Raw genomic sequence first — 112,157 nt, 5'->3', positions numbered from 1 at the left:
CTCGTCCGCCGGGCTGTCGCCCAGCTCTCGGAAGAAGCGTGTGTAGTCCACCGCGCTGCCCTGCATCAGCCGAAGCAGCCGCTGCACCAGCGTCTTGTCCTCGTCGCGGGCGCTGGCGAAGCCGAGGCGGCGGCGCATCAGGTCCAGCCACTCGGCCTCGTAGATCGGCAGGAACAGTTCCATGCTCGCGCGCAGGGCCTCGACCTGGACCAGCGGGGTGAGCGCCTGGGCGAGCGCGGCCAGGTTCCAGTGGGCGATCGGCACCTGGTTCTCGAAGGCGTAGCGGCCGGTATCGTCCGAGTGATTGCAGATGAAGCGGGCGTCGAAGTCGTCGAGAAAGGCGTAGGGGCCGAAATCGAAGGTGATGCCGAGGATCGACATGTTGTCGGTGTTCATCACCCCGTGGCAGAAGCCGTAGGCCTGCCAGCGCGCGATCATCGCCGCGGTGCGTTCCAGCACCTGGCGGAAGAAGCTGCCGTAGGGCTCCGGGTGTTCCAGGCAGTCCGGGTAGTGCCAGCCGATCACCTGGTCGACGAGCTCGCGCAGGGCGTCGTGCTGGCGGGTGTAGTAGAAGTATTCGAAATGTCCGAAGCGCACGTGGCTCTGCGCCAGGCGGATCAACATGGCGCCGCGCTCCCGCCGCTCGCGGTACACCGACGTGCTCGAGGCGGTGACGCACAGTGCCCGCGAGGTCGGGATGCCGAGCGCGTGCAGGTGCTCGCTGGCGAGGAATTCGCGAATCGACGAACGCAGCACCGCGCGGCCGTCGCCCATGCGCGAATAGGGCGTCGAGCCGGCGCCCTTCAGATGCAGGTCCCAGTGCTCGCCGGCGTCGTTGACCACCTCGCCAAGCAGCAGGCCGCGGCCGTCGCCGAGCCGCGGGTTGTAGACGCCGAACTGGTGGCCGGAGTAGACCATGGCGCGCGGCTCGGCCTCGGCCCAGAGCGCATGGCCGGCACCGATCTGCGCCAGGCGCGGGTCCTCGGCCACGCTCGGGTCGAGGTTCAGCAGTGTCAGCGCCTCGGGGCTGGCCACCACCAGCTTCGGTTCGTCCAGCGGCTGCGGCAGCACCGCCGTGGAGTAGGTGTCGCCGAGGCGGGCGAAGCGGTTGTCGAAACTGAGTTCGTCGAGCGGTTTCACGGGCGGGCTCCGGTGTCGATGGACGAATGCTCCACCAGCTTCGAGCCCGCGTACAGCCGCCCGTTCATCATCCCTGCCGACCGCTGCCGGTATCCGGCGCCTGGGCGGCGGATTGCGCCGGAAGCGGGCCGTCGAGGTGCAGCTCGTGGCCCTTGCCGTCGCGCAGGAATACGTCCACCCGGCGGAAATCGATGATCACCCCATGGCGGATGAATTCGCGGTCGAGGAAGCGGTTGATCTCGTCGGTCGCCGGGTTGCGGTCGCCCAGATCGCGCACGTGGATGCGCAGTTCGTGATCCAGGTTGCTTTCGCCGAAGGCGAGGAAGAAGACCTGCGGCTCCGGATCGCGCAGCACCCGCGAGTTCTCCTCGGCCGCCTGCAGCAGCAGGCGGCGCACCAGCTCCAGGTCCGAACCATAGGCCACGCCGATGCGGATGGTGACGCGGGTGACGGTGTCGCTGAGCGACCAGTTGATCAGCTGGCTGGTGATGAAGGTCTTGTTCGGGACGATGATTTCCTTGTGGTCGAAATCGGTGATGGTGGTCGCGCGGATGCGGATCCGGCTCACCGTCCCCGACAGGTTGCCGATGGTGACCACGTCGCCGATGCGCACCGGGCGTTCGAACAGGATGATCAGGCCGGAGACGAAGTTGGCGAAGATCTCCTGCAGGCCGAAGCCCAGGCCCACCGAGAGCGCGGCCACCAGCCATTGCAGCTTGTCCCAGCTGACCCCGAGGGTCGACAGCGTGGATACCGCGCCGATGGCCACCAGCAGGTAGGACAGCAGGGTGGCGGTGGCGTAGGCGCTACCCTGGGCCAGCCGCAGGCGCGACAGCACCAGCACCTCCAGCAGGCCGGGAAGGTTGCGCGCCAGGGCGACGGTGATGGCGACGATCAGCACCGCGCTGAGCAGGTTGGACAGGCTGATCGCGTCCGTGGTGGTGCCGTCGGCGGCCAGGAACTCGTACAGGGTCACGTTATCCAGGTAGGACACCACCGAGATCAGATCGGACCAGACCCAGTAAAGCGCCGCCAGGAACAGGCCGAACAGCGCCAGCCGGGCCAGGCGCAGCGACTGCTGGTTGACCTGTTCGATGTCCATGGCGTCGTCGACGCCTTCCACGATCTCGCCGCCGTGTTCTTCCTGCGCCTGCCGCCTGGCCAGCATGCGCTGGTAGGCCAGCCTCCGCGCGGCCACCGTCAGGCTGCGCACCACGGTCGCTTCCAGCGCGACCCAGATCATCAGCAGGTAGAGCGTGTCGATCAGGCGGTCGGTCAGCTTCAGCGCGGTGTAGTAGTAGCCGAGGCCGACCACCACGATCAGCGCCAGCGGCAGCAGGGTGAACAGCAGGCCGAGCAGCACGCGCAGCGGCGGCGCGTTCTCGCTCGACGGGCCCTTGCGCAGCAGGCGGAACAGGCTCCAGCCCATCAGCGCGTAGCAGGTGATCACCACGGCGATGCCGAGCACGTCCTCGGCGAGGTTGGCCGGCTGGTGCTCGGCCACCGTGACCACCGCGACCAGCGCCATGACCACCAGGCCGAGGCGGCGCATCTCCTGGCGCAGGAAGGCCACCTGCGGCTTCGACCAGCCGAAGTGCAGCTCCGCCACCCGTCCCGGCGACAGCATGCGGTAGGCGGTATAGAACACCAGCCAGGCCTGGGCCATCTCGTAGAAGGCGGCGCCGAGGCTGTAGTTCTGGCCGCGCGCATCCATCTGCAGGACGTAGCCGCACAGCGCCAGGAACAGGGCGACCGGCAGAGCGAGCGACAGGTTGAGCAGCAGGGCCAGCGGCGTATGCAGCTGGCTGTCGCGGCGGTAGTGGCCGACGTCCTGGCTGAGGGCGCCGAGCTTGCCGTTGATCGCGGGACGGCGCCACAGCAGGGCGGCGATCACCAGCAGCAGCGGCAGGAAGAACAGCGGCCGTTCCAGCAGGCCGTCGGCCAGCTTCTCCAGCGCCGAGGCCCAGGGCATCGCGGTGAGCTGGTTCTCCAGCAGGCGCGGCACGCTCTTGAGCCAGGCCCAGTCCAGCGGCTTGTTGCTGGGAATCCAGAACATCTGCTCCTCGAGCGTTTCGCTGAGGGCATGGGCGCGATCCTGCAGCTGCTTCTGGTTCAACTGCAGGGTGATCGATTCGTTGAGCAGCGCGGTCAGCTCGCCGTTCAGGCGGTCGAGCAGCTCGCTGCGGGCGACCACCAGTTCCAGCAGGGCGCGACGAAGCTCGGGGGTGATGTCCTCGGGCGGCTGGTCGGCCAGCAAGCGCTCGACGTAGGCCTCGGGGGTGCCGCGCCGTTCACGCTCCTGGTTGAGCTCGAACTGGTACAGGCGGATGTCGGCGATCTCGTCCGCCAGGTTGGCGTCCAGGCTGATCTGCGGCAGCGCCTGCTGCTGCTGGTAGAGGATCTTGGACAGCAGCAGGCTGCCCTCCAGGACCGCGATCTGCTCTTCCAGGGTCTGGTCGGCCTGGGTCAGGGCGTCCAGCTGCTGGCGGGTCTGCAGGTTTTCCCGGGTCAGGCGGTTGAGGCGCTCGGTGGCGCGCAGCAGGTAGTCGGAGAGCTTCAGGTTCTCGGCGCTCTGCGCGGCCAGCAGCTTGTCCGAGCTGGCGCTGCGGGCCTTGGCCGACAACTCGGCGACGGTCTTCTCCGACTGCTCCTGGCGCTTGTCGTTGATCAGCGTCTGCAGCGCCAGGGTTTCCTGTTCGGCGCGGCGGATCTTCTCGCTGAGCAGGTCGCGCTGGCTCTTGCCGAGGTCCTGCAGCAGGCTGTTGCCGCTCAGTTCCTGGCGGCGCAGCTCGATCTGCGCCGTGAGCGCGGCGCGCTCGGCGTTGAGCAGTGCGCGCCGCTCGTCGCTGAGCGTCTTGCCGGCCTCACGCCCGCTCTTGAGCAGCGAGCCGATCTCCTGGATGCGCGTCTGGCTGGTGGCAATTTCCGCCTGGGCGCGTTCCGGCCGGGTCTGCGCCGAAATGATCAGGCTGTTGGCAGTGGTCAGGCCCTTCTGCCAGTCGGCGATCTGCGCCATGCGCTCGGTCAGGCGCTGCTCCAGTTCGTCGACGCTCCTGCGCCTGAGCTGGGCGGAGAGGTCCTGCTCGGGCGCGGCCTTGAGCTTGGCCAGCTCGGTTTCGGCCTGGCGGATCTGCTTCGGCGCCTCGTTCAGCTGCCGCTTGAGATCGGCCAGCCCCTGCTCGGCGCTGCGCGCCTGCTCCTGCAGACGCTGGGTCTGGTCGGCGGAGGAGGTCTTCGGCGCGCTGTCCTCCGGGGCGGTGGCCTCGCCGGTGCCGGGCAGGGCCGGTGCGGCCAGCAGGCCGGACAGCGGCAGGGTGAAGGCGAGCAGGCTCGCCGCCAGGAAGGAGCGCAAGGAAGACATTGAGCTGAACGCGGCCTCGAAGCTGAAAATGGCCGCGAGTCTAAGGGGTCTTCGGCAGCAGGGCGAGCCCGCCCGGCGGGCGGTCGCGACCGTACGGCTAGAACATCAGCGACGGGCCCGGTTTCTGGCCGTCGGGGAACTTCAGGCCGACCTTGCGGACCTGGCCTTCCTCCATGGTCGCCACCGTCCAGGTCAGCCCGTTCCAGTCCACCTGATCGCCGACCACCGGTCGCCCGCCGAGGCGCTCGGTGATGAAGGTGCCGAGCGTCTGCTCGCCGCTGACGTCGCCGAGCTTGAGTCCGTAGAGCGCGGCGATGGCGCCGAGATCGGCTTCCGCTTCCAGGATGAAATCACCGAAGAAGCGCAGGTCCTGGGCGCGTCCGGGGGCCTGGCTGAACAGCCTGCCGAGTGCCGGCAGGTCGTACTCGTGGCCGATGACGCAGAGGATGTCGCCGACCTTCAGCCGCGTGCTGCCGGAGGGGTGCAGCAGTTCCTTGCCGCGAAACACGGCGGCGATGCGCGTGCCTTCGGGCATGCGCAACTCGCGCAGCGCCGCGCCGATGCACCAGTTGCCGGGGCTTAGCTTGTAAATGAACAGTTCCCACTGGCTGGTGGTGTGGATCTGTATCCCGGTGCGGGAAATCGGTGAGGGGGCGGGCGGGACCTCGACCTTGGCCTTCTTGGCCGCCCAGGTGAGGGTGGTGCCCTGCAGCAGAAGCGACACCAGGACGATGAAGAAGGCTACGTTGAAGAACAGCTGCGCATGATCCAGGCCGGCGACCAGCGGGAACACCGCGAGGATCACCGGGACCGCGCCGCGCAGGCCGATCCAGGAAATGAAAAGACGCTCGCGCAGATTGAAGCTCCTGAACGGCAGCAGACCGACGAACACCGAGATCGGCCGCGCGAAGAGGATCATCCACAGCGACAGCAGCAGCGCGGGGACCGCGATCGGCAGCAGCTCACTGGGCGTCAGCAGCAGGCCGAGAACGAGGAACATGCCGATCTGGCTGAGCCAGGCCAGGCCGTCGAACATGTGCAGGATGCCGTGGCGGTTGCGGATTGGCCGGTTGCCCAGCAGCAGGCCGCAGACGTAGACGGCAATGATGCCGCTGCCGCCGACCGCGCCCGAGAACGCGTAGATCATGATGCCGCCGCTGACCGCCAGCAGCGGATAGAGGCCGTCGGCCACCGACAGCCGGTTGATCAATTGCAGCAGCAGCCAGCCGCCGCCGAGGCCGAGCACGATGCCGATGCCGAACTGCTGGATCAGGCTGACCAGCACCGTCCAGCTGAAGCTGGTTTCACCGGAGGCGATCATGCCGATCAGAGTGACGGTGAGGAACATGGCCATCGGGTCGTTGCTGCCCGATTCGATTTCCAGGGTTGGCCCGACCCGCTCGTTGAGGCCCTTGCCGTTGAGCAGGTTGAACACCACCGCGGCGTCGGTGGAGCCGACGATGGCGCCGATCAGCAGGCCCTCGATCAGGCGCAGGTCGAACAGCCAGGCGGCGGCCACGCCGGTGAGGCCGGCGGTGATGGCCACGCCGAGGGTGGCCAGCGACATGGAGGGCCAGAGCGCGACCCGGAAGGTGGCCTTGCGCGTGCGCATGCCGCCGTCGAGCAGGATGATCGCCAGCGCCAGGTTGCTGATGAGGAAGGCGAGGCGATAGTCCTCGAAGACGATGCCCCCGATACCGTCCACCCCGGCGAGCATGCCGACGCCGAGAAAGATGACCAGGATCGGCACGCCGAGGCGGGTCGAGAGCGAACTCATGAGGATGCTCATGGCAACCAGCAAACCACCGATCAGAAACAGTTGGTTGATGTTGCTGACGTCCAAATGAGCTCTCCCGCTGGAAGGAAAACCCTGCCGTATGCAGGGGGTGTGCCAGCAGGGATTCTAACCCGAGGGTTTGACGGGCTGTCAAAACAACGCCGCGTGGTTCGCGCGTCGTCGGTCAACCCGTCAGAACCAGTCTTCCTGCATCTCCAGAGCGGTGGCGTCGCGGCGTTCCAGCAGGTCCAGTTCGTGGTGGCAGCCCGGTACCTCCCAGGTCAGGAAGAAGCGCGCGGCCTGCAGCTTGCCCCTGTAGAAGGCCGCATCGGCCGGATTGCCGCGCGCCAGCCCCTGTGCTGCGCGGATCGCCTGTTCCAGCCAGCGCCAGCCGATCACCGTGTGGCCGAACACCTTGAGGTAGAGCGCCGAGTTGGCCAGCGCCAGGTTGACCTTGCCGGCCGCCAGATCGCCGAGCAGACCCTGGCTGATCGGCACCAGCCGGGCCAGCAGCGCTTCCAGCGGCTCGCGCAGCGCCGTCAGCGAATCGAACTCGCGGGCCTGGCGGCAGCTGTCCTGGATCAGCGCCAGCAAATGGCGCAGGCCGCGGCCGCCGTTCTGCGTCAGCTTGCGGCCGAGCAGGTCGAGCGACTGGATGCCATGGGTGCCTTCGTGGATCGGGTTCAGGCGGTTGTCGCGGTAGTACTGCTCCACCGGGTATTCGCGGGTGTAGCCGTGGCCGCCGAGCACCTGGATGGCCAGTTCGTTGGCCTTGAGGCAGAACTCCGAGGGCCAGGACTTGACGATCGGGGTCAGCAGGTCGAGCAGTTCGTGGGCGTTCTGCCGGGTTTCCTCGTCCTCGGCGGTGCGCTGGTCGTCCACCAGGCGCGCGGCATACAGGCCGAGGTCGAAGGCGCCTTCGACGTAGGCCTTCTGCGTCAGCAGCATGCGCTTGACGTCGGTGTGCTGGACGATCGGCACCTGGGCCGAGCTCGGGTCCTTGCCGTCCGGCAGGCGGCCCTGCGGGCGTTCGCGGGCATATTCGAGCGAATAGAGGTAGCCGGCGTAGCCGAGCATGATCGCGCCCATGCCGACGCCGATACGCGCGTCGTTCATCATCTGGAACATGTACGACAGGCCCTTGTGCGGCTCGCCGACGAGGTAGCCGACGCACTGGCCGTTGTCGCCGAAGTTCAGCGCCGTGGAGGTGGTGCCGCGCCAGCCCATCTTGTGGAACAGCCCGGCCAGCAGCACGTCGTTGCGCGGGCCCAGGCTGCCGTCGTCGTTGACCAGGAACTTGGGCACGATGAACAGGCTGATGCCCTTCACCCCCGGCGGGGCGTCCGGCAGCTTGGCCAGCACCATGTGCACGATGTTCTCCGACAGCGGGTGGTCGCCGCCGGAGATGAAGATCTTGTTGCCCTTGAGGCGGTAGCTGCCGTCCCCGGCCGGCTCGGCGCGGGTGCGCAGGTCCGACAGCGAGGAGCCGGCGTGCGGCTCGGTCAGCGCCATGGTGCCGAAGAAGCGGCCCTCGATCATCGGCTGCAGGAAGCGCCGCTTCTGCTCCTCGCTGCCGAACGCCTCGATCAGGTGCGAGGCGCCCATCGACAGCATGGCGTAGGAGGAGGTGCCGACGTTGGCCGCCTGGAAGTGCGCGAAGCAGGCCCGCGCCAGCAGGTTCGGCAGCTGCATGCCGCCGTCCTCGAAGCTGCGCGAAGCATTGAGGAAGCCGGCCTCGATGAAGGCGTCGACCGCGGGCTTGACCTCGGGGATGAGGATGGCTTCACCGTCCTTGTAGACCGGCTCGTTCTCGTCGGCCTTGCGGTTGTGCGGGGTGTAGAACTTCTCGGCGATGCTGCGCGCGGTGGATAGCGCGGCGTCGAAGGTCTCGCGGTTGTGGTCGGCGTAGCGCGGACGCTGGGTCAGCGCCTCGGCGTCCAGCACTTCGTAGAGCTCGAACGCCAGGTTGCGCGAGCTGAGCAGGGTCTCGGACATGGGGGAGCCTCCGTTTCTTGTCTCCCGAGTCTAAGGAGCCGGCTTTTCGGCTGCCTAGCTCCATCCATCCCGCTGATGAAGGGTCAACACGCCTCCGGGCGGCCAGCGGGCGAACCTGCATGCCAGTGCCTGTCCAATCCTGCGTACCCGGTGTCGCCGGGTCGGCCGTGCGACGGAGGAGTTCGGTATGCGCGACGATTCGCTGTCACGACGCAAGGACGACCACCTGGACATCGTGCTGGACCCCACGCGGGCGCACCGCCAGGTGGACACGGGGCTGGAGGCAGTCAGGTTCGCCCACTGCGCGGCGCCGGAGCTGCGCCTGGAGCGTATCGACCTGTCTGCCTCGCTGGTCGGCAAGCGACTGGCGGCGCCGCTGCTGATCAGCGCCATGACCGGTGGCGCCGAGCGCGCCCGGCGCATCAATCACCACCTCGCCGAGGCAGCCGAGGCGCTCGGCATCGGCCTGGCGGTCGGCTCGCAGCGGGTGGCGCTGGAAAGTGGCGCCGACCAGGGCCTGACCACCGAGCTGCGGCGGTTGGCGCCGACCATTCCGCTGCTGGCCAACTTCGGCGCCGCCCAGCTGGCTGCCGGCTATGGTCTCGAACAGGCGCGCCGGGCGGTGGAGATGATCGGCGCGGACGCGCTGGTGATCCACTTCAATCCGCTGCAGGAGGCGGTTCAGCACGGTGGCGACCACGACTGGCGCGGCGTGCTGAAGGCGCTGGAGCGGCTGGCCCGACAGCTGCAGGTGCCGCTGGTCGCCAAGGAAGTCGGCGCCGGGCTGTCGGGGGACATCGCCCGGCGGCTGGTCGAGGCCGGCGTGGCGGTGCTCGACGTGGCCGGCGCCGGCGGCACCAGTTGGGCAGCGGTGGAGGCCGAGCGCGCCGCCGACCCGCAGCAGCGCGCGGTGGCGCTGGCCTTCGTCGGCTGGGGCATTCCCACCGCGCAGGCGATCCGCGAGGTCAGAGCAGCCTGCCCGGACACGCCATTGATCGCCTCCGGCGGCATCCGCGACGGCCTGGACGCGGCCAGGGCGATCCGCCTCGGCGCCGACCTGGTGGGCCAGGCGGCCGGCGTGCTGGGCTGCGCGGTGGAAAGCAGCGAGGCGGTGGTGACGCACTTCCAGGTGCTGATCCAGCAGTTGCGTGTGGCCTGCTTCTGCACCGGCTCGGCGGACCTCGCGGCGCTGGCGCGGGCGCCGCTGGTGGGTTCGTCGACAACGGACGAGACCTGAGTCACACGGCCGGGTGGGTGACCCGGCGCAAATTTTCCGCCTTCGCCATTTGCCTGGGGCGTGCGTGTGCGGCATGGTCTCGCTCCGGCACAGGATGTGTCGCAAGACGAGGACTCAGGGATATGAGTGGATATGTGCCCAACCTACCCAAGGCCGAGCGCGAGGCGAAACTCAGGGACGTGCCGACGCCCAGCCCGCATCAGGCGCTCTGGGCGGAATACGAGCGCCACGCCGGCAACCCCGCGCCGGTAGCGCGCAAGACCCAGGTCGCGCTGCGCATTGGCGTGTTCTTCGACGGCACGCTCAACAATGCCGGCAACTCGGCACTAGGCCTGCGTTGCGGGGCCCAGCATCCGATCGAGCCGCGCGACCTGGAAATCAGTTGCAAGCCGTACATGTCCGATCCGGACAGCAGCTACGGCAACGACGTCACCAACATCAAGAAGCTGAGCGAGCTCTACCATGCGCCTCGTCGTCCCGAGGGGAGCGGCGATTTCCAGCATGGCTACCGGGTGCTCTACATAGAAGGAATCGGTACGACCACGGGCGAAGCGGACAGGCTGCTCGGCATGGCCATGGGGCGGGGCGAAACGGGCGTCGTGCAATGCGTGCAGCGAGCGTTCACCGATATCGGCGGCCTTCTCAATCGTTTCCGTGGCGATAACCCTGACTGCGAAATCGTATCGCTGACCTTCGATGCTTTCGGGTTTAGCCGCGGAGCCGCAGCCGCGCGGCACTTTGCCAACCTGGTAGCGCTTGGCGGGGCCGGGCCTCTTGGTATTGCCATCGCCACGGCCAGGCCCGCCTTCAGTCGGCTGTTCGTCGATGGCTACCAGCGGGACGTGCACATGGGATTCATCGGCCTGTTCGACACGGTGGCCTCCACCGGCGGGATGAGCAACCTGGGTAACGTGCGCAGCGCGGTGGCCGCGGGGCTGCGGCTGCAGCTCCCTCGGAACCTGTTCGGCAAGGTCGTGCATCTGGTGGCGCGCGACGAGTATCGGGCGAACTTCGCGCTCAACAGCGTGGCGCCGGAGCATACCGAGATCGTTCTCCCGGGTGCGCATTCCGATATTGGCGGTGGTTATCTGCCACTGGTGAACGAGCGGGTTCTGGTGAGCCCCATGCAGGCGCTGGACGTGCCGCTCGGTCTGCCCGTCGAAGCCACTTCAATTTACCGGGACGCGGCACAGGCCAGGGACCGCTGGATCACCCAGGGCTGGCCCGCCGAAATGCTGACGATCGTCACGCCTGAGCCGCAGTCGCTCGAGCCGCCTTCGGACGACCTCATGGCCCCGCCTCGAAAGCGGGTCTATGCCGCTTTGCAGTTGACCAGGCCGGTGCGTGGCGAGCTGTCACGCGTATATCTGAGGGTGATGTATGCGCTGGCCAGGGCGGCTGGAGTCCGTTTCATGGACATTCCCGATATTTCGGATTTTCACCTGCCTGCCGAGTTGGCTCCGCTAAGTGAACGTTTCGAAAAAGGGGACTATGAGGTTTTGCCTAAAGAAGACGCGGTCTTGCTACGGACCTATATCCACATGTCTGCCAACTGGAATCCACCGGCCAGGTTGCGAGGAAACACTCCGCGCACCGGCTTGGCCCTCACCTTCATCAATGCTCCAGCGAGTGATGCTCAGCGGGTATTGCATCCGCATGCGTCTTCGAGGGGATGGTAATGACAAAAGCGATTGCCGCATCTTTTGTCGTTCTGCTGTTATACGGCTGCCAAAGTGGCGACCCGCTTTCAGGTCAGCAGGACCCGCATGCTCGATGGTGGTCACTAGGTTTTACAGAGCCCAACTTCATGACCGTTTGGGTTGAAGACAGCGCAGTCGTCGACATCAACGGGCTCCTCGTTCGTCGCATAAGCAGAGGACGTGCCGCAGGCGCAGAGACCGATCGGGACGGAGAGGTTGCCCGGGGCTGGGACGGAGTAGGTGGAGATGGAGTGGCAGTCGTTGGCGCGGACCTTCCTCAACGCATATACGTTCGTTGGCAATCCATTGTCGAACCCGAAACATATCGGGCCTGGGTCGAGATTCCGGAACACGCCAGGCAACTCATGCGCCAGTCCATTAGCTTCCGATGCTCAGAGACTCCAACGTTGCCATCGCCATACAGGGCGACGGTGAGCTTGGGCTTGGCCCCTGGCGGTATCGTCCAGGTGTGGGTCTGGAACCAATGCTATCGGCCAGTCAGGGTCGCGCGTGCACAAGCTGAGATCGAGCCGCTTGGCCCCGATCTTGGACGCAACGAAGGCCGCTATGGCTATCAGCCAAGCGAAAAGGCCAAACGCTACATCGAACGCTACGGCATTCCCTACGGCAGTTGGTAGGCACGGACGCGCCTCGTTGGCGATCGTCGGATGATCGGCTTGCGCCGTCTCCTCCCTCCTGACCGGCGCCACGGCTACCGTTACACTGCGCGCCCAGCCTGGAGCCCTCGATGAACTACCGCCACGCCTTCCATGCCGGCAACCATGCCGACGTCCTCAAGCACCTGGTGTTGTCGCGTGTCCTCGCGCTGCTGTCGCGCAAGGAGGCGCCGCTGGCCTACCTCGACAGCCATGCCGGGGTCGGGCTCTATGACCTGGCCGGCGAGCAGGCCAGCCGCACTGGCGAATGGGAGCAGGGCATCGGCCGGCTGTGGAACCTGCCGCAGGTGCCGGCGGCCTTGACCGGCTACCTGGACGTTGTGCGCGCGCTGAACCCCGACGGCCGGCTGCGCTATTACCCCGGTTCTCCGGAGCTGGCGCGCCGCCTGACACGGCCGCAGGACCGCCTGCAGCTCAACGAGAAGCACCCCGAGGACGGCCGGCTGCTCAAGGCCAACATGGCGGACGACCCGCGCCTCGCCGTGCACCTCGGCGAGGGCTGGCACGTGCCGCGAGCGCTGATGCCAACCGCCGAGAAGCGCGTGGTGCTGCTGATCGATCCGCCGTTCGAGCAGGCCGACGAGCTGGCGCGCTGCGTCGAAGCCTTGAAGGAAGCGCTTGGGCGCATGCGCCAGACGGTCGCCATCATCTGGTATCCGGTCAAGGCCAGCCGCCAGCTCAGGCGCTTCCACCAGGCGCTGGCCGGCAGCGGCGCGCCGAAGCTGCTGCAGGCCGAACTCTACGTGCATCCCACCGACGATCCGGAGCGCCTCAACGGCTCGGGCCTGGCCATCGCCAATCCGCCGTGGGGGCTGGAAGACGAGTTGCGCGAACTGCTGCCCTGGCTGGCCACGCAACTCGCTCAGAGCGCCGGCGGCTGGCAGCTCGACTGGCTGATCGAGGAGCAGGCCGCGCCCACGGCCAAGCCGGTGGAGAACAAGCCCGGCCCGGTGCCGGGCCAGAAACGCGGTAAGCCGAAGCGGTCCTGAGGCCGTCGTAGCCGTACCCGGGCCGCTGAGCATCGGCGTCGGCTGCTGTTTCAGGCCCACGCCTGATGTGATCCCGCCCTCTGCCGAGGCAGCGGTTCGGGGGGCCTCACCCGAACAGCTTCAGCGGCTCTTCGTCGAGCGCGGCGATCTGCTCGCGCAGGGTCAGGACCTGATCGCCCCAGTAGCGCTCGCTGCCGAACCAGGGGAAGCTCGGCGGGAAGGCCGGGTCGTCCCAGCGGCGGGCGAGCCAGGCGCTGTAGTGGATCAGCCGCAGCGAGCGCAGGCCCTCGATCAGCGGCAGCTGGCGCGAATCGAAGTCGTTGAACTCGCGGTAGCCGTCCATCAGCTCGGCGAGCTGCGACAACCGTTCGTGGCGCTCGCCGGCCAGCATCATCCACAGGTCCTGTACCGGCGGTCCCATGCGGCAGTCGTCCAGGTCGACCAGGTGGTAGGCCTCGTCGCGGTGCAGGATGTTGCCCGGGTGGCAGTCGCCATGCAGGCGGATGCTCGGCGCCGGGGTGGCGGCGAACAGGCGGTCGAGGCGGGCGAGCAGGTCGCGCGCCACCGACTCGTAGGCCGGCAGCAGGCTGCGCGGAATGAAGTTGCCCTCGAGCAACGTCTGCAACGAGGCATGGCCGAAGCCGGCGACCGTCAGCGTCTCGCGATGCTGGAACGGCCGGGTCGCGCCGACCGCGTGCATGCGCCCGAGCAACTGGCCGAGCGCGTAGAGCTGATCGAGATTGCCCGGCTCCGGCGAGCGGCCGCCGCGGCGCGGGAACAGCGCGAAGCGAAAGCCGGCGTACTCGAACAGGGTTTCGCCGTCGCGCGCCAGAGGCGCCACCACCGGCACCTCGTGTTCGGCGAGTTCGAGGGTGAAGGCGTGCTCCTCGCGGATCGCCGCGTCACTCCAGCGATCCGGCCGGTAGAACTTGGCGATCAGCGGCGCCTCGTCCTCGAGGCCCACCTGGTACACCCGGTTTTCGTAACTGTTGAGCGCCAGAACGCGTGCGTCGCTGAGATAGCCGAGGCTTTCCACGGCATCGAGCACGAGGTCGGGCGTGAGGTTTTCGAACGGGTGGGACATGGTGCGCTCCGCAGGTTGGAGGCACAGTGTAGAACCCTCGCGGCGCAGCCGCTAATCGCCGGGTCTCGGCGTGCGCGCCAGACAGTAGACGTCGACCCTGGCCGCGCCGGCGCGCCTGAGCAGGCGCGCCAGGGCCTCGGCGGTGGCGCCGGTGGTGACCACGTCGTCGACCAGGGCAAGGTGCTGGCCGTACACGTCGGCCCCCTCGGCGAGGGCGAAGGCGCCGCGCAGGTTGCGTCGCCGCGCCCGGGCGTCCAGGCCCTGCTGGGCCGGGGTGTCCTGCACGCGCCGCAGCAGGCCGGGCCGGACGGGAATGCCGAGCGCCTTCGACAGCCAGTCGGCCAGCAGCCCGGCCTGGTTGAAGCCGCGCTGGCGCAGCCGCCGGGTCGCCAGCGGCACCGGCAGCAATGCTTGGGGCACCGGCAGGCCTTCGTCGAAGGCGTGCGCCAGGTGCCGCGCCTGACATTCGGCCATCAGCCGGCCCAGCGGCCAGCGCGCCTGGTGCTTGAAGCGGTGGATGAGGGTGTCGACCGGGAAGGCGAAGCGCCATGGCGCCTCGACCCGCTCGAAGGCCGGTGGACGCTTCAGGCAGGCGCCGCAGACCAGCCCGCTGGTGGGCAGTGGCAGGGCGCAGACCGCGCACTGGCCGGTCAGCCAGGGCAGCTCGCTTTCGCAGCCGGTGCACAGCGAGGCGCCGACTTCGGCCGGACCATCGCACAAGAGACACGATTGTTCATTAAATAACCAATTGTAAACCATGGCATCCGTTCCAGGTTGACAGCGCAGGGGCGTTGGCTAACCATTCGCTGCATCACCCCTGTCGGCGCCGCGCTGGCGCCGCCGCGATGCCTTCCCTGACACGGCCCGCGTTCGATGCAGCGGCCGCCACTGTATTACAAGGAACGCCCATGAGCGCCACCCAAACTCCCGCACTGCGTCACGACTGGAGCCTTCCGGAAGTCAGGGCGCTGTTCGAGCTGCCGTTCAACGACCTGCTGTTCCAGGCGCAGACCGTCCACCGCGGGCATTTCGATCCCAACCGCGTGCAGGTCTCGACGCTGCTGTCGATCAAGACCGGCGCCTGCCCGGAAGACTGCAAGTACTGCCCGCAGTCCGGCCACTACAACACCGGGCTGGACAAGGAAAAGCTGATGGAGGTGGAGAAGGTGCTCAAGGCCGCTGCCGACGCCAAGGCCATCGGCTCGACCCGCTTCTGCATGGGCGCGGCCTGGAAGCACCCGTCCGACAAGGACATGCCCTACGTGCTGAAGATGGTCGAGGGCGTCAAGGCGCTGGGCCTGGAGACCTGCATGACCCTCGGCCGGCTGACCGAGGGCCAGACCCGTGCGCTGGCCGAGGCCGGGCTCGACTACTACAACCACAACCTCGACACCTCGCCGGAGTTCTACGGCAACATCATCACCACCCGCACCTACGCCGAGCGCCTGCAGACGCTGGCCTACGTGCGCGACGCCGGGATGAAGATCTGCTCCGGCGGCATCCTCGGCATGGGCGAGTCGCTGGACGACCGCGCCGGCCTGCTGATCCAGCTGGCCAACCTGCCCGAGCACCCGGAATCGGTGCCGATCAACATGCTGGTCAAGGTCAAGGGCACGCCGCTGGCCGAGGAGCAGGACGTCGATCCGTTCGACTTCATCCGCATGCTGGCCGTGGCCAGGATCATGATGCCCAAATCCCACGTGCGCCTTTCGGCCGGCCGCGAGCAGATGAACGAGCAGATGCAGGCGCTGGCCTTCTTCGCCGGCGCCAACTCGATCTTCTACGGCGAGAAGCTGCTGACCACCGGCAACCCGCAGGCGGACAAGGACATGCTGTTGTTCAAGCGCCTGGGCATCCAGCCGGAGGCCCGCGAGGAGCACGACGACGAGGTGCACCAGGCGGCTATCGAGCAGGCACTGGTCGAGCAGCGCGATTCGCAGCTGTTCTATAACGCTGCGCTATAAAAAGCCGCGGAAGGCTAGAGGCTGAAGGCTGGACGAGAGAGCGCCTGCGTCCAGCCTCAAGCCTCAAGCCGCTTTTATCGAGTCTCTATGCCCTTCGACCTGCAATCCCGCCTCGCCGCCCGCCGTGCCGAACACCTCTACCGCCAGCGCCCGCTGCTCGAGACACCGCAGGGGCCGGAGGTGGTGGTCGACGGCGAGCGGCTGCTGGCGTTCTGTTCCAACGACTATCTCGGCCTGGCCAATCACCCCGAGGTGATCGCCGCGTTGCGCCGGGGCGCCGAGCGCTGGGGCGTCGGCGGCGGTGCCTCGCACCTGGTGATCGGCCACCTCACGCCGCACCACGAACTGGAGGAGGCGCTCGCCGACTTCACCGGACGGCCGCGGGCGCTGCTGTTTTCCACCGGCTACATGGCCAACCTGGCGGCGGTCACCGCGCTGGTGGGGCAGGGCGACAGCGTGCTGGAAGACCGCCTCAATCATGCCTCGCTGCTCGATGCCGGGCTGCTGTCCGGTGCGCGCTTCTCGCGCTACCTGCACAACGACGCGATGAGCCTGGCCAAGCGGCTGGACAGGGCGGTCGGCAACACCCTGGTGGTGACCGACGGGGTGTTCAGCATGGACGGCGATCTGGCCGACCTGCCTGCCCTGTGCGCCACCGCGAAGGCCCGCGACGCCTGGGTGATGGTGGACGACGCCCATGGCTTCGGCCCGCTGGGCGCCAGCGGTGGCGGCATCGTCGAGCACTTCGGCCTCGGCATCGATGCGGTGCCGGTGCTGGTCGGCACCCTGGGCAAGGCCTTCGGCACGGCCGGTGCCTTCGTCGCCGGCAGCGACGCGCTGATGGAGACGCTGATCCAGTTCGCCCGGCCCTACATCTACACCACCAGCCAGCCGCCGGCGGTCGCCTGCGCCACGCTGAAGGCGCTGGAGTTGCTGCGCCGCGAGCACTGGCGCCGCGAGCATCTGAACCGGCTGATCGCGCGCTTCCGCCGGGGCGCCGAGGAAATCGGCCTGACGCTGATGGACAGCCCGACGCCGATCCAGCCGATCCTGGTCGGCGACAGCGCCCGTGCCCTGCGCCTTTCGGCGCTGCTGCGCAGCAAAGGCATCCTGGTCGGCGCCATCCGCCCGCCGACCGTGCCGGCCGGCAGCGCCCGCCTGCGTGTCACCCTCAGTGCTGCGCACACCGACGCGCAGCTGGAACGACTGCTGGAATCGCTGGCCGAATGCTGGTCCCGACTGAGCGAGGAAGCCCCGCATGCGTGACCGTCTGATCCTGTTGTCCGGCTGGGCGTTCGGCCCGGCGGCGCTGCAGCCGCTGGGCGATGCGCTGGCCGAACAGGCGCCTCACCTGGCGGTGGAAGTCCTGCCGCTGCCGGACCAGGCGGATCCCGCCGCCTGGCTCGACGAACTCGATCGCCGGCTGCCTGACGACGCCTGGCTGGCCGGCTGGTCGCTCGGCGGCATGCTCGCCGCCGAACTCGCCGCGCGTCGTGCCGAACGCTGCCGCGGGCTGATCGCCCTGGCCAGCAACCCGGTGTTCCGCGCCCGCGAGGACTGGCCGACGGCGATGCCCGCCGAGGTCTTCGACACCTTCCACCAGGCCTTCCGGCTCGACGCCGAGGAGACCCTCAAGCGCTTTTCCATGCTCACCAGCCGCGGCGGCTACGACCCGCGCACGCTGGCCCGACAGCTGCAGGTGACCTTCGCCGGGCAGCCGCCGGCCGCGCTGGACGCCGGCCTGCAGCTGCTCGCGCAACTGGACGTGCGCCCGGCCCTCGCCGACTTCCGTGGCCCGCAGCTGCACCTGTTCGCCGGCTGCGACGCGCTGGTGCCGGTGGCCGCCGCCGAGGCGCTGCTCGCCCTGGTGCCGGATGCCGAGGTGGCGGTGCTCGACGGTGCGAGCCACGGCCTGCCGCTGGAGCGTCCGGACGATGTGGCGGCGACGCTGCTGGCCTTCCTGCGCGAGGGCGAAGATGGCTGAGACAGCCGCCGTGCTGCCCGACAAGCGCCAGGTCGCGGCCTCCTTTTCCCGTGCCGCCGCGAGCTACGACGCGGTGGCCGGTCTGCAGCGCCGGGTCGGCGAGGGCCTGCTCGCGCGGCTGCCGGCCGACCCGGCGCCATCTCGCTGGCTGGACCTTGGCTCCGGCACCGGGCATTTCGCCCGTGCGCTAGCCGCGCGCTTTCCCGCCGCCGACGGGCTGGCGCTGGACATCGCCGAAGGCATGCTGCGCCACGCCCGGCCGCTCGGCGGCGCGCGGAGTTTCGCCGCCGGCGACGCCGAGCGCCTGCCGCTGCGCGACGGTTGCCTGGAGCTGATCTTTTCCAGCCTGGCCGTGCAGTGGTGCGCGGACTTCGCCGCGGTGCTCGCCGAGGCGCGCCGCACACTGCAGCCGGGCGGCCTGTTCGCCTTCAGCAGCCTGGCCGCCGGCACGCTGCAGGAGCTGCGCGACAGCTGGCAGGCGGTTGACGGCTTCGCCCACGTCAACCGCTTCCGCCCGTTCGAGACGTACCGCGAACTGTGCGAGGGAAGCGGGCTGGCGGTGCGCCAGCTGGCGCTCGAGGCCGAGGTGCTGCACTTCTCCGACCTGCGCCAGCTGACCCACGAACTCAAGGCGCTCGGCGCGCACAACCTCAACCCGGGCCGGCCCGGCGGCCTCACCGGCCGGGCGCGGCTGCGCGCGCTGCTCGAGGCCTACGAAGCATTCCGCACGCCGGCCGGGCTGCCGGCCACCTACCAGGTGGTCTACGGCGTGCTGCAGCGGGAGCACTGAGATGGGCCAGGCATTCTTCGTCACCGGCACCGACACCGAGATCGGCAAGACCACCATCGCCGCCGGGCTGCTGCGCGCCGCGCGCCAGCGCGGGCTGTCCACTGCCGCGGCCAAGCCGGTGGCTTCTGGCTGCGAACGGACCGCCGCCGGGCTGCGCAACGAGGACGCGCTGGCGCTGCTCGGCGAATGCAGCCTGCCGCTGCGCTACGAGCAGGTGAACCCGATCGCCTTCGAGCCGCCGATCGCCCCGCACCTGGCCGCCCGTGAAGCCGGCGTGGCGCTGACCGTGGAGGCGCTCGCCGAGCCGGTACGCGCGGTGCTGGCGCTCGGGGCCGACTTCACCCTGGTGGAGGGGGCCGGCGGCTGGCGCGTGCCGCTGGCAGGAAGCGCGAGCCTGTCCGACCTGCCGATCGCCCTCGGCCTGCCGGTGATCCTGGTGGTCGGCGTGCGGCTCGGCTGCATCAACCACGCGCTGCTCAGCGCCGAGGCCATCCGCCGCGACGGCCTGGAGCTGGCCGGCTGGGTCGCCAACCTGGTCGACCCGCAGACCTCGCGCCTGGAAGACAACCTCGCCACCCTCGGCGAGCGGCTGCCGGCGCCCTGCCTCGGCCATGTGCCGCGCCTGCCCGGTGCCGACGCCGGCGCGGTGGCCGCCTGCCTGGACCTGGCGGCGCTGCTGCCCTGACCGACCGCCACGCAGCCAAGATGTAAATAATGAGAAGAGGCGGGCGTGCCCTGGGTGGGAATACTTATCATTGCCAGCCATCACGCCGAGCCTTCAGCCATCTGGCAATCCTGAGGCCGGGCCGCGTTCATCCAGCCGAGAAAGGAGTCAGCGCCTTGAATACGACCACCGGGACCCTCAACCGCCTTTCCCGCCTCGCGGTGGCCGCCGCCATCGCCGCCGCCGCGGGCCTGGCGCAGGCTCAATCCACGGTGCCCGTCGAGCACGCCAAGGGCACGACCGAGATCAAGGCCGATCCGCAGAAGATCGTGGTGCTCGACACCGCCTCGCTGGACACGCTGGACACCCTCGGCATCGAAGTCACCGCCGTGCCCGAGACCAACCGCATGCCGCCGGTGCTCGCCAAGTACGACGACAAGCAGTACGCGCGTGCCGGCACCCTGTTCGAGCCCGACTACGAGGCGATCAAGCGCATCGCGCCGGACCTGGTGATCGTCGGCGGCCGTTCGGGCGACAAGTATGCGGAAGTGGCGAAGGTCGCGCCGGCCATCGACCTCACGGTGGACCCGAAGAACCTCGTCGGCAGCGTGCGCCGCAATACCGAGACCCTCGCCATGCTGTTCGGCAAGCAGGCCGAGGCCGAGCAGAAGCTCAAGGCCCTCGACGACTCGATCGCCGCCGTCAGGCTGCAGGCGGCGGAGGCCGGCACCGGGCTGGTGGTGCTGACCACCGGCGGCAGGATGAGCGCCTACGGACCCGGCTCGCGCTTCGGCCTGGTCCACGACGTGCTCGGCGTGCAGCCGGCGGCGACCGATCTCGAGCAGTCCAACCGCGGTCAGTCGATCGACGACGGGTTCATCCAGAAGACCAATCCGGACTGGCTGTTCGTGATCGACCGCGATGCCGCCGTCGGCCGCGAGGGCAAGGACGCCCGGAAGATGCTCGACAACGCGCTCGTGCACCAGACCACCGCGTGGCAGAAGGGCCAGGTGGTCTACCTCAATGCCGCCAACTGGTACGTGCTCGGCAGCGCCGGGCTGACCGCGCTGCAGCAGAACATCGACCAGCTCGCCGAGGCGTTCGCCAAGGCAAGGTGAGCGATCGTCGCCGGTCGCTTCGTGATCGCCGTTTCCTGTCGATCGCACCGAACGCGATGAGCCTGCTAACATCCGTGGCTTCCAGTCGTCCGAAGCGTGTCTTCATGTGGCCCACGGCCAAGGAGTGATCCATGCAAGTCAGCGCAAGTACCTTCCAGGCGGGGCCGAGCGGCATCCAGGCCGGGCAGCGGACCGCCACCCAGGCTGCCGGCGACCTCGCCTCGCTGCCCGCGGCGGCCTCGAGCGCACCGGCTGCCGGCAACCAGGACCTCGGCAGCCTGCTCGTGCAGCTCGATCTCGGTCGCCAGCAGGTGGAGAGCGCGGCCAAGGTGGTGAAGACCGCCGACGAGGTCATGGGCACGCTCATCGATACCCACGCCTGACACCGCGTTCCATTGCGGCAGCGCACTCGTCGCTGCCGCTCCTTTCTCTTCGCTCCCGCTTCTGTCCATCGCTTGGCTGCCTGCCGCAACGCAATGCGACGGGCGGCTTCGCCATGCCTGAACGCGAGGAGCGCCTCCGGTCGAAGAAGCGCCCGGGGGCCGCGCCAGAGGCCTTGACAGCCGAAGAGCCATAAACGTATGTTTCAAACGAATGTTTGAGCTGGTCTGTACTATCCCTTCCACACCGGCCGTTGATCGAATCCAGAATTCACCGCTGAGGTTTACGCTATGCCTGACTACAAGGCCCCCTTGCGCGACATCCGTTTCGTACGCGACGAACTCCTCGGTTACGAGGCGCATTACCAGAGCCTGCCAGGCTGCCAGGATGCGACCCCGGACATGGTCAGCGCGATCCTCGAGGAAGGCGCGAAGTTCTGCGAGCAGGTGCTCGCGCCGCTCAACCGCGTGGGTGACCAGGAAGGCTGCACCTGGACGCCGGAAGGCGTGAAGACGCCGACCGGCTTCAAGGAGGCCTACAGGCAGTTCGTCGAAGGCGGCTGGCCGAGCCTGGCGCACGACGTCGAGCATGGCGGCCAGGGCCTGCCGGAATCGCTGGGCATGGCCATGAGCGAGATGATCGGCGCGGCCAACTGGTCCTGGGGCATGTACCCCGGCCTGTCGCACGGCGCCATGAATACCCTGCACGCGCACGGCACCCCGGAGCAGCAGCAGACCTATCTGACCAAGCTGGTATCCGGCGAGTGGACCGGCACCATGTGCCTGACCGAGCCGCACTGCGGCACCGACCTCGGCATGCTGCGCACCAAGGCCGAACCGCAGGCCGACGGCAGCTACAAGGTCACCGGCACCAAGATCTTCATCTCCGCCGGTGAGCACGACATGGCCGACAACATCGTCCACATCGTCCTCGCCCGCCTGCCCGACGCGCCGGCCGGTACCAAGGGCATCTCGCTGTTCATCGTGCCGAAGTTCCTGCCGAATGCCGAAGGCGGGGTCGGCGAGCGCAACGCCGTGTCCTGCGGCTCGATCGAGCACAAGATGGGCATCCACGGCAACGCCACCTGCGTGATGAACTTCGACGGCGCCACCGGCTTCCTGATCGGGCCGCCGAACAAGGGCCTGAACTGCATGTTCACCTTCATGAACACCGCCCGCCTGGGCACCGCGCTGCAGGGCCTGGCGCACGCCGAGGTCGCCTTCCAGGGCGGCATCGCCTACGCCCGCGAGCGTCTGCAGATGCGTTCGCTGACCGGCCCGAAGGCGCCGGACAAGCCGGCCGACCCGATCATCGTGCACCCGGACGTGCGCCGCATGCTGCTGACCATGAAGGCCTTCGCCGAAGGCAACCGCGCGATGCTCTACTACGCCGCCAAGCAGGTCGACATCGTCCAGCACAGCGAGGACGAGGAGCAGAAGAAGGCCGCCGACGCCATGCTCGCCTTCCTCACCCCGATCGCCAAGGCATTCATGACCGAGGTGGGCTTCGAAGCCGCCAACCACGGCGTGCAGATCTACGGCGGTCACGGCTTCATCGCCGAACATGGCATGGAGCAGAACGTGCGCGACAGCCGCATTTCCTGCCTGTACGAGGGCACCACCGGCATCCAGGCGCTCGATTTGCTCGGCCGCAAGGTGCTGATGACCCAGGGCGAGGCGCTCAAGGGCTTCACCAAGGTGGTCCACAAGTTCTGCAAGGCCAACGAAGAGAACGAAAGCCTCAAGGCCTTCGTCGAGCCGCTGGCCCGGCTGAACAAGGAGTGGGGCGAGCTGACCATGAAGGTCGGCATGGCCGCCATGAAGGACCGCGAGATGGTCGGCGCTGCCGCGGTGGACTACCTGATGTACTCCGGCTACGTCTGCCTGGCCTACTTCTGGGCCGACATGGCGCGCGTCGCCGCCGAGAAGCTGGCCGCCGGCACCGCCGAGGAAGGCTTCTACAGGGCCAAGCTGCAGACCGCGCGGTTCTACTACGCGCGCATCCTGCCGCGTACCCGCACCCACGTCGAAGCCATGCTGTCCGGCGCCGACAACCTGATGGAGATCGCCGAGGAAGATTTCGCCCTCGGCTACTGATCTTCTGTCCGGCGAAGAAGCCGCTGCCGGCCCGGCAGCGGCTTTTTTATGCGCGTTGCGTCAAAAAGCGCATTTTTCGTGCGTGCGAAGGATGTTCCGCAATCGGCATGCGGGCAAAATGCCGCATCTTCCCGCGCCTTTGCTGGAGCCCTCGTGTCGCAACTCGCCGCCGTGCGTCTGAGCCACTTCCTGCCTCCGCTCGCCCTGCTGGCGGGCGGGCTGGTGGCCAGCCGGCAACCGGTGCTGAACGAGTTCTTCACCTCCCTGTTCAACGTCCTGCCGACCCTGTTGCTGCTGCTGGGCGGCGCCTTCTGCCTCGGCTACGGACGCCAGCGCGAACTGTTCCTGCTGGTCGTCACCTATGCCGGCTACTTCCTGCTCGACACCCAGGCCGATCACTATCACGCGCATGGCCAGGTGATGGCCGAGACGCCGCTGATATTCCACCTCTGCAGCCTGCTGCTGCCGCTGCTGTACGGCCTGTTCGGGGCCTGGCGCGAGCGTACCCACCTGGTGCAGGACGGCCTGGCGCGGGTCGCGGTGCTGGTCGCCATGGTCGGCGTCGCGGCGGCCCTGGCCCGGCGTTTCCCGGACGGGCTGCTGGAGTGGCTGGTGGCGGTGCGCTGGCCGGCACTGCAGGCCGACTGGCTGGCGCTCGCGCAGATCGTCTACCCGGTGTTCCTGCTGGTGGCGCTGGTGCTGGCGGTGCAGTACCTGCGCCGCCCGCGGCCGCTGCACGCGGCGCAGCTGGTGGGGCTGGTCGGGCTGCTGCTGATGCTGCCGGCGGTGTTCCAGCGGCCGGGCGCGCTGAACGTGCTGACCAGCCAGGTGATGCTCATCCTGGTGGTGGCGATCGCCCAGGAAGCTTACCTGATGGCCTTCCGCGACGAACTGACCGGGCTGCCCGGCCGGCGCGCGCTGAACGAGCGGCTGCAGCGGCTCGGCCGGCAGTACGTGATCGCCATGGCCGACGTCGACCACTTCAAGGCGTTCAACGACACCCACGGTCATGACGTCGGCGACCAGGTGCTCAAGCTGGTCGCCAGCCGGCTGCGCAAGGTCGGTGGCGGCGGGCGGGCCTACCGTTACGGCGGCGAGGAATTCACCCTGCTGTTTCCCGGACGCGACCTGGAGGCCTGCCTGCCTCATCTGGAAGCCATTCGCCAGGCGGTGGCGGACTACCCGCTGCAGCTGCGCGACAGGGGCAGCCGCCCGAGCGACAACCAGCAGGGCCGCCGGCGGCGCGGGGCGGGCGCAGCCGGGCAGGCATCGGTGACCATCAGCATCGGGGTGGCCGAGGTCGGGGAGGGCCAGCGCACGCCCGAGGCGGTGATCAAGGCCGCTGACCTGGCGCTGTACGCGGCCAAGGGCGCCGGCCGCAACTGCGTACGGGCGCAGGGCATGAACCGTCGCGGTGCGGTGCGCGTGGCGCCGGCGCGTCCCTAGCCGGACGGCACTTATGACGGCGCATTCAGCGCCCGCAATGTCGTTGTTGATCGCCTCCCGCCGTCGCTAGCTTCGCCTCCTCGACCCGCGCCGCACGCGCCCGATTCCAGGAGATGCACCCATGCCCGAGTACAAGGCCCCCTTGCGCGACATGCGCTTTCTGATCGACGAAGTGTTCGATTTCCCCGCCAGCTACGCGGCGATCGGCGCCACGGAGGCGACGCCCGACATGGTCGGCGCGATCCTGGAAGAGGGCGCAAGGTTCTGCGAGCAGGTGCTGGCGCCGCTCAATCGCAGCGGCGACGAGGAGGGTTGTCACTACGACAACAGGGTGGTGACCACGCCCAGGGGCTTCAAGGAAGCCTTCGCCCGGTACGCCGAGGGCGGCTGGATGGGGCTGGCCTCCGACCCGGCCTACGGCGGCCAGGGGCTGCCGCATTCGCTGGGGCTGGTCGTCGGCGAGATGGTCGGCTCGGCCAACACCTCCTTCGGCATGTACCCGGGCCTGACCCATGGCGCCATGGCGGCGATCGGCGCGCACGGCAGCGAGGCGCAGAAGCGGACCTACCTCAGCCGCATGACCGAGGGCCGCTGGACCGGCACCATGTGCCTGACCGAGCCGCACTGCGGCACCGACCTCGGCCTGATCAAGACCCGCGCCGTGCCGCAGGCCGACGGCAGCTATGCGGTCAGCGGCACCAAGATCTTCATCTCCGCCGGCGAGCACGACCTGAGCGAGAACATCGTGCACCTGGTGCTGGCCAAGCTGCCCGATGCGCCGGCCGGCACAAAGGGCATCTCGCTGTTCATCGTACCGAAGTTCCTGCCGGATGCCGACGGCGGTGTCGGCGAGCGCAACGCGGTGTCCTGCGGCTCGATCGAGCACAAGATGGGCATCAAGGCCTCGGCCACCTGCGTGATGAACTTCGACGGCGCCCGTGGCTTTCTCATCGGCGAGCTCAACCGCGGCCTGAACTGCATGTTCACCATGATGAACCACGCCCGCCTGGGGACCGGCATGCAGGGCCTGTGCAACGGCGAGGCGAGCTACCAGGGCGCGGTGAAGTACGCCCAGGAGCGTCTGCAGATGCGCTCGCTGACCGGCGCGAAGTTTCCCGACAAGCCTGCCGACCCGATCATCGTGCACCCTGACGTGCGCCGTATGCTGCTGACCATGAAGGCCTTCAACGAGGGCAACCGTGCGCTGGCCTATTTCACCGCGCAGCTGCTCGACCAGCTGCACAGCCCTGAGGCGGGCAAGCGCGAGGAAGCCGAGGCGCTGCTGGCCTTCCTCACGCCCATCTGCAAGGCCTTCATGACCGAGACCGGGCTGGAAGTCACCAACCACGGCATGCAGGTATTCGGCGGCCACGGCTACATCCGCGAGTGGGGCATGGAGCAGCTGGTGCGCGATTGCCGCATCGCCCCGATCTACGAGGGCACCAACGGCATCCAGGCGCTCGACCTGCTGGGGCGCAAGGTGCTCGGCAGCCAGGGCGAGGCGCTCAAGGGCTTCACCCGGGTGGTCCACGGGTTCTGCAAGGCCAACGAGGGCGACGAGCGCATCCAGGCCTTCGTCGAGCCGCTGGCCCGGCTGAACAGGGAATGGGGCGAGGTGACGATGAAGATCGGCATGGCCGCCATGAAGGATCGCGAGACGGTCGGCGCGGCGGCGGTCGACTACCTGATGTACTCCGGCTACGTCTGCCTGGCCTACTTCTGGGCCGACATGGCACGCGTCGCCGCCGAGAAGCTGGCCGCCGGCACCACCGAGGAGGCCTTCTACAAGGCCAAGCTGCAGACCGCGCGCTTCTACTACGCACGCCTCCTGCCGCGCACCCGCGTGCATGTCGAAGCCATGCTGTCCGGCGCCGACAACCTGATGGAAATGGCCGAGGAGGGTTTCAGCGTCGGTTACTGATCGCCTGCGGAAAAAACTGGCGGCGGCCTGACCGCGCGCGCCACGGCGATGCCCGGGCGTTGCCCCGCCGGGTACCGGCCTGGCCCGGTACGACGGTGGGGTGTAAGGCGACTGTCCGGCGTGGCTTCGACCTTAGCAAGCGCCACGGCCGGCTTCCGTCGCGCCCGCCTCGCGGCCAAGGGAGTAGTAAGGCCGTGCGCCCTCGGGGAGTTTGCGCTCGCCCTTTTCCAGGCGTTCCAATTGGTAGCGAAAGCTTTGCATGACCTGCGCGAGAAGATGGTCGCCCGACCTGAGGGGCTTGACCGCGTCGCTTTTCCGGAAGGCCTCCAGGGGCGCGACTTCGGTTTCGTAGTCCACCGTGAAGAACAGCGGAAACGCATAGCGCTCCTCCTTGACCTGCCTGACCCGGTGGCTGGTCGCCACGTAGTAGCCGTCGGTCCAGAGTTCGAGCAGATCGCCGATGTTCAGCACCAGCGCGTCCTCTCGATAGGGAACCGGAATCCAGTTTCCGTCCGGGCTGAACACCTCCAGCCCCGGCGCCGTGGGCTTGAGCAGGGTGAAGCACTCGTAGTCGGTGTGCTCGCCGATGCCGGGACGGTCCACGGCGTCCGCGTTGTGAGGGTAATGCAGGAGCCGCAGTTGCGACGGCGGGACGTTCACCTTCTGCAGGAACAGCTCGGGATCGACCCCGAGCCCCACGGCGAACGCCCTGAATACCACCTTGCCCAGGGCGAACGCGGCGTCGTAGTAGGCCGTTACCGTTTCCCTGAAGCCGTCCAGCTCGGGCCACTGGTTGGGGCCCAGCAGGGGCGTGCCGGCCAGCACGGCGGGATGGTCCGGCGGCAGATCGATCGACAGGTCGAAGGCTTCCTTGGTATCCGGCTGCCCCGAGGCCATGATTTCCTCGCCGAAGGGCACGTAGCCGCGGTGGTTGCTCGAATGGCCGATGTAGATCTTCCGCTTTTCCGCCTCGGGCAAGGCGAAGAACCGCCGGGTCACCTCCAGCAGGCGCGCCTGCTGCGCTTCCAGGCCGTGGCCGACCAGTTGCATGAAGCCCACCTCGTGCGCGGCCTCGGCCAATGCGCGGACGGTGGCCAGATAACCCGGGTGCTGTACCCCGGCCAGCAGCGGGCCGATATCCAGCACCGGAATTTGTGTGAAGGTTCTGCTCATTGTCTGGTCCTGTGGCGGCGGGTGAAAACCGCTCGGCTACCGATGGAGGCGTCCCGGCAGCCGTGTGTTCATAGCTGGCCGGCGGCGGCCTGGCGTACATAGCTGTCGTCGAAGCGCAGCTTCAGGTTTCCGGCATTGCCCCAGATGCGGCCGCCGGGGTAGGCGATGCCGATTTCCTCGGCCGAGCGGGCGCCGCTGCCGAGCAGGCCCTTGTCGAAGGAGAACCGGGCGATGCTGGCCATGGAATCCTGGAGCGCCCGATCGCTCATCAGCGCCGCCACGCTGGCGGGCTCGTCATACAGGTGGGTGTCCGCCAACTGCCGTTCGTAGCCTTCCAGGTCGGTACCGGAAGCGATGCCCATCGCTTCACGCGCCGCGCGCCCTTCGGCGTCGTCCCGGCCCATGATCGCCAGGGTCTCGAACCAGGCGCCGGTCAGCGCCTTGCCCAGCTCCGGGTGTTTGGCCAGGGTTTCGCTTCTGACGACCAGGCTGTCGGTGAGCTCGCCGGGCATCCTGCGCGAATCGAAGACGTTGGTGGCGTCGTCGCGCTCGAGGATGTCGCTGGCCATCGGGTTCCAGGTCACCATGGCTTCGACGGATGGCTGGGCATAGAGCGCCACCATGTCGGCGTCCGAGGTGTTCACCAGCGTCAGGTCGCGCTCGCTCAGGCCGACGCTTTCCAGGGCGCGGGCGAGGAAGTAGTGGGAGATCGAGTACTCGATCAGATTGACCTGCTTGCCGCGAAGGTCCTCGAGGCTGTCGCCCTCCTTGAGGATGATCACGTCGTTGCCGTTGGAGTAATCGGTCACGGCGACCACCGTGGAGTCGACGCCGCCGGCGGCCGGAATGGTCATGGCGTCCAGGGTCGCCATCATGCAGGCATCGAATCCGCCGGCGGTGTACTGGTTGATGGCCTCGATGTAGTCGTTGACCTGTACGGTCTCGATTTCGATGCCGTATTTCCTGGCCCACTTGTCCACGATGCCGGCGCTGCGGGCGTAATCCCAGGGCATGTAGCCCGGATAGAGCGTCCAGGCCAGGCGGAAGGGTTCGGCGGCGTGGAGCATGCCGCTCAGCAGTCCCAGGCAGGCGATGACGGCACAACGGCGAAGCGAGCGGATCGGATTCATGACGGGTTCCTCGGTGGATGGCGGGAGGGGGGATGGTTCCCCTCCGCGCTTCGGATGAGCGCCTGGAGGCGGTCCGAGCAACGGCTGTGCCAGAAGCGGGGCAGCGGCTATAACATGCTTATTTTCATGCAATTTTGCATATAATGTGGGCGCGAACTCTCTCCTGGCCAGGTTCCTGGAGCACCTGCGCAGTGCGAAGTGTGCAAAATTGCACTATTTTAATCCGAACGCTTCAGAGGACCCGACGGTGAACAGGAGCAACAGCAGGCGCAATCGGGAGGGCGTCGCCCGTGCGATCGTCGCCATGGACGAAATCTGGATCGAGCTGTTCAGCGACCTGGGGCTCGGCGACCTGAGTTACTGCGACCTGCTGATCCACATGTGGCTGCGGCGCGATCGGATCCTGCACAAGACCGACCTCTATGCCTTCATGCCCAGCGTCAGCCGCCGCACGGCGGTGAAATACGTACAGCGTGTCATCGAAGGGGGCCTGCTGGAGGAACGGGCGATGGAGGACGACAAGCGCGTGCGCCAGGTCGCCCTGACCGCAACGCTGGTCGAACGCCTGGAGCGTTTCTACGACCTGACCTCGGAACAGTTCTTCGGCTCGGCCTAGCGGTCGCGCTGGATTTGACGCGCGGCCCTGACAGCCAGGAAACCTGCCGGTCACAAACGGACGCTTCGGCCCCTTTTCGGTGTCGGCTAGACTCGGAGGCACAAGCGGCCGCAACGGTCGGTGACGTTCCGAGAGGTTTCAGATGGCTGATTACAAGGCGCCCCTGCGCGACATGCGTTTCCTCCTCAACGAAGTTTTCGACGCCCCGAGTCTCTGGAAGTCGGTGCCGGTGCTGGCCGAGGTGGTCGATGCCGAGACCGCCGAGGCGATTCTCGAGGAGGCCGGCAAGATCACCGGCAACACCATCGCCCCGCTCAACCGCCCGGGCGACGAAGAGGGTTGCCACTGGCAGGACGGCCGGGTGACCACCCCGGCCGGCTACCCCGAGGCCTATCGGCTGTACGCCGAGGGCGGCTGGGTCGGCGTCGGCGGCGATCCGGCCTACGGCGGCATGGGCATGCCCAAGGCGATCTCGGCGCAGGTCGAGGAAATGATGAACTCCGCCAGCCTGGCCTTCGGGCTCTACCCGATGCTCACCTCCGGCGCCTGCCTGTCGATCTACGCGCACGCCAGCGAGGAATTGAAGCAGAAGTACCTGCCGAACATGTATGCCGGCGTCTGGGCCGGCTCGATGTGCCTGACCGAGCCGCACGCCGGGACCGACCTGGGGATGATCCGCACCCGCGCCGAGCCGCAGGCCGACGGCAGCTACCGGGTCAGCGGCACCAAGATATTCATCACCGGCGGCGAGCACGACCTGACCGAGAACATCATCCACCTGGTGCTGGCCAAGCTGCCCGACGCCCCGGCCGGCTCCAAGGGCATCTCGCTGTTCCTGGTGCCGAAGGTGCTGGTCAACCAGGACGGCTCGCTCGGCGAGCGCAACGCAGTGTCCTGCGGCTCGATCGAGCACAAGATGGGCATCCAGGCCTCGGCCACCTGCGTGATGAACTTCGACGGCGCCACCGGCTGGATGGTCGGCGAGCCGAACAAGGGGCTGGCGGCGATGTTCACCATGATGAACTACGAGCGCCTGGGCGTCGGCATCCAGGGCCTGGCCACCGGCGAGCGCTCCTACCAGAGCGCCATCGAGTACGCCCGCGAGCGCATCCAGAGCCGCGCGCCGACCGGCCCGGTGGCCACCGACAAGGCCGCCGACCCGATCATCGTGCACCCCGACGTGCGCCGCATGCTGCTGACCATGAAGGCGCTGAACGAGGGCGGCCGGGCCTTCTCGACCTACGTCGCGATGCAGCTGGACATCGCCAAGTTCAGCGAGGACGAGGCCGCGCGCAAGCGCGCCGAGGCACTGGTGGCCCTGCTGACGCCGGTGTCCAAGGCCTTCCTCACCGACATGGGCCTGGAAACCACCGTGCACGGCCAGCAGATCTTCGGCGGCCACGGCTTCATCCGCGAGTGGGGCCAGGAACAGCTGGTGCGCGACTGCCGTATCACCCAGATCTACGAAGGCACCAACGGCATCCAGGCGCTGGACCTGGTGGGACGCAAGGTGGTCGGCAGCGGCGGGGCCTTCTACCAGGCGTTCACCGAGGAAGTTCGCGGGTTCATCGCCGCGGCCGGCGCGCCGCTGGCGGAGTTCACCGGGCCGCTGGAAGCGGCGCTGGCCAATCTCGACGAGCTGACCGCCTGGGTGCTGGAAAAGGCCAGGCATGACCCCAACGAGATCGGCGCGGCCTCGGTTGAGTACCTGCACGCCTTCGGCTACACGGCCTACGCCTACATGTGGGCGCGCATGGCGCAGGCGGCGCTGGGCCGCGAGGACGAGGATTTCTACGCCGGCAAGCTGGGCACGGCGCGCTTCTATTTCGCCCGCCTGCTGCCGCGCATCCACTCGCTGGGTGCCTCGGTGAAGGCCGGCAGCGCGCCGCTTTACCTGCTTGAGGCCGCGCAGTTCTAAGCCGATCAATCGATTCGCGCCAGCAGATTGAAATTATTTCGACATCGGCCTGAACGATTTTGCCATCAGCTTAGTCCTAGGATTACGCGTCAGGTAAGCCATTGACTACAAGCCTTGGGCCATGGAGGGTCCCTTGTAGGAAATGGCTTACAAGACGCGGTGCCGATTGCCGCTTCAGGAGCATGGAGCTCCCCGGTAATCTGCGACCCATGGACCTCGCGCAGGAAGCCGCAATCGAAAAAAAGGGACCATACGAGGAACGCCGCCAGGATGGCGAACGATCAAGGACGTCAGAATTACAGTCTGCAAAGCCCCGCTTCGGCGGGGTTTTTTCTTTTCCGGCATCCGCTGGCAGAATCCACCGTTCGGGTTAAGCCGAACGGCTCCGGTCAGCCCAGCGCCGCCTCCTCGTAATCCAGCTCGCGAATGAGTGTCTGCAGGGTCTGGTCGTCGATCTCGCCATGCTTGCGCAGGCGGTACAGCGCTTTGCGCCGGATCGCGATGGCGTCGAGCCGGATGGTCGCTTCCAGCAGCTGGCTGCGGCGGGCCTGCCGGGCCGGTTCGTCCCGGCCGACCAGCGCCGCCAGGTCGAGCCGGTAGCTTTCCAGCACGCGCGCCGCCACCTCCTGGCCTCGCGGCACCGCGGTTTCGTTGTCCGGCGTCGCCTGCGTGCGCGCCTCCAGCCAGGCGACCGCCGCCTCGGTTGCCCGCCGCCTGGCGTTGCGCAGCTCCTCTTCGTGGTCCTCGGCGGCGCCCTGCGGCAGGAAGCGCAGCACGTAGGGCACGCCCAGCGCGCCGGCGAGCAGCGACAGCACGATCACCGCCGCGGCGAGGAAGACCATCAGCTCGCGGCCGGGAAAGGGCGTGTCGCCGATCGTCAGCGGCACCGACAGCACGCCGGCCAGGGTGATGGCGCCGCGCACGCCGGCCACCGCGCTCAGCGCCGAGAGCACCGGCAGCGGTGCATCGGGTGCCGCCTGGCCGTGCCGGCGGCGCCGGTAGCCGGCGCTCCAGTGATAGGCATAGACGAAGGCGAAACGCACCGCGAGCAGCAGCAGGGTGATCGCCAGGGCGTGGAACACCAGCCCCGGCAGGCCGTGGCCGGCCGCCTGCGAGCCGTTCAGGGCGCCTTCGACGATGCGCGGGAACTGCAGGCCGAGCAGCAGGAACACCAGCCCGTTGAAGCTGTAGTCGAGCATTTCCCAGAGGCTGCGGTTGAGGATTCGCGTGCTGGTCTTGACCGGCAGCATGTTCACCCGGCTCTGCACCATGCCCGCGGCCACCGCCGAGAGAATGCCGGACATGCCGGCGTGCTCGGCCAGGTAGAAGGCGGCGAACGGCAGCAGCAGGATGGTCATCACGTAGGTCGCCGGATCGTACAGCTGGCGTGCGGTCATCCACTGCTTGGCCTTGCCCACCAGCCAGCTCAGGCCGCCGCCGATCAGCACGCCGCCGAAGGCGACCAGCAGGAACTCGGCGCTGACCGAGGCCAGCGAGAAGCTGCCGGTGATGGCCGCGGCCAAGGCGAACTTGAACGAGACCAGGCCGGTGGCGTCGTTGAGCATCGCCTCGCCCTCCAGCTGGTGCGCCATGTGCCGGGGCAGGCGGCCCTGGGCGATGGCGATTACCGCCAGCGCGTCGGTGGGCGAGAGGATCGCGGCGAGCGCGAAGCTGGCCGCCAGCGGGATGTCCGGCAGCAGCCAGTGGATGAAATAGCCGGCCAGGACCACCACCAGCAGCACCAGCAGCAGCGACATCGCCAGCATCTCGGTGCCGTGCTCGGTGAATTCGCGCTTGGGAATCTTCCAGCCGTCGTAGAACAGCAGCGGCGGGATGAACAGCAGCATGAACACCTCGGGGTCGAGCCTCACCTCGAGGCCGAAGGGCGGCAGGGCCAGCAGGCTGCCGAGCAGGATCTGCAGGATCGGCAGCGGCAGGCGCACGACACGGGCGAGCACGCGGCTCAGGCCCACGGCCAGAAGCAGCAGGAAGGCGAGATTGAGGATGTTCATCGAGGGGGCTCTTGCAGGATCGGGCGCGGCATTCCGGCGCCTGCTGCGAGTATAGGAAGGCGCGGCGCCGGCAGGATTGATCTCGGTCAGGCGCCAGCCACCGGGGCAGGGCGGGCAGCGGTCGGCCCGTTGGAACGCGGTGCGGGGGGGTGGAGTCAGCCCTTGCGAGGGCCTGCCGGCGCGCGAGCGGGCAGGCCAACCGCCCCCCCGTACAGGAGACGCCCATGGACCCCCACGATCCCGACCTGTCACGCCGCCGGCTCATGCAGGGCGCGGCCGCCACCCTGGCCGCCGCCAGCCTGTCCGGCCCGGTGTTCGCCCAGAGCAGCGCAGGCAGCGCCACCGCCGGCGGCAAGGGCCCGGCCCTGAGCGACCCGCGCAAGCTGCATGCACAGCCGCCCTTCGACAAGCAGTCGCAGCCCTGGCCCGGGCTCGCGCAGAAGATGCAGCCGCCGCCGGACCACGGCGAGCGGAGCTACCGGGGACGCGAGCGCCTGGTCGGGCGCAAGGCGCTGATCACCGGCGGCGACTCGGGGATCGGCCGGGCCGCGGCCATCGCCTACGCGCGCGAGGGTGCCGACGTCGCCATCGGCTACCTGCCCGACGAGGAAGCGGACGCCCAGGATGTCGCCCGGCTGATCCAGGACGCCGGGCGCAAGGCCGTGCTGCTGCCCGGCGACATCCGCGACGAAGGCTTCTGCCGCGAGATGGTGCAGCGCGCGGCGGATGGCCTCGGCGGCCTCGACATCCTGGTGATCAACGCCGCCCGCCAGCAGAGCCACGAGTCGATCCTCGACATCTCCACCGAGCAGTTCGACTGGACCCTTCGGACCAACCTGTACGCGATGTTCTGGCTGACCAAGGCGGCCATCGGGCACCTGCCGGCCGGCGCCAGCATCATCAACACCGCCTCGGTGGTGGCCTACGATCCGCCGTCCAACCTGCTCGACTATTCGCTGACCAAGGCCGCCATCATCAACTTCAGCAAGTGCCTGGCCAAGCAGCTGGCCGAACGCGGGGTGCGGGTCAACGTGGTGGCGCCCGGGCCGTTCTGGACGCCGCTGCAGGTCTCCGGCGGGCAGACCATGGAGAACCTGGCGAGCTTCGGCAAGGACACCCCGCTGGGCCGCCCCGGCCAGCCGGTGGAACTGGCCGACGTCTACGTGCTGCTGGCCTCGGCCGAGGCCAGCTACACCACCGGCCAGGTGTACGGCGCCTCCGGCGGCATGGGCCAGCCCTGAACCCGCGCGGCGCGCCTGCGACCGGGCGTCGCGTCGCCAGGCCGGCGACTTTGCGGCATAAGGCATGCATAACCATCGTTGCCTGCCTTGCACAAGGAGCTGTCCCATGAGCACCACGGATTGGGCCGAAGCGCTTCGGCACCGGGTTCATCGCCTGGCCGAGTCGCTCGGCAACCTGTTCGTCGAGTCCTTCCACTACCTGGCGCTGTTCGGCATCGGCGCGATCACCGCCTGGGCCGCGGTGGATGCCTTCATCGGCATGCTGGCCAAGGGCTCGGTCAGCGTCGACGATATCCTGCTGCTGTTCATTTACCTCGAACTCGGCGCCATGGTCGGCATCTACTTCAAGACCAACCACATGCCGGTGCGCTTCCTGATCTACGTGGCCATCACCGCGCTGACCCGCCTGCTGATCTCCGACGTGTCGCACCACCACCGGCCGGATGCCGGGGTGCTCTATGTCTCCGGAGCGATCCTGCTGCTGGCGCTGGCCATCCTGGTGGTGCGCTTCGCCTCGTCGCGCTTTCCGGCGGTGCCCGCGTCCGGGGCCATGGCGCGGCGGGCCTCGCCGGCCGAGGACGGCGACGGCTAGTCCGACAGTGTAAACAGGAAGCAGGGAACGCGGTCGAAGCCTGTGTCGCCATTGCGCGAACCGCGAGGCTGCCATGACGCCCTTCCGACCCGTTGCCGGCTTCATTCCGCCCTACCTGCTCGACCGCATCATCGAGCGCGGCTCCGAGCGCCAGCGCGCCTGCGCCCGCGGCACCCTGCAGCACGTGCGCCAGCTGCGGCCCAACCCCGGCCCGCCGGGCCTGCAGGCACGGCAGGCGCCGGCACCCGGTCGCCCCGGGCAGCCGCAACGGCACATCCACGACGCCGAGCAGCGCATGGAGCTGCCGGGCGTGCCTCGCCGCAGCGAAGGCCAGGCCGAGACCGGCGACGCCGCGGTCGACGAGGCCTACGAAGCGCTCGGCGACACCTACCGGTTCTTCTGGGACGCCTACGGCCGCGATTCCATCGACGGCCGGGGTTTTGCCCTGATCGGCACCGTGCACTACGGCGACGGCTACGAGAACGCCTTCTGGAACGGCGAGCAGATGGTCTTCGGCGATGGCGACGGGGAGATCTTCCAGCGCTTCACCCGCGCGCTGGAGGTGGTCGCCCACGAGCTGGCGCATGGCGTGATCGAGAGCGAGGCGGCGCTGGTCTATGTCAACCAGTCGGGCGCGCTGAACGAATCGATATCCGACGTGTTCGGCGTGCTCACCAAGCAGTACCGGCTCGGTCAGCGCGCCGACCAGGCCGACTGGCTGGTCGGCGCCGGCCTGCTCACCGAGCGCGTGCGGGGCCGCGCGCTACGTTCCATGGCCGAGCCGGGCAGTGCCTACGACGACCCGCTGCTGGGCCGCGACCCGCAGCCGGCGCACATGCGCGACTTCATCGTCACCCGCGACGACAACGGCGGCGTGCACCTCAACTCCGGCATTCCCAACCGCGCCTTCTACCTGGCCGCGACGGCCATCGGCGGCCCGGCCTGGGAACGCGCCGGGCGCATCTGGTACGACACCCTGCTCGACCGCCGGCTGCCCAACGATGCCGATTTCGCCACCTTCGCCGGGTTGACCCTGACCCAGGCGCGCGCCCGTTTCGGCGACGCCTCGGCGGAGGCGCGGGCGGTGGCCGAAGCCTGGCAAACCGTTGGAGTGGAGATCGATCCATGAATCAGCGAACCCTGCCCCCGTTGGGGCCGGATACCGTGGTGCGGCTGTCCCGCCAGGGCGGCGTGGCCGCCATGCCGCGGCTGGCGGCGCCACGGGAAATCCAGTTCAGCGACTGCAGCGAGGACCAGCGCGGGCAAGTCTGCGCGGTGCTCGAACGCTGCCTGCCGGTGGCCGAACGGGCCGTGGGCGGCGCCGACCAGCGCTTCTTCCAGGTCGAGCTGCGCTACCGCGAGGCCAACCAGCCCAGCGAGTGGATCATCACCGTGCCCGAACAGCGCGCGCCCGGCGAGCTGGTCGAGCTGTGGAAACGCGGCCTGCGGACCGGCTGACCGCACTCGTCCCGGCGTGGGGCGAAGCCCGGGTGGCCAGCCGCTTGCCGCGGGCGCCTCGGGACCCGATGCGCCGGCAAAGGTTGATGCGGTTCGGTGCCCAGGCCAGACTCGTGCGGATGAACCGGCTCGCAGGCCAGGCATCCTTGCCTCGCAGTCAACAATCGGCCGGCGAGGCACAGGACGATCTCTCGATGAAAACCACCTTGGACGAACTCCAGGCTCTGACCCACGTGGTCGACGGCGGCTCCATCAGCGCCGCGGCCGAGCGCCTGCAGCAGACCGCCTCGGGCATCAGCCGCGCGCTGGGCCGCCTGGAGCGCAAGCTCGGCGTCACCCTGCTGCGGCGCACCACCCGGCGGCTGGAGCTGACCGAGGAGGGCGAGACCTTCCTCGCCCAGGCCCGGCGCATCCTCGCCGCGGTGGAGGACGCCGAGGAGCAGATGGCGCTGCGCCGCCAGCGCCCGGCGGGGCGCCTGCGGGTCAACGCCGCGTCGCCCTTCATGCTGCACGTGGTGGTTCCGCTGGTCGGCGCTTTCCGCGAGCGCTATCCGGAAATCGAGCTGGAGCTGCACAGCAGCGACCGCATCGTCGACCTGATCGAGCAGCGCACCGACGTCGCCCTGCGAATCGGCACGCTGCGCGACTCGACGCTGCACGCGCGGCCGCTGGCCAGCAGCCGGCTGCGGGTGCTGGCCAGCCCCGACTACCTCCGGCGCCACGGCACCCCGGCGAGCGTCGAGGCGCTGTCCGGGCACAGCCTGCTCGGCTTCACCCAGCCCGAGAGCCTCAACCTCTGGCCCTTGCGCCACGCGCGCGGCGACGACTGGTCGATCGCCCCGGCGCTGTCCGCCTCCAGCGGCGAGACCCTGCGCCAGCTGGCGCTCGGCGGCGCCGGCGTCGTCTGCCTGTCCGACTTCATGACCGACGCCGACCGCGAGCGCGGGGCACTGGTGCAGATCCTCGCCGAGCACACCCGCGAGGTGCGCCAGCCGATCCACGCGGTCTACTACCGCAACACCGCGCTGGCCTCGCGCATCGCCTGTCTCCTCGATTTTCTCGGCGAGCGGCTGAAGGCCGAGGCCTGGGCCGCACGATGAAGCGAATTGCGGCGCAAGACCCGGAGTGCCGTCGGCGGCGGGCGGCGGCATCCTCGGCGACAGGATCAGAGGAGGCCGAGCCCATGAAAGCATTGCAGGGTGCCCCATCGTCGCGTCATCCGGCCGAGGCCGACCCGCGCTGGCAGGCGCTGGTCGGCGGCCCGCTGCCGGCGGACCAGGACTTCGTCTACGCGGTCAGATCGACCGGTGTCTACGCCCGTCCCGGCGCCGCTGCGCGCCTGCCGCGCCCGGAGAACGTCGAGTTCTTCGCCAGCGCCGAGGCCGCCGAAGCCGCCGGCTACCGGCCGAGCAAGCGCCTGCCGCGGGCGCAGCGCCAGGCCGAGCAGGCCGAGCGGATCGCCCGCGCCTGCCGGCGCATCGAGGCCAGCGAACAGTTGCCCGAGCTGACCGAACTCGCGCGCGAGACGGGGCTGAGCCCCTACCATTTCCACCGTCTGTTCAAGGCGATCACCGGGCTCACGCCGCGCGCCTATGCCGCCGCCCGGCGCGCGCAGCGCCTGCGCGAAGGGCTGGAGCGCGGCGGCTCGGTGACCGACGCGCTCTATGCCGCGGGCTTCGGCTCCAGCAGCCGTCTGTACGAGTCGGCCGACGGCCTGCTCGGCATGTCGCCGGGCGACTACCGAGGCGGCGGCGCCCGCCAGCGCATCCGCTTCGCCGTGGCGCAGTGCGCGCTCGGCGCGCTGCTGGTCGCCGAGAGCGAGCGCGGGGTGTGCGCCATCCTCCTCGGCGACGACCCGGAGCCGCTGCTGCGCGACCTGCAGGATCGCTTCCCCAAGGCCGAGCTGGTGGGCGGCGACGCCGCCTTCGAAGGGCGCGTGGCGCAGGTGGTCGGCTTCGTCGAGGCGCCGGAGATCGGTCTGGCGCTGCCGCTGGACATCCGCGGCACGGCCTTCCAGGAGCGCGTCTGGCAGGCGCTGCGGGAGATACCCCCGGGCCATACGCTGAGCTACACCGAGCTGGCCGCACGCATCGGCGCGCCCACGGCGGTGCGCGCGGTGGCCCAGGCCTGCGGGGCCAACCGGCTGGCGGTGGCCATTCCGTGCCATCGCGTGGTGCGCCACGACGGTGCGCTGTCCGGCTACCGCTGGGGCATCGAGCGCAAGCGCCAGCTGTTGGCGCGCGAGGCGGCCAAGCCGCAGCCTTGAGCCGCGCCGGGAACATGCCCGGCGCTGTTCCGTCTCAAGGGAGTGCGCGCCTGCATGGCGCCGCGACCCCTGCGAACCTGACGACGGAAATGGTATGCACGATCCCTTCGAAAAGGACCTGGCTGGCGTCTGCGCGGCCGACACCCTGTCGCCGGCCGACCGGTACCAGGAGCTGTTCGTCGATGTGCAGATGGGCTGGGTCTTCGACGACAGCAAGACCTTCGTCGACTGCGCCCCGCGCGACCACCCCGAGCGCATCCTCGAGGCCTACCGGCGGCAGCGCTGCCGAGCCGGGTTCGACCTGGCCGGTTTCGTCCACGAGCATTTCGAGGTTTTCCGGCATTTGCCGGAGGCGTTCGAGTCCGACCCGGACAACACCCTGACCGAGCACATCGACCGCCTGTGGGACGTGCTCACCCGCAGGCCGCAACAGCATCCGCGGCGTTCCTCGCTGCTGCCGCTGCCGCACGACTACGTGGTGCCCGGCGGCCGCTTCACCGAGATGTACTACTGGGACTCGTACTTCACCATGCTCGGCCTGCACGAGAGCGGGCAGTGCGACCTGCTGCGCGCCATGGCCGACAACTTCGCCTACCTGATCGACACCTACGGCCACGTGCCCAACGGCAACCGCTCCTACTACCTGAGCCGCTCGCAGCCGCCGGTGTTCGCGCTGATGACCGACCTGTTCGAGGAACGCGGCATCCACCGCGCCAGCGACTACCTGCCGCAGCTGCGCAAGGAGTACGCCTTCTGGATGGAAGGCGCCGAGGAGCTGCGTCCGGGCGACGCCCACCGGCGCTGCGTGCGCATGCCCTGCGGCCTGGTGCTCAACCGCTACTGGGACGACCGCGACATCCCGCGCGAGGAGTCCTACCGCGAAGACGTGCACACCGCCCGCGACAGCGACCGGCCGGCGCACGAGGTCTACCGCGACCTGCGCGCCGGGGCCGAGTCGGGCTGGGATTTCAGTTCGCGCTGGCTGGACGACCCGCAGCGGCTGTCGAGCATCCGCACCACGGCGATCCTGCCGAGCGACCTGAACGCCTTCCTCTTCAAGCTCGAGGCGCAGATCGCCCGGCTGAGCGCGATCAAGGGTGACGAGGAGGCCGCCGACGAATTCCGCCGGCGTGCCGCTGCCCGGCATGCCGGGGTAGACCGCTACCTGTGGAACGAAGAGGTCGGCGCCTTCCTCGACTACGACTGGCAGCGCGGCGAGCCGCGCGACAACCTCACGGCGGCGACCGTGGTACCGCTGTACGTACAGCTCGCCAGCCGCCACCAGGCGACCCGGGTGGCCGACACCCTGCGCTATCGCCTGCTCGCCCCCGGCGGGATGGCCACCACCGAGCTCGCCGACAGCGGCCAGCAGTGGGACCAGCCCAACGGCTGGGCGCCGCTGCAGTGGATGGCCATCCTCGGGCTGGCGCACTACGGCCACCGCGACCTGGCGCGCGAGATCAAGGAACGCTGGCTGAAGATCGTCTCGCACCTGTTCGAACACGAAAGCAAGCTGGTGGAGAAGTACGTGCTGCGGCCCACCGCCGAGCATGCCGGCGGCGGCGAATACCCGCTGCAGGACGGCTTCGGCTGGACCAATGGCGTCACCCGCGTGCTGCTCCGGGAAGACCCGGGCCACGCCGCCAACCGCTGCCGCGCCGGCTGCGCAAGGGCGGAGGACAGCCAGGGGCGGCGGCGGTAGGCTTGCGCATCCTGCTTCGTCCCAGGCCGGTGGTGTTCGTCAGCCGGCCTCTCACTTGATCCGTCCAACCCGCCCTGCACCCGGACTGGAAAGCATCGCCCCGAGGGCGGGCCTCCCACAAAAAGCGACCCGCATGCACCGAAACGCTGCGGGAGGCCGCGCCCGTTCCCGACGGGCTTGCGGCATTCACCACATCCCTGTGGATTGCGCGCCCCCGCGGCGATGCAGGCCGCAAGGCCTGCCGGCGCAGGTAGGGTTCCGGGGGGCGCGGTCTCGACCGCGATCGTATGCGCGCCTGTTCGCGTTCAAGACCGCCCCCACAGGTCATGCCCGTCGCCCCCGCGTGCAGGCTGAGGTCGCAGGCAGAGCCTGCTCCTACACAGGAGCGTGAGGTAGCAGGCAGCGCCGTGCCTTTCCCTTCTCCCTCCGGGAGAAGGTGGCCCGCAGGGCCGGATGAGGGAGCCTTCAGGGCCGGTAGATATCCGACCGATACGGCCCGAAGTCGCCCAGTTCCAGCGTGCCCTTCTCGACGAAGCGGTGCACGCCGAAGGCTCCGCCGGCGAGTTTGCCGCGCAGCACGTAGGGCACCCGCTCCAGCGGCGTCGGGTCGGCCAGGCCCAGCACCTGGCGCGCCACGGCGAAGGCCGAGAGGGTCATCGGCACCGTGATCAGCCGTTCGCCGAAGCGCGGCACTTCGCCGCGCTGGTCGCTGACGCCGCTGGCCAGTTCGCGGCCGTTGACCTCCAGCGACAGCGCCAGGCCGTCGTAGGCGACGGCGCTGGTGTTGGGGTTCTGCACCCGCAGCTTCAGCGCCAGGCGCAGTTCCAGGCCTTCGCCGGGCAGCGGCTCGATGCCGGCCACCTGGACGTTGAGCGGGTCGCGGTTGGCGAACAGCGCGCAGCTGCTCAGCAAAAGGCTCGCCAGCAGGATGAAGACGAGGCGCGGCAGGGGAATTCGGGGCATCGGCGACTCCGGAGCGGCTGATGGTCGTTGGACCGGCATGTGCGGCGATCCGCTCGACCGCCGGCTGAACTCCGCGACGGTCGGCCGCCTCTCACATAGCAAGTGCGGCCGCTCTGGGCTGCGCCCGTGTTCCGTTTCAGCGAGGAGCCGTCCATGCGCGTCCATCACCTGAACTGCGGCTGCATGTGTCCCATCGGTGGCGCCTGGTTCGACGGCTTCAGCAAGGGCCTGACCGCCCGGCTGGTCTGCCACTGCCTGCTGGTGGAGACCGAGCGGCACGGGCTGGTGCTGGTGGACACCGGCTTCGGCAGCCGTGACGTGGCTGTGCCCGGCGAACGGCTCAGCGGCTTCTTCAGGGCCTTCAACAACATCCACTTCGAACACCGGCTGACCGCGCTGGAGCAGGTCCGCCAACTGGGCTTCGATCCGGCCGACGTGCGCCATATCGTGCTCACCCATCTCGATTTCGACCACGCCGGCGGCCTGTCGGATTTCCCCGAGGCGAGGGTGCACGTGCTGCAGCGCGAGTACGACGCGGCGCGCGGCAGCCACGGCTTTCTCGGACATCGCCGCTACCGGCACCGGCAGTGGGACGAGGTGCGGCACTGGCAGTTCCACGAGCCCGGCGGCGACACCTGGTTCGGCTTCCAGTCGGCGCGTGAGCTCGTGGGGCTGCCGCCGGAGATCCTGCTGATCCCGCTGACCGGGCACACCCACGGGCATGCCGGGGTGGCACTGGATACCGGCGATGGCTGGCTGCTGCACGCCGGCGATGCCTACTTCTACCGTGACGAAGTCGGCCAGGTGGAGCGCCACTGCACGCCCGGGCTGGCGTTCTACCAGCGGCTGATGGAAGTCGACCGCTCCGCGCGCCTGGCCAACCAGCACCGGCTGTGGACCCTGTCGCTGGAGCACAGGAGCGAGGTGACGCTGTTCTGCAGCCACGACGCCCGCGAGCTGGAACGCCTGCAGAGCCGCTCGCCGAGCCTCGCCCCGCAGGCGGCCGTCGGGGGCGCCGGATGAAGTACGTGCGCTGGGTCGGGCTGGTGGCCTGCTCGCTGGCCGCCCTCGGTTTTCTCGGCCAGGGCGACTACGACATGGCCGGGCTGATGCTGGCGTTGGCCGTGCTGTCGCTGATCAACATCCGCCGCAAGCGCGCCGAGGCCGACGAGCGCCGCTGAGGCCTCAGTCGCCTTCCACGCAGAAGCGGTTGCGCCCGCTCTGCTTGGCCCGGTAGAGCGCGCGGTCGGCGCGGGCGATCAGGCTGTCGAGCGAGTCGTCCGGGCGCAGGCGGGTCAGGCCGAGGCTGACGCTCAGGGAGATGTCCTGGCCGTCGAACGGATAGCGGGCGTGTTCGGCCAGCTGCCGGATCTTTTCCGCCAGCTGCCGGGCGACCGGCAGGTCGGTGTCCTTGAATAGCACGATGAATTCCTCGCCGCCCCAGCGACAGACGATGTCGGACTGGCGCAGCGCGTCACGCAGGTCGGCGGAGAAGCGCCGCAGCACTTCGTCGCCGGCCAAGTGGCCGCGGCTGTCGTTCAATTGCTTGAAATGATCGAGGTCCAGCAGCACCGCGGTCAGCGGGCTCTGCTCGCGGCGCGCCTCCTGCAGCGCCTGCCCGGCGAGCAGCTGGAAGCCGCGTCGGTTGGGCAGGCTGGTCAGCACGTCGGTGGTGGCCATCGCCGCGATGTGGCGTTGGTGGCGACGCAGCACCAGGCCCACCAGCACGATCACCAGCAGCACCACCAGAGCGCAGACCAGCAGGTTGACGCGTAGCGCCCGGCGGATGTCGTCGAACATCCGGCCCTCGTGCTTGTCGACGAACAGGTACCAGTCCAGCTCGGGGATGTAGCGCACGTTGAGAAAGTGCGTGTAGCCGTCGCGTTCATATTCGAAGCTCTGGCTGTCGTGCGTCGGCAGCCGGCCGATCAGTTCGCCGATGCCCGGCACGTCGCGCAGCGAGCGTCCGCTGCCGATCCCCGGCAGACCACCGTCGCGACCGCTGAGGGTGATCTCGCCGGCGCGGTTGGCGAAGAACACCGCACGGTCATAGCGCTGCTGGTAGCGGTCGATCAGGGCCACCGCGGCCTCGACGCTCAGCCCCACGCCGGTGGCGCCGATGAAGCTGCCCGCGTAGTCGAAGACCTTGTAGTTGATGAAGAAGGTCATCCGGTCGTCGTTGGCCATGTCGAGGTCGGCGTTGATCTCGTAGGGCTCGTTCATCTGGCGCAGGTTGAAGTACCAGCGGTCGCGCGGCTCCTGTGGCGACACCCGCTTGAGCACGCCCTTGGCCTGGTAGTAGACGTGGCTGCGGTCGGAGACGAAGAAGGCGGTGTAGGCGCCGTACTGCTCCATGATCTCGGCGAGGTAGCGGGTCATCTGCGAGACGTCGCGCTCGCCGGCCAGCACCCAGTCGCGGACGAAGGTGTCGCGGGCCATCATCGAGGAAATGAGGATCGGGCGGATCAGGTCCTTCTGGATTTCCGAATAGACGGTGTCCGACGTCAGCGGCAGCTCGGTGTGGACGATGCTGTCGCGCAGAGCGGTGCGCGAAGCCTGATAGCTCAGCAGCGTGGTGACGAGAAAGCCGGCCCCGAGCAACAGCAGAAGGATCAGCGGCAGCGGGCGCGAGAGGCGCACCGATTGGGCGATGGGCATTGACCGGACAGCCAGCGGAAGGGTGGCCTCATGCTACCGCGCAGGGCGGCCGGCGTCACCGTGAGCGGCCGTCGCCCGGGGCACCGGCCGTCGTGCGATCAGGCCGGCAGCCGCACGCTGCCGCGGCCGAGTTCCAGCACCCGGCCGCCGACGCGGATGCCGCGAGGCGGCTGGATGTCCAGCAGCAGGGTGCAGGGCCGGCCGACCTGCGCGCCCTGCTGCACCCGCAGCCGGGAAGCCGGATGGCCGTTGCCCAGCAGCCAGCCGCCGAGGTTGGCGCAGGCCGAGCCGGTGCCCGGGTCCTCGGCGATGGCGCTGCCGTGGGTGGTGAAGAAGAAGCGCGCGTGCGCCTCAAGGCGCCCGTCGCGCTCCTCGCCGAGGCTGAACAGGTAGCCGCAGCGGCTGCCGAGGCTGCACAGCGGCCAGTCGGCCAGGCGTGAGGAGTCGGGCGCTGCGCGCTCCAGCGCGTCGCGCGAGCGCAGCGGGATAAGCAACTGGTCGGCGCCGGTGTCGACCCAGCAGGGCGGGGCGGCCAGGTCCTGTTCGACGAGCCCGAACAGTGCGGCGATGGTCGCCGGAGACTCGGCGGTCGGCCGCAGCGCCGGCTCGCCCGGGACCGGCGCCTCGAAGGTCCAGACGTCCTCGGTGCAGGCCACCGGCACCACCGCGGCGGTGAATTCCAGCGTCACCTGCGGCCCGGCGCCGCGCAGCTGCCCGACCACCGCGGCGGTGCCGAGCGTCGGGTGCCCGGCGAAGCGCATCTCGTAGCCGGGGGTGAAGATCCGCACCCGCGCGTCGGCGCGCTCGGAGGGCAGGATGAAGGTGGTCTCCGACAGGTTGAACTGCCGCGCCAGGGCGAGCATCTCGGCATCGCTCAGGCCGCGGGCGCCCTCGAAGACGCACAGCGGGTTGCCGCCGAAGGTGGATTCGGCGAAGACGTTGAGAATACGGAAGCGGTAATCGCGCATCGGCAGGGCTCCAAGGGGGCCGCGGGCAATCTACCGCAGGGCGGGGGATGCGGCGCGGTACAGCTGGGCAGCAGAAGTGTTATGCGATCGGGGCGCGCGCCGGGCGTTCGCGGTCGAGACCCCATAAGAGCATCGCCCCGAGGTCGGGCCTCCCACAAAAGCAGGCGGTGCCCACCGAATCCCTGTGGGAGGCCGCGCCCTCCCGACGGGCTTGCGGCATTCACCACATCCGTGTGGATTGCGCGTCCTCGCGGCGGCACTGCCCAGCCAAGGCCCCGGACATGGTTCTTCGTGGGAGCGGCCTTGGCCGTGAATGGCGGTCGGGGCTCGTTCGCGGTCGAGACCCATAAGAGCATCGCCCCGAGGTCGGGCCTCCCACAAAAAGCAGGCGATGCCCACCGAGTCCCTGTGGGAGGCCGCGCCCGCTCCCGACGGGCTTGCGGCATTCACCACATCCGTGTGGATTGCGCGTCCTCGCGGCGGCACTGCCCAGCCAAGGCCCCGGACATGGTTCTTCGTGGGAGCGGCCTTGGCCGCGAATGGCGGTCGGGGCTCGTTTGCGGTCGAGACCCGCGGTGCATGCCCGGTCGCAGGCAGAGCCTGCTCCTACAGCGGGGCGTACCGAGCCGTCAGGCCGTGCCGGCTTTTCCCTTCTTCCGCGACCCGCAGGGCCGGATGAGGGAGCGCGCGCGGCTGCCACGCTGAATGGCATCGGCGGTTGTCTTCTGCGATAGTGGCCAGCCGGGCCATCGCCCGGTCCGGCGACCGCCCACAAGGCCGTCGCCCCAAGACGCCTTTCCACCGCCGGAGCCCACCCCGCTTCGTGCCGTGCGTCCCTTCCTGCGTCTATCCGGCGCGCCCCGGCAACCCATCCGGTTGCCCTGGATCTGCCGTGCGCTTCACCGGCCGCGGTCGTTCATACAACAAGACATCGATCCACAAGGACGCTCTCATGAAACTGACTCGCTTGCTCGCGACGCTGGCCACCGCCGCCGCGCTGACTGCCGCCGTTACCGCCCAGGCCAAGGAATACTCGGTCTCCACGGTGCTCTCCGATGCCTTCCCCTGGGGCCAGGCCGCCCAGAAGTGGGCCGACCTGGTCAACGAACGCTCCGAAGGGCGCATCACCCTGCGCGTGTACCCGAACGCCCAGCTGGTCGCCGGCGACCAGACCAAGGAATTTTCCGCCATGCGCTCCGGCCTGATCGACATGGCCGTCGGCTCGACCATCAACTGGTCGCCGCAAGTGCCGGAACTGAACCTGTTCTCCATGCCCTTCCTGATGAACGACAGCGCCGACCTGGACGCCATCACCCAGGGCGAGGCGGGCAGGATGGCCTTCGCCGCCATCGACAAGCGCGGCATCGTGCCGCTGGCCTGGGCCGAGAACGGCTTCCGCGAACTGTCGAACTCGGCGCGGGCGATCCGCACGCCGGCCGACCTGGCCGGGCTGAAGATCCGCGTGGTCGGCTCGCCGCTGTTCCAGGACACCTTCACTGCGCTGGGCGCCAACCCCACCCAGATGAGCTGGGCCGACGCCAAGCCGGCGCTGACCACCGGCGCCGTCGACGGCCAGGAGAACCCGCTGTCGGTGTTCGACGTGGCGCGCATCGATCAGGTCGGGCAGAAGCACCTGACCCTCTGGCACTACATGGCCGATCCGCTGATATTCGCGGTCAACCAGCGCGTCTGGAAGGGCCTGCCGGAGGCCGACCGCGAGCTGCTGCGCCAGGCCGCCATCGACGCCGGCAAGTGGGAGATCGAGCTGTCCCGTTCGCTCGAGGCCAAGCGCCTGGAAGACATCCGCGCCCGCGGCGTGGAAGTCGCCGAGCTGACCGACGAGCAGCGCCAGGCCTTCGCCGAGGCCACCGCCAAGGTGCGCGAGCAGTGGACGCCGAAGGTCGGCGAGCAACTGGTCGAGGCCGCCCGCCAGGCCATCGCCCAGCCCTGATGTCGTGACCCGGCGGCCGTCCCCGCCGGGGTTCGAGGTAACCATGGACAAGCAACCGGATGCGCGCCTCGAGCGCGTGCTGGCCACGCTGGCCCTGACCGTCGTCGGAGTCATCAGCCTGGCCAACGTCGTCGTGCGCTATTTCACCGACGCCTCCTTCGCCTTCACCGAGGAGGTGTCCGTCTTTCTGCTGGTGGTGCTGACCTTCGCCGGAGCCTCGGTGGCCCTGCGGCGCAACCGGCACATCCGCATCGGCCTGCTGGAGCGGCTGTGCCCGCGCCTGCGCGTACCGCTGATCCTGCTGCAGTGGCTGGCCGGCGTGCTGGTGCTGGGGCTGGTGCTCTGGTACGGCGGCCAGTTCGCCCTGGAGGAATACCAGTGGGAATCGGAATCGCCCGGCCTCGGCCTGCCGAACTGGTGGTACGTGGTCTGGCTGCCGCTGCTGGCACTGCTGATGCTGGTGCGGCTGACCCAGATGACTGTCGATCGTCTGCGCGGGAGGCTCTCCGATGAGCCCTGATCTCTGGATGATCCTGAGCTTCCTGGCGCTGCTGCTGCTCGGCGTGCCGGTGGCCTTCGCGCTCGGCCTGTCCGGCGCCATCGGCATCCTCGCCGGGCTGTCGCCGGACATGCTGGCGACGCTCGGCACCAACACCTACAACGGCGTGGCCAAGTACCCGCTGATCGCCATTCCGCTGTTCATCCTCACCGGCCTGGTGTTCGAGAAGGCCGGCGTGGCGCTGCGCCTCGTGCGCTTCGCCCAGGCGCTGATCGGCCCGCGCCACGGCGGCCTGGCGCTGGTGGCGGTGCTGGTGTGTCTGATCATGGGCGGCATGAGCGGCTCCGGCCCGGCGGACGCGGCGGCGGTGGCGATGGTGATGATCCCCAGCATGACCCGCGCGGGCTACCCGAAGCCATTCTCGGCGACGCTGATCGCCGCCTCGGCCTCGACCGCGATTCTGATCCCGCCGTCGATCGCGCTGATCCTCTATTCCATCGTGGTGCCGGGCGTCGACCTGCGCGCGCTGTTCGCCGCCGGCCTGTTCCCCGGCATCCTCGCCGGGCTGGTGTTGCTGGTGCCGGCCTGGCTGCTGGCGCGGCGCTATGGCTGGGAGTCGCCGGAAGGCGCCGAGCGCCCGCCGCTGGGCGCGAGCTTCCGCCAGGCGCTGCCGGCGCTGTTCGCTCCGGTGCTGATCCTCGGCGGCCTGCGCAGCGGCCTGTTCACACCCACCGAAGCGGCGGTGGCCGGCGTCGCCTATGGCGTGGTGGTCGGCCTGTTCCTCACCCGCGAGCTGGACTGGCGCAGCCTCTGGCGTTTGTGCGGCGAGGCGGCGATCGTTTCCGGCGTGGTGATGCTGATCATCGCCCTGGCCGGCATCTTCGCCTGGGCCGGGACCATGCTCGGGACCTTCCGCCACCTGGCCGAGTGGCTGATCTCGCTGTCGGACAACGGCGCCATGCTGCTCCTGCTGGTGATGCTGGCGGTGCTGATCGCCGGCATGCTGCTGGACGCCATCTCGATCTACCTGATCCTGATGCCGATCCTCATCCCGGTGATGCAGCACTTCGGCTGGAACCCGGTGTGGTTCGGCATCCTGCTGGCGATGAACATCGCCATCGGCCAATTCACCCCGCCGGTGGCGATCAACCTGATGGTCACCGCCGAGGTGGCGCGGATCCGCCTGGAGCAGACCATCGGCTGGGCGCTGCTGTTCGTCGTGGTGATGGGCTCGGCGCTGCTGCTGGTGGCGCTGTTCCCGGAAATCGCCCTGTGGCTGCCGCGGGTGATGGGCTACGCGGTGTAGCGTGGGCCCCGGCCAGGCTCGCCGAAAGACAATCGCGGCCAAGCCCGCTCCCACGAAAGCCGAGAGACGGACCTGTGCAGGCCGTGTGTGAAAACGTCGCGAGCGAAGGTCAGGCAAGGCGAAAACAGGCGAAGAAGCGCAGTTTACAAGTGGTAAATGAGCATTTTGATCGGACTCGCGCCCGAGCCTGTTTTCAACGCAGCATGACCGAGCGCAGTAGTTTTCACACAGCCTGCGTGGGAGCGGTCTTGACCGCGAAGCTTTCCCTGAGGCCCTTCCCGCGCGCCCGAGGTGCAGTGAACCCCTCCGCTGACGTCGGGTCGATTGAAGCGTAGGCCGCACGCGGCCCTTTTCGGCCTTCTGGAGCGCTTCATGGACATCATCCGCATCATCATCGCCATCCTGCTGCCGCCGCTCGGCGTGTTCCTGCAGGTCGGCTTCGCCGGCGCGTTCTGGCTGAACATCCTGCTGACGATCCTCGGCTACATCCCTGGCATCATCCACGCCGTGTGGGTCATCGCCCGCCGCTGACGCGGGTCCGGATACCCTCGACGGCCTCTGCGCCCATCCCGCCTCTGGCCGCCGGATCGCTCTGTTCCGGGGCCGACAGGCCGGCCCGTTCGGGCTCGTCTTTTCCCTCCCTCTCGTCGTCCATTGCCGCTGCGCTTTTGTGCTGCGCTCGACATCGGTGTAGATTTTCCGCCTTTCCACCTGCCGCGAAGGGAACCTCTTCCGCGGCGAATACTCAAGAATGGCCGGGAATCGGAGCGAACCTGTTCGCTCCTCCGGGCTTATTCCGCCTGTCGGCCATGCCTCGGCACGCGGCGAGCCCCAACAAGGGAACCAGATGAGCGAGTCCTTCATCGAGCAGAAGCAGTTTCACCGCATCCTCAACCGCAATGTCGGCCTGCCGCTCGCGTTCGGCCTGCTCAGCGCCGTGTTCTTCTGTGCCATCGTCTACTACCTGCTGAGCGTCGCCCACTGGGTCGACCGCTCCATCAGGGGCGTGGCCGTGGCGCACGAGGCGCTGAGGGTGATGATCGACCTCGAGACCGGCATGCGCGGCTACCTGCTGGCGGGCGACCGCAAGTTCCTCGAGCCCTACGAGCGCGGCCTGCCGCTGCTGCAGCAGGAGTTCGACAACCTGCGTGAATTCGTCGCCAACCAGCCGCAGCAGCTGCGCCGCCTCGATCAGGTCGAGGCCCTGCATGCGCAATGGGTGGAGTACAGCCGCGAAGCGATCCGCCTGCGCACCGAGAACCTGCCGGTGGTGGACCTGGTGCGTTCCGACCAGGGGCGCCTGCTGGTCGAGCAGATCCGCGGGCTGTTCAACGACTTCATGGACGAAGAACGCCGCGTGCGCACCCAGCGCAACGACACGGCGGAGACCATGACCACCGCGCTGATCGCCGGCTTCCTGCTGTTCAGCCTGGTGTTCAGCGGACTGCTGGTGTATCTGGGGCGGCGCGACCTGCTGACGCTCTCCGACACCTACGGCACCGCGCTGCAGAAGCAGCAGGCGCATGCCCAGGCGTTGGAAAAGCAGGCCTGGTACCGCACCGGACAGATGCAGCTGAACGAGACGATCATCGGCGAACTGGCGTTGCCGGCGCTGGGCAAGGGCGTGCTGGGCTTTCTCGCGCGCTATCTGGACGTGGCGGTGGGCGCGCTCTACGTGCTCGAGGACGGCAAGCTGCAACGCACCGCGGAGTACGGCTACGACCCCGAACAGCTGGATCGCCACCGCACCCTGGCGCTCGGCGAAGGGCTGGTCGGACAGGCCGCGATCGGCCGCGAACAGCTGCTGCTCGATGCGCTGCCGGCTGGCTATCTCAAGGTCAGCAGCACGCTCGGCGACACCCCGAGCCAGGCGGTGCTGATCGCGCCGATCATCAACAACGGGCAGGTCAACGCGGTGCTCGAGCTCGGCTTCCTGCGCCCGCTGCGCGAGGAGGACGGCGAGCTGCTCAGGCGTGTGTCTGACAACATCGGCTCGGCGATCGAGGCCGCCCACTACCGCGAGCGCCTGCAGCGCATGCTCGCCGAGACCCAGCAGCTCAACGAGGAGCTGCAGGTGCAGCAGGAAGAGCTGCGCGCCGCCAACGAGGAGCTGGAAGAACAGTCCAACGCGCTGAAGGAATCCCAGGCCCATCTCGAGGAGCAGCAGGCCGAGCTGGAGCAGACCAACGAGCAACTCGCCGAGCAGGCCCGCATCCTCGCCAACCAGCGCGACCAGATGGACGAGAAGAACGAGCGCCTGCGCATGGTCCAGCTGCTGCTTGAGGAGCGCGCCGAGGAGCTGCAGCGGGCCAGCCGCTACAAGTCCGAATTCCTCGCCAACATGTCCCACGAGTTGCGCACGCCGCTCAACAGCTCGCTGATCCTGGCCAAGCTGCTGGCCGACAACCCCGAGGGCAACCTCAGCGACGACCAGGTGCAGTACGCCCAGTCGATCTATGCGGCCGGCAACGACCTGCTCACGCTGATCAACGACATCCTCGACATCGCCAAGGTCGAGGCCGGCAAGCTGGAGGTCCGCCCGGAGCCGACCAGCCTGCAGCGCCTGGTCGACAGCCTGAAGAGCGTGGCCATGCCGCTGGCGCAGGACAAGGGCCTGCGCTTCGAGGCGCAGATCGACGAGGACCTGCCGGCCACCCTGTACAGCGACCGCCAGCGCGTCGAGCAGATCCTCAAGAACCTGCTGTCCAACGCCCTGAAGTTCACCGAGCAGGGTTCGGTGACGCTGCATGCGCACCGCCACCCGTCCGGGCAGATCGCCTTCAGCGTCACCGATTCGGGCATCGGCATCGCCCCGGATCAGCTGGAGGTGATCTTCGAGGCCTTCCGCCAGGCCGACGGCACCACCAACCGCCGCTACGGCGGCACCGGCCTCGGACTGTCGATTTCCCGCGAGCTTGCCCAGCTGCTCGGCGGCACCATCGAAGTCCGCAGCCAGCCCGGCGCGGGCAGCACCTTCACCCTGCTGCTGCCGGAGCGCTACGAGGCGCCCGCCGAGGAACCCCGGGCACCGGCAGCGGCGAGCGCACCGGCGCCCGTGGCACCGAGGCCGAGCGAAGCGCCGGCGCCTGCCGCGGCGCCCCCGGTGCCGGTGGAGAAGTTCGAGGCGCCGCGCTTGCCGGACGACCGCGACGCCTATCCGTTCAAGGAACGCAGCGTGCTGGTCATCGAGGACGAGCCGCAGTTCGCGCAGATCCTCTACGAACTGGCGCACGAGCTGAAGTACAGCTGCCTGCTGTCGCAGACCGCCGACGACGGCTTCGACAGCGCGGTGCGCTTCCAGCCCGACGCCATCCTGCTGGACATGCGCCTGCCCGACCATTCCGGCCTCACGGTGCTCGAGCGGCTCAAGGAAAACCCCGCGACCCGGCACATCCCGGTGCACGTGGTCTCGGTCGAGGATCGCAAGGAGACGGCGCTGCACATGGGCGCGGTCGGCTACGCGCTCAAGCCCACCAGCCGCGAGGATCTCAAGGAGGTGTTCGGCCGCCTGGAGGCCAAGCTGGCGCAGAAGGTTAAGCGCGTGCTGCTGGTCGAGGACGACGCCCGCCAGCGCGAGAGCGTGTCGCGCCTGATCGAGGACGTGGACGTCGAGATCACCGCCGTCGAGTACGGCGAGCAGGCGCTGCAGCTGCTGCGCGACACCCTGTTCGACTGCATGGTCATCGACCTCAAGCTGCCGGACATGGACGGCCACCAGCTGCTCGAGCGCATGGCCCAGGAGGAGATCTGCTCCTTCCCGCCGGTGATCGTCTACACCGGGCGCAACCTGACGCGCGACGAGGAAGCGGCGCTGATGAAGTACTCGCGCTCGATCATCATCAAGGGCGCGCGTTCGCCCGAGCGGCTGCTCGACGAGGTCACGCTGTTCCTGCACAAGGTCGAATCCGACATGCCGCTGGAGCGGCAGAAGATGCTGCGCAGCGCGCGCAGCCGCGAAAAGGCCTTCGAGGGCCGCAAGATCCTGGTGGTCGACGACGACGTGCGCAACGTGTTCGCGCTGACCAGCGCGCTGGAGCACAAGGGCGCGCTGATCGAGATCGCCCGCAACGGCCACGAGGCGATCGCCAAGCTGCAGGGCGACAGCGACATCGACCTGGTGCTGATGGACATCATGATGCCGGAGATGGACGGTTTCACCGCCACCCGCGAGATCCGCAAGGATCCGCGCTTCGCCAAGCTGCCGATCATCGCGGTGACCGCCAAGGCGATGAAGGACGACCAGGAACGCTGCCTGGAGGCCGGGGCCAACGACTACCTGGCCAAGCCGATCGACCTGGACCGGCTGTTCTCCCTCATCCGCGTGTGGTTGCCCAAGGTGGAGCTGCTGTAGATGGTCGACCGGACCGTGGAAATCGAGCTGAAGCTGCTGTTCGAGGCGATCTACCTCAAGTACAGCTACGACTTCCGCGAATATTCCGGCGCCTCGCTCAAGCGCCGCGTGCTGCTGGCCCTGCGCGAATTCGGCTGCGAGACCGTCTCGGCCCTGCAGCAGCGCATCCTCCACGAGCCGCAGGTGTTCGCCGAGCTGCTGCAGTACCTCACCATTCCGGTCACCGAGATGTTCCGCGACCCGGCCTACTTCCGGGCGCTGCGCGAGCACGTGGTCCCGGTGCTGCGCACCTACCCGTCGCTGAAGATCTGGGTGGCGGGCTGCAGCACCGGCGAGGAGATCTACTCGCTGGCCATCCTGCTGCACGAGGAGGGGCTGCTGGAGCGCTCGATGCTCTATGCCACCGATATCAACCCGCGCTCGCTGGAGCGCGCGCGGCAGGGCATCTTCGACATCAACCACGTGCGCAAGTACACCCGCAACTACCAGCTCGCCGGCGGCACCCGCAGCTTCGCCGACTACTACACGGCGGCCTACGACTCGGTGCTGATCGACCGCCGTCTGCGCGACAAGGTCACCTTCGCCGACCACAGCCTGGCGACCGACAGCGTGTTCGCCGAGACCCAGCTGATTTCCTGCCGCAACGTGCTTATCTATTTCAACAAGGCCCTGCAGGACCGCGCCTTCGGTCTGTTCCACGAATCGCTGTGCCGGCGCGGCTTCCTCGGTCTCGGCAGCAAGGAAACGGTGGAATTCTCCGGCTATGCCGATCGCTTCGAACCCTTCGCCAAGGAGGAGCGGATCTTCCGCAAGACATGAGCAGCCCGTCGCTTGGATCCTCGGTGACCGGACGTCGCGTCGATGCCGTGGTCATCGGCACCTCGGCCGGGGGGCTCGAGGCCCTGTCCGCCGTGGTCGCCGACCTGCCGGCCGACTTCCGCCTGCCGCTGCTGGTGGTGCAGCACGTACCGGAAAGCGGGCCGACCCAGCTGGCCGAGATCTTTTCGCGCAAGACCGCCCTGCGGGTGCGGGAAGCCGAGGACAAGGAAGCCATCGCCGGCGGTACGCTGTACTTCGCCGCCCCCGGCTATCACCTGATGATCGAGCAGGATCTGACCCTGGCGCTCAGCCAGGACGACCCGGTTCACTATTCGCGGCCGTCGATCGACGTACTCTTCGAGTCGGCCGCCGACGTCTGGGGCGAACGCCTGGCCGGCGTGCTGATGACCGGCGCCAACGAGGACGGCGCCGCCGGCCTGCTGGCGATCCAGCGGGCCGGGGGAATCGCCATCGTCCAGGACCCGGAGGAGGCCGAGGTGGATATCATGCCCCTCGCTGCCCTGCAGCGACTGGTTCCCGATCATCTCTTGCCTTTGCGCGGCATCGCCGAGCTGCTGCGTGCCCTGGAGTGACGACCATGCCCCACAACACCGATGAAGCGAACCTGCTGATCGTCGACGACCTGCCGGAGAACCTCCTGGCGCTCAACGCGCTGCTGCAGGCCCCGGGGCTCAAGGTGCACCAGGCCGAGTCGGCCGAAGAGGCGCTGGAACTGCTGCTGCGCCACGAGTTCGCGCTGGCCATTCTCGACGTGCAGATGCCGGGCATGGACGGTTTCCAGCTGGCCGAGCTGATGCGTGGCACCGAGCGCACCAAGCACATTCCCATCGTCTTCGTCAGCGCCGCCGGGCGCGAGCTCAACTATGCCTTCAAGGGCTACGAGAGCGGCGCGGTGGACTTCATGCACAAGCCGCTCGATGCCCACACGGTGCGCAGCAAGGTCAACGTGTTCGTCGACCTGTATCTCAACCGCAAGCGCCTGGACCGCCAGCTCGAGGCGCTGGAACAGAGCCGCCGCGAGCAGGAGGTGCTGCTCGACGAACTGCGCAGCACCCAGGCCGAGCTGGAGAACGCGGTGCGCATGCGCGACGACTTCATGTCGATCGTCTCGCACGAGCTCAAGACCCCGCTGAACACCCTGATCCTCGAGGTGCAGCTGCGCAAGCTGCAGATGTCGCGCGAGCATTTCGAGCCGTTCGGCAAGGAGCGCCTGCAGCAGATGGTGGAAAAGGACGAGCGGCAGATTCAGAGCCTGATCCGCCTGATCGACGACATGCTCGACGTGTCGCGCATCCGCACCGGCAAGCTGTCGATCCGCCCCAGCCGGATCGACCTCAGCGAGCTGGTGGCGCGGGTGGTCGAGGCCTTCACGCCGCAGATGGCGGCGCATGGCTGCGAGCTGCGCTTCAGCAGGCCGGCGCCCATCATCGGCGTGTGGGACGACTTCCGCATCGAGCAGGTGCTGGCCAACCTGCTGACCAACGCGCTGCGCTACGCCGGCGGCAAGCCGGTGGACGTCGCGCTCGGGGTGGTCGACGGCGAGCGCGTGTGCATCCTCGTGCGCGACCAGGGCAAGGGCATCAGCCCGCAGAACCTGGAGCGCATCTTCTGCCAGTTCGAGCGCGCCGAGGGCAGCGAGTCGAGCGCCGGCCTGGGGCTGGGGCTGTTCATCGCCGACCAGATCGTCGGCGCCCACGGCGGGCGCATCACGGTGCAGAGCGAGGAGGGCCGCGGCGCCACCTTCAGCGTGCTGCTGCCGCTCAACGGCGTCTGAAGCTCCCGCTGGCGCCGGCGCTACAGCCAGGTGGACAGGGTCAGCGAGCCGAACTGGTCGTGCTCGTCCTGTCCTTCGAACTCGTGGGTCCGCCAGACCGTGGCGAACGCCAGCTGCCAGCGGCTCCAGGTCAGCGCCAGGCCGACCTTGGCGTCGCCGACCCACTCGCGGCGGTCCACCGAATGGCTGTCCTCGAAGGTGTTGCCGTCCAGCAGCATGTTGTGCGCCATGTAGCGCCCCTCCAGTTCGGCGAAGCCGTACCAGCCGAAGCTTTCGGCCGGCGTGAAGAACTGGCTGCCGCTGCTGGCCGGCGTCACCGCCGGAATGCCGAAACTGCGCCCGAGCCGCTGGCCGAAACGCAGGCCCAGGCTGCCGGAGGCGTAGGTGTAGAGGTTGCCCGCCGCCAGGCCCAGGCCTGGGCCGTACTCGAACTCCAGCCCGCCGAGGCGTTGCTGCAACAGCCAGCGGTGGGTATAGGCGAGGTTGACGAAGGGCTCGTTCTCCAGCTGGTGGTCCCAGCCCTTGGGCTCGTCGCTGTCGGTCGCCTTGTGGACCTGCCGCTGGATCTTTTCCGCGCCGGCGCCCGGGCCGACCAGGCCGACGTCCAGGTGCAGCCCCTTGGCTTCGCGCCAGCCCTGGTGCGGGACGTCGCCGAACACCGACAGGCCGGCGAAGACCAGGCCGGCATAGGGCCGGTCGTCTTCGATCAATCCGGCGCGCTCGATGTCGTTCGGCGTGTAGATCTGGTGGCCGAAGCGGTAGGCGACGTTGTCCACCTCGTCGGCGCGCCAGCCGGGCAGGCTGCCGGCCAGGCGCCGGCTCCAGTGTCCGCTGTCCGGCTCGAAGCTCCAGAACAGCTCGAAACCGTTGCTGTAATGGCCGTCGTCGCCGCTGGCGAGAAGGTCGTTTTCGATTTTCAGCGAGAGCGCGTCCGCCGCCGCGAGGGTGGGAGACAGGGCGAGCAGCAAGGCGAGGGGCAGGGCTGCCGGTGATCGGTAAGAAGACATGAAAGCTCCTGTCGGTCGTTACATTCAGCACAGTATGTATAGACCCTTCTCGCCGCTGCGTCGTTCGGCCGCTCGCCTGTCTGCCTGCACGCCGGGCCCCGGGCTGGTGGGCGTGACGGCGTGGGAGTAGGCTTGGCTGCCCGCCGGGCACTCCCTTCCTGACCGAGCCTGACATGGACTTCGTAGCCGAACCTTCCCTGTTGCTGATCCTGGGCGGCGTCGCCCTGTTCGCCGGATTCATCGATACCCTGGCCGGTGGCGGCGGGCTGATCACCATTCCCACGCTGATGCTGGCGCAGATGCCGCCGCTCCAGGCGATCGCCACCAACAAGCTGCAGGGCACCTTCGGCAGCCTCACCTCGACCCTCACCCTGCTGCACAAGCGGCAGATGACCCTGGCCGAGATCCGCGTGCCCTGCATCGCCGCCTTCGTCGGCGCGGCGCTGGGGGCGGTGGTCGTGCAACTGATCGACGTTTCGGCGCTCGAGGTGCTGGTGCCCTTCGTGCTGGGCTTCATCGCGCTGTATTTCCTGCTGGCGCCCGGGGCCGGGAGCCTGGAGCGCAAGCCGCGCATCGGCACGCGACTGCACCGCACCGTGGTGGTGCCGCTGATCGGTTTCTATGACGGTTTCTTCGGGCCGGGCACCGGTTCGTTCTTCTCGCTCAGCGAGGTGGCACTGCGCGGCCGCGACCTGATCCGCGCCACCGCCAACGCCAAGGCGATGAACTTCGCCAGCAACGCGGCGGCGCTGGTGATGTTCGTGTTCGGCGGCAAGATCGTCTGGCTGGTCGGCGCGGTCATGGCGGTCGGCCAGCTGCTCGGCGCCTACCTCGGTTCGCTGGCGGTGGTCGGCGGCGGCGCGCGGTTGATCCGGCCGATCATCGTACTGGTGTGCTTCGCCATGATCGGCCGTTACCTGTACCAGAACGGCTATCTGTGAAGGCCGCCGGGGGCGGGGTCGGCGGAGCTCCGGCAGGGTGAACGGAACGGCTGCCAGGCGTGCAGCAGCGCCAGCCAGAGCATTGCGGCCAGGGCGCCGAGGGTGGCCAGGGCCATGTCCTTCTGCGCATCCCAGGGATCGTTCTGAGTGCCGAGATAGGTGCGTCCGAGGCCGCCGCCGAGCAGCTCGGCGCCGGTCCATTCGATCAGCTCGTAGATCGCCGAGGTCGACAGCGTCACCTCCACCGGCAGCACGTAGCTCCACAGCCCAGGCCGCAGCCCCAGGCGCAGCATGATCTCGCGCATCGGGTAGGCCAGCAGCAGCCCGTAGCACAGGTGCACCAGGCGGTCGTAGTGGTTGCGCTGCCAACCGGTGACCTCGCTCAGCGTCTGCCCGGTCAGCGCCTGCCACCAGTCGTCGTAGGGCACCTTGGCGTAGGTGTAGTGCGCGCCGAGCTGGTGCAGGCAGAGGTAGGCGAAGATCAGCGTCGCCGCCGCGCGTGAGGGCTGGTAGTGGCGGTAGCCGACCAGCAGCGCGCCGACCACCGCCACCACCAGGAGGTTTTCCAGCAGCCAGTCATGCCGATCGAACGGGGCGATGGCCGACATCGCCCAGAGCACCGCGTAGGTCATGAGCAGCGCCAGCAGGTAGCGCCGAGGAGCCGGTTCCAGCTGCATGTTCCCTCCGGGAAGTCCCAACGTTCCTATTGAGACCGCAACGGAGGGCGAGAGAGCCCGAGAAAGGCGTTTCGCCGTCGGTCGGTGTGCGGATGGGCAGGCCGCTCGGCTCAGCTGGCCTGCTCCAGCCAGGGCTCGAACGGGTCCGGCAGGCCCAGCCAGCCTTCCACGCCGCGCGCCAGTTCGGCGTCGTCCAGCAGGCAGGCGTCCAGCTCGCGGTGCAGTCGGTCGAAATCGATGTTCTGGCCGATGAACACCAGTTCCTGGCGGCAGTCGCCAACCTCCGGCGCCCAGTTGCGGCGGATGGCGGCGCGCGCCTCCTCGTCCTGCGGCCACTGGGTGCGCGGCACGTGGCGCCACCAGCGCCCGGCGTAGCCGTAGCGCATCAGGCCGCCAGCCTGCGACCAGCTGCCGGCTTCCTGCGGGCGGCTGGCGAGCCAGAAATAGCCTTTGGAGCGCAGCAGCCGGCCGTTGCGCCACTCGCGGTTGAGAAAGTCGAAGAAGCGCTGCGGATGGAACGGCCGGCGCGCCCGGTAGGCGCTGGACGCGATGCCGTACTCCTCGGTCTCCGGCAGGTGCTCGCCGCGCATCTCCTGCAGCCAGCCGGGCGCCTGGGCGGCGCGCTCGAAGTCGAAGCGACCGGTGTCGAGGATCGCCGCCAGCGGCACGCGGCCCATGCTCATCGGCAGGATTTCGGCGTGGGTGTTGAGCCGCCGCAGGATGGCGGTGAGCTCGTCGCGCTCGGCCTGGGAGATGAGGTCGATCTTGCTGATCAGCAGCACGTCGGCGAACTCGACCTGCTCGATCAGCAGGTCGGTGATCGAGCGCTGGTCCTCCTCGCCGAGCGTCTCGCCTCGGCTCGCCAGGCTCTCGGCCTCGTGGAAGTCGCGCAGGAAGTTCACCCCGTCCACCACCGTGACCAGGGTGTCCAGGCGCGCGAGGTCGGAGAGGCTGCGGCCCAGCTCGTCGCGGAAGGTGAAGGTCTCGGCCACCGGCAGCGGTTCGGAAATGCCGGTGGACTCGATCAGCAGGTAGTCGAAGCGGCCCTCGCGGGCCAGCCGGCTCACCTCTTCGAGCAGGTCCTCGCGCAGCGTGCAGCAGATGCAGCCGTTGCTCATCTCCACCAGGCGTTCCTCGCCGCGGTTGAGGGCGACGTCGCGCTGCACTTCGCTGGCGTCGATGTTGATTTCGCTCATGTCGTTGACGATCACCGCCACCCGGCGGTCGTCGCGGTTGCGCAGCACGTGGTTGAGCAGGGTGCTCTTGCCGGCGCCGAGAAAACCGGACAGCACGGTGACGGGCAGGCGGTTATCCATGGTGCGTTCCTCAGGTGTCACGGTGGTGTTTCTCCTGTCGTTCGCGGCGCTCCTTGGCCTCGATGCAGAGCGTCGCGGTGGGGCGTAGCAACAGCCGGCGCAGGCCGATCGGCTCGCCGGTGTCCTCGCACCAGCCGTACTCGCCGCGGGCGAGCCGGCCGAGCGCTTCGTCGATCTTGTCCAGCAGCTTCTTCTCCCGCTCCAGCAGCCTGAGCTGCCACTGGCGGTCGGCCTCGGCACTGCCGATGTCGGCGGGATCGCCGCCCGGCGCCTGTTCGCGCAGGCTCCGGAATTCGTTTTCGATGCGGTCCTGCAGGGCCTGGCGTTCGCGCAGCAGCATGGCGCGGAAGAACGCCTGCTGTTCTTCGTTGAGGTAGGCCTCGGGTGGCTGGGCCAGCAGTTCGGCTTCGGTGTGGATGGTCATGGGCGTCGGGTTGTCGTTCGTGACTGTTATAACATAACATTTATTCGCTCGACCGCAATTCGAGCCGCGTGGGATTCGCGGCTCGCCCAATCCGTAGCGCCCGAATGCGGCGTTCCGTTTTCGTTCACAGCCGGTGCGAGCGCCACCGGCATCGGTGTGGAGACGCCCCCATGCAATGCAGACCGAACCCCCTGGCCCTGGCCGTCACCCTGGCGCTGGCACCGCTGGCCTGGGCCGAGGAGCCCCTGGAACTGGAATCGACCGTGGTCAGCGCCAGCGGCCTGGGCAGCCAGCGTCACCGGATGACCACCCCGGCCGAGGTGCTCGAAGGCGAGGAACTGGTGCAGCGCCGCGAGGCGACCCTCGGCGAGACGCTGGAAGGGCTGCCGGGCGTGCGCTCGGCGAGTTTCGGCGCGGGGGTCGGGCTGCCGGTCATCCGCGGGCAGTCCGGCGCGCGGGTCAAGGTGCTGAGCGACGGTGTGGACGTGCTGGACGCCTCCACCATCAGCCCGGACCACGCGGTCACCAGCGAACCGCTGCTGGCCGAGCGTATCGAGGTGCTGAAAGGGCCGGCGACTTTACTCTACGGCGGCGGGGCGATCGGCGGGGTGGTCAACGTCATCGACCGCAAGATCCCGACCTACGTGCCGGAGGCCGGTTACGAGGGCGAGCTCGAGCTGCGCGGCAACACCGCCGCCAACGAAGGCGCGGGTGCCTTCGGCATCACCGCCGGCGCCGGTCATTTCGCGCTGCGCGCCGAAGGCGTCAAGCGCGATGCCGACGCCTACGAGATTCCCGGCTCGCCGAGCAAGCAGGCAGGCTCCTACAACGACACCGACAGCTACAACCTGGGTGCCAGCTTCATCGGTGAACGCGGCTACCTGGGCATCGCCTTCGGCGAGCAGAACAACCGCTACGGGCTGCTGGCGCACGAGCACGCCGACTGCCATACCCACGGTCCGTCCGACTGGCACTGCTCCGGTCACGACGATCACGACCACGATGACGACGACCATGACCACGACCACGAGGAAGAACACGATCACGAGCACGGCGGCGTGCCCTACGTCGACATGCAGCGCAAGCGCTGGGACCTGCGCGGCGAGCTGGCCGACCCGCTGCCGGGCTTCGAACTGGCGCGCCTGCGGGTCGGTCACAGCGACTACCAGCACGTCGAGGTCGAGGGCGGCGAGGTCGGCACGCGTTTCGAGAACAAGGCCACCGACGCCCGCGTGGAGCTGACCCACGCGCCCCTGTACGGCTGGCGCGGCGTGCTCGGCGCGCAGACCCTGCGGCGCGACTTCGAGGCGCTTGGCGAGGAGGCCTACGTGCCGCCGACGCTCACCCGCAACCATGGATTGTTCCTGCTCGAGGAATACGTCATCGGCGACTGGCGGCACGAATTCGGTCTGCGCCACGAGTGGCAGGAGATCGACGCCCAGGGCGCTCCGGACACCCGCCACCGCGGCAACTCGCTGTCGCTCGGCAGCGTCTGGACCTTCGCCCCCGACTACTCGCTCGGCTTCTCGCTGACCCGCTCGCAACGCCTGCCAACCGCCGAGGAGCTGTACGCCGACGGCCCGCACGCGGCGACCCGCACGGTCGAACTGGGCAACCCGGACCTGGACGAGGAGACCTCGCACAACGCCGAGCTCACGCTGCGCAAGTTCGCCGGCCGCACTACCTTCACCCTGAGCCTGTATCGCAACTGGGTCGACGACTTCATCCACGCCGCGGACACCGGCCACGACGTCGGCGGCGGCTACCGCGAGATCGAGTACCGCCAGGCCGACGCAGTGCTCACCGGGGCCGAGGGCGAGGTGCGCTTCCAGGCCACCGAGGCGACGGCGCTGACCCTGTTCGGCGACCACGTGCGCGGCAAGCTGCGCGACGGCGGCGACCTGCCGCGGATACCGGCCGATCGCCTCGGCGTGCGGGTCGACCAGCGCCTTTCGCCGAACCTGGACGGGCGCCTGGAGTTCTACCGGGTCGACCGCCAGGACGATATCGCCGCCTACGAGACCGAGACGTCCGGCTACAACATGCTGTCGGCCGGCCTCAGCTATCACGGACAGCTGCGCAGCACGGACTACCAGCTGTACCTGAAGGCCAACAACCTGCTGGACGAGAAGGCCCGCGAGCACACGTCCTTCATCAAGGACGAGGTGCTGCTGCCCGGCCGCAACCTCACCCTGGGCGCGCGGCTGTCCTTCTGACGCCGAGCCGGCCGGCCGCTCGTCCGAGCGCGCCGGCCGTGCAGCCGAGGCAATCGAAAAATCCTGCGAGCCGGCTCTGCCTGCGACCACGGATACCTTCCTCGTGGCACAGCAGGGTGGGCTTCAGCCCACCAATCGCGCCGGTGGGCTGAAGCGGTGCGCCGCCCGGCCCCCCCCAGGGCCGATGGCTTCCTTCAGCCACGGGGGGAGGGCCAGGTTCCCGAACATCGGCGATCGCCAGGTAGACCGGCAGGCCCGCGGACTTTAGCCATGAGCCAATCGAGTTTCCGTATATACGGATATCCGTATATGATGCCCGCTCACCCGCAGCCTGGTCCGCCCATGACCGATCCGCTGAATCCCTCGCTCGTCTTCAAGTGCCTGGCCGATGACACCCGGGCGCGCATGAGCCTGCTCCTCGCCCGGGAAGGCGAACTGTGCGTCTGCGAGCTGACCCATGCGCTGGACCTGAGCCAGCCGAAGATTTCCCGCCACCTCGCGCCGTTGCGCGCGGCCGGGCTGCTGGAGGACCGCCGCAGCGGCCAGTGGGTCTACTACCGGCTGCATCCCGGTCTGCCCGAGTGGGTCGTGCAGATGCTGACGGCGGTCGCCGAAGCCAACCACGCCTGGCTCGAAGCCGACGCCAGGCGCCTTCGCCAGATGGGCGACCGGCCGGCGCGCGCCGCCGGCTGCCGCTGATTCCTCCTCACCAAGGACGCCAACCTCCGATGCTGCTGGCCCTGCCGATCTTCCTGTTCACCATCACGCTGGTCATCTGGCAGCCGAAGGGGCTCGGCATCGGCTGGAGCGCCTGCCTGGGTGCCGTCATTGCCCTGCTCAGCGGCGTCGTTTCGCCGGGTGACATCCCGGTGGTCTGGGGTATCGTCTGGAACGCCACCGCTACCTTCATCGCCATCATCGTCATCAGCCTGCTGCTGGACGAGGCGGGCTTCTTCGAATGGGCCGCGCTGCACGTGGCGCGTTGGGGGCGGGGCAGCGGCCGCCGGCTGTTCGCCTTCATCGTCCTGCTCGGCGCGGCGGTATCGGCGCTGTTCGCCAACGACGGCGCGGCGCTGATCCTCACCCCGATCGTGATTGCCATGCTGCTGGCGCTCGGCTTCTCGCCGGCGGCGACCCTGGCCTTCATCATGGCGGCCGGTTTCATCGCCGACACCGCCAGCCTGCCGCTGGTGGTCTCCAACCTGGTCAACATCGTCTCGGCCGACTACTTCGGCATCGGTTTCGCCGAATACGCCTCGGTGATGCTGCCGGTGAACCTGGTGAGCATCGCCGCGACCCTCGGCGTGCTGCTACTGTACTTCCGCAAGGACCTGCCGGGCCGCTACGCGCTGACGGCGCTGAAGGCGCCACGCGAGGCGATCCGCGATCCGGCCACCTTCAAGGCGGGTTGGTGGGTGCTGGCGCTGCTGCTGATCGGCTTCTTCGTCATCGAGCCGCTGGGCGTGTCGATCAGTGTGATCTCGGCGGTCGCCGCGCTGGTGCTCTACCTGATCGCCGCCCGTGGTCACGTGATTTCCACGCACAAGGTGCTGCGCGAGGCGCCCTGGCAGATCGTGGTGTTCTCGCTGGGGATGTATTTGGTGGTCTACGGGCTGCGCAACGAGGGCCTCACCGACCACCTCGCCGGGCTGCTGCAGCTGTTCGCCGAGCAGGGGGTCTGGGGCGCGGCGCTGGGCACTGGGCTGCTGGCCGCAGTGCTTTCGTCGATCATGAACAACCTGCCGACCGTGCTGATTGGGGCGCTGTCGGTGGATGCCGCCGGAGCCACCGGCGCCGTCCACCAGGCGATGGTCTACGCCAACGTCATCGGCTGCGACCTGGGCCCGAAGATCACCCCGATCGGCAGCCTGGCGACGCTGCTCTGGCTGCACGTGCTGGCGCGCAAGCGGATCGTCATCGGCTGGGGCTACTACTTCAAGGTCGGCTCGCTGCTGACCCTCCCGATCCTGCTCGCCACCCTGTCGGCGCTGGCGATACGCCTGAGTTTCTGAGCCTGGAGGTTCCATGCAGATCCTGTTCATGTGCACCCACAACAGTTGCCGCAGCATCCTGTCCGAGGCGGTGTTCAACCACTTGGCGCCGGCCGGGATGCGCGCGGCGAGCGCCGGCAGCCAGCCCAGCGGTCGGGTGAACGAGCGCGCTCTACGTACGCTGGAGGCCGCGGGGATCGCTACCGAGGGGCTGTCGAGCAAGGACTCGGCGCTGTTCGAGCGCAACCCGCCGGACTTCGTGGTGACCGTCTGCGACCGTGCCGCCGCCGAAGCCTGCCCGGTCTTCCTCGGCCTCTCGACCAGGGTGCACTGGGGGCTGGCCGACCCCTCGGCGGTGGTCGGCAGCGACGCCGTGATCGAAGCCGCCTTCGCCGACACCCTCGCCATCATCCGCCGACGCGTCGAGGCCTTCCTCGCGCTGCCGTTCGACAGCCTGGACGGCGAAGCGCTGAAGGCGCGCGTGGCGGAGATCGGCCGCCTGTGAGACCTAACCCGGAGACCGACGCCATGAACGAAGCGCTGCCGAACGTCGAACCGCAACTGCTGGACGTCCCGACGCTGGAGAAACTAGGGGCCGCGCGGATGTCCGCGCACAGGCCGCGCATCCTGCTGCTCTACGGATCCAACCGCGAGCGCTCGTTCAGCCGCCTGCTGGTGCAGGAGGCCGCGCGCCTGCTCGAGACCTTCGGCGCCGAGACGCGAATCTTCCACCCCGCCGAGCTGCCGCTGCCCGACACGGTGCCGGACGACCACCCGAAGGTGCGCGAGCTACGGGAACTGATGACCTGGTCGGAAGGGCAGGTCTGGTGTTCGCCCGAACGCCACGGCTCGATGAGCGCCGTGTTCAAGGCGCAGATCGACTGGGTGCCGCTGGCGATGGGCGCGGTCCGTCCGACCCAGGGCAAGACGCTGGCGGTGATGCAGGTCTGCGGCGGCTCGCAGTCGTTCAACGTGGTCAACCAGCTGCGCGTGCTCGGTCGCTGGATGCGCATGTTCACCATCCCCAATCAGTCGTCGGTCCCCAAGGCATTTCTGGAGTTCGACGAGGCTGGGCGAATGAAGCCCTCGTCCTATTACGACCGGCTGGTCGACGTGATGGAAGAACTGGTGAAGTTCACCCTGCTGCTTCGCGATCGCCGGGATTACTTGGTCGACCGTTATTCCGAGCGTAAGGAGTCGGCGGAAGAACTGTCCCGGCGTGTGAACCAGCCCTCGATCTGATTCGACAGCTTCACAAGTTGTTCAGGAACCTCGGCCTACTATGTAGTTCCAATGCGGTCAGACGAACTTCGAAAATGTGCAAACAGGGTTTTCCGAGGTTCGTCATGAAGCCGCGTCGTTCTTGTAGGCGGCTGTACGCCAACCTTTATCACGGCCGCCTTGATTCGCCGGCGGTCATGGTGGATGCTGGCGCGCTCGATACCCATGCTGCGTTCATCACGGTTCCGTGCGTCGATGTCTTCGACGCTGCCATCCGGGCGCTCGGCTGCAGGGCTGCAGGTAGTCAACCAACTAGGAGATAACTAGACCATGTCCAGACTCGCGGAATTTCGCAGGCTCGAAGAACAGCTGGCCCGGCAACTGGCCGAACTCGAAAATCTGAAAAACGATCGTGATCTGAAAAAGGAAATCGAGTTCGAGGAAAAACTTCGCGAGCTGATGCGCGAGTACGACATGGGCCTGAGCGACATCAAGGCCGTACTCGGCGAATCCGAGCCCCGTGCCAGGTCCAGCACCGCTGCGCCGCAGCAGACCCGCCGCGCGCGCCGCGTGAAGCGCTACACCAATCCCCATACCGGCGAGACCGTCGAAACCAAGGGCGGCAACCACAAGGTGCTCAAGGCCTGGAAGCAGCAGTACGGCGACAAGACCGTCGAGAGCTGGGTGGCCTGACCAAACCCCTCCAGATGGCGCCGGCCGACCGGCGGGCGCCACCTCTTTCCGAGCGTCAGTCTCGGCGCACCAGCCCCCTTCAGCGGTAAACAGCCCGTAGCCACGCTCGAAGGCCGCGATAACAATGGCACCGGCGCGTTTTAAAGATTCTGCACGGACCTACATCTGGGAAATGCCGAACAGCCCCAGAATTGCTGCCCTTGTTTGGGGCCGGCTTTGACGGTACGGATCAGCAGCGCGCTGCCGCACTTCGGGCAATGCCGCTCGGCTGTCGGATCGTTGCGGCGTTTCAGGTTTTGCACATGCTCGCGGTGAGTTGCCAGGGAGGGTGCGCGTCGGCCGTTCTGCAGGGCGCGCGTGAGGGTGCCTACTTCGGCTTCGCTGAATACCGGCTGCCGGAATGACTTGATATAGCGGATAAAACCAATGCCCTGGGTGACATTGGCTGGCATCTCGGTCTTGAAGGTGCTGCGGCCCACGAAGGTAATCACCGAATGCAGATGCTCCGGGGCAATGCCGAGCGTGGCTTCCAGCGCCCTGAGGTGCTTGTAGTTCTGGCGCAGCGGATTCTGGAACTTGAAACTGTGTTTGTAGAGCTTTTGCGTCCACTGCGCCTGTTTCTCGCCACCGAATATCCAGCCACGCATGTTCTTCGTTTCCAGCACGAAAATACCGTACGGCGAGAGAAACACGTGATCGATCTGTGTGGTTCCGTCAGGTGTATTCAAGGTGATGTTGTGCAGGCGACGGTAAGTTTGCTTGTCCAGCTGCCAGCATGCGAACAGGCGCACCAGCAGTTCGCCGATCTGGCCTTTGGCCCAAGGTGAGTTGAGCAGGCCGAGCAACAGCAACAACGGGACCAGCCAGCTGTAAGTGCCCCAGACTTGCGTGATGATCGAAATGAAGTCCATTTCCTCTGCCCCGGGATTGGTAATTTGCCGATCTTAGCGGAAATATTTCGAGCGGACGGAAAGGCGAGGGGAGCAGTTGCTGCCGGATCGGCACTCAGGACGTGCGCGGCGGGCCGGCGGAACAGCACGGCCGTGGCCATCTGATACTCTTTCCGGCTGCCAGCAACGCAAAAGCCGCGCAGTGCGCGGCTCCGATGTGGTGGGCCCGCAGGGACTCGAACCCTGGACCAAAGGATTATGAGTCCTCTGCTCTAACCGACTGAGCTACAGGCCCCCAGAAGGCCGGCGGATTATACCGGCGGCTTTGCGCCCGCGCCACGCAGCGGAGGCGGAAAGGCCGTATTCCTTGTTGGCATAGGCGTGCATGCTCAGCAGCAATCGTCCTCGACCCGCTCCAGCAGCGCCAGTGCCTCTCGGTCGTCGTGACGGGAGAAGAGTTCGTGGATGACGTTCACCTGGGCGTGCAGCAGCAGGCGGGCATCGCTCTCGCTGCCGTCGCGCGAGCCGATCTTCTGCCGGACGTACTCGCAGATCGGACAGTTTCCCGGGTCCTGCCGCAGGTAGTGTTGGAGGCGTGCGAAGAGGGTGCGGATGCAGCGGTCGCAATCGATGTAGGGCACGGATGCTTCGCCGCAGATGCTGCGATAGGTGGTCATGGACATGAGTGGTCCTCCGGCAGGCCAGTGAGGGTGGCTGTCTGAAACGCCCATGCTAGGAACGCAGTCGGGGGCTGTCTGTCAGCCAGCGGACACCTGGCTGCGGGCACGCAGGCGTTCGACGTCATGGATGTCGAAGACGCCGCGGCCGGGCCGGCTGAGGATGCCTTCACGGGCCATGCGGTTGAGCAGGGAGGAGACGGTCTGGCGGCTGGTGCCGAGCAGCCGGGCGATGTCTTCGGTATTGAGCTCCAGTGTCAGGCGCAGGCCGTGCCGATGAGGCCGGCCCTTGCGCACCAGCATGCCGTCGAGGAAGCGTGCCAGGCGGCCCTCGACGTCGCGGAAGGCCAGGTCCTCGATGATGCGCATGCAGTTGTCGAGGGTGCTGCCGAGTACGCGGATGATCGCCGGCGCGGCGCTCGGCAGCGAGCGGAGGGTGGCGGCCATCTGCGAGGTGTCGCCCATCAATACCTCGCTCGCGCGCACGGCCTGGACGTAGGCGCGGCTGTGGGTGCTGTAGATGCCGCCGGCTTCGAGAAAGGCGAGGGTGTATTCCTTGTCCTCGAAGGCGAGAAACACGCGGATGCGCCCGCCGTGCACGATGAACACGCTGTCGCGCTTGCCGTTCGGGCTGCCCAGCAGCTCGCCCTCTACCACCTGGCGGCGGTGGAAGCCTTGCAGCAGGGCCGCCTGGGTCAGGGCGTCCAGGCTGTCGAGCAGGTTCCTGGCGTCGGGTCCGTGCATGGCGGCATCCATCGAAGGGCACTGCCGGCAGTATAGGGTCGTGCGCTTGCCGGCCGGCAGGCGCAAAGCAAAACCCCCGGCAAGCCGGGGGTCTCGGTGTCACTCGTCGAGGAAGGAGCGCAGATGCTCGCTTCGCGTCGGGTGGCGCAGCTTGCGCAGCGCCTTGGCCTCGATCTGGCGGATGCGCTCGCGGGTGACGTCGAACTGCTTGCCGACTTCCTCGAGGGTGTGGTCGGTGTTCATGTCGATGCCGAAGCGCATGCGCAGCACCTTGGCTTCACGGGCGGTGAGGCCGGCCAGCACTTCGCGGGTGGCTTCCTTGAGGCTCTCCACCGTGGCCACGTCGATCGGGGACTGCATGGTGCTGTCCTCGATGAAGTCGCCCAGGTGCGAATCCTCGTCGTCACCGATCGGCGTCTCCATGGAGATCGGCTCCTTGGCGATCTTCAGCACCTTGCGGATCTTGTCCTCGGGCATCTCCATGCGCTCGCCGAGCTCTTCCGGCGTCGGTTCGCGACCCATTTCCTGCAGCATCTGCCGGGAAATGCGGTTGAGCTTGTTGATCGTCTCGATCATGTGCACCGGAATCCGGATGGTGCGCGCCTGGTCGGCGATCGAGCGGGTGATCGCCTGGCGAATCCACCAGGTGGCGTAGGTCGAGAACTTGTAGCCGCGGCGGTATTCGAACTTGTCCACCGCCTTCATCAGGCCGATGTTGCCTTCCTGGATCAGGTCGAGGAACTGCAGGCCGCGGTTGGTGTACTTCTTGGCGATGGAGATCACCAGGCGCAGGTTGGCCTCGACCATCTCCTTCTTCGCCCGGCGGGCCTTGGCCTCGCCGATCGACATGCGACGGTTGATGTCCTTGATGTCGGACACGGCCAGCCGGCACTCGGCCTCGAGCTCGGCAAGGCGCTGCTGGGCGGCGCGAATGCTGTCCTTCACATTGCCGATCGCCTCGGCGTACTTGCTCTTGCCGCTGGCCAACTGATCGGCCCAGCCCAGATCGGTCTCGTGGCCCGGGAACAGGCGCAGGAAGTCGGCGCGCGGCATGCGGGCATCACGCACGCACAGCTGCATGATGGCGCGTTCCTGCTGGCGGATCTGCGCCAGCGCGCCGCGCACGCGGTCGACCAGCGCGTCGTACTGCTTGGGTACCAGCTTGATCGGCATGAAGAGCTCGGCCAGCGCCTGCAGCTCGGCCTCGGCCTGCTTGCTGGCGCGGCCGTGCTTGGCCAGCGCCACGTTGGCCTTCTGCAGCTGCTCGGCGACGGCGCCGAAGCGCTGGCGCGCGACTTCCGGATCCGGCCCGCCGTCGCCTTCTTCCTCTTCGCTGTCCGAGTCGCTTTCTTCCTCGTCGTCTTCCTTGTCGTCGTCCTTGGCCGGCTTGGCGGCGGCCTGGGGCACGACCGGTTCGGCGTCCTGCGCGGCGGCTCCATCGTCGTCCGGATCGATGTAGCCACTGAGCACGTCGGACAGCCGGCCACCTTCGGTGGTGACGCGGTCGTATTCGGCAAGAATGCTGTCGACGGTGCCGGGGAAGTGGGCGATGGCGCTCATCACCTCGCGAATGCCTTCCTCGATGCGCTTGGCGATCTCGATTTCGCCTTCGCGGGTCAGCAGTTCGACGGTTCCCATTTCGCGCATGTACATGCGCACCGGGTCGGTGGTGCGGCCGATGTCCGTCTCGACGGCAGCCAGTGCCGCCGCGGCCTCTTCGGCAGCGGCTTCGTCGGTATCGGCTTCGGCGAGAAGCAGGGCATCCGCATCCGGGGCGCTCTCGAATACGTTGATGCCCATGTCGTTGATCATGCGGATGATGTCTTCCACCTGTTCCGGATCGGAAATATCCTCCGGCAGGTGGTCGTTGACCTCGGCGTAAGTCAGGTAACCCTGCTCACGACCACGCTGGATCAACTCTTTGAGGCGAGATTGCTGTTGCGCTTTTCCGGACATATAACCCTATCCAACTGAAGGTTCTGGCGGGCTGAAAACAAGCTGAGCATTATAGCTCAGGGAGGACCTCACGCGCCAGTTGAGGTCGGTGCAGCAGATGAGACGTCACGGCTGAGCAGCCGGCGCAGTTGGTCTTTTTCCTCTGCGCTCAAGTCGCCCTGGCGTGCTTTGCGCAGCAGCCGTTCGAGGCTGCGTTCGCGCTGGCGGGCGGCAAGGCTAGTTATGGTGTCGAAAAACTGCTGTTCAAGGTTGTCGGCCGAGATCAGCCATTCTTTTGCGGCCAGTGCGCGCAGCAGGCGTCCCTGGTCGGTTCCATGCCAGCGCGCCAGCAATTGCAGCGTGCGCAGCTTGGGATTCTTCTGCAGCGTGCCGAGCAGGGCGATCAGTAGCTGTACATAAGTGTCCTCCTCCTCGGCGAACTGGGCGGCATCCTCGACTTTCTGCGCCAGCTCGGGGTGGTGCAGCAGCGTGCGCAGGGTGGTCAGTGCCGGTGGCTCCACCGTGGCCGGCGTGCGCGGGCCGCGCGGGGCCTGGTCGCCGCCGGATTTGCGCTCGCCCTTGCGCCACTCGCCCTGCTTGCGCTTCTGCCATTTCCGTTCGCCCTGGTGCTCGTGACGCGCAGTCGGCTCGGCCGGCTCGTAAGCCGGGGCGTCGTCGTAGGCCGGCAGTGCATCGTAGTAACCACTGTAGCCGCTATCGTCGTGGCTCGCCGCGGCCGGCGCCGGCTCGTGGCTCATGCTCTGCAGGGCCTGCTGGTTGAGCCCGGTGAGTTCCATCAGCCGCTGGCGCATCAGGGTGCGCAGGTTGGTGCCGGGGATCTTCTCGATCAGCGGCGCGGCCAGGGTCGCCAGGTGCGCCTTGCCTTCCAGCGAGCGCGGGTCGGCCTCGTCGCTCAGCTGCTGGAAGAAGTAGTCGGCCAGCGGCTGGGCCTGTTGCTGCAGGCGAGCGCGGAAAGCGTCCACGCCTTCGGCGCGTACCAGGGTGTCCGGGTCCTCGCCTTCGGGCAGGAACAGGAAGCGCGCGCGGCGGCCGTCCTGCAGGTTCGGCAGGGTCGCCTCCAGCGCCCGCCAGGCGGCCTTGCGCCCGGCATTGTCGCCGTCGAAGCAGAACACCACGCTCGGCACCAGGCGGAACAGCCGCTTGAGGTGTTCCTCGCTGGTCGCCGTGCCGAGGGTCGCCACCGCATTGCGCAAGCCGGACTGGGCCAGGGCGATGACGTCCATGTAGCCTTCGACCACGAGGATCTCGTCGAGGTCGCGGTTGGCCTGGCGTGCCTCGTAGAGGCCGTAGAGCTCCTGGCCCTTGTGGAACACCGGCGTTTCCGGAGAGTTCAGGTACTTCGGCTTGTCGTCGCCGAGCACCCGGCCGCCGAAGGCGATGACCCGCCCGCGGCTGTCGCGGATCGGGAACATCACGCGGTCGCGGAAGCGGTCGTAGCGCTTGCCGGAGTCGGCGTTCTCGATCAGCAGCCCGGCGTCGATCAGCGCCTTCTGCTGCAGGGCATCGCCGCCCAGGTGCTTGAGCAGGTTGTCCCAGCCCGGCGGGGCGAAGCCGAGGCCGAAGTCGCGGGCGATCACGCCGGTCAGGCCGCGACCTTTCAGGTATTCCACCGCGGCCTTGCGGCTGGGGTGGCCTTTCAGGGCCTGGCGGTAGTAGTCGGCGGCCGCGGCCAGCAGGGGGTAGAGTGGCGAGTCGGTCGGCTGGCGCGGCTTGCTGCGTCCGCCGCGCTCCTCGCGCGGCACTTCCATGCCGGCGCGCCTGGCCAGGTCCTCGACCGCCTGGGGAAAGTCCAGGTGGTCGTGGTCCATGACGAAGCCGAGCGCGTTGCCGCCGGCGCCGCAGCCGAAGCAGTAGTAGAACTGCTTGTCCGGGCTGACGCTGAAGGACGGCGTCTTCTCGTTGTGGAAGGGGCAGCGCGCGGTGTAGTTCTTGCCGGCCTTCTTCAGCTGGATGCGCGAACTCACCACCTCGACGATGTCGGTGCGGTTGAGCAGGTCATCGATGAAGGATTGCGGGATCAGGCCGGCCATGGACAGGATGCGCTCAGGGATTCGGGGCTGGAAGGACGGGCCTTCCAGGCTGTCGCCGGGGCGACGCGAATGCGGGCAGTGTATCGGCTCGCGAGCGTAGCCGGTTGCCAGGTGTCGAGCGGTCGCTGGCGACGTCGGCCTGACGAGCGCACAAACGGCAAAGCCCGGCGATTGCCGGGCCTGGTGCGGACGTCAGCGGTCCTGGATCAGTACAGGCGAACGCTGCGGCGCTGCTCGCGCTGAACCTTCTTCGCGTGGCGCTTCACGGCGGCAGCGGCTTTGCGCTTGCGCTCGGCGGTCGGCTTCTCGTAGAACTCGCGCGAACGGACTTCGGCCAGGACGCCGGCCTTTTCGCAGGAGCGCTTGAAGCGACGCAGGGCTACGTCGAAGGGTTCATTCTCTTTAACTTTGACAGCGGGCATCCAGGACGTACCTTCACTTGATTACCGGTGGCAACGCGCTTCGGCAGATAACTCGCAAGCACGCTGGTTTTTAAGGGTTGCGGATGTTAACCCCTCCCGGTCCCGAATGCAAAGCCCCTCCGATCGAAAACCGCTGGCCGGCGTGCGGTCGTGGCCTTTAATATTCGCCGCTTCATTTTTCACTGGGCGAGGTCAGGTCCGATGCGGGTTCTGGGGCTGGAAACTTCCTGCGACGAAACCGGAGTCGCCTTGTACGACAGCGAGCGCGGCCTGCTCGCCGACGCCCTGTTCAGCCAGATCGACCTGCACCGCGTCTACGGCGGCGTGGTGCCGGAACTGGCCTCGCGCGACCACGTCAAGCGCATGCTGCCGCTGATCCGCCAGGTGCTCGCGGAAGCCGGCGTCGAGGCGCGCGCGATCGACGCGGTGGCCTACACCGCCGGCCCCGGGCTGGTCGGCGCGCTGCTGGTCGGCGCGTCCTGCGCGCAGGCGCTGGCGCTGGCCTGGGGCGTGCCGGCGGTCGGCGTGCATCACATGGAAGGCCACCTGCTCGCGCCCATGCTCGAGGAGCGGCCACCTGCGTTCCCCTTCGTCGCCCTGCTGGTCTCCGGCGGGCACACCCAGCTGGTCGAGGTGCAGGGCATCGGCCGTTACCGCCTGCTCGGCGAGTCGGTGGACGACGCCGCCGGCGAGGCCTTCGACAAGACCGCCAAGCTGCTCGGCCTGGGCTATCCCGGCGGGCCGGAGATCGCCCGGCTGGCGCTGCAGGGCACCCCCGGGCGCTTCACCTTCCCGCGGCCGATGACCGACCGGCCGGGCCTGGATTTCAGCTTCAGCGGGCTGAAGACCTTCGCCCTCAATACCTGGCAGCAGTGCGTGGCGGCCGGCGACGACGGCGAGCAGACTCGTTGCGACATCGCTCTGGCATTCCAGCAGGCGGTGGTCGAGACCCTCACCATCAAGTGCCGGCGCGCGCTCAAGCAGACGCACCTGAAGCAGTTGGTGATCGCCGGCGGCGTGAGCGCCAACCAGGCGCTGAGGACCTCGCTGGAGAAGATGCTCGGCGAGCTCAAGGGCGAGGTGTTCTACGCCCGCCCGCGGTTCTGTACCGACAACGGCGCGATGATCGCCTACGCCGGCTGCCAGCGCCTGCTGGCCGGCCAGCACGACGGCCCGGCAATCCAGGTCCAGCCGCGCTGGGCGATGGAAACGCTGCCAGCGATCTAGCCGGCGCGGATGCGGGACGCTCATTGGCGCCCGGTCTTGCCATCCTCGCCTGCCGCCTGCCGCTCAGAAATGCCTTTCCCGCCCCGCGAACAGATCGCGCAGATTGCTGCGGTGGCGCCAGACGATCAGGCTGGCCAGCAGGCTGATCGGCAGCAGGGCGTCCGTGCGCTGCCAGGCCAGCAACGGCAGGCACAGCGGCAGGGTGATCAGGGCGGCGAGCGAGCTGGTGCGCGTCAGGGCCAGTATCAGGCCCCAGCTGACGATCGCCAGCAGCGCGGCCGCGGGGTAGAGGCCGAGCAGCGCGCCGGCGGCGGTGGCGACGCCCTTGCCGCCATGGAAGCGGAAATACAGCGGGTACAGGTGCCCGAGCACCGCGGCGACGCCGACCCAGGCCTGCTGCTGCAGCGGCAAACCCAGCGAGGCGGCCGCCAGCACCGGCAGCAGCCCCTTGCACAGGTCGCCCAGCAGCGTGGCGATGGCCAGCCGCCGGCCGGCCACGCGCAGCATGTTGGTGGCGCCGGGATTGCCGGAGCCGGCCCCGCGCGGGTCGTCGAGACCGGCCAGCCGGCTGAGCAGAATGGCGAAGGACAACGAGCCGAGCAGGTAGGCGAGCAGTAACAGCAGCCAGAACGTAGAATGCATCGAGGCGTGGGCTCCCGGTCTAACGACGCGTCCTGCCTGACGAGCCGTGTGGAGAATGTAGCGTGGATAAGGTGTTCATCGAAGGGCTGGAGGTCGATACCGTCATCGGCGCCTATGACTGGGAGCGCGGTATCCGGCAGTGCCTGCGTCTGGATCTGACCTTCGGCTGGGACATTCGTCCGGCGGCCGAGCGCGACGAGCTGGACAAGGCGCTGGACTACGCCAAGGTCGCCGCCGCCATCGACGGCTTCGCCGAAGCGGCCCGTTTCGAGCTGGTGGAAACCTTCGCCGAGCGTCTCGCCGCGCACCTGATGGAGGAATTCGGCATCGCCTGGATGCGCCTGCGGGTGACCAAGCCGGGGGTGAATCCACGCGCCCGCGGCATGGGTGTCGAGATCGAGCGGTCCCGTTCATGACGCCGGTCTTGCTCGGCCTGGGCAGCAACATCGAACGCGAGCGGCACCTCACGGCCGGGCTCGAGGCCCTGGCCGAGGTGCTCGCCGACATGCGCTGCTCGCCGGTGTTCGAGAGCCTGGCGGTGGGCCTTCGCAGCGGCAACTTCTACAACCTGGTGGTGGCCGGGACGACCTCGCTGCCCCTGCTGGAACTGGACCGCAAGCTCAAGTTCATCGAGGCCGACAATGGCCGCTACGCGCCCGAGCGCAAGGGGCTGCCGCTGGACATCGACGTGCTGCTCTACGGCGACCAGGTCGGTGTGTTCAACGGCCTGGTGCTGCCGCGCCCGGAAATCCTGCGCAACGCCTTCGTACTCAGGCCGCTGTCGCTGGTCGTCCCGCAGCGACTGCATCCGGGCGTGGGCCAATCCTTCGCCGAACTCTGGCGCGAGGCCCGGATCGACCAGGAGTTGTGGCCGGTGCCCTTCGAGTGGCGCGGGCAGGCGCTCACGCCGGCGGCGCTGCTCGAGGACGGCCGCGGCTAGCTGGTCGCCCGGTTCGCCTTGTAGGTTTCCAGCGCCGCCAGGCGAGCGTGCTTGAGCGCCTCGCCGAGCTCCGCGCCGCGGTGGCCGGCCTCCAGCAGCGGCTGGACCTGCACGGCGCGTACGGCCTGGGCGGCGCCGCGCAGGTAGTCGGCCTGGGGATAGGTGCGCGGTTTGGCGTCCTGCCGACCCAGGGCGTCCATCTCGCACACGGCGATGAACTGCTCGAAGCGCTCGGGGCGCCGGTAGACGTCGAAATGCTGCAGCAGCGCCTGCAGGTCCGCGGGCGGCAGCTCCGGAGCGCGGTGCCCCTCGGCGTGGTGCTCGCCGGCCAGCACGGCCAGTTCCTGGCACTCGCGTGGTGGCTTGCAGCGCTGGTTGACCGCCGTGATCGAGGCGCAGGTCTCGTCCGTTCCCAGATCGAGCAGCAGGCAGGCCCAGCGGACCGGCAGCGGCTGCGCGTGCCCGGCGCACTGGCGCAGCACTTCGAGGCGCGGCCCGGCGGCCTCGGGCCGCGCCTGGAACAGGCGCTCGAGTTCGGGGAAGAGTTCGGCCAGCGCGCCGCAGTCGCGCAGGGCCTGGACGAAGACGTCGGGGCGCGGCTCCATCAAGGCGCGCGAGATCTCTTTCCAGGCGCGTTCCGGCGTCAGGTCCTTCAGTTCGCCGGATTCGGCCAGCTGGCGCATCAGCGCCAGGGTTTCCTCGGCGATGCGAAAGCCCGAGTCGGCGTAGCGGGCGGCGAAACGGGCGACCCGCAGCACCCGCAGCGGGTCTTCGGCGAAGGCCGGCGAGACATGGCGGAGCACGCGCGCGGCCAGGTCGGCGCGGCCGCCGTAGGGGTCGATCACCTGGCCGTCGTCGTCCTCGGCCATGGCGTTGATGGTCAGGTCGCGGCGGACGAGATCGTCTTCCAGGGTGACGTCCGGGCTGGCGTAGAAGGTGAAGCCGCCGTAGCCGCGCCCGCTCTTGCGTTCGGTGCGCGCCAGGGCGTACTCCTCGCCGGTCTGCGGATGCAGGAAGACCGGGAAGTCGGCGCCGACCGGGCGGAAACCCCGGGCGAGCATGTCTTCGGCGGTGGCGCCGACCACCACGTGGTCGACCTCGGTCACCTCGCGGCCGAGCAGACGGTCGCGCACCGCGCCGCCGACTGTGTAGATCTTCATGCTGATGTCCTCCGTCGCGGGAGGATACGCAAAAACCCCGCACGCCGCTGGCGCGCAGGGTCTGCGGGGGTGGGTCAGATCGGCGGGATGGCGAGGTCCAGGCGCGGGTAGTTGCCTTCGCCCCCGGCGTCGCCGCGTGGCGGGATGTGGTGGCTGGCGACGATCTGGTCGTCCTGCAGCGACTCGAGATGGACGTCGAAGCCCCACAGGCGGTGCAGGTGCTTGAGCACCTCTTCGGTCGATTCGCCCAGCGGCTTGCGGTTATGCTGCTGGTGGCGCAGGGTCAGCGAGCGGTCGCCGCGGCGGTCGACGTTCCAGATCTGGATGTTCGGCTCGCGGTTGCCGAGGTTGTACTGCGCGGCCAGCAGCTCGCGGATGGTCCGGTAGCCGTCCTCGTCGTGGATCGCCGGGACGAGCAGTTCGTCCTTGCGGTCGTCGTCGAGGATGCTGAACAGCTTCAGGTCGCGGATCACCTTGGGCGAAAGGAACTGCAGGATGAAGCTCTCGTCCTTGAAGTTGTTCATGGCGAACTTGACCGTCGACAGCCAGTCGCCGCCGGCGATGTCCGGGAACCAGCGCCTGTCCTCCTCGGTGGGGTTCTCGCACATGCGGCGGATGTCCTGGAACATGGCGAAGCCGAGCGTGTAGGGGTTGATGCCGCTGTAGTAGGGGCTGTCGAACCCGGGCTGGTAGATCACGCTGGTGTGCGACTGCAGGAACTCGAACATGAAGCCGTCGGTGACCAGCCCCTCGTCGTAGAGGTCGTTGAGCAACGTGTAGTGCCAGAAGGTCGCCCAGCCCTCGTTCATCACCTGGGTCTGGCGCTGCGGGTAGAAGTACTGGGCGATCTTGCGCACGATGCGCACCACCTCGCGCTGCCAGGGTTCCAGCAGCGGCGCGTGCTTTTCGATGAAGTAGAGGATGTTCTCCTGCGGCTCGGCCGGGAAGCGGTGGCTGTCGTCCAGCTCGGAATTCTTGTCCTGGTTGCGCGGGATGGTGCGCCAGAGGTCGTTGATCTGGCGCTGCATGTGTTCCTCGCGCTCCTTCTGCCGCCGGCGCTCTTCTTCGGCGGAGATGGGGTAGGGGCGCTTGTAGCGATCGACGCCGTAGTTCATCAGCGCGTGGCAGGAGTCGATCAGGTCCTCCACCGCGCTGATGCCGTGGCGTTCCTCGCACTCGGCGATGTACTGCTTGGCGAACACCAGGTAGTCGATGATCGAACTGGCGTCGGTCCAGGTACGGAACAGGTAGTTGCCCTTGAAGAAGCTGTTGTGGCCGTAGCAGGCATGCGCGATCACCAACGCCTGCATGGTCATGGTGTTCTCTTCCATGAGGTAGGCGATGCAGGGATCGGAGTTGATCACGATCTCGTAGGCCAGCCCCATCTGCCCACGCGTGTAGTGCTTCTCGGTGTGCAGGAACTGCTTGCCGTATGACCAGTGGTGATAGCCCAGCGGCATGCCGACGGAAGCGTAGGCGTCCATCATCTGCTCGGCGGTGATCACCTCGATCTGGTTGGGGTAGGTGTCCAGCGCATAGCGCTCGGCGATGCGGCCGATCTCGCGGTCATAGGTGCGGATGAGTTCGAAGGTCCATTCCGACCCGGTGGAAATAGGCTGTCGCTTCATTCTTCACCTCAAGTGACCAGACGGCGCTGGAACAGCTCGCGGAACACCGGGTAGATGTCCGCCGCCGACACCAGCTGCTGCTGCGCGAAGGAGTCGGCGAAGGCCTCGCCCACCTGGTTGTATTCGTACCACAGTGCCTGATGCTCGCGCGGAGTGATCTCCACGTAGGTGAAATACTGGACGAACGGCATGATCTGGTTGATCAGGATGTCGCGGCAGACCGGCGAGTCGTCGTTCCAGTTGTCGCCGTCGGAGGCCTGTGCGGCATAGATGTTCCATTCGTTGATGGGATAGCGCTCGGCCATGATCTCCTGCATCAGCTTCAGCGCACTGGAGACGATGGTGCCGCCGGTTTCCCGCGAATAGAAGAATTCCTCCTCGTCGACCTCCTTGGCGCTGGTGTGGTGGCGGATGAACACCACGTCGATCTTGTCGTAGTTCCGCTTGAGGAACAGGTACAGCAGGATGAAGAAGCGCTTGGCGACGTCCTTGGTGGCCTGGGTCATGGAGCCGGAGACGTCCATCAGGCAGAACATCACCGCCTTGGAGCTGGGGTTGGGCTGCTTGACCAGCAGGTTGTACTTGAGGTCGAAGGTATCGAGGAAGGGCACGCGGTTGATCCGTGCGCTGAGGCGCTCGATCTCCTGCTCGGCGGCCTGGATGTCGCCGTAGTTGTCCGGCTCCTCGCGGCGCAGCCGCTCGAGCTCGGCCTTGACCTCCTTCAGCTTGGCGCGGCTGCTGCCCGACAGGGCGATGCGCCGGGCATGCGCCGAACGCAGGGTGCGGACGATGTTCACCCGCGACGGGTTGCCCTCGTTGGCGATGCCGGCGCGCACCGTCTTGAAGGTATCGGCCCCGGTCAGGTGGCGCTTGACCAGGTTCGGCAGCTCCAGGTCCTCGAACATGAAATCGAGGAATTCCTCCTGGGTGATCTGGAACACGAAGTCGTCCATGCCTTCGCCGCTGTTGCTGGCCTGGCCGGCCCCCTGCCCGCCGCCACCGCCCTGCGGACGCGGGATGCGCTCGCCGGCGGTGAATTCCTTGTTGCCGGGATGGACGATGGTCTGGCGGCCGCCGCGACCGTGGTGCAACACCGGCTCGTCGATGTCGCGGCCGGGGATGCTGATCTGTTCGCCGTGTTCCATGTCGGTGATGGAGCGACGGCTGACCGCTTCCTCCACCGCTTTCTTGATGTGCTCACGGTAGCGCCGCAGGAAGCGCTGGCGGTTCACCGTGCTCTTGTTCTTGCCATTCAGACGACGATCGATCACGTAACTCATACGAGCCCTCCGGGCTGAGGCTGGAGGCTGAAGGCTGAAGGCTGAAGGCTGGACGAGGGGGCCGCTTTTTCGTCCAGCCTCCAGCCTACAGCCTCGAGCGGCTTTTGCGTTACTGTGATTTGCGTACCCGCAAATACCACTCGGACAACAGCCGAACCTGCTTCTCCGTGTAGCCGCGCTCGACCATGCGAGTGACGAAGTCGTTGTGCTTCTGCTGATCCTCCTTGCTGGCCTTGGCGTTGAAGCTGATGACCGGCAGCAGGTCCTCGGTGTTGGAGAACATCTTCTTCTCGATCACCGCGCGCAGCTTCTCGTAGGACAGCCAGCTCGGGTTCTTGCCGTTGTTGTTGGCGCGGGCGCGGAGCACGAAGTTGACGATCTCGTTGCGGAAGTCCTTCGGGTTGCTGATGCCGGCGGGCTTCTCGATCTTTTCCAGCTCCTCGTTCAGAGCCGCGCGGTTGAGGATCTCGCCCGTTTCCGGGTCGCGATATTCCTGGTCCTGAATCCAGAAGTCCGCGTACAGCACGTAGCGGTCGAAGATGTTCTGCCCGTACTCGCTGTAGGACTCGAGGTAGGCGGTCTGGATCTCCTTGCCGATGAAGTCGACGTAGCGCGGCGCCAGGTATTCCTTGATGAAGCGCAGGTAGCGCTCGCGCACCTCGGCGGGGAACTGTTCCTGCTCGATCTGCTGCTCGAGCACGTAGAGCAGGTGCACCGGGTTGGCGGCGACTTCGTGCGGGTCGAAATTGAAGACCTTCGACAGGATCTTGAAGGCGAAGCGGGTCGAGAGGCCGTTCATGCCCTCGTCGACGCCGGCGGTGTCGCGGTACTCCTGGATCGACTTGGCCTTGGGATCGGTGTCCTTCAGGTTCTCGCCGTCGTAGACGCGCATCTTCGAGTAGATGTTGGAGTTCTCCGGCTCCTTCAGGCGGCTGAGCACCGAGAACTGCGCCAGCATCTTCAGGGTGTCCGGCGCGCAATGGGCCTGCGCCAGCGAGCTGTTGGTCAGCAGCTTGTCGTAGATCTTCACCTCGTCGGACACGCGCAGGCAGTAGGGCACCTTGACGATGTAGATCCGGTCGATGAAGGCCTCGTTGTTCTTGTTGTTACGGAAGGTGTGCCATTCCGACTCGTTCGAGTGCGCCAGGATGATCCCGCTGTACGGGATCGCGCCCAGCCCCTCGGTGCTGTTGTAGTTGCCTTCCTGGGTGGCGGTCAGCAGCGGGTGCAGCACCTTGATCGGCGCCTTGAACATCTCGACGAATTCCATCAGGCCCTGGTTGGCCCGGCACAGCGCACCGGAATAGCTGTAGGCGTCGGCGTCGTTCTGCGGAAATTCCTCGAGCTTGCGGATATCGACCTTGCCCACCAGCGCGGAGATGTCCTGGTTGTTCTCGTCGCCCGGCTCGGTCTTGGCCACCGCGATCTGGTTGAGGATCGAGGGGTAGAGCTTGACCACGCGGAACTGACTGATGTCGCCGCCGAATTCCTGCAGGCGCTTGGTCGCCCAGGGCGACATGATCGAACTGAGGTAGCGCCGCGGGATCCCGTAGTCCTCCTCGAGGATCTGCGCGTCTTCGGCCGGGTTGAACAGCCCCAGCGGCGACTCGAACACCGGCGAGCCCTTGATGGCGTAGAAGGGCACCCTTTCCATCAGTTGCTTGAGCTTCTCGGCCAGCGAGGACTTGCCGCCGCCCACCGGGCCCAGCAGGTAGAGGATCTGCTTCTTCTCCTCCAGGCCCTGAGCGGCGTGGCGGAAGTAGGAGACGATCTGCTCGATGCAGTCTTCCATGCCGTGGAAATCGGCGAAGGCGGGATAGCGACGAATGACCTTGTTGGCGAAGATCCGCGAAAGACGCGAATCGTGGCTGGTGTCGATCAGTTCCGGCTCGCCGATCGCCATCAGCATGCGCTCGGCGGCGGTGGCGTAGGTGGTCGGGTCCTGCTTGCACAGATCGAGGTATTCCTGGAGCGAATACTCCTCCTGGCGGGTGGCTTCGAATCGTTGCTGGAAGTGACTGAAAATGCTCATGATTTCACCTCGGTCGATGCTCAGGGCAGGTGCAAATCACCAGGCATTCTGGAGCGAGCCGGAGCGGCCGGCCTGTGGAGTCCCCCGAACACCTAATGGTCGAAACCTTAGGCCAGAAGCCGTAGCCGGCTTCCTTTCTCTTTGGATGGCCTTGTCTCAAGGATAGTTCGGTTTGGGGTGGCGAAAGCAAGAGGCGGTCACGCTGGCCAGACGGACGTAAGCGAAACGGGCCGGAAAGCCCCGCGAACAGCGGGGCGCAAGCGAAAAAATATTGTTTCAGAGAGGCTCGGAGGCTTCGACCTCGCCGGGGAACAGGCCGCGCCAGCCTTCGAAACCGCCGTCGAGGCTGTAGACGTCGGAAAAGCCCTGGTGGGCCAGGTAGGCGGCTGCACTCTGACTCGAATGGCCGTGGTAGCAGGTCACGATCAGCGGACTGTCGAAGTCGGCCGCGGCGATGAAATCGGGCAACGAATGGTTGTCCAGATGGGCCGAGCCGGCGATGTGTCCGAGTGCATAGCTTTGCGGGTCGCGGATGTCCACGACTGCCGCGCCTTCGGCGATCAGCGCACGGGCGCTGACCGGGTCGATGCGTTTGAACTCGCTCATGGCTTGATCCCCTTGCAGTCCTGGCGATGGTATTCGCCGGTGTCCAGATTCATCAGCGTCATGCAGTTGCCCCACACGCAGCCGGTATCCAGCGCGTGTACGCCGGGCTCGTCGCAGCGGCCTTCCAGCGCGGCCCAGTGGCCGAAGATGAGGGTGCGTCCGCGCATCTTGCGGTTCGGGTGGCTGAACCAGGGCGCGAAGCCGGCCGGCGCCGAATCGAGGCCTTCCTTGGACTCGAGGTCCAGGGTGCCGTCGGCGGTGCAGAAGCGCATGCGCGTGAAGTAGTTGGTGATTACCCGCAGGCGCTCGACGCCGCGCAGGGACTTGTCCCACCTGGCCGGCTGGTTGCCGTACATGCCGTCGAGATAGGGCAGCAGGCGGGCGTCGTCGGTCAGCGCGTCCTGCACTTCGGCGGCGCGCCGCAGCGCCTTGGCCAGCCCCCACTGAGGCGGAATGCCGGCGTGGACGAGGGTCGCGTCGCGCTCGGCATCGTGGTGGATCAGCGGCTGCTGGCGCAGCCAGTCGATCAGGTCCGCGCAGTCGGGGGCGGTCAGGATCGGGGTGAGGGTGTCGGAGCGGCGCAGGCGCTCGATGTTGTGTGCCACGGCCAGCAGGTGCAGGTCGTGGTTGCCGAGCACGCAGACCGCCGAGCTGCCGAGGTCGCGCACGTAGCGCAGGGCTTCGAGCGACTGCGGGCCGCGGTTGACCAGATCGCCGGCCAGCCAGAGGCAGTCGCGGGAGGGGCTGAAATCGACCTTGCGCAGCAGGCTCTCGAGCGGATCGAGGCATCCTTGCAGGTCGCCTACGGCGTAAAGGGTCATCGGCGGCTCGTACCTCGGGTCAGGAAATCAGTGCAGGGCACCGGGAACCGCCAGGCGGAAGGGCGCGATCGGCGCGTCGAAACGATGGCCGTCGGCGGCGATCATCTGGTAACTGCCCTGCATGCTGCCGACCTGGGTGGGCATCAGGGTGCCACTCGTATAGACATGTCGCTCGCCCGGCTCCATCCGCGGCTGCTCGCCCACCACGCCCTCGCCCTGTACCTCCTGCACCCGGCCGTCGCCGTCGGTGATGATCCAGTGCCGGCTGAGCAACTGGGCGGCGACGCGGCCGGTGTTCTCGATGGTTACCGTGTAGGCAAAGGCGTACCGGTTTTGTTCCGGTTGCGACTGGGCGTCGAGGTAGCGTGGCACCACGCTGACGTCGATGCGGTAGCGATCATCGGCCATGGGCTGAGGTCTCCGGCTGCAGGGTGGCGAGCTGGTCGGCGAGCCGCACGAAGGCGGGCAGGTCGAGCTGTTCCGGGCGCAGGCCGCCGTCCACGCCGGCGGCTTCGATGGCGCCGGCGTCGAGCAGGCCCTTGAGCGTGTTGCGCAGCGTCTTGCGGCGCTGGTTGAAGGCCTCGCGCACGACCCGTTCGAGCAGGCGCGGGTCGCGTGCCGGATGCGGCAACTCGGCGTGGGGCACTAGGCGGACGATCGCCGAGTCGACCTTCGGCGCAGGGTTGAAGGCGCCGGGACCGACGTTGAACAGGTGCTCCACACGGCAGTGGTACTGCACCATGATCGACAGCCGGCCCCAGTCGCCGCCGCCGGGCTCGGCGGCAAGGCGTTCGACGACCTCCTTCTGCAGCATGAAGTGCATGTCGCGGATCAGCGCGGCATGCTCGAGCAGATGGAAGATCAGCGGCGTAGAGATGTTGTAGGGCAGGTTGCCGACCACGCGCAGGCTCGCCGGCCGGTCAGCGAGCCTGCCGAAATCGAACTTCAGCGCATCGCCCTGGTGCAGCGCCCAGCGTTCACGGGTGGCGAAGCGGGCCTGGAGAATCGGGATCAGGTCGAGGTCGAGTTCGATGACGTCCAGCCGTGCGCCGCTGTCCAGCAGCCCTCCGGTCAGCGCGCCCTGCCCGGGGCCGATTTCCACCAGGTGCTCGTCCGGCTTCGGATGGATCGCCCGCAGGATTCGGTGGATCACGCCGGCATCGTGCAGGAAGTTCTGGCCGAAACGCTTGCGGGCGCGGTGTTGGTAATCGGACATCGAAGCTCCAAGGAGCAGCTTGAAGCTTGAAGCTTGAAGCTGAAAGCGAATAAGGAGCGCATTTTAGCAGGCGAGGGCCGCAAAAAGATGGATTCAGACTGCCTGAGGCCCCAGCCGAAAAGCAAAGCTTGACGAAGTTGCACCGATGTTCTTCACAGCGGCTTCCAGCTTACGGCCGAATGTCCCCCATCCGATAAGCCGTCTCCAGCGCGACCTGCAGACTGCCGGTATCGATCCGGCCGGTCCCGGCGAGGTCGAGCGCCGTGCCGTGATCCACCGAAGTGCGGATGATCGGCAGCCCCAGGGTGACGTTCACGGCGGCGCCGAAGCCCTTGTACTTGAGCACCGGCAGGCCCTGGTCGTGGTACATCGCCAGCACCGCGTCGCAGTGCGCCAGGTGCTTGGGGGTGAACAGGGTGTCGGCCGGCAGCGGGCCGACCAACTGGATGCCGTCGCCGCGCAGGCGCTCGAGCACCGGTTCGATCACTTCGATCTCCTCGCGTCCGAGGTAGCCGCCTTCGCCGGCGTGCGGGTTCAGCCCGCAGACCAGGATGCGCGGGTCGGCCAGCCCGAATTTTTCCACCAGGTCGGCATGCAGAATGCGCGTGACGCGCTCCAGCCGCTCGGCCGTAATGGCGGCGGCGACGTCCTTGAGCGGCAGGTGGGTGGTGACCAGGGCGACACGCAGCCCCTCGGTTGCCAGCATCATCACCACCTGGGGTGTGGCGGTCAGTTCGGCGAGAAACTCGGTATGACCGGAAAAGGCGATGCCGGCCTCGTTGATGATGCCCTTGTGCACCGGGGCAGTGATCATGCCGGCGAAGGTGCCGTCGAGGCAGCCCTGGCCGGCGCGGGTCAGCGTTTCCAGTACATAGGGGGCGTTGCGCGGGTCGAGTTGCCCCGCGCTCACCGGCGCGGCGAGCGGGGTGTCCCAGACATACAGGCTGTTGGCCGGCGCCGGCTCGCTTGGCCAACGGTGCGGGCCGACGTCGAGCAGCTCGATGGTCAGGCCCAGCTGTACGGCGCGCTGCGCCAGCAGCGAACGGCTGGCGATGGCCAGCAGCGTCCTTGGCTGGGCCTGGCGTGCCAGCAGCAGGCATAGATCCGGACCGATTCCGGCCGGTTCGCCAGGGGTAAGAACGAAGGGGCGGGAAGCGGTCATCGGCGTGCTCTCGGCATGGGGGCGGTTGCCTGCCCACCTGAAATGAAAACGGGGTGGCGACCCTTCGGTCATCACCCCGCATCCTGCTTGGCTTGCAGCTTGCAGCTTGCAGCTTGCAGCTTGCAGCTTAAAGCTTGATCTCGACGTAGGCTTCGTCGCGGATCTGGCGCAGCCAGGCCTGCAGCTCTTCGTCGTACTTGCGGTTGCGCAGTGCGGCGAGCGCCTGCTGTTCGCGGGCCTCTTCGCTGGCGTCGGTGGCGCGCCGGCCGAGCACCTCGAGGATGTGCCAGCCGTAGGGGCTGCGGAACGGCTCGGACAGCTCGCCGGCCGCGGTGTTGGCCATGACCTCACGGAACTCCGGCACCAGCGAATTCGGGTCGATCCAGTTCAGGTCGCCGCCATTGAGCGCCGAACCCGGGTCTTCCGAGAAGTTTCGCGCCAGCTGGGCGAAATCCTCGCCGGCCTGGATACGTTCGCGCAGGCGCGTGATCAGGCGGCGGCTTTCCTCATCGCTGCGGATCTCGCTCGGCTTGATGAGGATGTGGCGCACGTGCACCTCGTCGATCATCTGCTCGGTGCCGCCGCGCTTTTCCAGCAGCTTGACGAGGATGAAGCCCGGCGGGGTGCGAACCGGCTCGGTAACCTGGCCGACCGCCAGCTCGCGAACCAGGGCGTCGAACGGCGGCGGCAGCTGTGCCGCCTTGCGCCAGCCCATGTCGCCTCCTTCGAGCGCGTTCTCGCTGGCCGAGCGGGAGGCGGCCAGCTGGGCGAAGTCGACGCCCTGCTGCAGCTGCCGGTAGGTGTCGCTGGCCAGTTCCTCGGCAGCCTGCACGGTCTGCGAGTCGGCCGCGTCCGGCACCGGGATGAGGATATTGGCCAGGTGGTATTCCTCGGCCAGCTGCAGCTGACCGAGATCGGACGCGAGGAAGCTTTGCACCTCCTGGTTCGAGACCTGGATGCGCTCGGCGATGCGCCGCTGGCGCACCCGGCTGATGATCATCTCGCGGCGGATCTGCTCGCGCGCCTCGTCGAAGCTCATGCCGTCGCGCTCGAGCGCCGCGCGGAACTGCTCGGGGGTCATGCCGTTGCGCTGGGCGATGGTGACCAGCGCCTGGTTGAGCTCTTCGTCGGAGATGCGGATGCCGGAGCGCTCGCCGATCTGCAGCTGCAGGTTTTCCAGGATCAGGCGCTCCAGCACCTGCTGTTCGAGCACGCCCTGCGGCGGTGCATCCGCACCGCGTTTTTCGATGGTCTGGCGCACCTCGTCCAGCCGCTGCTGGAGCTGGCTCTGCATGATCACGTCGTTGTCGACGATGGCCACCACGCGGTCGAGCGGTTGTACCTGGGCCAGCGCGGGTGCCATGGCGCCGGCGGCGGCGAGCAGAAGGGCGCCCAGCGCCAGGGGGCGCAGGCGGTCAGAAAGCTTGGTCTTCACGTTCACGGTAACCTTGAATGCCTTGGTCGAGGAAGGACTCGGTCTTGTTGCCAACCACGCCGCCGAGCCCCTTGAGGACGATCTGCAGGAAGATGCCGCGGTCCGGCTCTTCGTTGAGCGAGGGGTTCAGGCTGCTCTCGTCGTAGTCGATCCAATAGCGGTTGATCAGGCGCAGCTTCCAGCAGCAGCTGTCGTACTCGAAGCCGCCGAAGGCTTCCAGCGTACGGTTGCGGGCGTAGTCGTACTGCCAGCGGCCGATGACGCTCCACTGCGGGACGATCGGCCAGATGGCCGAGAAGTCGTGCTGCTGGATCTTGTAGTAGTCCTTGATGTAGGTCGTGCTCGGGTCGTTGTCGGTCGCGTATTCCGGCCGGCCGAAGTCGCCGCCGTAGGTCCAGTTGCCGCTGGCCTGGTCGAAGCGAATGACGTCGTTGCGGTAGCGGTAGCCGAAGTTGACGATCTTGTTCGGGTTGTCGGCCGGCTGGTAATGGAACATGGCGCTGCCCGAGCGGGTGCGGCCCTCGTCCGGATCCCAGTTGAAGGTCGAGGTGAAGTGCCAGTCGCGGTTGTAGCGATACAGGTACTCCAGCGCGTAGGGGGAGACGTTCGAGGTGTTGTCGGGGCGATTGCCTTCCAGGCCCGGCAGCTGTACCTCGCGATCGTGGAAGTAATAAATCTGGCCGACGCTCAGGCGCTGCCGCTCGAAACCGTCCGGTTCGACGAAGCGGGTGGTCACGCCGAGCGAGACCTGGTTGGCGTCGCCGATGCGATCCGGGCCGCTGAAGCGGTTCTCGCGCCACAGCGACGAATAGCTGAAGCTGTATTCGCCGGTGTCGAACACCGGGATGTCGGTCTGGTCCTCTTCCGGGACGTAGAGATAGAACAGCCGCGGCTCCAGCGTCTGCCGGTATTGCCTGCCGAACCACTGGGTGTCACGGTCGAAGTACAGTCCGCTGTCGACGCTGACGATCGGCAGGCTGCGATCGGGGGCATCGTCGAAATCGTTGCCGAGCTGGCTGCGGCCTCGTGAGTCGAGATCCAGGTCGTACTGGGTGTAGGCGTACTTGATAGACGGCTTGAGGAAGCCCCAGGTCCAGTCCAGCGGCAGGCTGATGCCCGGCTGCAGGTGCAGGCGGGTGCCGTTGGCGCGGCGGAGGCCGGTGAGCCGGTCGTCGTACCAGCGTTCCGGTTGACCGTTCTCGTTGATGAAGTTGCCGTCGCGCAGGTCGCGATCGAAGCGCACCAGCTCGGTGGCGTAGTTGAACTGCAGATCGCCCAGCTCGAAAGGCGCGCGGCCATTGAGCGTCAGTTGCGGCAGACGGTCGTAGGGCGTTACGTCCAGCACGGTCGCCCGCTCGTACGCGTGCATGTTCAGCCGCGCGGTGTAGGTGTCGCCGCGATAGGTCAGGGTGCCACGCTGGTCGAGGTGGTCGGGCTGGTCGATCCCGAGGTCGGTGCTCAGGTCCTGGAAATAGTAGGGATCGCTGATGTCGGTGTAGTCCACCTCGGCCAGCAGGCGCGAATCGAGCCCGGTGCGGTGCTGCCAGCTGTACATCCAGCGGGTGCTCTCGTACTCGGACTGGCGCTTGCGTTCGTCGTCGCTGTCGTCGAGGTAGGCCGCGCCGATCTGGCCTTCGCTGCTGCGCGTCAGGTAGCGGAACTCGCCTTCCATCAGCAGGCCGCGATCGGTCATGTAGGTCGGATAGAGGGTCGCGTCGAAATTCGGCGCGAGGTTGAAATAATAGGGCGTCTGGATCGACAGGCCGTCATCGCTCGAGGACGAGATGCTCGGCGTAAGGAAGCCGGACTGCCGACGATCATCGATCGGGAAGAAGATGTAGGGCGTGTAGAACACCGGGACGTCCTTCACCCGCAGCGTCACGTTGGTTGCCGAACCGAAGCCGGTGGCGCGGTTCAGGGTGACGTTGTTGCCCTTGAGGTACCAGGCGTTGCTGTCCGGTTCGCAGCGGGTATAGGTGCCGTCCTTGAGCCGGATGATCGCCGTTTCCTCGCGTTTGACGTACTGCGCGCTGCCGCGCACCTGGCCCTCGTGGAGCACGTATTCGGCGTTGTCGATCTGCGCCTCGCCGTTGTCCAGCATCAGCTCGGCGCGGTCGCCCACCACCAGCGCACCGCGGTCGCGCAGGCGCACGTTGCCGATCAGCTCGCCGCGGTTTTCCTGCTGATGCAGGCTGGCCTCGTCGGCCTCCACCTGGATGCTGCCCTGGCGCAGGACCACGTTGCCGGCCAGGGTCGCGGTTTCGGTCTGCTGCTCGTAGCGCGAGGCCTTGGCCGACACGTAGGTCGGCGCCTCGTTCATCGGCGTGTCGTCGAACTGCCCGGGGCGCGCCGGCTCCACGTAGGTGCCCATGCAGTAGGGGCCGATCTCGGCGAGCTGCGCGGCGCTCAGCCGCTCGCGCGGTACCCAGTCCAGGTGGCTGAAGTCCGCACTTCTGGACGCCAGGACCTTGCCGCCGCTCTCGGTGACCAGGCGGGTCGCGGGCGGGGCTTCCTGTCGCTGTGCCGCCGTCGTGCCGGAGCCGGCGCCACCGGCCTCGTGCACCGGCCGCGGCGGGACCGCGGCTGCCGGTTGCGTGGGGCTGCAGGCCCATCCGCCCGAGGGGCCGGGCTGGCAGGCGAACTGCTCCGCCGCGATCGTCAGGGACGCTGCCATGGGTTGCAGTGCAAGAAGGCTGCCGGTGACCAGGAGGGGGAATTTTTTGCGAAACGCGGGGTGCTTGACTGCCATCTTGTTTGTTAGTCCGGGCTTCCTGCGAGCCGTCGGCCGGCTGGCCACAGGCCTCTCGATGGGCGGGAAAAGATGCTGGATAATAAAGCATGACCCCGCTATCGGCTAGCGCCGTGGAGACCCCGCATGCCCCATTCCGACCCGCGTCTGCAGGCCGCCCGCGCCTGGCTGGAACAGCAACTGCCCGCCTTGTTCAGGGCGCGCGGCTGGGGCGAGCCCGGGCAGGGCGAGCTGGTGCCGGCGAGCAGCGACGCCAGCTTCCGCCGTTATTTCCGCTGGGAAGGGGCGGGTCGTACGCTGATCCTGATGGACGCCCCGCCGCCGCGCGAGAACTGCCGTCCGTTCGTGCAGATCGCCGGGCTGCTGGCTCAGGCCGGGGTGCGCGTGCCGCAGGTGCTCGCGCAGGATCTCGAGCAGGGCTTCCTGCTGCTCGACGACCTGGGGCGCCAGACCTACCTCGAGGTGATCGACGGGGACAACGCCGATCGGCTGTTCGACGACGCGGTCACGGCATTGTTGGCACTGCAACGGCATGGCGGCGACGCAGCGCTGCCGGCCTATGACGAGGCGCTGCTGATGCGCGAGTTGCAGCTGTTTCCGGAGTGGTACGTCGAGCGTCACCTGGCCGTCGAACTGGATGCCGCCCGGCAGGCGACCTGGCGCGAGGTCTGCCGGCTGCTGGTGGCGTCGGCGCTGGCGCAGCCCAAGGTGCTGGTGCATCGCGACTTCATGCCACGCAACCTGATGCTCAGCGAGCCGAATCCCGGCGTGCTGGACTTCCAGGACGCGGTGATCGGCCCGGTGACCTATGACATCACCTCATTGTTCAAGGACGCCTTTCTCAGTTGGCCCGAAGAGCGCGTGCTCGGCTGGCTGGAGCGCTACTGGCAGCGCGCGCGCGCCGTCGGCGTGCCGGTCCAGGGCGAGTTCGAGGCGTTCCACCGGGCCAGCGACCTGATGGGTGTGCAGCGGCACCTGAAGGTCATTGGCATCTTCGCGCGGATCTGCCACCGCGACGGCAAGCCCCGCTACCTTGCCGACGTGCCGCGCTTCTTCGGTTACCTCGAAACCGTGCTCGCACGGCGGCCGGAGTTGGCGCCGTTGAGCGAGCTGCTCGCCGGACTGCCCCGGGAGCCGCGCGCATGAAGGCCATGCTGCTGGCAGCCGGCAAGGGCGAGCGCATGCGCCCGCTGACCCTGCACACGCCCAAGCCGCTGATCCCGGTCGGCGGCGTGCCGCTGATCGAGCACCATCTGCGCGCACTCGCCGAGGCCGGGGTTTCCGAGGTTGTGATCAATCACGCCTGGCTCGGCCAGCAGATCGAGGCGCATCTCGCGGACGGTTCCCGCTTCGGGCTGCATATCCGCTACTCCCCCGAGGGCGAGCCGCTGGAGACCGGCGGCGGCATCCAGCGGGCGCTGCCGTTGCTTGGCGACGAGCCGTTCCTGGTGGTCAACGGCGACATCTGGACCGACCTGGACCTGGGGGCGGTCGCCTGCCGACCGGGCGACCTGGCCCAGCTGGTACTGGTCGACAACCCTGCGCACCATCCCGAGGGGGATTTCGTGCTGCGTGACGGCCGCCTGCTCGACGAGCCCGGTGCAAGGCTGACCTACAGCGGCGTGGCCGTGCTGCACCCCGCATTGTTCGAGGGCTGTACGCCGGGGGCGTTCAAGCTGGCGCCGCTGCTGCGCCGTGCCATCGCCGCCGGCCGCGTGGGAGGCCAGCATTTCACCGGGCGCTGGGTCGACGTCGGTACCCCCGAGCGACTGGCCGAGGCCGAGCGGCTGATCGGGGCGCGCGACTAGATGTTCTGGCCCCTGACGCTACTCGGCGCGATCGCCGGCTGGCTGCTGGCGAGCATCCCCGGGTCCCTGCTCGGCGGCTTGCTCGGGCAGGTGCTCGACCGTCGCCTGGGCCTCGACTCCTGGGCGCGGCTGCGTGAGCGCCTGGGGCGCTCGTCGCTGCCCTCGGGCAATGCGCTGACCTTCTATCTGCTCGGACGCCTGGCCAAGAGTTCCGGGCGTGTGAGCGAGGCGCACATCCAGATGGCTCGCGCGGAAATGCGCCGGCTCGAACTGGAGCCGGCTGCCCAGCGCGAAGCGATCGAGGCCTTCTACCAGGGCAAGGCGGCCGACGGCGAGGGGCTGCGCGTCGCGCTGCGGCGCCTGCGCGGGCGGCCCGAGGCGGCCAAGTCGCTGCTGCAGGCCTGCTGGCGGATGGCGCGCGCCAACGGTCCGGTGGAACCGCGCACCCACGAGCTGGTGCTGCTGTGGGGGCGCTGGATGGGCTGGGACGCCAGCGCCGTGGCGGCGCTCGATCAGCAGACGCGGGCGCGAACGGAGGCCCCCGCGCCCCGTGGCGGCGGTGCCTACCACGAGGCGCTCGGCCTGCTCGGCGTGCGCCACGACAGCGATCCGGCGGTGATCAAGCGCGCCTATCGGCGGCTGCTGAGCCGCCATCATCCGGACAAGCTGGCCGGGGCCGGCGCATCGGCCGCCGAGGTGCGCGAGGCCACCGAGCGGACCCGGGAGCTGCAGAAGGCCTATAACCTGGTGCGCGAGCGCCGCGGCTTCCGCTAAGAAGCTGTTCACGATCTGCTGCGCGTCGGCGCTGCTGTGGGACTCCGACCGTTCCTCACCTGTTTTTGCGGGGCCGCCATCGGCCTTGCATCGCTCCAGCTCGCGAGATCGTGAACAGGCGCTAAGGGCCGCCGTCCAGCCAGCCGCGCACCCGACGATAGAGCCGCTCCGGGTCGCCGGCCGCCGGCGCCAGGCCGATCTGCCGGTAATCGCTGCGATCCTCGCGCCGGGTGGCATCCCGGCGTTCTCGAGCGGCTGCATCGGTGCGCTCGGAGCGCTGGTACAGGTCGAGCACCGGTCCTTCCTGCGCGGCCGCCAGCCCGGCCAGCTTCGGCTCGACGGCGGCCGGCTGGCGGGCTTCGATCAGCGCCAGTCTTTCCACTTCCGGCGGCTGGCGCTCGGCGAGGTAGCGGGCCGCCCAGTAGGCACCGCTGCCATGGCCAAGCAGCACCACGGTCGCGGCCTGTTGTTCGGCGGCGAAGGCCAGGGCGGCATCGAGGCGTGCGGCGATGCGTTCGGCCGGGGAAGTCTCGGGCGCGTCGTCCCGTCCTGGATCGTTCGGTGATTGCTCAGCAGGCGGGGCGGGTTCGCTGTCCGGGGCCTCCTCGTCCGCGGGCTTATGATCCGCATCGGGCGATGGGCCCTCCGGCTCCGCCGGACGCGCTCGCGTGGCGGGATCGGACGCAGGATCGGGCAGCGTCAGGCTCAAGGTGTGCCAGCCGTCGTCCGGCAGGCGCTTGCGCAAGGGGCCGATCACTTCCGGCCAGTCGGCCGATTCGCCGGTGCCCGGGACCAGCACGATCACGCCCCTTGCGGTGGGGGCGTTGGCCGGTTTCCACAGCGCCAGGAACTGCTCGCCGGCTCCGTTCGCGGGAGAGGCCTCGAGCTGCCGTGCCTGTTCCGGATAGGCCGACGCCAGGGTCGAGGCCTCGAGCGTGCTGCGCTCGGGCAGCGGCGCCCGCTCGACTGCCGGCTGCGCGGGCGTCGCTTCGGGGGCGGGCTCCTCGGCGCGAACGCTCATCGCCAGCAGGGCAAGCGGCAGCAGGAGCCAGGTACGGGCGGCCATGTCGTGTCCTCGTGGTTGCGTCGGTCGGTTTCGGCGTGCCATCCGTGGGACCGGCTCGGATACACTACGCGCCTGGTTATCTGCCGAGGTGCCTCATGCAGCCGTTCGCCATCGCCCCGTCCATCCTCTCCGCCGACTTCGCCCGCCTGGGCGAGGAAGTCGACCGCGTGCTCGCGGCCGGGGCCGACATCGTCCATTTCGATGTCATGGACAACCACTATGTCCCCAACCTGACGATCGGCCCCATGGTCTGCTCGGCACTGCGCAAGTACGGCATCCAGGCGCCGATCGACGTGCACCTGATGGTCAAGCCGGTGGATCGCATCATCGGCGATTTCCTCGAGGCCGGCGCAAGCTACATCACCTTCCACCCGGAAGCCAGCGAGCACATCGACCGCTCGCTGCAGCTGATCCGCGACGGCGGCGCCAAGGCGGGGCTGGTGTTCAATCCGGCAACCCCGCTGGAGGTGCTTCGCTATGTCCTGGACAAGGTCGACATGGTCCTGCTGATGAGCGTCAACCCCGGTTTCGGCGGGCAGAAGTTCATCCCCGGCACGCTGCAGAAGCTGCGCGAGGCGCGTGCGCTGATCGACGCCAGCAGGCGCGGCATCCGCCTGGAGATCGATGGCGGCGTCAACGTCGGCAACATCCGCGAGATCGCCGCAGCCGGGGCCGACACCTTCGTTGCCGGCTCGGCGATCTTCAATGCGCCGGACTACCGCGAAGTGATCGACGCCATGCGCGCCGAGCTGGCGCGGGCCGGCGAATGACCGCGCTCGAGCGGCTGTTCGGCGGCCGCCTGCCGGCGCTGGTGATGTTCGACCTGGACGGCACCCTGCTCGATTCGGTGCCGGACCTCGCCGCTGCGGTCGATGCCATGCTGCTGCAGCTGGGGCGCGCTCCGGCCGGGGTCGCCCGGGTGCGCAACTGGGTGGGCAACGGCGCGCCGGTCCTGGTCAGACGCGCGCTCGCCGGTGACATCGATCACTCCGGCGTGGACGATCAGGAAGCCGAGCGGGCGCTCGGCCTGTTCCTCGAGGCCTACTCCGGCGGGCACGCGCTGACGCAGGTCTATCCGGGCGTGCCCGAGACGCTCGACTGGCTGCGCGCGCGGGGCATCCCGCTGGCGGTGGTCACCAACAAGCCCGAGCGCTTCGTCGCCCCGCTGCTTCAGGAGAAGGGGCTCGGCGGACGCTTCGAGTGGATCGTCGGCGGCGACACCCTGCCGCAGCAGAAGCCGGCCCCCGACGGCCTGCAGCACGTGATGGCGGCGGCCGGGGTCGCCCCCGGGGATGCGCTGTTCGTCGGCGACTCGCGCAACGACGTGCGCGCCGCGCGGGCCGCCGACGTCCGCTGCATCGCCCTGCGCTACGGCTACAACCATGGCCGGCCGATCGAGGAAGAAGAGCCGGACCTGGTGCTCGACGACCTGCGCCAGCTCGTCGGCGGTTGATTCAGCCGGGCTGCTGCGCTAGTGTGGCCCGACGCCATTTTTACCCGCCCTGCGAGATCAGACACGTGGTGGACTTCTGCAAGCATCGGTACTCCAGCGCCTGGATGAAGGTCATCAAGGCCCTGGCGCGTTGGCGCTGGCGCGCCTGAACAGTACTGGCCGGCCCGGTCCGGCGCGCTTGCACCATCGTCCCCTTTGTTAGCCACGAGGCTGATCATGACCCGCGAAGAATTCCTGCGGCTGGCCGATCAGGGCCACAACCGCATTCCCCTGTCCTTCGAGACCCTGGCGGATTTCGACACCCCGCTGTCGTTGTACCTGAAGCTCGCCGACGCGCCCAACTCCTACCTGCTGGAATCCGTGCAGGGCGGGGAGAAGTGGGGGCGCTACTCGATCATCGGCCTGCCGTGCCGCACCGTGCTGCGCGTCCACGGGCACCAGGTGACCGTCACGGTCGACGACGAAGTCACCGAGCGCTGCGAGGTCGAGGACCCGCTGGCCTTCGTCGAGGCCTTCAAGGCGCGTTACCGCGTCGCCCCGGTCGACGGGCTGCCGCGCTTCAACGGCGGCCTGGTGGGCTACTTCGGCTACGACAGCGTGCGCTACGTGGAACGCAAACTGGCACGTTGCCCCAATCCCGATCCGCTCGGCACCCCTGACATCCTGCTGATGGTGTCGGATGCCGTGGTGGTGTTCGACAACCTGGCCGGCAAGCTGCACTGCATCGTTCTTGTCGATCCGGCGGACGACCAGGCTTTCGAGCGCGGGCATGAACGCCTGAAGGCGCTGCGCGAACGCCTGCGCCAGCCCATCGCGCCGCGCCTCGGGCTGGACTTCGAGGCCTCCGGCGGCGAGGAGCCGGCTTTCGAGTCGAGCTTCACCCGCGAGGACTACGAGCGGGCCGTCGGCCGCATCAAGGACTACATCCTCGCCGGCGACTGCATGCAGGTGGTGATCTCCCAGCGCATGTCGATCCCGTTCGGCGCGGCGCCGATCGACCTCTATCGGGCACTGCGCTGCTTCAACCCGACGCCCTACATGTACTTCTTCAATTTCGGCGACTTCCACGTGGTCGGTTCCTCGCCCGAGGTGCTGGTGCGGGTGGAGGACGGGCTGGTCAGCGTGCGACCGATCGCCGGTACCCGTCCGCGCGGTGCCAGCGAGGCGGCCGACCTGGCGCTCGAGCAGGACCTGCTGGGCGACGCCAAGGAGGTCGCGGAACACCTGATGCTCATCGACCTCGGCCGCAACGACGTCGGCCGGGTGTCGCAGACCGGCAGCGTCAAGGTCACCGAGAAGATGGTGATCGAGCGCTATTCCAACGTCATGCACATCGTCTCCAACGTCATCGGCCGGCTGAAAACCCCGCTGACGGCGATGGACGCGCTGCGCGCGATCCTGCCGGCCGGGACCCTCTCCGGCGCGCCCAAGGTTCGGGCAATGGAAATCATCGACGAACTCGAGCCGGTCAAGCGCGGCGTGTACGGCGGCGCGGTCGGCTACCTCGCCTGGAACGGTAACATGGATACCGCGATCGCCATCCGCACCGCGGTGATCAAGGACGGCCGGCTGCACGTGCAGGCTGGCGCCGGCATCGTCGCCGACTCCCAGCCGGCCCTCGAATGGGAGGAGACCCTCAACAAGCGCCGCGCGATGTTCCGTGCGGTGAGCCTTGCCGAACAACCCGCCGAGTGAAGGAGCCCCGTCATGTTGCTGATGCTCGATAACTACGATTCCTTCACCTACAACGTCGTCCAGTATCTCGGCGAGCTCGGTGCCGAGGTCAAGGTGGTGCGCAACGACGAAATGAGCATTGCCGAGATCGAGGCGCTGGCGCCCGAGCGCATCGTCATCTCGCCTGGCCCCTGCACGCCGAACGAGGCCGGGGTGTCGCTGGAGCTGATCCGCCACTTCGCCGGCCGGCTGCCGATCCTCGGCGTGTGCCTGGGCCACCAGAGCATCGGCCAGGCCTTCGGCGGCGAGGTGGTGCGCGCGCGGCAGGTGATGCACGGCAAGACCAGCCCGGTTTTCCACGAAGGCCTGGGCGTGTTCGCCGGGCTGCCGAACCCGGTCACGGTCACCCGCTACCACTCGCTGGTGGTCCGGCACGAGACCCTGCCGGACTGCCTTGAGGTCACCGCCTGGACGCAGTACGAGGATGGCCGCCTCGACGAGATCATGGGCCTGCGCCATCGGGAGTTGAACATCGAGGGCGTGCAGTTCCATCCCGAGTCGATCCTGACCGAAGCCGGCCACGAACTGTTCGCCAACTTTCTGAAACTCGAGAAAGGCACCCGCTGATGGACATCAAGGAAGCCCTGGGGCGGATCGTCGGTCAGCTCGACCTGACGACCGAGGAAATGAAGTCGGTCATGCGCCAGATCATGACCGGCGGTTGCACGGATGCGCAGATCGGCGCTTTTCTGATGGGCATGCGCATGAAGAGCGAGACCATCGACGAGATCGTCGGTGCCGCCGAGGTGATGCGCGAGCTGGCGACCCCGGTGGCGATCGACGCCGACCATCTGGTCGACACCTGCGGTACCGGCGGCGACGGCATGAACGTGTTCAATGTCTCCACCGCGGCGGCCTTCGTGGTGGCGGCGGCCGGTGGTCGGGTGGCCAAGCACGGCAATCGCGCGGTGTCGGGCAAGAGCGGCAGTGCCGACCTGCTCGAGGCCGCCGGGGTCTACCTCGACCTTTCGGCCGCGCAGGTGGCTCGCTGCGTGGAAACGGTCGGGGTCGGCTTCATGTTCGCCCCCGCGCATCATGGCGCGATGAGGCACGCCATCGGTCCGCGCCGCGAACTGGGCATGCGTACCCTGTTCAACATGCTCGGCCCGATGACCAATCCGGCCGGCGTCCGTCACCAGGTCATCGGCGTCTTCAGCCAGGCGCTGTGCCGGCCGATGGCCGAGGTGCTGGCGCGCCTGGGCAGCGATCACGTGCTGGTGGTGCATGCCCAGGACGGGCTGGACGAGATCAGCCTGGCGGCGCCGACCCACGTGGCCGAGCTCCGCAATGGCAAGGTCGAGGAATACCGCGTGCAGCCGGAGGAATTCGGGATCAAGAGCCAGAGCCTGATCGGCCTTACCGTGGAGCATCCGCAGGCGTCGCTGGAACTCGTACTCGATGCGCTGGGCAGGCGCCGCAGCGAGGCGGGACAGAAGGCCGCCGACATGGTCGCGCTCAATGCCGGCGCTGCGCTCTACGCCGCCGACTGTGCCGACAGCTTCGGCCAGGGCGTGGCCATGGCGCAGGATGCGCTGCATTCCGGGCTGGCCGGCGAAAAGCTGCGCGAACTCGTCGATTTCACTGCAGTGTTCCGTGAGGAAGCGAACCCATGAGCGTGCCGACCGTGCTCGAGAAGATCATCGCCCGTAAGTTCGAAGAGGTGGCCGAACGCCGTGCCCGTCTCGGGCTCGATGAACTGCAGCGGATGGCTGCTGCCGTCGGCCCGGTGCGCGGCTTCGCCGATGCGTTGCGCGAACGCGTGCAACGCAAGGAACCGGCGGTGATCGCCGAGGTGAAGAGGGCCTCGCCGAGCAAGGGCGTGCTGCGTGAGCACTTCGTGCCCGCGGAGATCGCCAGGAGCTACGAGGCCGGCGGCGCCGCCTGCCTGTCGGTGCTCACCGACGTCGACTTCTTCCAGGGCGCCGACGCCTATCTGCAGCAGGCGCGCAGTGCCTGCCAGCTGCCGGTGATCCGCAAGGATTTCATGGTCGACCCCTATCAGGTGGTCGAGGCGCGGGCGCTCGGTGCGGACTGCATCCTGCTGATCGTCTCGGCGCTGGATGACGGCCGCCTGGTCGAGCTCGCCCAGGTCGCACGCGAGCAGGGCCTCGACGTGCTGGTCGAGGTGCACGATGGCGCCGAGCTCGAGCGTGCGCTGGAGCGTCTCGATACGCCGCTGATCGGCATCAACAACCGCAACCTGCATACCTTCGAGGTGAGCCTCGAGACCACCCTGGACCTGCTGCCGCGCATTCCGGGCGACCGCCTGGTGGTCACCGAGAGCGGCATTCTCGCGCGCGCCGACGTGGAACTGATGGAGATCAACGAGGTGCGAGCCTTCCTCGTCGGCGAGGCCTTCATGCGGGCCGACGATCCGGGGCTGGAGTTGCAACGCCTGTTCTTTCCCGAGCGTGCGCGCGCCCACCCCCATCCGGTAGCCGATCCGGAGTAGACGAGGCAGAAACTAGAAGGCCGGCTTGCGCCGGCCCTCTAGTTTCTGCGTGCGTGTGGCTCAGCGCGTGCCGAACACCACCATGGTCTTGCCCTTCACATGCACCAGTCCCTGTTCTTCCAGGCTCTTGAGCACGCGGCCCACCATCTCGCGCGAGCAGCCGACGATGCGTCCGATCTCCTGGCGGGTGATCTTGATTTGCATGCCGTCCGGATGCGTCATGGCGTCGGGCTGCTTGCACAGTTCGAGCAGAGTCCGGGCCACGCGGCCGGTGACGTCGAGGAAGGCCAGGTCGCCGACCTTGCGCGTGGTGTTGCGCAGGCGCTCGGCCATCTGGCTGCCCAGTGCGTAGAGGATGTCGGGGTCCTGCTGCGTCAGTTCGCGGAACTTGGCATAGCTGATTTCCGCGACTTCGCATTCGGTCTTCGCCCGCACCCAGGCGCTGCGCTCTTTCTCGCTGCCCTCCTGCTCGAACAGGCCCATCTCGCCGAAGAAATCGCCCGAATTGAGATAGGCGATGATCATCTCGCGGCCGTCATCGTCTTCGATCAGGATGGTCACTGACCCCTTGGTGATGAAGAACAGCGATTCGCAACGATCACCGGCGTAGATGATGGTGCTTTTCGCTGTATAGCGACGGCGATGGCAGTGCGCTAACAGTTTGTCGATATGTTTGATTTTAGGCGTGAGTGTGATTGCTACCATGCATTCGATCCTGAGCAGGAAAAACTCGTGGAGAGACCGTTCTCGATTACTCTGCCGGGTACGTCATTAAATCGACGCCAGCTTAGCAGACAGTGTTTCAGGGGCAACGAAAAAATCAGAGGTTCCACGGAACTTCGGCCGAAGTCGACGCCCCATGCGACGGGCGGCAGCATGTTAAGCTCCGCGTCCTTTTCCAGCAGCGGGATGTGAACGATGAAAGCACGAATCCAGTGGGCCGGCGAAGCGTTGTTCGTGGCCGAGTCCGGCAGCGGTCATGCGGTGGTGCTCGACGGTCCGCCGGAGCATGGCGGACGCAACCTCGGCGCGCGGCCCATGGAAATGGTGCTGATGGGCCTGGGCGGCTGCAGCAACTTCGACGTGGTGAACATCCTAAAGAAGGCCCGTCAGCCGATCGAGAGCTGCGAGGCCTTTCTCGAGGCCGAGCGGGCCGAAGAGGAGCCCAAGGTGTTCACGCGCATTCACCTGCACTTCGTGGTCAAGGGGCGCGGCCTGAAGGAAGCACAGGTCAAGCGCGCGGTCGACCTGTCGGCGGAAAAGTACTGCTCGGCTTCGATCATGCTCGGCAGGGCGGGCGTCGAAATCACCCATGACTACGAGATCGTCGAACTCGGCTGAGTGCCGGCACGCGGCTGCCCAACCTCATCGGGCCGGCCTCGGCGCTGGCATTGACGAAGCCGGATCTGCATAATTGCGCCCCCCTCGAAGGGGCCAATCCACGAACAGCCAGAATCGCAGATGCGAAGAGGTGGTTAACGTCCTACGCAGGTATCCGGGATACCTGACGGGCATGCTCAACCCAGCGGCAGAGCCGCACTGAGAGAGTTCCCAATGGTGAAAAGCAAACTCAAGCTCCACGGGTTCAACAACCTGACCAAGACCTTGAGCTTCAACATCTACGACATCTGCTATGCCGAAACGCCGGAAGATCAGCAGGCCTACGTCGAGTACATCGACGAAGAGTACGATGCCGAGCGTCTGACGCAGATCTTGACCGATGTCGTCGACATCATCGGGGCCAACATCCTGAACATCGCGCGTCAGGACTATGAGCCGCAGGGCGCGAGCGTGACCATTCTCATCTCGGAGCAGCCGGTCACGCCGACTGACAGCCAGATCGAGGAGTCGCCCGGCCCGTTGCCGGAGACCATCCTGGCACACCTCGACAAGAGCCACATCACTGTCCACACCTATCCCGAGATCCATCCGGTGGACGGGATCGCCACCTTCCGGGTGGACATCGACGTTTCCACCTGCGGCGTGATCTCTCCGCTGAAGGCGCTGAACTACCTGATTCACCAGTTCGACTCGGACATCGTCACCGTGGACTACCGGGTGCGCGGTTTCACCCGTGACGTCGAGGGCAAGAAGCACTTCATCGACCACGAGATCAACTCGATCCAGAACTACCTGTCCGACGACACGCGGGCGGCCTATCAGATGACGGACGTCAACGTGTATCAGGAGAACCTGTTCCACACGAAGATGCTGCTGAAGGATTTCGAACTGGAGAACTACCTGTTCGGCGATGCGACCCGCAACCTGTCGGCCGAGCAGCGCCAACAGGTCGAAACGCGACTGCGGCACGAGATGCTGGAGATCTTCTACGCGCGGAACATGCCGGGTTAAAGGCGAAAAGCCGATAAGAGCGCTGAAGGCTGGAAGGCTGGACGGGGAGAAACTTCGAGCTGCAGGAAAGAGCTTGGCTGAGAGAGATCTGGCAAAAAAGCTTGATCCCCATTAGCGCAGGGGCAAACCCGTCCAGCCGTCCAGCCGTCCAGCCTTATATCCGGTAGGCCGCCTTGGTCATCACCTTCGATACCAGCGTCATGCCGAACTTCACCGGCGCGGGGAAACGGATTCCACCGGCCGCCAGCGCACTGGTCGCGTGCTGCGCCTCGTCCTCGCGCATGGTCTGCAGGATGGCGCGCGATTTTTCGTCCTGTGCGGGCAACTGCGTGAGGTGATCGTCCAGGTGCTTGCACACCTGGTCCTCGGTAGCGGCGACGAAGCCGAGGCTGATGCGGTCGCTGATCAGCCCAGCGGTCGCGCCGATTCCGAACGACAGACCATAGAACAGTGGGTTGAGCACGCTGGTGTGACTGCCGAGCTGGCGCAGGCGCTGATCGCACCAAGCCAGGTGGTCGATCTCTTCGTCGGCGGCTTTCTCCATGGCCTTGCGCACTCGCGGCAGGCGGGCCGTGAGGGCCTGGCCCTGGTAGAGCGCCTGGGCGCAGACTTCGCCGGTATGGTTGATGCGCATCAGCCCGGCGACATGGCGCGTTTCGCTTTCGGACAGTTCGGCCTCTTCCTTGACGATCGCGGGGGAGGGGCGACCGGGCTGGCCGCTGAACGGCAGCAGGGTGCGGGCCGCGGCATCGAACTGCATGAGCAGGCGATCGGTGGGTGAGTAATGGCGTTCGTTCGGCATCGGAATCCTCTCGGTGGCGGCCAGTGTAACCGGCCTGTCTCGGGCGGGGCTGATCGAAGTCAACTCAGCCCGGCGGCCAGTGCATCTGGCGCTGACCGAGCACGTGCATGTGAATGTGGTAGACCGTCTGGCCGCCGAGGTCGTTGCAGTTCATGACCACGCGGAAGCCCTCCTGGCAGCCCTGCTCTTCGGCCAGACGCTGGGCGGTGAAGAGGATGTGTCCGGCGAGCTGCTTGTCGTCCTCTTCACGCAGGTCGTGCAGGGTGGCGATGTGTTTTTTCGGAATCACCAGAAAATGCACCGGCGCTTGCGGGGCTATGTCATGGAAGGCGACGACCTGGTCGTCTTCGTAGAGCTTGTTGGCGGGGATCTCTCCGCCGACGATCTTGCAGAACAGACAGTCCATGGCGTTTCTCCGGTGGAATACGGCTCTCAGTGTAACAAGCGCCGCCCCCGGTGGTGTGGAGACGCCCGGTCGATGGCGTGTTCGCGCTAGCCGACGCCGGGCAGCGACGGGGGCGACAGGACCGTGCTCACGCCGAGGATCGCTCCGAGGATCAGGCCCAGCACGGCGAGCGCCTTGACCGCCCGGGTGTTCGGTGGCGGCGGCGGGCCGAAGCGGTTGGCTTCCTTGTTGCCGGGAAGGGCCAGCATGACAAGGGCGAACAGGGTGCCGAGGACGGGAATCAGGTTGACCAGCAGCAGCCAGCCGGTCCAGCCGATGTCGTGCAGGCGCTGCGCGCCGATCTGCACGCTGACCACCGCCATGGCGATGCCGATCACCACCATCAGGAAAATGCCCAGGGTACTGGACAGGAACATCAGCAGGGCGGCTAGCAGGAAGAGCCCGCTCGCCGCGGCCAGCAGCACTCCTGACCAGGCCAGATAGCGCAGGCGGCCAATTCGGCCGGCAACGCTGAATACCTTGAGCGTGGAGTACTCGTCGGGGTTGCCGGCGACCTGGGAGAGCGGCGGCGCATAAGGCGATCCCGCGTCGGCCTTGCGCTCGGGAAGGGCTGCCAGTTCGGCCTGGCGCGCGAGGTATTTCTCGATGATGATGCCGCAACTCGAGCACTCGGCGGTGCGTGGCTGCCGATGTCCGCATTTCGGGCAGACCATGTTCGCCGGTTGCGTTTCCGATGCGGCGGCGCTTTCCTCGACGATCGGCTCGAGGCTCAGGCTGGCGCTGAGGTCGGGTTCCTTGCGTGCCGCGGCTCCGGCCTGACGCAGTGCCTGAAGGTAGCGCTCGGCCTGCTCTTCCGGCAGGGCGCGCTTGAGCGCCACGGGGCCGCGCCCGAACAGGTTGTCGATCTGCCGGCGGTCGGTCTTGAACAGCCGGGCCAGATTGTCCTTGACCGTGTCCAGCGGCATTTCCGGCATCAGCTCGCCGTCGAACATGATCTTGTAGTGCGCGTGAGTCATCAGGACGTCCCTGTCGCTGTCTGGGGTGGACGAAGCCTAGGAGGCTTTTGCCTTTCCGACAAGCGGTTTGCGGCGGGGCCGGTCGCCGCTTGCGGCCTCAACCCCAGGGGCGTGGCGGAGCCGGCAGCCGGGCGAACGCCGCCCGGTATTCCTCGTCGAGCCGCGTGATGAGCGCATCGACCCCGACGATATCCTCGATGCCGCCTACGCCTTGCCCAGCCGACCACACGGTCTTCCAGGCCTTGGCCTCGTCGCTCACCGGTTTGAGCTTTTCGCCGTAGTCCATCTGGCCCTTGCCCTGCAGGCGCCCCTCGTCGAAGCCGGCCTGCTCCAGGCTCTGGCGCAGGAAGCTGGCGGGCACGCCGGACACGGCGGCCGTGTGGACGATGTCGGCCGCACGCGCGCCCAGCAGCATGGCCTTGTATTCCTCGCTGGCGGCGCTCTCCCGCGTGGCGATGAAGCGCGTGCCCATGTAGCCCAGGTCCGCACCGAGGATCTGCGCCGCCAGCAACTCGTGGCCATGGTTCAGGCAGCCGGACAGTAGCAGCGTCTTGTCGAAGAACTGCCTGATTTCGGCGAGCAGGGCGAAGGGGCTCAGCGTGCCGGCGTGCCCGCCGGCCCCTGCGGCGACCGCAATCAGCCCGTCGACCCCGGCTTCGGCGGCCTTTTCCGCGTGGCGCCGGGTGGTGACGTCATGAAAGACCAGGCCGCCATAGCCGTGCACCCTGTCGACCACCTCCTTCACCGCGCCGAGGCTGGTGATGACGATGGGCACGCGCTTTCCCACGCAGATCGCCAGGTCGGCCTCAAGGCGCGGGTTGCTGTGGTGAACGATCAGGTTGACCGCGAACGGGGCGGCCTGCCCGTCGCCGGAGAGGCTGGCGTCGATCTCGTCCAGCCAGTCGCTGAAGCCGCTGCTGGTGCGCTGGTTCAGCGCGGGAAAGCTGCCGACGATGCCGTTCCTGCAGCAGCCCACGACCAGCGCGGGATTGGAAACGAGGAACATCGGCGCGGCGACCAGTGGCAGACGAAGGCGGTGTTCCAGCAGGGAGGGAAGGGCCATGAGGATTTTTCCTGTGCGGGTCGTCTAGAAGGGCTTGAGTACCACCAGCAGCACGATAGCCAGCAGCAGCAACACCGGGATTTCGTTGAACCAGCGGTAGAAGACATGGGTGCGGCGATTCTCGCCACGGGCGAAGCGCCGGAGCTGGGCACCGCACATGTGGTGGTAGCCGATCAGCACGGCGACGAGCGTGAGCTTGGCGTGCAGCCAGCCGCCGCTCAGCCAGCCCGGATTGAGCCAGAGCATCCACAGGCCCAGCAGCAGGGTGGCGATCATCGAAGGCAGCATGATGCCCCGATAGAGCTTGCGCTCCATGACCGCGAAGCGCTCGCGGCTGACCGAGTCTTCGGCCATCGCGTGGTAGACGAACAGGCGGGGCAGGTAGAACAGGCCGGCGAACCAGCAGACGACGGCGACGATGTGCAGCGCTTTGACGGAGAGATAGAGCATGGAGGCGTCCTGAATGGCTTGCGCCTGATGATAGTGTTCACGGTAGGAGGCGTCACCGGTTGGCCGCCGGGGCGATGCCGCCTTATCATCGCTAGTCCACAGAACCACTCGAGGCGCAGCGCATGATCAAGGTCGGAATCGTCGGCGGAACAGGGTACACGGGCGTCGAGCTGCTGCGCCTGCTGGCTCAGCACCCGGAGACCGAGGTCGCCGTGATCACCTCACGCTCGGAAGAGGGCGTCAAGGTCACCGACATGTTCCCCAACCTGCGCGGGCACTACGGCGGGCTGGCCTTTTCGGTGCCCGATCCCGCTGCGCTCGGTGCCTGCGATGTGGTGTTCTTCGCCACCCCGCACGGCGTCGCCCATGCGCTGGCCGGTGAACTGCTCGATCACGGCACGCGGGTGATCGACCTGTCCGCCGACTTCCGTCTGCAGGACGCCGAGGAGTGGGCCCGCTGGTACGGCCAGCCGCACGGTGCCCCGGGGTTGCTGGGCGAGGCCGTGTACGGCCTGCCGGAAGTCAACCGGGAAGCGATTCGCAAGGCGCGCCTGATCGCGGTGCCGGGTTGCTATCCGACCGCCACCCAGCTCGGCCTGTTGCCCCTGCTGGAAAAGGGGCTTGCCGACCCGGCGCGCCTGATCGCCGACTGCAAGTCCGGCGTCAGCGGTGCCGGGCGGGCCGCGAAGATCGGTTCGCTGTTCACCGAGGCCGGGGAAAACATGATGGCCTATTCGGTGAAGGGCCATCGTCACCTGCCGGAGATTTCCCAGGGCCTGCGCAAGGCTGCCGGCGGTCTGATCGGGCTGACCTTCGTGCCTCATCTCACCCCGATGATCCGTGGCATCCATGCCACGCTCTACGCGACCGTCGCCGACACATCGGTGGACCTCCAGGCGCTCTACGAGGCGCGCTACGCGAGCGAGCCCTTCGTCGACGTGATGCCTGCCGGCAGCCATCCGGAAACGCGCAGCGTACGGGGCGCCAACCTGTGCCGCATCGCGGTGCACCGGCCGCAGGGCGGGGACCTGGTGGTCGTGCTCTCGGTCATCGACAACCTGGTCAAGGGGGCATCAGGGCAGGCGTTGCAGAACATGAACATCCTGTTCGGTCTGGACGAGCGGATGGGCCTCGGCAACGCTGCGTTGCTGCCCTGATGACGGGCTGGGAAGTCAGGCCGGTCGGCAAGCGTTCCCGCAAGGGGCGCTGGCTGTTCTGGTTGCTGCTTCTCGTTTTGCCGGTGGGCGCCTTTGGCGGTGGCTGGTGGTGGGCTCTCAATCAGCCGGCCGGCGTCGCCGAAGCGCAGAGAACCCTGCTGCGCCAGCTTGCCGAGCAGGGGCAGGAGCTCGATCAGCTGCGCCGCCGCTATGCCTGGGTCGCCAGCAGCGACCAGGTGGGCCAGCAGGCGAGCGAACAGAACAAGCAGGCCATCAGGCTGCTCGAGGAGCAGATCTTCGAACTGCAACAGGAGCTCGCCTTTTACAAGGGCGTGCTGGCGCCCAATGAACGCGAGGAAGGATTGCGGGTCCGTTCGATGGAGATCCAGCCGACCGCCGATCCGGGCCGTTACCGCTACAAGGTATTGCTGAGTCGCGTCGGCAACGATGCCGAGTCCGTCAAGGGCACGCTCGGCGTGCGGCTGCTTGGCACGCGCGCCGACAAGGAAGTGGTCGTGGATGTCGCGCAGTTGAGCGCCGAGCCTCTCGACCTGGGGTTCGCCTTCCGGCATTTCCAGGCCGTTCCGGTTGGCGGACGATTTGCCGAACTAGTACTGCCCGACGATTTCGAACCGACGAGCATCGAGGTGGTCGCCAGCGTGCAGGGCGAGGACAAACCGACCACACGTCTATTCGAATGGCCCAAACAGGATTGACCATGTTCAAGAAGAACAAGCCCCAAGCCGACCTGCAGCGTTTCAACGGCAAGACGAGTGTGATTGCTGCCGATGCGGAGGTGACCGGTAATTTCCGCTTCGAAGGTGCCGTGCAGGTGGACGGCAAGCTCTACGGCAATCTGGCCACCAGCGAAGGGCTGGTCCGGGTCAGCCACGGCGGCTTCGTGGAAGGCGAGATCCGGGCTCCGTTCGTGATCATCGATGGCCAGGTCAACGGTGATGTCCATGCACTGGAACACTTGGAGCTCGGCGTCCGTGCACGGGTGCGTGGCAACCTTTTCTATGGGCTGATGGAGATGGCGATCGGTGCCGAAGTGGAAGGGCGGCTGTGCCGTCTACCGCAGGGCGAGGTGCCGCTGGAACTGCCGGCCGCGGTGCTGGATGCGAATAGTTGACCGATTTTCTAGGGTAAGCGGATAATGCCGCCCATGAAGTCAGGGCGCCCGCCCGGGAGAACCAAACATGAGCGTTGAAACCTTCACTCCTAGTCCTATCCAGTTCACCCTGGGTGCTGCGAGCAAGGTCAAGAGCCTGGTCGACGAGGAAGGGAATCCGCGGCTGAAACTGCGTGTCTTCGTGACCGGCGGCGGATGCTCCGGTTTTCAGTACGGGTTCACCTTCGACGAGGACGTTGCAGAGGATGACACCATCGTCGAGCGCGAGGGCGTGAGCCTGGTGGTCGACCCCATGAGCTTCCAGTACCTCGCCGGCGCCGAGGTTGACTATCAGGAAGGCCTGGAAGGCTCGCGCTTCGTCATCAAGAACCCCAACGCCAGCACCACCTGCGGCTGCGGTCAGTCGTTCTCGATCTGACATCGCCGGCCATCAGGCCGGATAGATCGCTCCCAGTATTCTTGGTCCTTTCGCTCCGGTGACGCCGGGGCGATTGGCGGGAATCCCCTCCAGACAGCAGTGCGCCATCCAGGCGAAGGCCATGGCCTCGACCCAATCCGGGGAGATGCCGTGTGCCTCGGTGCTTTCCACCCTGCAGGCCGGGAGCAGGGCAGCCAGCCGCTGAAGCAGCGTGCCGTTGTGAGCGCCGCCGCCGCATACCAGCAGGTCCTGGGTGTCAGGCTGGGCGTGCCGGACGGCCTCGGCGACGCTGCGTGCCGTCAGCTCCAGCAGGGTCGCCTGCACATCGGCCGGCGCGAGTGCCGCCGACCGGGCCAGATGGGCGTCGAGCCAGTCAAGGTTGAACAGTTCGCGCCCGGTACTCTTCGGGCCGGTGGTCGAGAAGAACGGGGTGGTGAGCAGTTGTTGCAGGAGCGGCGGGTTCACCGTGCCGGAGGCGGCCCATTGGCCGTTGTCGTCGAAAGGCTTGCCCAGGTGTCGCTGTATCCAGCCATCCAGCAGCACGTTGGCTGGGCCGCAGTCGAACCCGCGAACGCCGAGCGCCGGATGCAGCAGGCTGACGTTGCTCATGCCTCCAAGGTTGAGCACGGCTCTTGCGCGGTCGGGCCTGCCGAATACGGCGTCGTGGAAAGCGGGGACGAGCGGGGCGCCCTGGCCGCCGGCAGCCATGTCGCGGCGACGGAAATCGCTGACGACGGTGATGCCGGTCAGCTCGGCCAGCAGTGGTGGCTGACCGATCTGGACGGTGAATCCGAGTGCCGGCTCATGCCGGATCGTCTGGCCGTGGCTGCCAATGGCGCGCACCCCAACAGGGCTCGTCGCTGTTTCCTTCAGGAGGGTATGTGTGCCCTGGGCCGCGAGTTCGGCCCAATGGCGCTCCGCGACGGCGATGCGTGAAACCTCGTCGGGGCCGGGGCTGCAGAGTTCCAGCAGCGCTTCGCGTAGCGAGCCAGGCATCGGCTCGTAATGCGTTCCGAGCAATTCGATGCCGTCTTCCCGTTGATCGACCAGGGCGAAGTCGAGGCCATCGAGGCTCGTGCCCGACATGATGCCCAGGTAGCGAGCCATGCCTACTGCTTGTTCAGAGCCAGCATGGTGGCGCGTTCGTCGTCCATTCGTGCCATCAGGGGTTGGCTCAGCTGGAGGAAGCGCTGCTTCTCCTGCTTGGCGATCGGATCGGCCATCGGCAGCTTGAGGCCGAGGGGGTCGACGTGAACGCCGTCCACCTGGAACTCATAGTGCAGGTGAGGGCCCGTGGAAAGGCCGGTGGTGCCGATGTAGCCGATGATTTGCCCCTGCTTTACGCTCGAACCGTTGCGAACCCCCTTGGCGAATCCCTGCATGTGCGCGTAGAGGGTCCGGTACCGATTGCCATGCTGAAGGATGACCGTGTTGCCATAGCCGCCCTTGCGGCCGGCGAGCAGCACCTTGCCATCCCCGGCCGCCTTGATGGGCGTGCCCCTGGGGGCGGCATAGTCCACGCCCTTGTGAGCGCGGATCTTGTTCAGGATGGGGTGCTTGCGTCCGTTGGAGAAACGCGAGCTGATACGGGCAAAGTCGACCGGCGTGCGAATGAAGGCCTTGCGCATGCTTTCGCCGTCGGCCGTGTAGTAGCTGGTGACGCCCTGCTTGTTGGTGTAGCGGACGGCGGTGTAGGTCTTGCCCCGGTTGGTGAAACGCGCTGCGAGGATGTTGCCGGTGCCGACCCGCTTGTCATCAATCACCTTCTCCTCGTACACCACCTCGAAGGAGTCGCCCTTGCGGATGTCGAGGGCGAAGTCAATGTCGTAGCCGAAGATGTTGGCCAGGTCCATGGTGAGGTTGTGGCTGAGGCCGGCATTCTTGGCGGCAACGAAGAGGCTGCTCTGGATGTCGCCGTACGCATAGCGTGTATGGACGTTCGGTTTCAGCTGCTCCTTCTTGAAGACGTAGCCGCTGTCTTCCCTGGTGAGACTGACCGACTCGAGCGGGCCGATCTGACTCTCGAGGCGGCTGAGCTGACCCTGTTCGTCGAGCGTGAACTGGAGGGTCTGGCCAACCCTGAGGCGGCTGAGCTGGCGGGCGTCCTTGCTGCTGTTGAGCACCTCGTGAACGACCGCCCCGGGGAGGCCTACCTTCCCGAATAGGGTCGATAGGGTATCTCCATTGGCTACGACGACCTGCTGAGTAAGAGGATCGGCCTGAGCGGGCGCCTCGGCTTGCTGCACATCCTTGGTGTCGTCGGTTTGCGCAACGTCGGCCGGCTCCGCTTCGGGCTCCGCGCCTTCGAAAGGCACCTCGGCAACGCTGGGATCGGGCGCCAGGGAAGCCTGCTCGGGAAGCTCCTTCGGCATCTCGACCGAGGGTTGCAGTTCGAGCTGCAGAGTCGTGCGTTTTGCTTCGACTTCCCGCGTCGGAAAAATCAACAGTGCCAGGCTGAGAAGCGCGGCTACACCACTGGCGGCCAACAAGTGGCTTTTGGGGTAGAACGGCGCTTTGGGGGCTTTGTGTATCATTAGTAATCTGGCGGAGGAAGTTTGCTGGGAAATAACGGGCTAAAATAGAAGCAACGGGCCCTTGAGGCAACCCTTGAGCTGTCTAATCTGCCTGGCGGTCGTGCATTTGGCCTTGTATTCGTTGCTCTTTCTTGTAAGGTTTGCGCCTTTTGATCCGGGATGATGTTCATGACGTCGATAGCTGAACAGTTGGCGCTCATCAAGCGTGGTGCCGACGAGTTGCTGGTCGAGTCCGAGCTGGTGGCAAAGCTCCAGCGCGGTCGACCATTGCGAATCAAGGCCGGATTCGATCCGACTGCGCCGGACCTGCATCTGGGGCATACCGTCCTCATTAATAAGTTGCGTCAGTTCCAGTTGCTGGGGCACCAGGTAATCTTTCTCATCGGTGATTTCACCGGAATGATCGGTGATCCTAGCGGAAAAAGCGTGACACGCCCGCCCTTGACTCGTGACCAGGTACTGGAAAACGCAGAGACCTATAAAGCGCAGGTTTTCAAGATTCTGGATCCAGCGCTGACCGAGGTCGCATTCAATTCCACCTGGATGGATCAGTTGGGGCCTGCGGAGTTCATCCGTCTGGCGTCACAGTACACCGTTGCCCGAATGCTCGAGCGTGATGATTTTCACAAGCGCTATACGGGTAACCAGCCTATCGCAATCCATGAGTTCCTTTATCCGCTGGTGCAGGGATACGACTCGGTTGCACTGCGTGCCGATGTCGAACTCGGCGGTACCGATCAGAAATTCAATCTGTTGATGGGGCGCGAGCTCCAGCGGGCCTATGGCCAGGAGTCCCAGTGCATCCTCACCATGCCCCTGCTGGAGGGGCTGGATGGGGTCAAGAAAATGTCCAAGTCGCTCGGCAATTATGTGGGCGTCCAGGATGCGCCGGGGGTCATGTACAACAAGCTGGTGTCGATGCCTGACGCCCTGATGTGGCGCTACTTCGAATTGTTGAGTTTCCGTCCGGCCGAAGAGGTCGAGGAGCTCAAGGCGTCCGTCCAGCGCGGGGCGAACCCCCGGGACATCAAGATCAAACTCGCCGAGGAAATCGTCGCGCGCTTCCATGGCGAAGAGGCGGCCGCAACCGCGCATCGCTCCGCGGGGAACCGGATGCGTGACGGTGAGCTGCCCGACGATCTGCCCGAAATCGAAATCCTGACCGGCGAGGCGATGCCCATCGCATCCGTGCTGAACAAGGCAGGCCTGGCCAGGAATGCGGCGGCGGCCAGGGATCTGCTGAATGCGGGAAGCGTGCGCGTCGACGGTGAGGTCGTTGACCGTTCGTTCGTCTTCGAAGTGGGTAGCTCGCACGTGTGTCAGGCGGGCAAGCGCTCCTTCGCGCGGATTTTGCTGAAAGGCGACTGACCGAAAATAGTTGTTGACGGCCCGGATGGGGTCTCTATAATGCGCACCACTTCCGGCGCAGTCGCTAATAAAGACCTTGTAAATCAAGGGGTTGTCGATGGGTTGGAAGGCTTCGCCGGAGCGATCGGGCGAATGCGAGGCGGGTTGACAGGGTTGGATAACGCTGTATGATTCGCCTCCCGCTGCCGAGGGCGTTGTTCGGTAGGTAGCGGGCAAGCGGTTGAGTAGAAAAGAGATTTTCGAAAAAGCGCTTGACGGCAAGAAAGGCTGCTGTAGAATGCGCGGCCTCGGTTGAGACGAAAGGCTTGATCGAAACGCTCTTTAACA

102 protein-coding genes, 1 tRNA gene and 1 pseudogene (1 of these 104 running past the window's edge) are annotated in these 112,157 nt (G+C 67.5%); 59 read left to right on the top strand and 45 right to left on the bottom strand.

Going from position 1 to position 112,157, the window contains the following annotated elements; all coding sequences use genetic code 11:
• The 4 genes from selO to H610_RS0102265 form a co-directional block, all read right to left on the bottom strand.
• Positions 1-1,140 carry the 5' portion of a protein adenylyltransferase SelO gene (selO, locus tag H610_RS0102280; RefSeq protein ID WP_028238168.1) on the bottom strand. The gene continues 321 nt to the left of window position 1, outside the view, so 1,140 of the gene's 1,461 nt are visible here — the first part of the coding sequence; the start codon lies at positions 1,138-1,140; the stop codon falls past the left edge of the window.
• A 67-nt stretch (positions 1,141-1,207) separates the two neighbouring features.
• Positions 1,208-4,501 (bottom strand): mechanosensitive channel MscK, encoded by a 3,294-nt coding sequence (gene mscK, locus H610_RS0102275; RefSeq protein WP_028238167.1) that lies wholly within the window; start codon positions 4,499-4,501, stop codon positions 1,208-1,210.
• Positions 4,502-4,598: 97 nt separating this feature from the next.
• On the bottom strand, positions 4,599-6,344 hold the full coding sequence (locus tag H610_RS0102270; RefSeq protein ID WP_028238166.1) for a potassium/proton antiporter: 1,746 nt from the start codon (positions 6,342-6,344) through the stop codon (positions 4,599-4,601).
• 126 nt (positions 6,345-6,470) lie between these two features.
• Positions 6,471-8,273, bottom strand: a complete 1,803-nt coding sequence (locus tag H610_RS0102265) for an acyl-CoA dehydrogenase (RefSeq protein WP_028238165.1) — start codon at positions 8,271-8,273, stop codon at positions 6,471-6,473.
• Positions 8,274-8,460: 187 nt separating this feature from the next.
• Between H610_RS0102265 and fni the strand changes: the two genes are divergently transcribed.
• From fni to H610_RS23105, 4 genes are all read left to right on the top strand, one after another.
• Positions 8,461-9,510 (top strand): type 2 isopentenyl-diphosphate Delta-isomerase, encoded by a 1,050-nt coding sequence (gene fni / locus H610_RS0102260; protein ID WP_028238164.1) that lies wholly within the window; start codon positions 8,461-8,463, stop codon positions 9,508-9,510.
• A gap of 122 nt (positions 9,511-9,632) precedes the next feature.
• Positions 9,633-11,189, top strand: coding sequence for a phospholipase effector Tle1 domain-containing protein (locus tag H610_RS0102255; protein WP_028238163.1), 1,557 nt, complete (start codon positions 9,633-9,635; stop codon positions 11,187-11,189).
• Positions 11,189-11,848 carry a DUF2931 family protein gene (locus tag H610_RS24720; protein WP_084166352.1) on the top strand — a complete coding sequence of 220 codons (660 nt, stop codon included), beginning with the start codon at positions 11,189-11,191 and terminating at the stop codon, positions 11,846-11,848. The genes H610_RS0102255 and H610_RS24720 overlap by 1 nt, the downstream gene beginning before the upstream one ends.
• A 110-nt stretch (positions 11,849-11,958) precedes the next feature.
• Positions 11,959-12,876, top strand: a complete 918-nt coding sequence (locus H610_RS23105; RefSeq protein WP_051231434.1) for a 23S rRNA (adenine(2030)-N(6))-methyltransferase RlmJ — start codon at positions 11,959-11,961, stop codon at positions 12,874-12,876.
• A 106-nt stretch (positions 12,877-12,982) separates the two neighbouring features.
• On the opposite strand, the gene H610_RS0102245 is transcribed toward H610_RS23105, so the two are convergent.
• Complete coding sequence (locus H610_RS0102245; protein WP_028238162.1) at positions 12,983-13,960, bottom strand: serine/threonine protein kinase; 978 nt, start codon at positions 13,958-13,960, stop codon at positions 12,983-12,985.
• 51 nt (positions 13,961-14,011) lie between these two features.
• A complete protein-coding gene (locus tag H610_RS0102240; RefSeq protein WP_028238161.1) occupies positions 14,012-14,719 on the bottom strand; it encodes a ComF family protein in 708 nt (235 codons plus the stop codon).
• A gap of 149 nt (positions 14,720-14,868) precedes the next feature.
• Here H610_RS0102240 and bioB point away from each other — a divergent pair, with 149 nt between their 5' ends.
• The 10 genes from bioB to H610_RS0102190 all read left to right on the top strand — a co-directional run bounded on the left by bioB (position 14,869) and on the right by H610_RS0102190 (position 26,324).
• Positions 14,869-15,924, top strand: coding sequence for a biotin synthase BioB (gene bioB / locus H610_RS0102235; RefSeq protein ID WP_028238160.1), 1,056 nt, complete (start codon positions 14,869-14,871; stop codon positions 15,922-15,924).
• A gap of 87 nt (positions 15,925-16,011) precedes the next feature.
• Positions 16,012-17,190: an 8-amino-7-oxononanoate synthase gene (gene bioF / locus H610_RS0102230; RefSeq protein ID WP_028238159.1), complete on the top strand. Its 1,179-nt coding sequence runs from the start codon at positions 16,012-16,014 to the stop codon at positions 17,188-17,190.
• A complete protein-coding gene (locus H610_RS0102225) occupies positions 17,183-17,908 on the top strand; it encodes an alpha/beta fold hydrolase (RefSeq protein ID WP_028238158.1) in 726 nt (241 codons plus the stop codon). Before bioF ends, H610_RS0102225 begins: the two co-directional genes overlap by 8 nt.
• Positions 17,901-18,698, top strand: coding sequence for a malonyl-ACP O-methyltransferase BioC (gene bioC / locus H610_RS0102220; protein WP_028238157.1), 798 nt, complete (start codon positions 17,901-17,903; stop codon positions 18,696-18,698). The genes H610_RS0102225 and bioC overlap by 8 nt, the downstream gene beginning before the upstream one ends.
• A gap of 1 nt (position 18,699) precedes the next feature.
• Positions 18,700-19,383, top strand: coding sequence for a dethiobiotin synthase (gene bioD, locus H610_RS0102215; protein ID WP_028238156.1), 684 nt, complete (start codon positions 18,700-18,702; stop codon positions 19,381-19,383).
• A 155-nt stretch (positions 19,384-19,538) separates the two neighbouring features.
• Positions 19,539-20,480 carry a siderophore ABC transporter substrate-binding protein gene (locus H610_RS0102210; protein WP_028238155.1) on the top strand — a complete coding sequence of 314 codons (942 nt, stop codon included), beginning with the start codon at positions 19,539-19,541 and terminating at the stop codon, positions 20,478-20,480.
• Positions 20,481-20,611: 131 nt separating this feature from the next.
• Entirely contained in the window at positions 20,612-20,863 is a 252-nt protein-coding gene (locus H610_RS0102205) for a hypothetical protein (RefSeq protein WP_028238154.1), read from the top strand.
• Between the two features lie 288 nt (positions 20,864-21,151).
• Positions 21,152-22,957, top strand: a complete 1,806-nt coding sequence (locus H610_RS0102200) for a phenylacyl-CoA dehydrogenase (RefSeq protein ID WP_028238153.1) — start codon at positions 21,152-21,154, stop codon at positions 22,955-22,957.
• Between the two features lie 153 nt (positions 22,958-23,110).
• Complete coding sequence (locus tag H610_RS0102195; RefSeq protein WP_028238152.1) at positions 23,111-24,403, top strand: GGDEF domain-containing protein; 1,293 nt, start codon at positions 23,111-23,113, stop codon at positions 24,401-24,403.
• A 121-nt stretch (positions 24,404-24,524) separates the two neighbouring features.
• Positions 24,525-26,324 carry an acyl-CoA dehydrogenase C-terminal domain-containing protein gene (locus H610_RS0102190; RefSeq protein ID WP_028238151.1) on the top strand — a complete coding sequence of 600 codons (1,800 nt, stop codon included), beginning with the start codon at positions 24,525-24,527 and terminating at the stop codon, positions 26,322-26,324.
• A 132-nt stretch (positions 26,325-26,456) separates the two neighbouring features.
• On the opposite strand, the gene H610_RS23100 is transcribed toward H610_RS0102190, so the two are convergent.
• On the bottom strand, positions 26,457-27,497 hold the full coding sequence (locus H610_RS23100) for an isopenicillin N synthase family dioxygenase (protein WP_043237406.1): 1,041 nt from the start codon (positions 27,495-27,497) through the stop codon (positions 26,457-26,459).
• Positions 27,498-27,565: 68 nt separating this feature from the next.
• Positions 27,566-28,627: a putative urea ABC transporter substrate-binding protein gene (locus tag H610_RS0102180; protein WP_028238150.1), complete on the bottom strand. Its 1,062-nt coding sequence runs from the start codon at positions 28,625-28,627 to the stop codon at positions 27,566-27,568.
• Positions 28,628-28,874: 247 nt separating this feature from the next.
• Here H610_RS0102180 and H610_RS23095 point away from each other — a divergent pair, with 247 nt between their 5' ends.
• A complete protein-coding gene (locus H610_RS23095; RefSeq protein WP_051231433.1) occupies positions 28,875-29,243 on the top strand; it encodes a hypothetical protein in 369 nt (122 codons plus the stop codon).
• A 142-nt stretch (positions 29,244-29,385) separates the two neighbouring features.
• Positions 29,386-31,161: an acyl-CoA dehydrogenase C-terminal domain-containing protein gene (locus tag H610_RS0102170; protein WP_028238149.1), complete on the top strand. Its 1,776-nt coding sequence runs from the start codon at positions 29,386-29,388 to the stop codon at positions 31,159-31,161.
• Between the two features lie 389 nt (positions 31,162-31,550).
• On the opposite strand, the gene H610_RS0102165 is transcribed toward H610_RS0102170, so the two are convergent.
• Positions 31,551-33,173 carry a Na+/H+ antiporter gene (locus tag H610_RS0102165; RefSeq protein ID WP_028238148.1) on the bottom strand — a complete coding sequence of 541 codons (1,623 nt, stop codon included), beginning with the start codon at positions 33,171-33,173 and terminating at the stop codon, positions 31,551-31,553.
• 224 nt (positions 33,174-33,397) lie between these two features.
• Here H610_RS0102165 and H610_RS0102160 point away from each other — a divergent pair, with 224 nt between their 5' ends.
• The 7 genes from H610_RS0102160 (at position 33,398) to treF (ending at position 40,432) form a co-directional block, all read left to right on the top strand.
• A complete protein-coding gene (locus tag H610_RS0102160; RefSeq protein WP_028238147.1) occupies positions 33,398-34,414 on the top strand; it encodes an SDR family oxidoreductase in 1,017 nt (338 codons plus the stop codon).
• Positions 34,415-34,520: 106 nt separating this feature from the next.
• Positions 34,521-35,006 (top strand): phosphate-starvation-inducible protein PsiE, encoded by a 486-nt coding sequence (locus H610_RS0102155; protein ID WP_028238146.1) that lies wholly within the window; start codon positions 34,521-34,523, stop codon positions 35,004-35,006.
• Between the two features lie 73 nt (positions 35,007-35,079).
• Positions 35,080-36,135: a M4 family metallopeptidase gene (locus H610_RS0102150; protein WP_028238145.1), complete on the top strand. Its 1,056-nt coding sequence runs from the start codon at positions 35,080-35,082 to the stop codon at positions 36,133-36,135.
• Positions 36,132-36,464 carry a protealysin inhibitor emfourin gene (locus H610_RS0102145; RefSeq protein ID WP_028238144.1) on the top strand — a complete coding sequence of 111 codons (333 nt, stop codon included), beginning with the start codon at positions 36,132-36,134 and terminating at the stop codon, positions 36,462-36,464. The genes H610_RS0102150 and H610_RS0102145 overlap by 4 nt, the downstream gene beginning before the upstream one ends.
• A 194-nt stretch (positions 36,465-36,658) precedes the next feature.
• Positions 36,659-37,564, top strand: a complete 906-nt coding sequence (locus H610_RS0102140; RefSeq protein ID WP_028238143.1) for a LysR substrate-binding domain-containing protein — start codon at positions 36,659-36,661, stop codon at positions 37,562-37,564.
• Between the two features lie 83 nt (positions 37,565-37,647).
• Positions 37,648-38,730 carry a bifunctional DNA-binding transcriptional regulator/O6-methylguanine-DNA methyltransferase Ada gene (gene ada, locus H610_RS0102135; protein WP_028238142.1) on the top strand — a complete coding sequence of 361 codons (1,083 nt, stop codon included), beginning with the start codon at positions 37,648-37,650 and terminating at the stop codon, positions 38,728-38,730.
• Positions 38,731-38,824: 94 nt separating this feature from the next.
• Positions 38,825-40,432, top strand: coding sequence for an alpha,alpha-trehalase TreF (gene treF, locus H610_RS0102130; RefSeq protein ID WP_028238141.1), 1,608 nt, complete (start codon positions 38,825-38,827; stop codon positions 40,430-40,432).
• Between the two features lie 465 nt (positions 40,433-40,897).
• Here treF and H610_RS23090 read toward each other — a convergent pair whose 3' ends face one another.
• Positions 40,898-41,395: an LEA type 2 family protein gene (locus H610_RS23090; RefSeq protein ID WP_043237403.1), complete on the bottom strand. Its 498-nt coding sequence runs from the start codon at positions 41,393-41,395 to the stop codon at positions 40,898-40,900.
• Positions 41,396-41,548: 153 nt separating this feature from the next.
• Between H610_RS23090 and H610_RS0102120 the strand changes: the two genes are divergently transcribed.
• Positions 41,549-42,418 carry an MBL fold metallo-hydrolase gene (locus tag H610_RS0102120; protein ID WP_028238140.1) on the top strand — a complete coding sequence of 290 codons (870 nt, stop codon included), beginning with the start codon at positions 41,549-41,551 and terminating at the stop codon, positions 42,416-42,418.
• Complete coding sequence (locus H610_RS25755) at positions 42,415-42,576, top strand: hypothetical protein (RefSeq protein ID WP_169338846.1); 162 nt, start codon at positions 42,415-42,417, stop codon at positions 42,574-42,576. Before H610_RS0102120 ends, H610_RS25755 begins: the two co-directional genes overlap by 4 nt.
• A 4-nt stretch (positions 42,577-42,580) precedes the next feature.
• Here H610_RS25755 and H610_RS0102110 read toward each other — a convergent pair whose 3' ends face one another.
• Positions 42,581-44,053 carry a sensor domain-containing diguanylate cyclase gene (locus H610_RS0102110; protein ID WP_028238139.1) on the bottom strand — a complete coding sequence of 491 codons (1,473 nt, stop codon included), beginning with the start codon at positions 44,051-44,053 and terminating at the stop codon, positions 42,581-42,583.
• Between the two features lie 98 nt (positions 44,054-44,151).
• Positions 44,152-45,021, bottom strand: coding sequence for a PhzF family phenazine biosynthesis protein (locus H610_RS0102105; RefSeq protein ID WP_028238138.1), 870 nt, complete (start codon positions 45,019-45,021; stop codon positions 44,152-44,154).
• A 952-nt stretch (positions 45,022-45,973) separates the two neighbouring features.
• Here H610_RS0102105 and H610_RS0102100 point away from each other — a divergent pair.
• The 8 genes from H610_RS0102100 (at position 45,974) to H610_RS0102060 (ending at position 55,742) form a co-directional block, all read left to right on the top strand.
• Complete coding sequence (locus H610_RS0102100; RefSeq protein WP_028238137.1) at positions 45,974-46,972, top strand: DctP family TRAP transporter solute-binding subunit; 999 nt, start codon at positions 45,974-45,976, stop codon at positions 46,970-46,972.
• Between the two features lie 43 nt (positions 46,973-47,015).
• Complete coding sequence (locus H610_RS0102095) at positions 47,016-47,492, top strand: TRAP transporter small permease (RefSeq protein ID WP_028238136.1); 477 nt, start codon at positions 47,016-47,018, stop codon at positions 47,490-47,492.
• Entirely contained in the window at positions 47,482-48,777 is a 1,296-nt protein-coding gene (locus H610_RS0102090; RefSeq protein WP_028238135.1) for a TRAP transporter large permease, read from the top strand. The genes H610_RS0102095 and H610_RS0102090 overlap by 11 nt, the downstream gene beginning before the upstream one ends.
• Before the next feature lie 372 nt (positions 48,778-49,149).
• Complete coding sequence (locus tag H610_RS24715) at positions 49,150-49,308, top strand: YqaE/Pmp3 family membrane protein (protein ID WP_043237400.1); 159 nt, start codon at positions 49,150-49,152, stop codon at positions 49,306-49,308.
• 316 nt (positions 49,309-49,624) lie between these two features.
• Positions 49,625-53,128: a response regulator gene (locus H610_RS0102075; RefSeq protein ID WP_028238134.1), complete on the top strand. Its 3,504-nt coding sequence runs from the start codon at positions 49,625-49,627 to the stop codon at positions 53,126-53,128.
• Positions 53,129-53,947, top strand: coding sequence for a CheR family methyltransferase (locus H610_RS0102070; protein WP_028238133.1), 819 nt, complete (start codon positions 53,129-53,131; stop codon positions 53,945-53,947).
• Positions 53,944-54,540 carry a chemotaxis protein CheB gene (locus tag H610_RS0102065; RefSeq protein ID WP_028238132.1) on the top strand — a complete coding sequence of 199 codons (597 nt, stop codon included), beginning with the start codon at positions 53,944-53,946 and terminating at the stop codon, positions 54,538-54,540. The genes H610_RS0102070 and H610_RS0102065 overlap by 4 nt, the downstream gene beginning before the upstream one ends.
• A gap of 5 nt (positions 54,541-54,545) precedes the next feature.
• Entirely contained in the window at positions 54,546-55,742 is a 1,197-nt protein-coding gene (locus tag H610_RS0102060; RefSeq protein ID WP_028238131.1) for a hybrid sensor histidine kinase/response regulator, read from the top strand.
• Positions 55,743-55,762: 20 nt separating this feature from the next.
• On the opposite strand, the gene H610_RS0102055 is transcribed toward H610_RS0102060, so the two are convergent.
• A complete protein-coding gene (locus tag H610_RS0102055) occupies positions 55,763-56,749 on the bottom strand; it encodes a lipid A deacylase LpxR family protein (protein WP_051231431.1) in 987 nt (328 codons plus the stop codon).
• A gap of 173 nt (positions 56,750-56,922) precedes the next feature.
• Here H610_RS0102055 and H610_RS0102050 point away from each other — a divergent pair, with 173 nt between their 5' ends.
• Positions 56,923-57,690, top strand: a complete 768-nt coding sequence (locus H610_RS0102050; RefSeq protein WP_028238129.1) for a TSUP family transporter — start codon at positions 56,923-56,925, stop codon at positions 57,688-57,690.
• Here the strand turns inward: H610_RS0102050 and H610_RS23080 are convergent.
• The 3 genes from H610_RS23080 to dksA all read right to left on the bottom strand — a co-directional run bounded on the left by H610_RS23080 (position 57,681) and on the right by dksA (position 60,107).
• Positions 57,681-58,367: a DUF2238 domain-containing protein gene (locus tag H610_RS23080; RefSeq protein WP_084166350.1), complete on the bottom strand. Its 687-nt coding sequence runs from the start codon at positions 58,365-58,367 to the stop codon at positions 57,681-57,683. The two genes, H610_RS0102050 and H610_RS23080, sit on opposite strands and share 10 nt — an antisense overlap.
• 110 nt (positions 58,368-58,477) lie before the next feature.
• Positions 58,478-59,683 carry a zinc metallochaperone GTPase ZigA gene (gene zigA, locus H610_RS0102040; RefSeq protein ID WP_028238128.1) on the bottom strand — a complete coding sequence of 402 codons (1,206 nt, stop codon included), beginning with the start codon at positions 59,681-59,683 and terminating at the stop codon, positions 58,478-58,480.
• A gap of 10 nt (positions 59,684-59,693) precedes the next feature.
• The gene (gene dksA / locus H610_RS0102035) at positions 59,694-60,107 is read right to left on the bottom strand and encodes an RNA polymerase-binding protein DksA (RefSeq protein ID WP_028238127.1); all 414 of its coding nucleotides are present in this window, start codon (positions 60,105-60,107) and stop codon (positions 59,694-59,696) included.
• Between the two features lie 170 nt (positions 60,108-60,277).
• Between dksA and H610_RS0102030 the strand changes: the two genes are divergently transcribed.
• From H610_RS0102030 to H610_RS0102005, 6 genes are all read left to right on the top strand, one after another.
• On the top strand, positions 60,278-62,323 hold the full coding sequence (locus H610_RS0102030; RefSeq protein ID WP_028238126.1) for a TonB-dependent receptor: 2,046 nt from the start codon (positions 60,278-60,280) through the stop codon (positions 62,321-62,323).
• A 342-nt stretch (positions 62,324-62,665) separates the two neighbouring features.
• Positions 62,666-63,022, top strand: a complete 357-nt coding sequence (locus H610_RS0102025) for a metalloregulator ArsR/SmtB family transcription factor (RefSeq protein ID WP_028238125.1) — start codon at positions 62,666-62,668, stop codon at positions 63,020-63,022.
• A 29-nt stretch (positions 63,023-63,051) separates the two neighbouring features.
• The gene (locus tag H610_RS0102020; protein WP_028238124.1) at positions 63,052-64,335 is read left to right on the top strand and encodes an arsenic transporter; all 1,284 of its coding nucleotides are present in this window, start codon (positions 63,052-63,054) and stop codon (positions 64,333-64,335) included.
• 13 nt (positions 64,336-64,348) lie between these two features.
• Positions 64,349-64,819, top strand: coding sequence for an arsenate reductase ArsC (locus tag H610_RS0102015; protein WP_028238123.1), 471 nt, complete (start codon positions 64,349-64,351; stop codon positions 64,817-64,819).
• A 23-nt stretch (positions 64,820-64,842) separates the two neighbouring features.
• Positions 64,843-65,556 carry an arsenical resistance protein ArsH gene (gene arsH / locus H610_RS0102010; protein WP_028238122.1) on the top strand — a complete coding sequence of 238 codons (714 nt, stop codon included), beginning with the start codon at positions 64,843-64,845 and terminating at the stop codon, positions 65,554-65,556.
• Positions 65,557-65,865: 309 nt separating this feature from the next.
• Entirely contained in the window at positions 65,866-66,228 is a 363-nt protein-coding gene (locus H610_RS0102005; RefSeq protein WP_028238121.1) for a histone-like nucleoid-structuring protein, MvaT/MvaU family, read from the top strand.
• Positions 66,229-66,368: 140 nt separating this feature from the next.
• On the opposite strand, the gene H610_RS0102000 is transcribed toward H610_RS0102005, so the two are convergent.
• The 7 genes from H610_RS0102000 to rpsU form a co-directional block, all read right to left on the bottom strand.
• Positions 66,369-67,139, bottom strand: coding sequence for a nuclease-related domain-containing protein (locus H610_RS0102000; RefSeq protein ID WP_028238120.1), 771 nt, complete (start codon positions 67,137-67,139; stop codon positions 66,369-66,371).
• Between the two features lie 197 nt (positions 67,140-67,336).
• Positions 67,337-67,413 (bottom strand) — tRNA-Ile (locus H610_RS0101995).
• A 94-nt stretch (positions 67,414-67,507) separates the two neighbouring features.
• Positions 67,508-67,801, bottom strand: a complete 294-nt coding sequence (gene cowN / locus H610_RS0101990) for a N(2)-fixation sustaining protein CowN (RefSeq protein WP_028238119.1) — start codon at positions 67,799-67,801, stop codon at positions 67,508-67,510.
• Positions 67,802-67,876: 75 nt separating this feature from the next.
• Entirely contained in the window at positions 67,877-68,539 is a 663-nt protein-coding gene (locus H610_RS0101985; RefSeq protein ID WP_028238118.1) for a Crp/Fnr family transcriptional regulator, read from the bottom strand.
• A gap of 99 nt (positions 68,540-68,638) precedes the next feature.
• Positions 68,639-70,495, bottom strand: a complete 1,857-nt coding sequence (gene rpoD / locus H610_RS0101980; RefSeq protein ID WP_028238117.1) for an RNA polymerase sigma factor RpoD — start codon at positions 70,493-70,495, stop codon at positions 68,639-68,641.
• A 68-nt stretch (positions 70,496-70,563) separates the two neighbouring features.
• Positions 70,564-72,525, bottom strand: a complete 1,962-nt coding sequence (dnaG, locus tag H610_RS0101975; RefSeq protein WP_028238116.1) for a DNA primase — start codon at positions 72,523-72,525, stop codon at positions 70,564-70,566.
• A 206-nt stretch (positions 72,526-72,731) separates the two neighbouring features.
• Positions 72,732-72,947: a 30S ribosomal protein S21 gene (gene rpsU / locus H610_RS0101970; protein WP_003290642.1), complete on the bottom strand. Its 216-nt coding sequence runs from the start codon at positions 72,945-72,947 to the stop codon at positions 72,732-72,734.
• 201 nt (positions 72,948-73,148) lie between these two features.
• Between rpsU and tsaD the strand changes: the two genes are divergently transcribed.
• On the top strand, positions 73,149-74,174 hold the full coding sequence (gene tsaD / locus H610_RS0101965) for a tRNA (adenosine(37)-N6)-threonylcarbamoyltransferase complex transferase subunit TsaD (protein ID WP_028238115.1): 1,026 nt from the start codon (positions 73,149-73,151) through the stop codon (positions 74,172-74,174).
• A 63-nt stretch (positions 74,175-74,237) separates the two neighbouring features.
• Here the strand turns inward: tsaD and plsY are convergent, their stop codons facing one another.
• Positions 74,238-74,816: a glycerol-3-phosphate 1-O-acyltransferase PlsY gene (plsY, locus tag H610_RS0101960; protein ID WP_028238114.1), complete on the bottom strand. Its 579-nt coding sequence runs from the start codon at positions 74,814-74,816 to the stop codon at positions 74,238-74,240.
• A gap of 62 nt (positions 74,817-74,878) precedes the next feature.
• On the opposite strand from plsY, the gene folB reads away from it, so the two are divergent.
• Both folB and folK read left to right on the top strand, forming a co-directional pair.
• Positions 74,879-75,232 (top strand): dihydroneopterin aldolase, encoded by a 354-nt coding sequence (gene folB / locus H610_RS0101955; RefSeq protein ID WP_028238113.1) that lies wholly within the window; start codon positions 74,879-74,881, stop codon positions 75,230-75,232.
• On the top strand, positions 75,229-75,756 hold the full coding sequence (gene folK, locus H610_RS0101950; protein WP_028238112.1) for a 2-amino-4-hydroxy-6-hydroxymethyldihydropteridine diphosphokinase: 528 nt from the start codon (positions 75,229-75,231) through the stop codon (positions 75,754-75,756). Before folB ends, folK begins: the two co-directional genes overlap by 4 nt.
• Here the strand turns inward: folK and H610_RS0101945 are convergent.
• The 11 genes from H610_RS0101945 to H610_RS0101895 all read right to left on the bottom strand — a co-directional run bounded on the left by H610_RS0101945 (position 75,753) and on the right by H610_RS0101895 (position 89,845).
• Complete coding sequence (locus H610_RS0101945) at positions 75,753-76,916, bottom strand: multifunctional CCA addition/repair protein (RefSeq protein ID WP_028238111.1); 1,164 nt, start codon at positions 76,914-76,916, stop codon at positions 75,753-75,755. The genes folK and H610_RS0101945 overlap by 4 nt on opposite strands.
• Before the next feature lie 74 nt (positions 76,917-76,990).
• Complete coding sequence (locus tag H610_RS0101940; protein WP_028238110.1) at positions 76,991-78,544, bottom strand: SpoVR family protein; 1,554 nt, start codon at positions 78,542-78,544, stop codon at positions 76,991-76,993.
• Positions 78,545-78,552: 8 nt separating this feature from the next.
• The gene (locus H610_RS0101935) at positions 78,553-79,824 is read right to left on the bottom strand and encodes a YeaH/YhbH family protein (protein ID WP_028238109.1); all 1,272 of its coding nucleotides are present in this window, start codon (positions 79,822-79,824) and stop codon (positions 78,553-78,555) included.
• Between the two features lie 109 nt (positions 79,825-79,933).
• Positions 79,934-81,856 (bottom strand): PrkA family serine protein kinase, encoded by a 1,923-nt coding sequence (locus H610_RS0101930; RefSeq protein WP_028238108.1) that lies wholly within the window; start codon positions 81,854-81,856, stop codon positions 79,934-79,936.
• Between the two features lie 276 nt (positions 81,857-82,132).
• On the bottom strand, positions 82,133-82,462 hold the full coding sequence (glpE, locus tag H610_RS0101925) for a thiosulfate sulfurtransferase GlpE (RefSeq protein ID WP_028238107.1): 330 nt from the start codon (positions 82,460-82,462) through the stop codon (positions 82,133-82,135).
• Positions 82,459-83,283: a symmetrical bis(5'-nucleosyl)-tetraphosphatase gene (locus H610_RS0101920; RefSeq protein WP_028238106.1), complete on the bottom strand. Its 825-nt coding sequence runs from the start codon at positions 83,281-83,283 to the stop codon at positions 82,459-82,461. Before H610_RS0101920 ends, glpE begins: the two co-directional genes overlap by 4 nt.
• Before the next feature lie 27 nt (positions 83,284-83,310).
• The gene (gene apaG, locus H610_RS0101915) at positions 83,311-83,691 is read right to left on the bottom strand and encodes a Co2+/Mg2+ efflux protein ApaG (protein WP_028238105.1); all 381 of its coding nucleotides are present in this window, start codon (positions 83,689-83,691) and stop codon (positions 83,311-83,313) included.
• Complete coding sequence (gene rsmA, locus H610_RS0101910; protein ID WP_028238104.1) at positions 83,681-84,499, bottom strand: 16S rRNA (adenine(1518)-N(6)/adenine(1519)-N(6))-dimethyltransferase RsmA; 819 nt, start codon at positions 84,497-84,499, stop codon at positions 83,681-83,683. Before rsmA ends, apaG begins: the two co-directional genes overlap by 11 nt.
• A 169-nt stretch (positions 84,500-84,668) precedes the next feature.
• The gene (gene pdxA / locus H610_RS0101905) at positions 84,669-85,661 is read right to left on the bottom strand and encodes a 4-hydroxythreonine-4-phosphate dehydrogenase PdxA (RefSeq protein WP_028238103.1); all 993 of its coding nucleotides are present in this window, start codon (positions 85,659-85,661) and stop codon (positions 84,669-84,671) included.
• A 127-nt stretch (positions 85,662-85,788) separates the two neighbouring features.
• On the bottom strand, positions 85,789-87,096 hold the full coding sequence (locus H610_RS0101900) for a peptidylprolyl isomerase (RefSeq protein ID WP_028238102.1): 1,308 nt from the start codon (positions 87,094-87,096) through the stop codon (positions 85,789-85,791).
• A complete protein-coding gene (locus H610_RS0101895) occupies positions 87,077-89,845 on the bottom strand; it encodes an LPS-assembly protein LptD (protein ID WP_028238101.1) in 2,769 nt (922 codons plus the stop codon). The genes H610_RS0101900 and H610_RS0101895 overlap by 20 nt, the downstream gene beginning before the upstream one ends.
• A gap of 126 nt (positions 89,846-89,971) precedes the next feature.
• On the opposite strand from H610_RS0101895, the gene H610_RS0101890 reads away from it, so the two are divergent.
• From H610_RS0101890 to H610_RS0101880, 3 genes are read left to right on the top strand one after another with little or no spacing between them, the layout of a single operon-like run.
• Positions 89,972-90,991, top strand: coding sequence for an aminoglycoside phosphotransferase family protein (locus tag H610_RS0101890; protein WP_028238100.1), 1,020 nt, complete (start codon positions 89,972-89,974; stop codon positions 90,989-90,991).
• Entirely contained in the window at positions 90,988-91,653 is a 666-nt protein-coding gene (murU, locus tag H610_RS0101885) for an N-acetylmuramate alpha-1-phosphate uridylyltransferase MurU (RefSeq protein ID WP_028238099.1), read from the top strand. Before H610_RS0101890 ends, murU begins: the two co-directional genes overlap by 4 nt.
• Positions 91,654-92,427, top strand: coding sequence for a DnaJ domain-containing protein (locus H610_RS0101880; RefSeq protein ID WP_028238098.1), 774 nt, complete (start codon positions 91,654-91,656; stop codon positions 92,425-92,427). It begins immediately after the preceding gene.
• A 121-nt stretch (positions 92,428-92,548) separates the two neighbouring features.
• Here H610_RS0101880 and H610_RS0101875 read toward each other — a convergent pair whose 3' ends face one another.
• The gene (locus tag H610_RS0101875; RefSeq protein WP_028238097.1) at positions 92,549-93,493 is read right to left on the bottom strand and encodes a DUF3530 family protein; all 945 of its coding nucleotides are present in this window, start codon (positions 93,491-93,493) and stop codon (positions 92,549-92,551) included.
• A 95-nt stretch (positions 93,494-93,588) separates the two neighbouring features.
• On the opposite strand from H610_RS0101875, the gene rpe reads away from it, so the two are divergent.
• The 6 genes from rpe to trpC all read left to right on the top strand — a co-directional run bounded on the left by rpe (position 93,589) and on the right by trpC (position 99,132).
• Complete coding sequence (gene rpe / locus H610_RS0101870) at positions 93,589-94,263, top strand: ribulose-phosphate 3-epimerase (RefSeq protein WP_028238096.1); 675 nt, start codon at positions 93,589-93,591, stop codon at positions 94,261-94,263.
• On the top strand, positions 94,260-94,946 hold the full coding sequence (locus tag H610_RS0101865; protein ID WP_028238095.1) for a phosphoglycolate phosphatase: 687 nt from the start codon (positions 94,260-94,262) through the stop codon (positions 94,944-94,946). The genes rpe and H610_RS0101865 overlap by 4 nt, the downstream gene beginning before the upstream one ends.
• Positions 94,947-95,162: 216 nt before the next feature.
• Complete coding sequence (gene trpE / locus H610_RS0101855; RefSeq protein WP_028238094.1) at positions 95,163-96,641, top strand: anthranilate synthase component I; 1,479 nt, start codon at positions 95,163-95,165, stop codon at positions 96,639-96,641.
• A gap of 12 nt (positions 96,642-96,653) precedes the next feature.
• Positions 96,654-97,247 (top strand): aminodeoxychorismate/anthranilate synthase component II, encoded by a 594-nt coding sequence (locus H610_RS0101850; protein ID WP_028238093.1) that lies wholly within the window; start codon positions 96,654-96,656, stop codon positions 97,245-97,247.
• The gene (trpD, locus tag H610_RS0101845; RefSeq protein ID WP_028238092.1) at positions 97,247-98,293 is read left to right on the top strand and encodes an anthranilate phosphoribosyltransferase; all 1,047 of its coding nucleotides are present in this window, start codon (positions 97,247-97,249) and stop codon (positions 98,291-98,293) included. The genes H610_RS0101850 and trpD overlap by 1 nt, the downstream gene beginning before the upstream one ends.
• Positions 98,290-99,132 carry an indole-3-glycerol phosphate synthase TrpC gene (trpC, locus tag H610_RS0101840; RefSeq protein ID WP_028238091.1) on the top strand — a complete coding sequence of 281 codons (843 nt, stop codon included), beginning with the start codon at positions 98,290-98,292 and terminating at the stop codon, positions 99,130-99,132. The genes trpD and trpC overlap by 4 nt, the downstream gene beginning before the upstream one ends.
• Positions 99,133-99,192: 60 nt before the next feature.
• Here trpC and crp read toward each other — a convergent pair whose 3' ends face one another.
• Positions 99,193-99,837 carry a cAMP-activated global transcriptional regulator CRP gene (crp, locus tag H610_RS0101835; RefSeq protein ID WP_028238090.1) on the bottom strand — a complete coding sequence of 215 codons (645 nt, stop codon included), beginning with the start codon at positions 99,835-99,837 and terminating at the stop codon, positions 99,193-99,195.
• A gap of 213 nt (positions 99,838-100,050) precedes the next feature.
• On the opposite strand from crp, the gene H610_RS0101830 reads away from it, so the two are divergent.
• Entirely contained in the window at positions 100,051-100,473 is a 423-nt protein-coding gene (locus H610_RS0101830) for an OsmC family protein (protein WP_028238089.1), read from the top strand.
• Between the two features lie 216 nt (positions 100,474-100,689).
• Positions 100,690-101,484 (top strand): adenosylmethionine decarboxylase, encoded by a 795-nt coding sequence (speD, locus tag H610_RS0101825; protein WP_028238088.1) that lies wholly within the window; start codon positions 100,690-100,692, stop codon positions 101,482-101,484.
• A 154-nt stretch (positions 101,485-101,638) separates the two neighbouring features.
• Here the strand turns inward: speD and coq7 are convergent, their stop codons facing one another.
• The 5 genes from coq7 to hemJ form a co-directional block, all read right to left on the bottom strand.
• Positions 101,639-102,286 carry a 2-polyprenyl-3-methyl-6-methoxy-1,4-benzoquinone monooxygenase gene (gene coq7 / locus H610_RS0101820; RefSeq protein ID WP_028238087.1) on the bottom strand — a complete coding sequence of 216 codons (648 nt, stop codon included), beginning with the start codon at positions 102,284-102,286 and terminating at the stop codon, positions 101,639-101,641.
• Positions 102,287-102,350: 64 nt separating this feature from the next.
• Entirely contained in the window at positions 102,351-102,692 is a 342-nt protein-coding gene (locus H610_RS0101815; RefSeq protein ID WP_028238086.1) for a histidine triad nucleotide-binding protein, read from the bottom strand.
• Between the two features lie 86 nt (positions 102,693-102,778).
• Positions 102,779-103,708, bottom strand: coding sequence for a DUF805 domain-containing protein (locus H610_RS0101810; protein ID WP_028238085.1), 930 nt, complete (start codon positions 103,706-103,708; stop codon positions 102,779-102,781).
• Positions 103,709-103,805: 97 nt separating this feature from the next.
• Entirely contained in the window at positions 103,806-104,771 is a 966-nt protein-coding gene (locus tag H610_RS0101805; protein ID WP_028238084.1) for an NAD(P)H-dependent flavin oxidoreductase, read from the bottom strand.
• A 24-nt stretch (positions 104,772-104,795) separates the two neighbouring features.
• On the bottom strand, positions 104,796-105,221 hold the full coding sequence (gene hemJ / locus H610_RS0101800) for a protoporphyrinogen oxidase HemJ (protein ID WP_028238083.1): 426 nt from the start codon (positions 105,219-105,221) through the stop codon (positions 104,796-104,798).
• Between the two features lie 122 nt (positions 105,222-105,343).
• On the opposite strand from hemJ, the gene argC reads away from it, so the two are divergent.
• The 4 genes from argC (at position 105,344) to erpA (ending at position 107,928) form a co-directional block, all read left to right on the top strand.
• Entirely contained in the window at positions 105,344-106,378 is a 1,035-nt protein-coding gene (gene argC / locus H610_RS0101795; protein WP_028238082.1) for an N-acetyl-gamma-glutamyl-phosphate reductase, read from the top strand.
• Positions 106,378-107,094 carry a DUF6776 family protein gene (locus H610_RS0101790; protein WP_028238081.1) on the top strand — a complete coding sequence of 239 codons (717 nt, stop codon included), beginning with the start codon at positions 106,378-106,380 and terminating at the stop codon, positions 107,092-107,094. The genes argC and H610_RS0101790 overlap by 1 nt, the downstream gene beginning before the upstream one ends.
• Positions 107,095-107,096: 2 nt before the next feature.
• A complete protein-coding gene (locus H610_RS0101785; protein ID WP_028238080.1) occupies positions 107,097-107,510 on the top strand; it encodes a bactofilin family protein in 414 nt (137 codons plus the stop codon).
• Between the two features lie 67 nt (positions 107,511-107,577).
• A complete protein-coding gene (erpA, locus tag H610_RS0101780) occupies positions 107,578-107,928 on the top strand; it encodes an iron-sulfur cluster insertion protein ErpA (RefSeq protein ID WP_028238079.1) in 351 nt (116 codons plus the stop codon).
• A gap of 12 nt (positions 107,929-107,940) precedes the next feature.
• On the opposite strand, the gene H610_RS0101775 is transcribed toward erpA, so the two are convergent.
• Together H610_RS0101775 and H610_RS0101770 are read right to left on the bottom strand one after the other, a co-directional pair.
• Positions 107,941-109,035 carry an anhydro-N-acetylmuramic acid kinase gene (locus H610_RS0101775; RefSeq protein WP_028238078.1) on the bottom strand — a complete coding sequence of 365 codons (1,095 nt, stop codon included), beginning with the start codon at positions 109,033-109,035 and terminating at the stop codon, positions 107,941-107,943.
• 2 nt (positions 109,036-109,037) lie between these two features.
• Entirely contained in the window at positions 109,038-110,462 is a 1,425-nt protein-coding gene (locus H610_RS0101770) for a peptidoglycan DD-metalloendopeptidase family protein (RefSeq protein ID WP_028238077.1), read from the bottom strand.
• Positions 110,463-110,630: 168 nt separating this feature from the next.
• Here H610_RS0101770 and tyrS point away from each other — a divergent pair, with 168 nt between their 5' ends.
• Positions 110,631-111,830, top strand: a complete 1,200-nt coding sequence (tyrS, locus tag H610_RS0101765) for a tyrosine--tRNA ligase (protein ID WP_028238076.1) — start codon at positions 110,631-110,633, stop codon at positions 111,828-111,830.
• Positions 111,831-111,894: 64 nt separating this feature from the next.
• Here the strand turns inward: tyrS and H610_RS25895 are convergent.
• Positions 111,895-112,157 (bottom strand): annotated as a pseudogene (locus H610_RS25895) (hypothetical protein); the annotation flags it as partial.

This window comes from Stutzerimonas azotifigens DSM 17556, assembly GCF_000425625.1.
GTDB classification, from domain to species: domain Bacteria; phylum Pseudomonadota; class Gammaproteobacteria; order Pseudomonadales; family Pseudomonadaceae; genus Stutzerimonas; species Stutzerimonas azotifigens.
Note: the sequence above shows the minus strand (reverse complement) of the source record. Positions and strands in the feature narration are given on the sequence as shown.

Coding starts and splice junctions, on each gene's coding strand:
- bioB (WP_028238160.1), top strand. CDS start 14,869: ATGAGCGCCACCCAAACTCCCGCACTGCGTCACGACTGGAGCCTTCCG.
- H610_RS0102110 (WP_028238139.1), bottom strand. CDS start 44,053: ATGCCCATCGCCCAATCGGTGCGCCTCTCGCGCCCGCTGCCGCTGATC.
- H610_RS0102105 (WP_028238138.1), bottom strand. CDS start 45,021: ATGCGCGATTACCGCTTCCGTATTCTCAACGTCTTCGCCGAATCCACC.
- crp (WP_028238090.1), bottom strand. CDS start 99,837: ATGGTAGCAATCACACTCACGCCTAAAATCAAACATATCGACAAACTG.
- trpE (WP_028238094.1), top strand. CDS start 95,163: ATGACCCGCGAAGAATTCCTGCGGCTGGCCGATCAGGGCCACAACCGC.
- ada (WP_028238142.1), top strand. CDS start 37,648: ATGAAAGCATTGCAGGGTGCCCCATCGTCGCGTCATCCGGCCGAGGCC.
- H610_RS0102070 (WP_028238133.1), top strand. CDS start 53,129: ATGGTCGACCGGACCGTGGAAATCGAGCTGAAGCTGCTGTTCGAGGCG.
- tyrS (WP_028238076.1), top strand. CDS start 110,631: ATGACGTCGATAGCTGAACAGTTGGCGCTCATCAAGCGTGGTGCCGAC.
- H610_RS0102205 (WP_028238154.1), top strand. CDS start 20,612: ATGCAAGTCAGCGCAAGTACCTTCCAGGCGGGGCCGAGCGGCATCCAG.
- H610_RS0101770 (WP_028238077.1), bottom strand. CDS start 110,462: ATGATACACAAAGCCCCCAAAGCGCCGTTCTACCCCAAAAGCCACTTG.
- H610_RS0102065 (WP_028238132.1), top strand. CDS start 53,944: ATGAGCAGCCCGTCGCTTGGATCCTCGGTGACCGGACGTCGCGTCGAT.
- H610_RS0102100 (WP_028238137.1), top strand. CDS start 45,974: ATGAAACTGACTCGCTTGCTCGCGACGCTGGCCACCGCCGCCGCGCTG.
- H610_RS0102000 (WP_028238120.1), bottom strand. CDS start 67,139: ATGGACTTCATTTCGATCATCACGCAAGTCTGGGGCACTTACAGCTGG.
- dksA (WP_028238127.1), bottom strand. CDS start 60,107: ATGACCATCCACACCGAAGCCGAACTGCTGGCCCAGCCACCCGAGGCC.
- H610_RS0102015 (WP_028238123.1), top strand. CDS start 64,349: ATGCAGATCCTGTTCATGTGCACCCACAACAGTTGCCGCAGCATCCTG.
- H610_RS0102055 (WP_051231431.1), bottom strand. CDS start 56,749: ATGTCTTCTTACCGATCACCGGCAGCCCTGCCCCTCGCCTTGCTGCTC.
- argC (WP_028238082.1), top strand. CDS start 105,344: ATGATCAAGGTCGGAATCGTCGGCGGAACAGGGTACACGGGCGTCGAG.
- H610_RS0102145 (WP_028238144.1), top strand. CDS start 36,132: ATGAATCAGCGAACCCTGCCCCCGTTGGGGCCGGATACCGTGGTGCGG.
- H610_RS0101815 (WP_028238086.1), bottom strand. CDS start 102,692: ATGGACTGTCTGTTCTGCAAGATCGTCGGCGGAGAGATCCCCGCCAAC.
- pdxA (WP_028238103.1), bottom strand. CDS start 85,661: ATGACCGCTTCCCGCCCCTTCGTTCTTACCCCTGGCGAACCGGCCGGA.
- H610_RS0102030 (WP_028238126.1), top strand. CDS start 60,278: ATGCAATGCAGACCGAACCCCCTGGCCCTGGCCGTCACCCTGGCGCTG.
- folK (WP_028238112.1), top strand. CDS start 75,229: ATGACGCCGGTCTTGCTCGGCCTGGGCAGCAACATCGAACGCGAGCGG.
- rpsU (WP_003290642.1), bottom strand. CDS start 72,947: ATGCCCGCTGTCAAAGTTAAAGAGAATGAACCCTTCGACGTAGCCCTG.
- H610_RS0101890 (WP_028238100.1), top strand. CDS start 89,972: ATGCCCCATTCCGACCCGCGTCTGCAGGCCGCCCGCGCCTGGCTGGAA.
- rpe (WP_028238096.1), top strand. CDS start 93,589: ATGCAGCCGTTCGCCATCGCCCCGTCCATCCTCTCCGCCGACTTCGCC.
- H610_RS0101865 (WP_028238095.1), top strand. CDS start 94,260: ATGACCGCGCTCGAGCGGCTGTTCGGCGGCCGCCTGCCGGCGCTGGTG.
- H610_RS0101875 (WP_028238097.1), bottom strand. CDS start 93,493: ATGGCCGCCCGTACCTGGCTCCTGCTGCCGCTTGCCCTGCTGGCGATG.
- hemJ (WP_028238083.1), bottom strand. CDS start 105,221: ATGCTCTATCTCTCCGTCAAAGCGCTGCACATCGTCGCCGTCGTCTGC.
- H610_RS0102165 (WP_028238148.1), bottom strand. CDS start 33,173: ATGAACATCCTCAATCTCGCCTTCCTGCTGCTTCTGGCCGTGGGCCTG.
- fni (WP_028238164.1), top strand. CDS start 8,461: ATGCGCGACGATTCGCTGTCACGACGCAAGGACGACCACCTGGACATC.
- H610_RS0102150 (WP_028238145.1), top strand. CDS start 35,080: ATGACGCCCTTCCGACCCGTTGCCGGCTTCATTCCGCCCTACCTGCTC.
- H610_RS0102020 (WP_028238124.1), top strand. CDS start 63,052: ATGCTGCTGGCCCTGCCGATCTTCCTGTTCACCATCACGCTGGTCATC.
- H610_RS0101920 (WP_028238106.1), bottom strand. CDS start 83,283: ATGACCCTTTACGCCGTAGGCGACCTGCAAGGATGCCTCGATCCGCTC.
- H610_RS0102240 (WP_028238161.1), bottom strand. CDS start 14,719: ATGGTTTACAATTGGTTATTTAATGAACAATCGTGTCTCTTGTGCGAT.
- H610_RS0102190 (WP_028238151.1), top strand. CDS start 24,525: ATGCCCGAGTACAAGGCCCCCTTGCGCGACATGCGCTTTCTGATCGAC.
- zigA (WP_028238128.1), bottom strand. CDS start 59,683: ATGGATAACCGCCTGCCCGTCACCGTGCTGTCCGGTTTTCTCGGCGCC.
- H610_RS0102225 (WP_028238158.1), top strand. CDS start 17,183: ATGCGTGACCGTCTGATCCTGTTGTCCGGCTGGGCGTTCGGCCCGGCG.
- bioD (WP_028238156.1), top strand. CDS start 18,700: ATGGGCCAGGCATTCTTCGTCACCGGCACCGACACCGAGATCGGCAAG.
- H610_RS0101790 (WP_028238081.1), top strand. CDS start 106,378: ATGACGGGCTGGGAAGTCAGGCCGGTCGGCAAGCGTTCCCGCAAGGGG.
- H610_RS0101850 (WP_028238093.1), top strand. CDS start 96,654: ATGTTGCTGATGCTCGATAACTACGATTCCTTCACCTACAACGTCGTC.
- trpC (WP_028238091.1), top strand. CDS start 98,290: ATGAGCGTGCCGACCGTGCTCGAGAAGATCATCGCCCGTAAGTTCGAA.
- arsH (WP_028238122.1), top strand. CDS start 64,843: ATGAACGAAGCGCTGCCGAACGTCGAACCGCAACTGCTGGACGTCCCG.
- H610_RS0101785 (WP_028238080.1), top strand. CDS start 107,097: ATGTTCAAGAAGAACAAGCCCCAAGCCGACCTGCAGCGTTTCAACGGC.
- coq7 (WP_028238087.1), bottom strand. CDS start 102,286: ATGCCGAACGAACGCCATTACTCACCCACCGATCGCCTGCTCATGCAG.
- H610_RS25755 (WP_169338846.1), top strand. CDS start 42,415: ATGAAGTACGTGCGCTGGGTCGGGCTGGTGGCCTGCTCGCTGGCCGCC.
- glpE (WP_028238107.1), bottom strand. CDS start 82,462: ATGAGCGAGTTCAAACGCATCGACCCGGTCAGCGCCCGTGCGCTGATC.
- treF (WP_028238141.1), top strand. CDS start 38,825: ATGCACGATCCCTTCGAAAAGGACCTGGCTGGCGTCTGCGCGGCCGAC.
- H610_RS0102025 (WP_028238125.1), top strand. CDS start 62,666: ATGACCGATCCGCTGAATCCCTCGCTCGTCTTCAAGTGCCTGGCCGAT.
- rpoD (WP_028238117.1), bottom strand. CDS start 70,495: ATGTCCGGAAAAGCGCAACAGCAATCTCGCCTCAAAGAGTTGATCCAG.
- H610_RS24715 (WP_043237400.1), top strand. CDS start 49,150: ATGGACATCATCCGCATCATCATCGCCATCCTGCTGCCGCCGCTCGGC.
- H610_RS0101985 (WP_028238118.1), bottom strand. CDS start 68,539: ATGCACGGACCCGACGCCAGGAACCTGCTCGACAGCCTGGACGCCCTG.
- H610_RS0101935 (WP_028238109.1), bottom strand. CDS start 79,824: ATGAGTTACGTGATCGATCGTCGTCTGAATGGCAAGAACAAGAGCACG.
- H610_RS0101940 (WP_028238110.1), bottom strand. CDS start 78,544: ATGAAGCGACAGCCTATTTCCACCGGGTCGGAATGGACCTTCGAACTC.
- H610_RS0101810 (WP_028238085.1), bottom strand. CDS start 103,708: ATGACTCACGCGCACTACAAGATCATGTTCGACGGCGAGCTGATGCCG.
- H610_RS0102140 (WP_028238143.1), top strand. CDS start 36,659: ATGAAAACCACCTTGGACGAACTCCAGGCTCTGACCCACGTGGTCGAC.
- H610_RS23105 (WP_051231434.1), top strand. CDS start 11,959: ATGAACTACCGCCACGCCTTCCATGCCGGCAACCATGCCGACGTCCTC.
- H610_RS23090 (WP_043237403.1), bottom strand. CDS start 41,395: ATGCCCCGAATTCCCCTGCCGCGCCTCGTCTTCATCCTGCTGGCGAGC.
- H610_RS0102255 (WP_028238163.1), top strand. CDS start 9,633: ATGAGTGGATATGTGCCCAACCTACCCAAGGCCGAGCGCGAGGCGAAA.
- H610_RS0102155 (WP_028238146.1), top strand. CDS start 34,521: ATGAGCACCACGGATTGGGCCGAAGCGCTTCGGCACCGGGTTCATCGC.
- bioC (WP_028238157.1), top strand. CDS start 17,901: ATGGCTGAGACAGCCGCCGTGCTGCCCGACAAGCGCCAGGTCGCGGCC.
- tsaD (WP_028238115.1), top strand. CDS start 73,149: ATGCGGGTTCTGGGGCTGGAAACTTCCTGCGACGAAACCGGAGTCGCC.
- H610_RS0101830 (WP_028238089.1), top strand. CDS start 100,051: ATGAAAGCACGAATCCAGTGGGCCGGCGAAGCGTTGTTCGTGGCCGAG.
- H610_RS0102265 (WP_028238165.1), bottom strand. CDS start 8,273: ATGTCCGAGACCCTGCTCAGCTCGCGCAACCTGGCGTTCGAGCTCTAC.
- H610_RS23080 (WP_084166350.1), bottom strand. CDS start 58,367: ATGCAGCTGGAACCGGCTCCTCGGCGCTACCTGCTGGCGCTGCTCATG.
- H610_RS0101945 (WP_028238111.1), bottom strand. CDS start 76,916: ATGAAGATCTACACAGTCGGCGGCGCGGTGCGCGACCGTCTGCTCGGC.
- H610_RS0102075 (WP_028238134.1), top strand. CDS start 49,625: ATGAGCGAGTCCTTCATCGAGCAGAAGCAGTTTCACCGCATCCTCAAC.
- H610_RS0102095 (WP_028238136.1), top strand. CDS start 47,016: ATGGACAAGCAACCGGATGCGCGCCTCGAGCGCGTGCTGGCCACGCTG.
- H610_RS0102090 (WP_028238135.1), top strand. CDS start 47,482: ATGAGCCCTGATCTCTGGATGATCCTGAGCTTCCTGGCGCTGCTGCTG.
- apaG (WP_028238105.1), bottom strand. CDS start 83,691: ATGGCCGATGATCGCTACCGCATCGACGTCAGCGTGGTGCCACGCTAC.
- H610_RS0102005 (WP_028238121.1), top strand. CDS start 65,866: ATGTCCAGACTCGCGGAATTTCGCAGGCTCGAAGAACAGCTGGCCCGG.
- bioF (WP_028238159.1), top strand. CDS start 16,012: ATGCCCTTCGACCTGCAATCCCGCCTCGCCGCCCGCCGTGCCGAACAC.
- H610_RS0102060 (WP_028238131.1), top strand. CDS start 54,546: ATGCCCCACAACACCGATGAAGCGAACCTGCTGATCGTCGACGACCTG.
- H610_RS23100 (WP_043237406.1), bottom strand. CDS start 27,497: ATGAGCAGAACCTTCACACAAATTCCGGTGCTGGATATCGGCCCGCTG.
- H610_RS0102200 (WP_028238153.1), top strand. CDS start 21,152: ATGCCTGACTACAAGGCCCCCTTGCGCGACATCCGTTTCGTACGCGAC.
- H610_RS0101930 (WP_028238108.1), bottom strand. CDS start 81,856: ATGAGCATTTTCAGTCACTTCCAGCAACGATTCGAAGCCACCCGCCAG.
- H610_RS0102180 (WP_028238150.1), bottom strand. CDS start 28,627: ATGAATCCGATCCGCTCGCTTCGCCGTTGTGCCGTCATCGCCTGCCTG.
- H610_RS24720 (WP_084166352.1), top strand. CDS start 11,189: ATGACAAAAGCGATTGCCGCATCTTTTGTCGTTCTGCTGTTATACGGC.
- H610_RS0101775 (WP_028238078.1), bottom strand. CDS start 109,035: ATGGCTCGCTACCTGGGCATCATGTCGGGCACGAGCCTCGATGGCCTC.
- plsY (WP_028238114.1), bottom strand. CDS start 74,816: ATGCATTCTACGTTCTGGCTGCTGTTACTGCTCGCCTACCTGCTCGGC.
- H610_RS0101895 (WP_028238101.1), bottom strand. CDS start 89,845: ATGGCAGTCAAGCACCCCGCGTTTCGCAAAAAATTCCCCCTCCTGGTC.
- rsmA (WP_028238104.1), bottom strand. CDS start 84,499: ATGTCCGATTACCAACACCGCGCCCGCAAGCGTTTCGGCCAGAACTTC.
- murU (WP_028238099.1), top strand. CDS start 90,988: ATGAAGGCCATGCTGCTGGCAGCCGGCAAGGGCGAGCGCATGCGCCCG.
- H610_RS0102170 (WP_028238149.1), top strand. CDS start 29,386: ATGGCTGATTACAAGGCGCCCCTGCGCGACATGCGTTTCCTCCTCAAC.
- H610_RS0102245 (WP_028238162.1), bottom strand. CDS start 13,960: ATGTCCCACCCGTTCGAAAACCTCACGCCCGACCTCGTGCTCGATGCC.
- H610_RS0102120 (WP_028238140.1), top strand. CDS start 41,549: ATGCGCGTCCATCACCTGAACTGCGGCTGCATGTGTCCCATCGGTGGC.
- cowN (WP_028238119.1), bottom strand. CDS start 67,801: ATGTCCATGACCACCTATCGCAGCATCTGCGGCGAAGCATCCGTGCCC.
- H610_RS0101880 (WP_028238098.1), top strand. CDS start 91,654: ATGTTCTGGCCCCTGACGCTACTCGGCGCGATCGCCGGCTGGCTGCTG.
- dnaG (WP_028238116.1), bottom strand. CDS start 72,525: ATGGCCGGCCTGATCCCGCAATCCTTCATCGATGACCTGCTCAACCGC.
- H610_RS0102050 (WP_028238129.1), top strand. CDS start 56,923: ATGGACTTCGTAGCCGAACCTTCCCTGTTGCTGATCCTGGGCGGCGTC.
- erpA (WP_028238079.1), top strand. CDS start 107,578: ATGAGCGTTGAAACCTTCACTCCTAGTCCTATCCAGTTCACCCTGGGT.
- mscK (WP_028238167.1), bottom strand. CDS start 4,501: ATGTCTTCCTTGCGCTCCTTCCTGGCGGCGAGCCTGCTCGCCTTCACC.
- trpD (WP_028238092.1), top strand. CDS start 97,247: ATGGACATCAAGGAAGCCCTGGGGCGGATCGTCGGTCAGCTCGACCTG.
- H610_RS0102160 (WP_028238147.1), top strand. CDS start 33,398: ATGGACCCCCACGATCCCGACCTGTCACGCCGCCGGCTCATGCAGGGC.
- H610_RS0101805 (WP_028238084.1), bottom strand. CDS start 104,771: ATGGCCCTTCCCTCCCTGCTGGAACACCGCCTTCGTCTGCCACTGGTC.